The 103,230-nt window shown below is 69.0% G+C and carries 92 protein-coding genes, 3 tRNA genes, 1 pseudogene and 1 riboswitch; of the genes and pseudogenes, 54 read left to right on the top strand and 42 right to left on the bottom strand.

All coding sequences use genetic code 11. The annotated features are described in order from the left end of the window. On the bottom strand, window positions 1-1,474 hold a 1,474-nt coding region (locus ACFHYQ_RS23990), incomplete at its 3' end, for a M28 family peptidase (protein ID WP_394303384.1). A 585-nt stretch (window positions 1,475-2,059) separates the two neighbouring features. On the opposite strand from ACFHYQ_RS23990, the gene ACFHYQ_RS23985 reads away from it, so the two are divergent. The 5 genes from ACFHYQ_RS23985 to ACFHYQ_RS23965 all read left to right on the top strand — a co-directional run bounded on the left by ACFHYQ_RS23985 (window position 2,060) and on the right by ACFHYQ_RS23965 (window position 7,429). Then, window positions 2,060-3,151, top strand: a complete 1,092-nt coding sequence (locus ACFHYQ_RS23985) for a HesA/MoeB/ThiF family protein (RefSeq protein WP_394303383.1) — start codon at window positions 2,060-2,062, stop codon at window positions 3,149-3,151. A 98-nt stretch (window positions 3,152-3,249) separates the two neighbouring features. Next, complete coding sequence (locus tag ACFHYQ_RS23980; RefSeq protein ID WP_394303382.1) at window positions 3,250-3,375, top strand: hypothetical protein; 126 nt, start codon at window positions 3,250-3,252, stop codon at window positions 3,373-3,375. Between the two features lie 205 nt (window positions 3,376-3,580). Further along, window positions 3,581-4,252: a DUF6879 family protein gene (locus tag ACFHYQ_RS23975; RefSeq protein WP_394303381.1), complete on the top strand. Its 672-nt coding sequence runs from the start codon at window positions 3,581-3,583 to the stop codon at window positions 4,250-4,252. Window positions 4,253-4,360: 108 nt separating this feature from the next. After that, entirely contained in the window at window positions 4,361-5,587 is a 1,227-nt protein-coding gene (locus ACFHYQ_RS23970; protein WP_394303380.1) for a hypothetical protein, read from the top strand. Window positions 5,588-5,692: 105 nt separating this feature from the next. Beyond that, complete coding sequence (locus ACFHYQ_RS23965) at window positions 5,693-7,429, top strand: amidohydrolase (RefSeq protein WP_394303379.1); 1,737 nt, start codon at window positions 5,693-5,695, stop codon at window positions 7,427-7,429. Window positions 7,430-7,439: 10 nt separating this feature from the next. Here the strand turns inward: ACFHYQ_RS23965 and ACFHYQ_RS23960 are convergent, their stop codons facing one another. Together ACFHYQ_RS23960 and ACFHYQ_RS23955 are read right to left on the bottom strand one after the other, a co-directional pair. Then, complete coding sequence (locus ACFHYQ_RS23960) at window positions 7,440-8,555, bottom strand: hypothetical protein (RefSeq protein ID WP_394303378.1); 1,116 nt, start codon at window positions 8,553-8,555, stop codon at window positions 7,440-7,442. A gap of 109 nt (window positions 8,556-8,664) precedes the next feature. Beyond that, window positions 8,665-9,783, bottom strand: a complete 1,119-nt coding sequence (locus ACFHYQ_RS23955; RefSeq protein WP_394303377.1) for an SPFH domain-containing protein — start codon at window positions 9,781-9,783, stop codon at window positions 8,665-8,667. Window positions 9,784-10,096: 313 nt separating this feature from the next. Here ACFHYQ_RS23955 and ACFHYQ_RS23950 point away from each other — a divergent pair, with 313 nt between their 5' ends. Further along, window positions 10,097-10,225, top strand: coding sequence for a hypothetical protein (locus tag ACFHYQ_RS23950; RefSeq protein WP_394303376.1), 129 nt, complete (start codon window positions 10,097-10,099; stop codon window positions 10,223-10,225). 78 nt (window positions 10,226-10,303) lie between these two features. On the opposite strand, the gene ACFHYQ_RS23945 is transcribed toward ACFHYQ_RS23950, so the two are convergent. The 5 genes from ACFHYQ_RS23945 to ACFHYQ_RS23925 form a co-directional block, all read right to left on the bottom strand. Continuing rightward, the gene (locus ACFHYQ_RS23945) at window positions 10,304-10,510 is read right to left on the bottom strand and encodes a hypothetical protein (protein ID WP_394303375.1); all 207 of its coding nucleotides are present in this window, start codon (window positions 10,508-10,510) and stop codon (window positions 10,304-10,306) included. Between the two features lie 280 nt (window positions 10,511-10,790). After that, the gene (locus ACFHYQ_RS23940) at window positions 10,791-11,225 is read right to left on the bottom strand and encodes a GNAT family N-acetyltransferase (RefSeq protein WP_394303374.1); all 435 of its coding nucleotides are present in this window, start codon (window positions 11,223-11,225) and stop codon (window positions 10,791-10,793) included. 69 nt (window positions 11,226-11,294) lie between these two features. Beyond that, the gene (locus ACFHYQ_RS23935) at window positions 11,295-11,585 is read right to left on the bottom strand and encodes a hypothetical protein (protein ID WP_394303373.1); all 291 of its coding nucleotides are present in this window, start codon (window positions 11,583-11,585) and stop codon (window positions 11,295-11,297) included. A gap of 24 nt (window positions 11,586-11,609) precedes the next feature. Then, a complete protein-coding gene (locus tag ACFHYQ_RS23930) occupies window positions 11,610-13,067 on the bottom strand; it encodes a serine/threonine-protein kinase (protein WP_394303372.1) in 1,458 nt (485 codons plus the stop codon). 86 nt (window positions 13,068-13,153) lie between these two features. Continuing rightward, window positions 13,154-13,663: an NUDIX hydrolase gene (locus tag ACFHYQ_RS23925; RefSeq protein WP_394303371.1), complete on the bottom strand. Its 510-nt coding sequence runs from the start codon at window positions 13,661-13,663 to the stop codon at window positions 13,154-13,156. Between the two features lie 43 nt (window positions 13,664-13,706). On the opposite strand from ACFHYQ_RS23925, the gene ACFHYQ_RS23920 reads away from it, so the two are divergent. Continuing rightward, window positions 13,707-14,396 (top strand): poly-gamma-glutamate hydrolase family protein, encoded by a 690-nt coding sequence (locus tag ACFHYQ_RS23920; protein ID WP_394303370.1) that lies wholly within the window; start codon window positions 13,707-13,709, stop codon window positions 14,394-14,396. 76 nt (window positions 14,397-14,472) lie between these two features. Here the strand turns inward: ACFHYQ_RS23920 and tuf are convergent, their stop codons facing one another. Next, entirely contained in the window at window positions 14,473-15,639 is a 1,167-nt protein-coding gene (gene tuf / locus ACFHYQ_RS23915) for an elongation factor Tu (RefSeq protein WP_394303369.1), read from the bottom strand. Window positions 15,640-16,082: 443 nt separating this feature from the next. Here tuf and ACFHYQ_RS23910 point away from each other — a divergent pair, with 443 nt between their 5' ends. The 7 genes from ACFHYQ_RS23910 (at window position 16,083) to ACFHYQ_RS23880 (ending at window position 21,307) form a co-directional block, all read left to right on the top strand. Next, window positions 16,083-16,682, top strand: coding sequence for a dihydrofolate reductase family protein (locus tag ACFHYQ_RS23910; RefSeq protein WP_394303368.1), 600 nt, complete (start codon window positions 16,083-16,085; stop codon window positions 16,680-16,682). Between the two features lie 280 nt (window positions 16,683-16,962). Further along, on the top strand, window positions 16,963-17,262 hold the full coding sequence (locus ACFHYQ_RS23905) for a DUF6247 family protein (protein WP_204018669.1): 300 nt from the start codon (window positions 16,963-16,965) through the stop codon (window positions 17,260-17,262). Beyond that, on the top strand, window positions 17,259-17,510 hold the full coding sequence (locus ACFHYQ_RS23900; RefSeq protein ID WP_394303367.1) for a hypothetical protein: 252 nt from the start codon (window positions 17,259-17,261) through the stop codon (window positions 17,508-17,510). Before ACFHYQ_RS23905 ends, ACFHYQ_RS23900 begins: the two co-directional genes overlap by 4 nt. Window positions 17,511-17,737: 227 nt before the next feature. Then, complete coding sequence (locus ACFHYQ_RS23895) at window positions 17,738-18,664, top strand: MBL fold metallo-hydrolase (RefSeq protein WP_394303366.1); 927 nt, start codon at window positions 17,738-17,740, stop codon at window positions 18,662-18,664. Window positions 18,665-18,852: 188 nt separating this feature from the next. Then, window positions 18,853-19,659, top strand: a complete 807-nt coding sequence (locus tag ACFHYQ_RS23890) for a hypothetical protein (protein WP_394303365.1) — start codon at window positions 18,853-18,855, stop codon at window positions 19,657-19,659. Between the two features lie 696 nt (window positions 19,660-20,355). Then, window positions 20,356-20,622, top strand: a complete 267-nt coding sequence (locus ACFHYQ_RS23885) for a hypothetical protein (RefSeq protein WP_394303364.1) — start codon at window positions 20,356-20,358, stop codon at window positions 20,620-20,622. A gap of 316 nt (window positions 20,623-20,938) precedes the next feature. After that, on the top strand, window positions 20,939-21,307 hold the full coding sequence (locus ACFHYQ_RS23880) for a hypothetical protein (protein WP_394303363.1): 369 nt from the start codon (window positions 20,939-20,941) through the stop codon (window positions 21,305-21,307). A 9-nt stretch (window positions 21,308-21,316) separates the two neighbouring features. Here the strand turns inward: ACFHYQ_RS23880 and ACFHYQ_RS23875 are convergent. Then, window positions 21,317-21,390 (bottom strand) — tRNA-Arg (locus tag ACFHYQ_RS23875). Window positions 21,391-21,866: 476 nt separating this feature from the next. Here ACFHYQ_RS23875 and ACFHYQ_RS23870 point away from each other — a divergent pair. The 4 genes from ACFHYQ_RS23870 (at window position 21,867) to ACFHYQ_RS23855 (ending at window position 25,683) form a co-directional block, all read left to right on the top strand. Then, window positions 21,867-23,285: an ATP-binding protein gene (locus ACFHYQ_RS23870; protein ID WP_394303362.1), complete on the top strand. Its 1,419-nt coding sequence runs from the start codon at window positions 21,867-21,869 to the stop codon at window positions 23,283-23,285. Window positions 23,286-23,450: 165 nt separating this feature from the next. Further along, window positions 23,451-24,260, top strand: a complete 810-nt coding sequence (locus tag ACFHYQ_RS23865) for a phosphotransferase (RefSeq protein ID WP_394303361.1) — start codon at window positions 23,451-23,453, stop codon at window positions 24,258-24,260. Between the two features lie 102 nt (window positions 24,261-24,362). Next, window positions 24,363-25,274 (top strand): cobalamin biosynthesis protein, encoded by a 912-nt coding sequence (locus ACFHYQ_RS23860; protein ID WP_394303387.1) that lies wholly within the window; start codon window positions 24,363-24,365, stop codon window positions 25,272-25,274. 34 nt (window positions 25,275-25,308) lie between these two features. Beyond that, the gene (locus tag ACFHYQ_RS23855) at window positions 25,309-25,683 is read left to right on the top strand and encodes a DCC1-like thiol-disulfide oxidoreductase family protein (RefSeq protein WP_394303360.1); all 375 of its coding nucleotides are present in this window, start codon (window positions 25,309-25,311) and stop codon (window positions 25,681-25,683) included. 17 nt (window positions 25,684-25,700) lie between these two features. On the opposite strand, the gene ACFHYQ_RS23850 is transcribed toward ACFHYQ_RS23855, so the two are convergent. Both ACFHYQ_RS23850 and ACFHYQ_RS23845 read right to left on the bottom strand, forming a co-directional pair. Then, a complete protein-coding gene (locus ACFHYQ_RS23850; RefSeq protein WP_394303359.1) occupies window positions 25,701-26,660 on the bottom strand; it encodes a quinone oxidoreductase family protein in 960 nt (319 codons plus the stop codon). 74 nt (window positions 26,661-26,734) lie between these two features. Continuing rightward, the gene (locus tag ACFHYQ_RS23845) at window positions 26,735-28,297 is read right to left on the bottom strand and encodes a flavin-containing monooxygenase (protein ID WP_394303358.1); all 1,563 of its coding nucleotides are present in this window, start codon (window positions 28,295-28,297) and stop codon (window positions 26,735-26,737) included. Window positions 28,298-28,526: 229 nt separating this feature from the next. Between ACFHYQ_RS23845 and ACFHYQ_RS23840 the strand changes: the two genes are divergently transcribed. Beyond that, the gene (locus ACFHYQ_RS23840) at window positions 28,527-28,994 is read left to right on the top strand and encodes a hypothetical protein (RefSeq protein WP_394303357.1); all 468 of its coding nucleotides are present in this window, start codon (window positions 28,527-28,529) and stop codon (window positions 28,992-28,994) included. A 27-nt stretch (window positions 28,995-29,021) separates the two neighbouring features. Here the strand turns inward: ACFHYQ_RS23840 and ACFHYQ_RS23835 are convergent, their stop codons facing one another. The 4 genes from ACFHYQ_RS23835 to ACFHYQ_RS23820 all read right to left on the bottom strand — a co-directional run bounded on the left by ACFHYQ_RS23835 (window position 29,022) and on the right by ACFHYQ_RS23820 (window position 32,404). Further along, entirely contained in the window at window positions 29,022-29,999 is a 978-nt protein-coding gene (locus ACFHYQ_RS23835; RefSeq protein ID WP_394303356.1) for an AraC family transcriptional regulator, read from the bottom strand. A gap of 304 nt (window positions 30,000-30,303) precedes the next feature. Then, a complete protein-coding gene (locus tag ACFHYQ_RS23830) occupies window positions 30,304-31,284 on the bottom strand; it encodes an AraC family transcriptional regulator (RefSeq protein WP_394303355.1) in 981 nt (326 codons plus the stop codon). Between the two features lie 157 nt (window positions 31,285-31,441). After that, entirely contained in the window at window positions 31,442-31,849 is a 408-nt protein-coding gene (locus tag ACFHYQ_RS23825; RefSeq protein WP_394303354.1) for a putative zinc-binding protein, read from the bottom strand. A gap of 144 nt (window positions 31,850-31,993) precedes the next feature. Then, window positions 31,994-32,404 carry a DUF1707 SHOCT-like domain-containing protein gene (locus ACFHYQ_RS23820; protein ID WP_394303353.1) on the bottom strand — a complete coding sequence of 137 codons (411 nt, stop codon included), beginning with the start codon at window positions 32,402-32,404 and terminating at the stop codon, window positions 31,994-31,996. A 374-nt stretch (window positions 32,405-32,778) separates the two neighbouring features. Here ACFHYQ_RS23820 and ACFHYQ_RS23815 point away from each other — a divergent pair, with 374 nt between their 5' ends. The 3 genes from ACFHYQ_RS23815 to ACFHYQ_RS23805 all read left to right on the top strand — a co-directional run bounded on the left by ACFHYQ_RS23815 (window position 32,779) and on the right by ACFHYQ_RS23805 (window position 38,234). Beyond that, window positions 32,779-34,122, top strand: a complete 1,344-nt coding sequence (locus ACFHYQ_RS23815; protein WP_394303352.1) for a KamA family radical SAM protein — start codon at window positions 32,779-32,781, stop codon at window positions 34,120-34,122. A 238-nt stretch (window positions 34,123-34,360) separates the two neighbouring features. Then, on the top strand, window positions 34,361-34,627 hold the full coding sequence (locus tag ACFHYQ_RS23810; RefSeq protein WP_394303351.1) for a DUF6504 family protein: 267 nt from the start codon (window positions 34,361-34,363) through the stop codon (window positions 34,625-34,627). A 40-nt stretch (window positions 34,628-34,667) separates the two neighbouring features. Next, on the top strand, window positions 34,668-38,234 hold the full coding sequence (locus ACFHYQ_RS23805; protein ID WP_394303350.1) for a DNA polymerase III subunit alpha: 3,567 nt from the start codon (window positions 34,668-34,670) through the stop codon (window positions 38,232-38,234). A gap of 230 nt (window positions 38,235-38,464) precedes the next feature. On the opposite strand, the pseudogene ACFHYQ_RS23800 reads toward ACFHYQ_RS23805, so the two are convergent. Then, window positions 38,465-39,049 (bottom strand): annotated as a pseudogene (locus ACFHYQ_RS23800) (DUF4328 domain-containing protein); the annotation flags it as partial. 161 nt (window positions 39,050-39,210) lie between these two features. Between ACFHYQ_RS23800 and ACFHYQ_RS23795 the strand changes: the two are divergent. Continuing rightward, complete coding sequence (locus tag ACFHYQ_RS23795) at window positions 39,211-40,203, top strand: DMT family transporter (RefSeq protein WP_394303349.1); 993 nt, start codon at window positions 39,211-39,213, stop codon at window positions 40,201-40,203. A 162-nt stretch (window positions 40,204-40,365) separates the two neighbouring features. Here ACFHYQ_RS23795 and ACFHYQ_RS23790 read toward each other — a convergent pair whose 3' ends face one another. After that, window positions 40,366-41,436, bottom strand: coding sequence for a baeRF2 domain-containing protein (locus ACFHYQ_RS23790; RefSeq protein WP_394303348.1), 1,071 nt, complete (start codon window positions 41,434-41,436; stop codon window positions 40,366-40,368). A gap of 11 nt (window positions 41,437-41,447) precedes the next feature. Further along, the gene (locus ACFHYQ_RS23785; protein WP_204017451.1) at window positions 41,448-41,867 is read right to left on the bottom strand and encodes a DUF2795 domain-containing protein; all 420 of its coding nucleotides are present in this window, start codon (window positions 41,865-41,867) and stop codon (window positions 41,448-41,450) included. A 134-nt stretch (window positions 41,868-42,001) separates the two neighbouring features. On the opposite strand from ACFHYQ_RS23785, the gene ACFHYQ_RS23780 reads away from it, so the two are divergent. The 10 genes from ACFHYQ_RS23780 to ACFHYQ_RS23735 all read left to right on the top strand — a co-directional run bounded on the left by ACFHYQ_RS23780 (window position 42,002) and on the right by ACFHYQ_RS23735 (window position 55,217). After that, window positions 42,002-43,087: a GNAT family N-acetyltransferase gene (locus tag ACFHYQ_RS23780; RefSeq protein ID WP_394303347.1), complete on the top strand. Its 1,086-nt coding sequence runs from the start codon at window positions 42,002-42,004 to the stop codon at window positions 43,085-43,087. A gap of 130 nt (window positions 43,088-43,217) precedes the next feature. Beyond that, a complete protein-coding gene (locus ACFHYQ_RS23775) occupies window positions 43,218-44,195 on the top strand; it encodes a sirohydrochlorin chelatase (RefSeq protein ID WP_394303346.1) in 978 nt (325 codons plus the stop codon). A gap of 62 nt (window positions 44,196-44,257) precedes the next feature. Then, the gene (cobT, locus tag ACFHYQ_RS23770) at window positions 44,258-45,343 is read left to right on the top strand and encodes a nicotinate-nucleotide--dimethylbenzimidazole phosphoribosyltransferase (protein ID WP_394303345.1); all 1,086 of its coding nucleotides are present in this window, start codon (window positions 44,258-44,260) and stop codon (window positions 45,341-45,343) included. 173 nt (window positions 45,344-45,516) lie between these two features. Continuing rightward, a complete protein-coding gene (cobA, locus tag ACFHYQ_RS23765) occupies window positions 45,517-46,749 on the top strand; it encodes a uroporphyrinogen-III C-methyltransferase (protein WP_394303344.1) in 1,233 nt (410 codons plus the stop codon). Continuing rightward, complete coding sequence (locus tag ACFHYQ_RS23760) at window positions 46,746-48,884, top strand: dynamin family protein (RefSeq protein ID WP_394303343.1); 2,139 nt, start codon at window positions 46,746-46,748, stop codon at window positions 48,882-48,884. Before cobA ends, ACFHYQ_RS23760 begins: the two co-directional genes overlap by 4 nt. A gap of 36 nt (window positions 48,885-48,920) precedes the next feature. Then, window positions 48,921-50,552: a GTPase gene (locus tag ACFHYQ_RS23755; RefSeq protein ID WP_394303342.1), complete on the top strand. Its 1,632-nt coding sequence runs from the start codon at window positions 48,921-48,923 to the stop codon at window positions 50,550-50,552. A 172-nt stretch (window positions 50,553-50,724) separates the two neighbouring features. Continuing rightward, entirely contained in the window at window positions 50,725-51,390 is a 666-nt protein-coding gene (locus ACFHYQ_RS23750) for a single-stranded DNA-binding protein (RefSeq protein WP_394303341.1), read from the top strand. 141 nt (window positions 51,391-51,531) lie between these two features. Next, window positions 51,532-52,920 (top strand): GGDEF domain-containing protein, encoded by a 1,389-nt coding sequence (locus ACFHYQ_RS23745; RefSeq protein ID WP_394303340.1) that lies wholly within the window; start codon window positions 51,532-51,534, stop codon window positions 52,918-52,920. 74 nt (window positions 52,921-52,994) lie between these two features. Beyond that, the gene (ettA, locus tag ACFHYQ_RS23740) at window positions 52,995-54,659 is read left to right on the top strand and encodes an energy-dependent translational throttle protein EttA (RefSeq protein WP_394303339.1); all 1,665 of its coding nucleotides are present in this window, start codon (window positions 52,995-52,997) and stop codon (window positions 54,657-54,659) included. A gap of 81 nt (window positions 54,660-54,740) precedes the next feature. Then, on the top strand, window positions 54,741-55,217 hold the full coding sequence (locus tag ACFHYQ_RS23735) for an acyl-CoA thioesterase (RefSeq protein ID WP_394303338.1): 477 nt from the start codon (window positions 54,741-54,743) through the stop codon (window positions 55,215-55,217). A 3-nt stretch (window positions 55,218-55,220) separates the two neighbouring features. On the opposite strand, the gene ACFHYQ_RS23730 is transcribed toward ACFHYQ_RS23735, so the two are convergent. The 4 genes from ACFHYQ_RS23730 to ACFHYQ_RS23715 all read right to left on the bottom strand — a co-directional run bounded on the left by ACFHYQ_RS23730 (window position 55,221) and on the right by ACFHYQ_RS23715 (window position 58,965). Continuing rightward, on the bottom strand, window positions 55,221-56,738 hold the full coding sequence (locus tag ACFHYQ_RS23730) for a glycoside hydrolase family 13 protein (RefSeq protein ID WP_394303337.1): 1,518 nt from the start codon (window positions 56,736-56,738) through the stop codon (window positions 55,221-55,223). A gap of 30 nt (window positions 56,739-56,768) precedes the next feature. Beyond that, a complete protein-coding gene (locus tag ACFHYQ_RS23725; RefSeq protein ID WP_394303336.1) occupies window positions 56,769-57,152 on the bottom strand; it encodes a globin in 384 nt (127 codons plus the stop codon). A 45-nt stretch (window positions 57,153-57,197) separates the two neighbouring features. Continuing rightward, entirely contained in the window at window positions 57,198-58,226 is a 1,029-nt protein-coding gene (locus ACFHYQ_RS23720) for a mechanosensitive ion channel family protein (protein WP_394303335.1), read from the bottom strand. A gap of 478 nt (window positions 58,227-58,704) precedes the next feature. After that, entirely contained in the window at window positions 58,705-58,965 is a 261-nt protein-coding gene (locus tag ACFHYQ_RS23715; protein WP_204017440.1) for a hypothetical protein, read from the bottom strand. A 329-nt stretch (window positions 58,966-59,294) separates the two neighbouring features. Here ACFHYQ_RS23715 and ACFHYQ_RS23710 point away from each other — a divergent pair, with 329 nt between their 5' ends. From ACFHYQ_RS23710 to purU, 4 genes are all read left to right on the top strand, one after another. After that, complete coding sequence (locus ACFHYQ_RS23710; RefSeq protein WP_394303334.1) at window positions 59,295-60,917, top strand: NsdA family TPR-like regulatory protein; 1,623 nt, start codon at window positions 59,295-59,297, stop codon at window positions 60,915-60,917. Continuing rightward, a complete protein-coding gene (locus tag ACFHYQ_RS23705) occupies window positions 60,914-61,420 on the top strand; it encodes a GNAT family N-acetyltransferase (RefSeq protein WP_394303333.1) in 507 nt (168 codons plus the stop codon). Before ACFHYQ_RS23710 ends, ACFHYQ_RS23705 begins: the two co-directional genes overlap by 4 nt. Before the next feature lie 202 nt (window positions 61,421-61,622). Next, window positions 61,623-63,674, top strand: coding sequence for a tetratricopeptide repeat protein (locus ACFHYQ_RS23700; RefSeq protein ID WP_394303332.1), 2,052 nt, complete (start codon window positions 61,623-61,625; stop codon window positions 63,672-63,674). Between the two features lie 94 nt (window positions 63,675-63,768). Continuing rightward, window positions 63,769-64,632, top strand: coding sequence for a formyltetrahydrofolate deformylase (gene purU, locus ACFHYQ_RS23695; protein ID WP_394303331.1), 864 nt, complete (start codon window positions 63,769-63,771; stop codon window positions 64,630-64,632). Window positions 64,633-64,671: 39 nt separating this feature from the next. Here purU and ACFHYQ_RS23690 read toward each other — a convergent pair whose 3' ends face one another. Next, entirely contained in the window at window positions 64,672-66,750 is a 2,079-nt protein-coding gene (locus ACFHYQ_RS23690; RefSeq protein WP_394303330.1) for a prolyl oligopeptidase family serine peptidase, read from the bottom strand. 316 nt (window positions 66,751-67,066) lie between these two features. On the opposite strand from ACFHYQ_RS23690, the gene ACFHYQ_RS23685 reads away from it, so the two are divergent. The 3 genes from ACFHYQ_RS23685 to ACFHYQ_RS23675 are packed head-to-tail and all read left to right on the top strand — an operon-like array spanning window position 67,067 to window position 68,653. Next, window positions 67,067-67,576, top strand: coding sequence for an HNH endonuclease (locus tag ACFHYQ_RS23685; protein ID WP_204017435.1), 510 nt, complete (start codon window positions 67,067-67,069; stop codon window positions 67,574-67,576). Window positions 67,577-67,589: 13 nt separating this feature from the next. Continuing rightward, window positions 67,590-68,408: a GNAT family N-acetyltransferase gene (locus ACFHYQ_RS23680; protein ID WP_394303329.1), complete on the top strand. Its 819-nt coding sequence runs from the start codon at window positions 67,590-67,592 to the stop codon at window positions 68,406-68,408. A gap of 29 nt (window positions 68,409-68,437) precedes the next feature. Further along, entirely contained in the window at window positions 68,438-68,653 is a 216-nt protein-coding gene (locus ACFHYQ_RS23675; protein WP_394303328.1) for an FmdB family zinc ribbon protein, read from the top strand. Between the two features lie 15 nt (window positions 68,654-68,668). Here the strand turns inward: ACFHYQ_RS23675 and ACFHYQ_RS23670 are convergent, their stop codons facing one another. The 5 genes from ACFHYQ_RS23670 to pepN form a co-directional block, all read right to left on the bottom strand. After that, the gene (locus tag ACFHYQ_RS23670; RefSeq protein ID WP_394303327.1) at window positions 68,669-69,160 is read right to left on the bottom strand and encodes a helix-turn-helix transcriptional regulator; all 492 of its coding nucleotides are present in this window, start codon (window positions 69,158-69,160) and stop codon (window positions 68,669-68,671) included. A 314-nt stretch (window positions 69,161-69,474) separates the two neighbouring features. Continuing rightward, window positions 69,475-71,313, bottom strand: coding sequence for a dihydroxy-acid dehydratase (gene ilvD / locus ACFHYQ_RS23665; protein WP_394303326.1), 1,839 nt, complete (start codon window positions 71,311-71,313; stop codon window positions 69,475-69,477). 137 nt (window positions 71,314-71,450) lie between these two features. Next, window positions 71,451-72,122, bottom strand: coding sequence for a nuclease-related domain-containing protein (locus tag ACFHYQ_RS23660; RefSeq protein WP_394303325.1), 672 nt, complete (start codon window positions 72,120-72,122; stop codon window positions 71,451-71,453). Between the two features lie 538 nt (window positions 72,123-72,660). Then, a complete protein-coding gene (locus ACFHYQ_RS23655; protein WP_394303324.1) occupies window positions 72,661-73,215 on the bottom strand; it encodes a hypothetical protein in 555 nt (184 codons plus the stop codon). A 179-nt stretch (window positions 73,216-73,394) separates the two neighbouring features. Continuing rightward, entirely contained in the window at window positions 73,395-75,959 is a 2,565-nt protein-coding gene (pepN, locus tag ACFHYQ_RS23650; RefSeq protein WP_394303323.1) for an aminopeptidase N, read from the bottom strand. Between the two features lie 316 nt (window positions 75,960-76,275). On the opposite strand from pepN, the gene ACFHYQ_RS23645 reads away from it, so the two are divergent. After that, a complete protein-coding gene (locus tag ACFHYQ_RS23645; protein ID WP_394303386.1) occupies window positions 76,276-77,682 on the top strand; it encodes an aldehyde dehydrogenase family protein in 1,407 nt (468 codons plus the stop codon). Window positions 77,683-77,688: 6 nt separating this feature from the next. Here the strand turns inward: ACFHYQ_RS23645 and def are convergent, their stop codons facing one another. Continuing rightward, entirely contained in the window at window positions 77,689-78,177 is a 489-nt protein-coding gene (def, locus tag ACFHYQ_RS23640) for a peptide deformylase (RefSeq protein WP_394303322.1), read from the bottom strand. Between the two features lie 184 nt (window positions 78,178-78,361). On the opposite strand from def, the gene ACFHYQ_RS23635 reads away from it, so the two are divergent. After that, entirely contained in the window at window positions 78,362-78,829 is a 468-nt protein-coding gene (locus ACFHYQ_RS23635) for a ribose-5-phosphate isomerase (protein WP_394303321.1), read from the top strand. Here the strand turns inward: ACFHYQ_RS23635 and ACFHYQ_RS23630 are convergent. Both ACFHYQ_RS23630 and ACFHYQ_RS23625 read right to left on the bottom strand, forming a co-directional pair. Further along, window positions 78,793-78,984, bottom strand: a complete 192-nt coding sequence (locus ACFHYQ_RS23630) for a hypothetical protein (RefSeq protein ID WP_394303320.1) — start codon at window positions 78,982-78,984, stop codon at window positions 78,793-78,795. The two genes, ACFHYQ_RS23635 and ACFHYQ_RS23630, sit on opposite strands and share 37 nt — an antisense overlap. Window positions 78,985-79,014: 30 nt before the next feature. After that, complete coding sequence (locus ACFHYQ_RS23625) at window positions 79,015-80,244, bottom strand: GNAT family N-acetyltransferase (protein WP_394303319.1); 1,230 nt, start codon at window positions 80,242-80,244, stop codon at window positions 79,015-79,017. 130 nt (window positions 80,245-80,374) lie between these two features. Here ACFHYQ_RS23625 and ACFHYQ_RS23620 point away from each other — a divergent pair, with 130 nt between their 5' ends. Beyond that, window positions 80,375-81,487, top strand: a complete 1,113-nt coding sequence (locus ACFHYQ_RS23620; RefSeq protein ID WP_394303318.1) for a PP2C family protein-serine/threonine phosphatase — start codon at window positions 80,375-80,377, stop codon at window positions 81,485-81,487. Window positions 81,488-81,672: 185 nt separating this feature from the next. Further along, complete coding sequence (locus ACFHYQ_RS23615) at window positions 81,673-83,688, top strand: class III lanthionine synthetase LanKC kinase domain-containing protein (RefSeq protein ID WP_394303317.1); 2,016 nt, start codon at window positions 81,673-81,675, stop codon at window positions 83,686-83,688. Window positions 83,689-83,697: 9 nt separating this feature from the next. Here ACFHYQ_RS23615 and ACFHYQ_RS23610 read toward each other — a convergent pair whose 3' ends face one another. Beyond that, window positions 83,698-84,303, bottom strand: a complete 606-nt coding sequence (locus tag ACFHYQ_RS23610; RefSeq protein ID WP_394303316.1) for a LuxR C-terminal-related transcriptional regulator — start codon at window positions 84,301-84,303, stop codon at window positions 83,698-83,700. 201 nt (window positions 84,304-84,504) lie between these two features. Here ACFHYQ_RS23610 and ACFHYQ_RS23605 point away from each other — a divergent pair, with 201 nt between their 5' ends. Next, entirely contained in the window at window positions 84,505-85,809 is a 1,305-nt protein-coding gene (locus ACFHYQ_RS23605; protein WP_394303315.1) for a M50 family metallopeptidase, read from the top strand. 125 nt (window positions 85,810-85,934) lie between these two features. Here ACFHYQ_RS23605 and ACFHYQ_RS23600 read toward each other — a convergent pair whose 3' ends face one another. The 5 genes from ACFHYQ_RS23600 to ACFHYQ_RS23580 all read right to left on the bottom strand — a co-directional run bounded on the left by ACFHYQ_RS23600 (window position 85,935) and on the right by ACFHYQ_RS23580 (window position 88,925). After that, window positions 85,935-86,327 carry a hypothetical protein gene (locus tag ACFHYQ_RS23600; RefSeq protein WP_394303314.1) on the bottom strand — a complete coding sequence of 131 codons (393 nt, stop codon included), beginning with the start codon at window positions 86,325-86,327 and terminating at the stop codon, window positions 85,935-85,937. A 41-nt stretch (window positions 86,328-86,368) separates the two neighbouring features. After that, on the bottom strand, window positions 86,369-87,301 hold the full coding sequence (locus tag ACFHYQ_RS23595) for a coiled-coil domain-containing protein (protein ID WP_394303313.1): 933 nt from the start codon (window positions 87,299-87,301) through the stop codon (window positions 86,369-86,371). A 13-nt stretch (window positions 87,302-87,314) separates the two neighbouring features. Then, window positions 87,315-87,465: riboswitch (cyclic di-AMP (ydaO/yuaA leader) on the bottom strand. 71 nt (window positions 87,466-87,536) lie between these two features. Further along, a complete protein-coding gene (locus ACFHYQ_RS23590) occupies window positions 87,537-87,683 on the bottom strand; it encodes a hypothetical protein (RefSeq protein ID WP_394303312.1) in 147 nt (48 codons plus the stop codon). Between the two features lie 122 nt (window positions 87,684-87,805). Beyond that, window positions 87,806-87,997 carry a hypothetical protein gene (locus ACFHYQ_RS23585; RefSeq protein WP_394303311.1) on the bottom strand — a complete coding sequence of 64 codons (192 nt, stop codon included), beginning with the start codon at window positions 87,995-87,997 and terminating at the stop codon, window positions 87,806-87,808. A 115-nt stretch (window positions 87,998-88,112) separates the two neighbouring features. Next, window positions 88,113-88,925, bottom strand: coding sequence for a DeoR/GlpR family DNA-binding transcription regulator (locus ACFHYQ_RS23580; RefSeq protein WP_394303310.1), 813 nt, complete (start codon window positions 88,923-88,925; stop codon window positions 88,113-88,115). Window positions 88,926-89,085: 160 nt separating this feature from the next. Between ACFHYQ_RS23580 and ACFHYQ_RS23575 the strand changes: the two genes are divergently transcribed. Continuing rightward, window positions 89,086-89,163 (top strand): 50S ribosomal protein bL37, encoded by a 78-nt coding sequence (locus ACFHYQ_RS23575; RefSeq protein ID WP_394303385.1) that lies wholly within the window; start codon window positions 89,086-89,088, stop codon window positions 89,161-89,163. A gap of 20 nt (window positions 89,164-89,183) precedes the next feature. Here the strand turns inward: ACFHYQ_RS23575 and ACFHYQ_RS23570 are convergent, their stop codons facing one another. Together ACFHYQ_RS23570 and ACFHYQ_RS23565 are read right to left on the bottom strand one after the other, a co-directional pair. Next, the gene (locus tag ACFHYQ_RS23570) at window positions 89,184-90,917 is read right to left on the bottom strand and encodes an ATP-binding SpoIIE family protein phosphatase (RefSeq protein ID WP_394303309.1); all 1,734 of its coding nucleotides are present in this window, start codon (window positions 90,915-90,917) and stop codon (window positions 89,184-89,186) included. 109 nt (window positions 90,918-91,026) lie between these two features. Further along, window positions 91,027-92,388: a TrpB-like pyridoxal phosphate-dependent enzyme gene (locus ACFHYQ_RS23565; protein ID WP_394303308.1), complete on the bottom strand. Its 1,362-nt coding sequence runs from the start codon at window positions 92,386-92,388 to the stop codon at window positions 91,027-91,029. Window positions 92,389-92,585: 197 nt separating this feature from the next. Here ACFHYQ_RS23565 and ACFHYQ_RS23560 point away from each other — a divergent pair, with 197 nt between their 5' ends. Further along, window positions 92,586-92,978, top strand: coding sequence for a VOC family protein (locus ACFHYQ_RS23560; RefSeq protein WP_394303307.1), 393 nt, complete (start codon window positions 92,586-92,588; stop codon window positions 92,976-92,978). 100 nt (window positions 92,979-93,078) lie between these two features. Here ACFHYQ_RS23560 and ACFHYQ_RS23555 read toward each other — a convergent pair. Continuing rightward, a tRNA-Pro gene (locus tag ACFHYQ_RS23555) sits at window positions 93,079-93,152 on the bottom strand. Between the two features lie 91 nt (window positions 93,153-93,243). On the opposite strand from ACFHYQ_RS23555, the gene ACFHYQ_RS23550 reads away from it, so the two are divergent. After that, a tRNA-Gly gene (locus ACFHYQ_RS23550) sits at window positions 93,244-93,314 on the top strand. A 184-nt stretch (window positions 93,315-93,498) separates the two neighbouring features. Here ACFHYQ_RS23550 and ACFHYQ_RS23545 read toward each other — a convergent pair. Beyond that, window positions 93,499-93,978: an ATP-binding protein gene (locus ACFHYQ_RS23545; RefSeq protein WP_204017415.1), complete on the bottom strand. Its 480-nt coding sequence runs from the start codon at window positions 93,976-93,978 to the stop codon at window positions 93,499-93,501. A gap of 308 nt (window positions 93,979-94,286) precedes the next feature. On the opposite strand from ACFHYQ_RS23545, the gene ACFHYQ_RS23540 reads away from it, so the two are divergent. From ACFHYQ_RS23540 to ACFHYQ_RS23515, 6 genes are all read left to right on the top strand, one after another. After that, window positions 94,287-95,153 (top strand): Sco1979 family transcriptional regulator, encoded by an 867-nt coding sequence (locus tag ACFHYQ_RS23540; RefSeq protein WP_394303306.1) that lies wholly within the window; start codon window positions 94,287-94,289, stop codon window positions 95,151-95,153. Window positions 95,154-95,363: 210 nt separating this feature from the next. After that, window positions 95,364-96,752, top strand: coding sequence for a trigger factor (tig, locus tag ACFHYQ_RS23535; RefSeq protein WP_394303305.1), 1,389 nt, complete (start codon window positions 95,364-95,366; stop codon window positions 96,750-96,752). A 362-nt stretch (window positions 96,753-97,114) separates the two neighbouring features. Beyond that, entirely contained in the window at window positions 97,115-97,759 is a 645-nt protein-coding gene (locus tag ACFHYQ_RS23530) for a ClpP family protease (RefSeq protein ID WP_394303304.1), read from the top strand. A 14-nt stretch (window positions 97,760-97,773) separates the two neighbouring features. Beyond that, complete coding sequence (locus tag ACFHYQ_RS23525; protein WP_394303303.1) at window positions 97,774-98,421, top strand: ATP-dependent Clp protease proteolytic subunit; 648 nt, start codon at window positions 97,774-97,776, stop codon at window positions 98,419-98,421. Window positions 98,422-98,612: 191 nt separating this feature from the next. Continuing rightward, window positions 98,613-99,896, top strand: coding sequence for an ATP-dependent Clp protease ATP-binding subunit ClpX (gene clpX / locus ACFHYQ_RS23520; RefSeq protein WP_394303302.1), 1,284 nt, complete (start codon window positions 98,613-98,615; stop codon window positions 99,894-99,896). A 42-nt stretch (window positions 99,897-99,938) separates the two neighbouring features. Beyond that, window positions 99,939-102,524 carry a valine--tRNA ligase gene (locus tag ACFHYQ_RS23515; RefSeq protein WP_394303301.1) on the top strand — a complete coding sequence of 862 codons (2,586 nt, stop codon included), beginning with the start codon at window positions 99,939-99,941 and terminating at the stop codon, window positions 102,522-102,524. Window positions 102,525-103,230: the final 706 nt, after the last annotated feature.

The following is a 103,230-nucleotide window of genomic DNA, read 5'->3' as shown; positions in this document are numbered from 1 at the left end:
AGTAGCTGCCGTCGGGCTGGTAGGCGCTCGACCCCGACGTCAGCGAGCCGGTCTTGGTGGTCGTATATCCCTGGCAGGTGCCGCCGCCGGTGCCGGTGACTGTCAGGGCGAAGGTCGTCGTCCGGGTGGCGTCGGTGCCCCTGCCGGTGATGGTGACCTGGTAGGCGCCGGCGGGGGTGGCGGCTGTGGTGCCGATGGACATGGTGGCGGAACCGCCGGCGGTGACCGAGGCGGGGGCGAACGTGGCGGTGGCTCCGCCGGGCAGGCCGCTGGCCGACAGCGCGACCGTCTGGGCGCCGCCCCTGGTCACCGTGGTCGACACGGTCGTGGTCAGCGAGTTGCCGGGGTTGGTCGAGCCCGTGGCGGGCGACACCGCCATCGAGAAGTCGTTGGTCTGCCGGCCGGAGCCGGCCACCGTCCACACCGCGTAGGCGATGGCGTCGGCGTTGCGGTTCAGCGCGGTGTCGTTGATGTTCGACATCGTGTCGCAGGAGCTGTGATAGCACCGGTCGTACGCCTGACCGGCCGTGCCGCCCCACAGCTGCGCCTCGGCGCTGGTCTTGCGGCCCTCGGCGCCGGTGAAGGTGCCGCCGGCGGCGATGCCGTACCGGATGAACGGCCCGTAGTCGCTGCGGCCGTCGAAGTCCGTGCCGCGGGTGGGTACGTTGATCGAGGCGAAGTAGTCCTGGAGCACCCGCTCCAGGTAGTCGGAGCCCGCCGGGCCGGGGCCGGAACCGGTGCGGTCGGAGTCGTCGCCGTCGTATATGAAGTAGCCCGGGTTGGGCGAGCCGATCATGTCGAAGTTGTAGTACGCCTTGATCTTCGACCGTTCGGTGCTGGGCAGGTTGGTCACGTAGTAGTTCGACCCGCGCAGGCCGAGCTCCTCGGCGCCCCACCAGCCGAACCGCAGATGCTTGCCCGGAGTGAAGCCGCTGCGGGCCACCTCCAGCGCCACCTCGAGGATGCCGGCCGATCCGGAGCCGTTGTCGTTGATGCCGGGGCCGGCCGTCACGCTGTCCAGGTGCGCGCCGATCATGAGCACGTCGTTGGGGTCGCCGCCGGGCCAGTCGGCGATCACGTTGTATCCGGTGGCGCCGTTGTAGCTGAACGACTGCACCGTGGTGGTGAAGCCGGCCGCGTCGAGTTTCGCCTTGACGTAGTCGACCGAGGCCCTGAATCCGGAGCGGCCGTGAGCGCGGTTGCCGCCGTTGGCGTTCGCGATCGACTGGAGTTGCTGCAGATGCCCCTTGACGTTGTTGAGTGAAATGTCCGGTACGACACTCGCCGCGACCGCCTGTGACGTGGCGGGCAGCGATGTCACAGGCAGTGACGTGGCAGGCAGTGCGCTCGCCGAGGCGGGAAGCCCGACCGTCATCGAGGTGGCCAGGGGCAGGGCCAGCGCCGCGGCGACGCCGACCGGAGCGAGCCTGCCGAACCTGCCGAGTTTTCCGAGTCTTCGGGGGGAACCTCTCATGTTCATCCTCGCTTGTTCGGACGATGTGGGGGGACCGCCGTGACCGCTGGGGGCGGCGGGACATCGAGCGAGACCTGCGCGAGTGCGGCCGGGTGCGGTCGGCGCGCCGGCGGTGCGGTCGGCAGGAAGCGCATGGGTGGTACGGGTGGACGTTCGCAATCCGGACCCGTGCCGGTCAATGACTTCGGCGGACGTTCAAACTCTGTCGAATCCGGACAGCTCGGGATCGTCGTAGCGCGTCGATATAACTACAAAGGGTGATATTCGGGTCGTCCGTGCCCGGCCCTTGGCAAGGAAATCGACAAGACCCGGCCCTGGTGAGCTCCTCACGCAGGTCCACACCCCATCCCGGCTCGGCCGGACGCGGCGACCGGTTCTCCCAGGTCCGCGTGGGTCGGCTGAAGCAGTTCGCCGACCGGGGCGCGCAGCAGGCAACATGAACCTGGCCGTCTCCGTGCCGGGACAGTGCTGGGACTCGGCACCGTCATCGCGACGGCACGCGACGAGTCCCTGACGCGTCCGAGGGCCGCCCGTCCTTTCAACTCGGTCTTGACTTGTTCAGTCATGACAAATCATGATCAACTGGTGCGTCTTCCCCGCGTGAAGCTTGAGCACCGGCCCCACCGATACGACGACGGGACCATCCGCATCGGAGGCGAGGTCTACGGGATCGCGGCCGAGATCGAGGATCCGTACGGCTGGGTGTGGACGGCCCTGTCACTGATGGACGGCACCCGATCTGCCGGGCAGATCGCCGAGAGGCTGAGCGACGCCCACCCGAAGGTGCCCGACGCCGCGTCGATCGTCGAGCAACTGGTCGCGTCGGGGTACGTGGAGGACGCGGCCGCGACGCCGCCGGGCGAGCTGGAGGAGCGGGAGCTCGACCGCTACAGCAGGAACCACGCGTTCTTCCGCGCCGTCGACCTCGCGCCCCGGGGCCACGGCTGGGAGGCGCAGCTCCGGCTGAAAACGGCGCGGGTCGTGGTGCTGGGGCTGGGCGGCACGGGCAGCCACGCGGCGTGGGCGTTGGCGGCCGCCGGCGTCGGCGCCATCCACTGCGTGGACCCCGATCTGGTCGAGCTCTCCAACCTCAACCGTCAGATCCTCTACTGCGAGGACGACGTGGGACGCCCCAAGGCGGACGTGGCCGTCGCCCGGCTCCGGACCGTCAACTCCGATATCACCGTCACCGGTGAGCGGCTTCGGATCTCCAGCCGCGACGACCTCGGCGACCTGATCGCGGGCTGTGACGCGCTCGCGCTGTGCGCCGACCGGCCGGATGGGCACCGCATCAGGGTCTGGGCGAACCGGGCATGCGCCGCGGCCGGCATTCCATGGGCGGGCGGAGGGTACAACGGTCCTCTGGTCACGGTGGGGATGTTCGCCCCGGGCGCGGGCACGTGCTACGAGTGCCTGAGCGCGGGGGAGGAGGCCAGACGCCGTCCCAAGACCCCGGTGGACCTCGGCGGGCCGGGGGCGATCGCGACGTCGGCCGGTCTTTCCGGCCAGCTCGTCGCGCACGCGGTGCTCGGATTGCTCACCGGGGTTCCCATGCCGCCGGTCGGCACCATCCAGGGAGTCAACCTGGTCGCCCCCGACCATCACGTGTGGGTCCGGCACCCGCCCCGCCCCGACTGCCCGATCTGCGGGAGCCGCACCGAACTCGATCTCCCATGACTATTCGCCATAGATCTTGACTGGCGCGGTAAACCAGCCAAGCATGGAGGCGTTCTCGCGAGAACCTCCTTGTCCCTCCCCTGCAAGGAAGGAACCGGATGAGTCAGCACGAGTGCAAGGGCGAGCGGGTGGAAACGGCGACCCCGCCGGCGAAGATGAAGATCATAATTCGTCGACTCGACAAGATCGAGACGACGACGGACAGCAACAGCACCGGCAACTGACTCGACTGCGAGGAGCGGCGGCGTGCGGGCGCGACGCGCTCGGCAGGCCCGCACGCCGCAGGTGAGGGGCGGTACGTGCAGGCGGAACACCGTTTCCATGCCTCGCTCTCCGGTGTCCTGCTCTCCGGCGTCCTCTCCGACGCACCGCGAGCCGAAGCCGGGACCCGCGCCTCGGAACCAGAGGAACTAATGCGTGGAGGGAGCAATGGAGTTTTCTCTGAACGTCTTCGAAAGGGTGCGGGACGCCGAGGGGCGGATTCTGCCGGTCGACGCCTATCAGGCCGAGTTCGCCGACGACTTGGAGCGCGCCACCGCCACGGTGTGGAAACTCGAGCGGGCCCAGGATTTCTACGAGCCGGATGTGGCGAGCTGGCGCGCGATGATGGCCGGGGAATGGGAGGACTCGCTCTCCCTGCTCCAGGAGATGGGGCCGACTCTGACCGAGTTCTACCGTATCCGGCCTGATTTCTGTCGAGTCCGGATCGTGGAGCGGCCGCTCACGCCGTACCTGCAGTGGGAGATGCACGCCCTGGCGGTCCGCGCGGCCGCGGGCGAACGTCCCCGGGTGCTCGCCGCGGAGGCCGTACGGGAGTTCGAGCACATCGCGGCGCTGCCGGAACTCGTCGTGTTCGGCCCGTCGCTCCTGTATGAGGTGCTCTACGACGACGGCGGCGGCCACATCGGAGGCCGGCGGGTCACCGATCCCGACGTGATCGTTCCCTGCCTCGACGCGGTGCGGGAACTGTACGACCGGGGAGAGGACCTGCTGCCCTACTTCGACCGGGAGGTCGTCCCGCTGCCGCCGCCGTCGGTCTCCCTTCGAATGCGAGAGCCTCTGCCCGACTACTCCCAACACACCGGGACCTTCCGCCCCTGAGCACAGGGGGGACAGTGGGCACATCTGGAGGCCGATGTGAGCCATGACCCCGGGCGGGCGCCGGCCGGGTCCCCGGTGTCCGTTGGAACGACCGTGCGTGGAACGACCGTGCGTGGAACGACCGTGCGCCTGCGCGAACTGGGCTTCCGGCAGGACGGGCAGGAGTGGATCGTCGGCCGGGTGGACGGAGACGAGTTCGTCGCCGTGCCGTACGAGGGCATGCGGGCCATCCGGCTGCTCCTGGAGGGGGCCACGGTCGAGGAGGCCGAACGGCGACTGCACGCCGAGACCGGCGCCGAGTTCGACATCCACGACTTCGTGCGGACACTCGGCGAACTCGGCATGGTGGACACCGCCGGAGGGCGACCCGTGCCCGGCGGTCCGGCGCGGGCCCCGTCCTTCTCCCGGCTGCACGCCCGGCATGTGCGGTGGACGCTGAATCCGCTGCTCCACATGGCCGTCGGCCTCGTGATCGCGGCCGGGATCGTGGCCGGGATCGCGGTGGCCGCGCTGCGGCCGGAGAACGTGCCGGGCTGGCGCGATCTGCTGTGGAGCGAGCGCGGCACGCTCGTCCTCGTCTCGCAGGCCGCCGTCGGCTGGACGCTGATCTTCCTACACGAGTTGGCCCACCTGACGACCGCCAGAGCCGTCGGCGTGCCGGGCAGGATCCGGCTCGGCACCCGGCTGCAGTTTCTGGCCGTCCAGACCGAGGTGTCCGGCGTGTGGCTGGCGGAGCGGCGGATCCGCCTGACGGTCTACCTCGCCGGCATGGCGACGGACGCGGCGGCCTGCTCTGCGGCGCTCATCCTGACCGCCGTCGTGGGGCCTCACCCGGCGCTGTCGCTCATCGTGCTGACCTCGCTCACCATGCTCGCCACCCAGTTCCTGGTGTTCATGCGGACCGATGTCTACTTCCTGCTCCAGGACCTGATGGGTTGCCGCAACATGTACGGCGACGCCTCCGCGTACTTCCGGCACCTGGCGCTGCGGATGCTCGGCCGTCCCTCCCGCGACCCGCTCGCCGGGCTGCCGAGCCGGGAGCGCCGCAATCTTCGGGTCTACACCGTGCTGCTGGTGGTGGGTACGGCGATCTGCCTGGGGGTGGCCCTCACGGTGACGTTGCCGGTGACGCTGGCCCTGCTCTCCCGTGCGGTGGCCGGGCTTCTCTCCCCCCCGGACCCGCTCGCCGTGCTGGACGCCGTCGCCGTGGTCCTGGCCGTCGTCGTGGTCCAGGTGCTCTGGGCGCGGGCATGGTGGCGCAGACATGGTCCCCGCGTACGGCGCGCGTTGAGCCGCCGACCGATGCCCGCGACCGATGCCGCCGAATCACGGTGAGTCGTAGGCTGAGGGCGATCGTCGGCGTTGACCGGAGTCGTTTGGGCCCATACAGTCGTCTCCGGACCAGCACCTTTCCCGCCGAACACCTGGAGACTCACGGCGATGACCGACCCCGCGGATCTGCTTTTCGTCAACGGCGACGTCCTGACCGTCGACGCGGAATTCTCCGTCGCGCAGGCGGTGGCCGTACGCGAGGGGCGCATCCTCGCGGTCGGGGAGACCGCCGAGATCGAGGCGCTGGCCGGGCCGCACACGCGGGTCATCGATCTCGCGGGCCGCACCCTCCTGCCCGGCATCAACGACTCGCACCTGCACGCGGCCGCGTGGGGCCTGACCCGGCCGCCGTTCGCCCTCGCCGTGGGCCACCCCGTGGTGCGCTCGATCGCGGACATCGCCGAGTCGGTACGGCAGGCCGCCGCGACCACCCCCGCCGGTGAATGGATCACCGGCCTCGGCTGGGACCTCGGCTACCTGGCCGAATGCCTCGCCGACCCGGGCCGCCGCCCGCACCGCCGGGACCTGGACGCCGTCTCACCAGATCACCCGGTCGGTCTGACCGACTTCTCCGGACACATGCTCTGGGTCAACTCCAAGGCGCTGGAGATCGCCGGCATCACCCGCGACACCTCACCTCCTCCCGGCGGCGTCATCGACGTCGACGCGGCCGGAGAGCCCACCGGCCTGCTCCGGGAGGGTGCGATGTCCCTGGTTCAGCGGCACCTCCCGCCCGCGACCGTGGAACTGCGCAAGCAGGCCATCCGGTCGGCGGTGGCGGCGCTGCACGCCGAGGGCATCACCAGCTACACCGAGCCGGGCCTCGGCCCCGGCGGCGTCGAGATTCTCGGCGGCGGGCTCAGCACCGAGTCGCTGGAGGCGTACGTCGAGCTGGCCCGGGCCGGAGAGCTGGACGCCCGGGTCCGCGTGCTGCTGCTGCCCGCCCCCATGGGAGGCTCGGCGGCCGACGTGACCGCCGGACTGCGCGACCTCGCCGCCATCCCGTCCGACGTCGACCCGGAACTGCTCGCGGTGATCGGCGTCAAAATCTTCGCGGACGGTGTGCCGCCCAACGAGACCGCCTGGATGCACGAGGCGTACGGCGCGGCCGGCGGCCACGGTTCCCTGTGCGTGCACGGCGCCGACGCCGCGCTGCAGCAGGCCGAACTGACCGAGATGGTCCGCATCGCGCACGCCGCCGGCTACCAGGTCGGCGTGCACGCCACCGGAGACCGGACGATCGACGCGGTCACCGACGCCTTCATCGCCGCGAGCAGGGCGCACCCCCGGCAGGACGCCCGGCACTACCTGATCCACGCGGACTTCACCGCCGAGGAGACCCTCGCCAAGCTGGCCGAGCACGGGTATTCGGTGAACATGCAACCGGCCATCAAGTGGACCATCGCCGACCTGATGGACGAGGTCGTCGGCAAGGAACGCTCGGACTACCAGTGGCCGGTCCGCTCCGCCGCCGAGGCCGGGCTCGCGGTCTGCGCCAGCTCCGACGCCCCCATCACCGAGCCCAACTGGCGGCAGGGCGTCGCCGCGATGCTGCTGCGCGAGTCACGGGCCACCGGCCGGCCCAGCGGCCCCGAGCAGTGCGTCGACCTGGCCACCGCCATCCGCGCCTACACGATCAACGCCGCCCGCCAGGACTTCGCGGAGACCTGGAAGGGCAGCATCGAGGTGGGGAAGGTCGCCGACCTGTGTGTCCTCGGTGGTGATCTGCGCGCGATCGACCCCCATGACATCCCCACCCTGCCGATCGACCTCACCGTGCTCGGCGGCGAGATCGTCTTCGACCGTCAGACCGCGGTCCGGAACGTCGCAGGTGGCGGGGCCTGAAACGTGGCGGTCACCCGCCGGCCTGGGCCTTGAAGATGATGACGGCGATGACCGCGATGACGGTCAGGGCCGCGAGCACGGCAGCGGTGATCTTCGCGGCGCTGTACGGCCGCTGCCCGATCACCTCGCCGGTGTGCGCGTTCACCATCACCTGCAACGTCTTGCCGCCGTGCAGGTAGGTGAGGAACCACACCGGGAGCAGCACCAGCTTGAAGGTGAGATCGAAATACCGGGTGTCGACCCAGCTGACCCGCTGCTCGTCCCCGCCGATGTCATGGCGGCAGTCGTCCTCGATGACCTCGGCCATCTTCTGCTTGGCCAGCTCGAGACCGCTCTCCGGCTCGATGTCGTAACGCACGGTCTGGAAACCAGCCAGATACTCCTCCTGGTACGGGATCACCCGTTCCAGCGGCCATGGGGTGAGTTTGTCCAGCTGCCTGGCGGCCACTCGGCTGGTCCCGGTGACGAGCACGTCGTCGAAGAATCGCGAGACCGTTCCGGAGGCGTGCCGCCAGCGGGTCTTGCGCACCTGGCGGGTCTCGGTCCGGGTCTGGCCGTTCTCGGTGACCGTGTAGGTCTCGGTCTCCCAGTAGTAGTCGCCCCGCTGGCCCGTGTAGTCGGAGACCGTGTCGGCGTCGTAGGTCCAGTACGGCAGGTAGCTCCCTTTGAAGGTCTCCGCCTCGGTCACCTTCTTCAGGCTTGAGGGGGCGAACCAGCGGGAGGACGTCCACCTGCGCAGCGCGTCACGGGCGCCGTTCCGGTCGATGCCGAACGGCACCATCGCCTCGGGCACGATTCGCTCGGTGGCGCCCGCCTCGGCGACCAGCGGCGTGCCACAGAACTGGCACTTCTCGGACAGTGTGTCGCTCTCGGTGCGTGCGTGGCAGCCCGGGCAGACGAACACATGCAGCGTGCCGGCCATCTGGCGCGGCTTGATCGGCAACTGGGCCAGCTCGGCGTAGTCGTGCTCCCGCACCTCCCGCCCGGCGTGGGCGATCGGCTGCTCGTGCTGACAGTACGGGCAGCGCATCACCCGCGTGCCGGGGGCGTACTCGAGGGTGGCGCCGCACGCCTGGCAGGGATAGGAGCGGGCGGGCGCCGCGCCGGCGATGTTCGGATCGGACACGGTCGATACTCCGGAGGTGCACAGCGGGAATTGGGGGAAATCGCGGGGGAACCCGGGGAACTGCCGGGGGAAGCGATGCGCGGCGCTCGTCCCGCCCGGGTGGCGTCTCCTACGCCTGCGGGGGCAGCGGCGGCGGGACGCTGGCCAGCGCCTGGGTCAGTTCGGGGACCTGGCCGGCCGGGAGCCAGGCGGACATGCCCGCCCGCCAGACCAGGCTCGCGCGGGTCAGCACGCCCGTGCCCACGAGACCCGGCAGCGCCGAGGGTTCGTACGGCCCATGCTGTGTGTCGTTGACGGCGACGTACCACTGCGTCTGCTGCTGCGCCGGGAGCGGCGGCGGCCCGCCGGCCGGGGCGGCCGGGGCGGCATGCGCCGGTCGGGGCTGCGGGGCGAGACCGTCAGCCAACTGCCGGCCGATGGCCATCCCCATGCCCAGGCCGATTCCCTCGCCCGCGCCGCCGGAGTTGCGGGCGGCGTCGCCGATCGCGTTCGCGGTCTGGAACCGGGTGTACTGGTCGAGATCGCCGGCGATCGCCATCCGGGTACGCGTGTCGATCGCCGCCTCGACCTCCGGCGGCAGGGAGATGTTCTCGATGATGAACGTGGGCACCGAGACGCCGACCGGGGTCAGTTCGTGGGTGAGGACGCCCGCCAACCGGGTGCCCAGCGCGTCCTGATGGGTCGCCAGGTCGAGCACGGGGATGTTCGCCGTGGCCAGCGCGTTCGCCAGCCGGCCCACGATCATCTGCCGCAGGTACTCCCGCACCTCCTCGGTCCGGAACCGCGGGTCGGTCCCCGCCAGCTCGCGCAGCAGCCCGGCGGGATCGACGATCTGCACGGCGAACCCGCCGAACGCCCGAAGCCGCACCATGCCGAACTCCGGGTCCCGGAGGGTGATCGGGTGCTGGGTGCCCCATTTCAGGTCGGTGAACTGGCGGGTGTTGACGAAATAGACCTCGGCCTTGAACGGCGAGTGGAAGCCGTACTTCCAGCCCTTCAACGTCGACAGGATCGGCAGATTCTGCGTCTCGAGGACGTACGTCCCCGGGACGAAGACATCGGCTATGCGGCCCTCGTTGACGAAGACGGCCGTCTGAGATTCCCGGACCACCAGCCGGGCGCCCATCTTGATTTCGTTCTCATATCGCGGGAAGCGCCAGACGATGGTGTCCCTGCTGTCGTCCGTCCACTCGACGATGTCGATGAACTCACCGCGGATGCGGTCCATCAAGCCCACGTTTTCCTGCCGTCCTGCCGTCGCCGGGCGTCCCGCCCCGAGTTTCACGCCGAGCGTTCCCGCAACCCGGCATGGCCGACGATAACAAGCCCGGCAAACCGCCACCAGCCCTGCCCGTGGGCATGGGCGCGGGTCGGTGGCTTGTAAGTGTGCTGCAACCGGGGCGGCTTATCTTCACCGCGCACACCCTCTGCTTCATCGAAGGAGCTCCCATGCGGTCCCGAGTCAAGTCGGTGAGGGCTCCTCAGGCTCGGCGTGGCTGCTCAACTACAAGAGCGCCCGCCGGCTCGGCTACCTCAACGGTGTGACCAGCGGCGTCTCCGACACCGACGGCAACGACCGGATCGACACCAGCGTCTCGCCGTACTTCGACGGCGAGACCTACGATGTCTACAAGTCGGCGGCGAACCACTGGTCCGGCAGCATCGCCTGACCCGGCGGCTGCTCGCCGTGCTCCGTCCGGAACCTCACCCGCGGCCTGAGCCTGCCGGCCCGGCCGCGGGTCTTCGGCCTACCGGGCCAGCCCATGTTCCAGGCTGGACTGAGACAGTCCGAACCGTACCCGGAAGGGAACGTCTGCCCTGATCGCGAGGACGACCACCGCGAAGATCAGCGGAATCAGGAACCAACGGATCGTTGTCGGCACCGGGCGACTCGCCCATGATGCGACGATCAGACGGATGATCCAGATCACGCCGAGGAGACCCCAGGCGAACAACTACCGACGTTCTCCGGCGTCGGCGGCTCGCTGTACGCCTCGCTCAGTCGGCGGTACGACGGGGTGGACGCGGCATTCGACCGGGCGGGCGTCGCTCGTGACGAGGTGGTGGCGTTCGTCCATCCCGATCAATGGGTGACGCTCTTCGCCTCCCTGCGTCGCTGAGACGGCCGGCGACGCGCTCACCGGCTGACCGCTGCCCAAGGCGGTGGTCGGCCGGTGAACGTCGGACCGTCGCTGATGGGCGCCATCCCGAAGTCGGAACGCCCCGCCGGAGGCTTCAAACGGCCAGTCGTTTGAACAGGTGCACGTCTTCGTGGCCGCCGGGAATGCCGAGCATCCGGCCGGTTTCAACGTAACCGTGCCGCTGGTAGAAGCCGGGAGCCTGAAAGGTGAAGGACGAGACGGCGATTCGGTCACAACCTCGCCGTACGGCTTCCGCCTCGGCGGCGTGGAGGATTTTGCTGCCCCATCCGTGCCCGCGGCCGTCCTCGCGGATCCAGAGCAGCGAAATGCCGCAGAGCCCGCCCCAGGTCCAGGCGGTCAATCCGCCGACCAGCTCACCGTCATCGTCGGTGACCTTGACGGAGAAGGAGTCGCCATGGGCCGTGCCGGTGGCGGCCTCGTTGAACGCGGTCAGCGCCTCGTCGAGTTTCTCGCTCAACTCGGGGTCGCGGTCACCGACGGTCAGGATCGCGGCGGAGTCTGCTGTCACGCTGGTGGAGTATTTCACCGGCGTCGCGTTCAGGCGAACGGATTTCGCGTGGCCTCAGCTGCCGCGGCTTCACCTGCCGTTCTGAGGGGTAGCGCTTCGAAGCTTCTCGACCAGTGGCCACGCCGGACTGTCCGTCTGATCGAAGGTCTCGGCATAGATGACCTGATCTTTATCGATGACGGTCATGCTCGACGCCTCGCCACCACCGGTCGGCGCGATGACTGATCTGTTTTTCTCCAGGTCGTCGCGGTCAACCAGATGGGCTCCGGCTGCGAGAACCAAAGCAATGCCAGAAACGGCCACCGGCCAGTAGCGCCAGGCCCGTCCGGTCCTGAACCGCGGCGGGTTTCCCTTGATCACTCGTCTCCTCCGGTACGTAGCGCGTCAGGCCGCCTCGGTGGGCTTGAGCGTGAAGGCATGGATGCCCTGGTTGGTCCCGACCATCGACACCTCGAAATTCCCCTGGACCCGATAGAACCCGTTGGTATGCAGCAGGCCCACCGGCGCCGGCTGCTCTCCCAGGATGGTGACCTGCACGCCCACGCATTTCGCGGAGGTCGGCTGCTCACCCGGGTTCAGCTTTTCGCGGCACCGCGGCCAGAAGGTGAACAGCGCCTTGTCGTTCTCGCCGAATGAGTCGAAGTCCTCGCCGTCGCCGGCGTAAGGGGTGATCTCCGCATCGAGCGGGGCGAAGACGAGGACCTTCTTGCCCACGTTGGCCGCCAGGAAATCCATCAGCCGCTCTCCCGCCTGCCCATTGTCGATGGTCTCCTGATAGGACGGCCGGGACGGAGCGGCCACGGGCGAAGGCGAGGACCGCGGTGGTTCGCTCTTCTCGCCGAGTTGCCGGACGAGCAGTGCTCCGGTGACGAGTACGGCCGCGGCGGTCACGCTCGCACCCATGGCCAGCGCCCGTCTCCTCCCGGGGCGTACCGGCTCGGTGTCGGGTCCGGCGATGCCGGGTCCGGCGATGTCGGGTCCGGCGGCGGTGCCGTACCCGGGTGCCGGGACGGGCCGGACGGCGGCCGGGTCCATCGCGAAGTCGGCGGGCCGGCCCGCCAGGGCACGCATGAGGGTGCGGGCGCCGGGGCGGACCTCCGCCCGTGGTGCGAGCGCCGCGGTCAGGAGCGGGCGGAACTCACCGGGGACGCCGTCCAGATCCGCCGCGCCCCGGTAGGCGCGGAGCGCGACCGCCTGCATGCCACCGGTGCCGAAGGCCGGCCTTCCGGTCGCCGCGTACGCGACCGTCGCCCCCCAGGCGAAGACGTCGGCGGGCGGGCCGGCCACCGCCCCCTCCAGCACCTCGGGTGGGACGTAGCCGACCGTGCCGATCGCTCCGCCGTCATGGGTGAGCCGGGTCGCGTCCTGTTCCTGGGCGATCCCGAAGTCGATGACCACCGGTTCACCGCCGACCACCATGACGTTGGACGGCTTGAGGTCGCGATGGACGTGACCGGCGTCGTGGATCGCCACCAGGGCCTCGGCGACGCCGTACGCCATCCGCAGCAGGGCGTCCCCGCCGAGCGGGCCCTCCGCCTCGACGTGGTCGCGGAGCGTACGGCCCTGTACGTAGCGGGTGACGATGTACGGCGGGTCGGCCTCCAGATCGGCGTCGACCAGTTCGGCGACCCGGGCACTGCGGATCTTCCGCATCACCTCGACCTCGCGCCTGAGCCGTTCCCGCATGTCGCTCTCATGGGCGATGCCGGGATGGAGCTGCTTGACCGCGACGGTCCGCCCCTCGGGATCGAGGGCGAGGAAGACCCGGCCCATGCCGCCGGTCGCGAGATGCGACTGGGGACGGTACTCGCCGATGTTCTCCGGCAGTTCCTCACGACGCACTTTCCGCGCTCCCGTCCCGCGTTCCCGGCCTGGTCATAGTGGCCTGAAGATCAGAACCCGCGCAATTCCACAGGGTCCCCAAGGGCTTAATGGGAGGAGGCCGGGCGCCAGGGCAGGATCACCGGTTCGGCGGGGAGGTCTCCGGCGAGCAGCCGGGGCAGAAGCGCGCCGATGCCGACGGGGAAGACGAGGTCGGAGGTGGTCTGAAGCTCGTGGACGGTCCACCAGCGGTGTGCGGCGATCGCCTCGCGTTCGTGGGCCTCCTGGGTGGAAGGGGCCAAGGGCAGACGGTCGACACGGGTGAAGAAGAACGAATCGGCGGCGTCCAGGGTGAGCTCGCCGAATCGGGCAGGACCGGAGGAGACGGCCACCACCGGACCCAGCCGCTGCGGAGCCAGGATGTGACCGGTCTCCTCGAACAGCTCGCGTACCGCGGCCTGGGAGAGGGTCTCTCCGTCGTCGACACCGCCGCCGGGCGTGACCCAGAAGTGGGAGGCGGACAGATCGTCGGAGGCGCGGAAACGGAACAGCAGAAGCCGGTCGTCGCGGTCGACCAGCAGAACGCGGGCGCTGGCCCGTACGGCGGGGACGGTCATTCCGCCGATCATAGGCGGCGGCGAAAGGGAGGGAGCCTGCCTCATGAAGAAAGCACTGCTCGTCGTCGCGGCGAACGTACTCGTTTTCACGTCCTGCGACAGCGCCCAAGCCACCCCGGCCGATACATATCCCGACTTCGGGGAGCTCGCGGCCCACCAGGACGAAGGGAAGGACTACCGTCGCGTACAGCGATTTCCACGTGGGGCGCGAGTGGCGCACATCGCCATCCACGGCGGAGCGATCGAGCCGCCCACCACACAGTTGGCCGACGCGGCCGCGGCGAGCAGGTACGCCTTCTACTCCTTCGAGGGACTCAAGCCGTCCGGCAACAAGGAGCTCCACATCACCGCCACCCACTTCGACGAGCCCAGGGCCGTCAAGCTGGTAGGAACGGTCGACTACACCGTCTCCTGGCACGCCACCACAGGCGCCGAGGTGACGACGTACGTCGGCGGACGCGACAGGAGACTTGTCCGTACGGTCAGTGCCGAACTGCGTGCGGCGGGGTTCACCGTCGCGACCTCGGTGCCCGCCGAGGTCGCAGGGGTGAGCCCGCGCAACATCGTGAACAAGAACCGCAGAGGCATGGGAGTCCAACTGGAGATCAGCCGCGGACAGCGAGAGCGGTTCTTCGCCGGGGGGAAGCTGGGCCGCGCCTGGATCGAGAACCCGGCCAAACGCACCGAGGCCTTCCACCGCTACGTCGCCGCCGTCAACCGCGCGCTGCCCTGATCCGAGGCCGGGACCCTCGGTGGCGGTAACCGCAGCACGGGTAACCGCGACACCGAGAACCCCGCCTACGCCGGCGCTAGCCGAGGACGGTCAGCACCGTCCCCGCGCCGACCGTCAGTCCGCCTTCGCGGATGGCGAAGCCCAGGCCGGGCTCGAGAGCCACCGCCTTGCCCAGCTCCACGACCGCCTCAACGGTGTCTCCCGGCTCGGCGGGCTCATCCATGACGATCTGGCCGGGTACGTCGGTGGTGCGGAAGTAGAACTGTGGCCGGTAGCCGCCGGCGATGGGCCTGCGCCGCCCTCCCTCGGCCTCTGTGAGGAGATAGATCCTGGCGGTGAGGCGCCGATGGGCGCTCTGCGAGCCGGGCGCGGCCAGCACCTGGCCCCGACGTACCTGCTCGCGCCGTACGCCGCGCAACAGCACCGCGGCATTGTCGCCGGCCTCGCCCCGGTCCATGGTCCTGCCGAAGGTTTCGACCCCGGTTGCCACCGCGGTGAAGCCTTCGCCGAGACCGACGACCTCAACCGTGTCGCCGATCTTGACCGTACCGCGCTCGATCGCGCCGGTGACGACGGTGCCGCGCCCGGTGACGGTGAGCACGTTCTCGACCGGCATGAGGAACGGCGCGTCGACGTAACGGACCGGGATCGGGATGTGCTCGTCCACCGCCTGGAGCAGCGCCTCGATGGACGCCGTCCATTCGGGGTCGCCCGCCAGCGCCCGCAGCCCGGAGACCCTGACCATGGGCATGTCGTGGTAGCCGTGCTCGGCGAGCAGCTCCGCGAGCTCCAGTTCAACCAGGTCGGCCAGCTCGGGGTCGGCGCCGTCCGCCTTGTTCAGTGCGACGACCAGGTGCTCGACCCCGACCCGCTTGGCGAGCAGCACATGCTCGCGGGTCTGCGGCATGATGCCGTCCTGCGCGGAGACCACCAGAATGGCCCCGTCGAGTTGCGCCGCACCTGTGATCATGTTCTTTACGTAGTCGGCGTGGCCGGGCATGTCCACGTGCGCGTAGTGGCGGGTGGCCGTCTCGTACTCGACGTGCGAGATGTTGATCGTGATGCCCCGCTGCGCCTCCTCGGGCGTACGGTCGATCCTCTCGAACGGTGTGTACGTCGCGCCGCCCCGCTCGGCGAGCACCTTGGTGATCGCGGCGGTCAGCGTGGTCTTGCCATGGTCGACGTGACCCATCGTGCCGATGTTGAGATGTGGCTTGTTCCGTACATAGGCCTGCTTGGCCATGATTCCTTCTCCGAAAGCCTGAGGTCTTGTGACCCGTCGCCGGGGCGGTCAACCTCTCCCCGCCGGGTCACATCAGGACGTACGGGAAGAGGTCAGCGCTCCAGGCCGTCGAAGGCACGCTCGAACGCGCCCGCGGTGGCGGGCGTCGTCAGGAGAGCGTGGCGGAACATGAACGGGATGCTAACCCAGCAGGGCGATGAGCCGCACCAGGTTATTCCGTTGCCCGGGGGTGTGGATGTTCACAGGGTCTTTCGTCTCCTCGGCATCTGCCGCGCCGGTTTGTCGGCGGGGCGATCTATTGTCCCGGCCATGACTTCAGCGACGCAGACGTACACGTACGCCGCGCCCGCACCGAGCAGGACTGAGGGGATTCCGCGAGCCGTGATGAGTCCCGCGGAATCCGGCGGTCGTACTGTCGAACCAGTTACCGAGGAGGACTTCTGATGCGCAGCGTGACCTACTCGATGGCCGTGTCACTGGACGGCTACGTCATCGGGCCGGACGGTTCCTTCGACTGGACGGCACCCGACGAGGAGGTCTTCAACCTCGCCACCGACGAGGTACGCAGGGTCGGCGTCCATCTGCTGGGACGACGGCTGTACGAGACCATGCTGTACTGGGAGACCACCGACCAGAACCCGTCGCTCGACTACTCAACACTCGAATTCGCCGCGATCTGGAAGGCGCTCCCGAAGGTGGTGTTCTCCACCACGCTGTCGGCGGTGCAGGGCAATGCCCGTCTGGCGTCCGGCGGCCTGGCGGAGGAGGTCGAGCGGTTGCGAGCCGAGCCGGGGGAGGGCGACATCGCGATTGGCGGCGCGACTCTCGCCGCCGAGGCCGCCGCGTTGGGTCTGATCGACGAGTACCGGGCCAGGGTCTACCCGGTGCTGCTTGGCGGTGGCATTCCATTCTTTCCCCAGCGCGAGCGCCGGGTGGATCTCGAACTCGTAGAGACCCGCACCTTCAGCTCAAGAGTCATCTACCTCCGCTACCGGGTGGCGCGCCAGGCCGTGTCTCCCACCGTCGAGAATTTCGGACCGTGAGGTGCTCAGGTGGCGTGACGTTTCGGTGCTCGTCGGGAGTGACGCAACATCCCCGTTGGCACCAAGCCGCACGGGCTGTCCGTGTATCCGCAGCCGGGCCGCTACTCCCTCGGCCACACGAGCATCTTCCGGCGACCGGACGTTCCAGCGTGCCAGGTGATGGGAGGAGCCAGCCCGTCGTACCGACAGGGCGCGCACCAGAGACAACGGCGAGGGAGATCTCGATGCCAATCACGGTGGATGGGCGGGAGGCTCTGAGCGCCCTGCATACAATGCCCTCATGAGCGCCCAACCCGTTCACATGGAAGAGCCCGAGGATCCCAAGGCGATCCTGCGGGGACTACCGGAACGGGAGCGTGGCGAGTTCCTCCGCCAGTACCAGGCCGCGGTTGAGGCCGCCCGCGATGACGTCGCCCAGTACCCGGCGCTGCGGCTGCTGCTACGCCGCTGGCACCTTGTGGTCGTGGCCGCGAACCAGCCCGGCTACTACGAGGCGATCAGGGCCGCCAAAGCCGGCGTGGGACGGTACACACAGCTTGAGGATGCCCTGGCCGACGAGCGTGCTCGTCGCGCATCGTGACGTGGAGACCTGACCTGTCCGAGCGAGCGCTGTCCCAGCTCGGCGGGTTCCCCGAGGAAGCCTTGGACGCCCTGGCCAAGGGCATGGCCGTGGTGTGTGACGATCCGTACGATCCGCTGACCACCATGAGCACCGACGACCCGATGGTTCGGCGGGCGGACTTCGGGCAGGGGCGGGGCTTTGTCACCTATGTGCCGGTTGGCTCGGCCTACGTGGTGCGTGTGGTGGACATCATCTGGGTCGGTTGACCTCGCAGGTCCTGGAGGATCGATGACAGAGCAATCCAATGCCGATGACGCGCACTCTGTCAGCGGGCGGCGCTGCCGCATGGAGAACGAATCGGTCTCGTGAGATCTTCGACGTCATCCCGGACGGCGCATACATATCCCTCGGCACAGGCGTTGGAGCCGGTCTTCGTATGAGAAGGGAGATCATCTACTGGGGCCCGGACTGTGCGAATGGAGTTGTGGTTGTGGTGAAGCAAGCCGATGCGGCGAGACTGCACGAGGTAGGCCAAGGGATCTTCGCCTGGGTACAGCAGGACGGCACCTGGTGGCTGAACAACGCCGGAGCCGTGGTGGGCGATGACGGCGTCCTGATCGTCGACACGTGCGCGACCAAGCAGCGTACCCGCCGCTTCCTCGAAGCGGTCGCCGAGGTGACCGGCGGAGCTCCCGTGCGGACGGCGGTGAACACCCACCAGCATGGGGATCACTCCTACGGCAACTGTCTGCTGCCGGACCAGACAATGATTTTCGGACACGAGGCGATGCGGAACGCGCTGCTGGCCGATGACGTCATCGACGGATGTCCGCCGTTCTGGACGCCAGTACCCAACTGGGGAAACGTGACGCGCCGTCCCCCGTCCGCGGTGTTCCGATCCGAGCTGACGCTCTATCTGGGCAGGCGCCGGGTCGAGCTTCGGCACCCCGGCCATGCTGCGCACACCGCCGGGGACGTCGTGGCGTGGCTTCCCGACGAGCGCGTGCTGTTCGCCGGCGATCTGCTTTTCAATGGGCTCACGCCGATGGTGCTGATGGGGTCGCTGGAAGGGGCGTTGCGTTCGCTGGACTGGCTGGCGGGCTTCGAACCCGAGTACATCGTGCCGGGACACGGGCCGCTCGCGGGCGCGAGCGAGCTGCCGGAGATCCTCGCCGCCCACGAGCGTTACTACCGCTTCGTGCTCGAAACCGCTCGAAAGGGGCGTGAGAACGGGCTCACGCCGCTGGCCGTCGCGCGGGACACCGACCTGGGGGAGTTCGCTGACTGGGTGGATGCCGAGCGCCTGGTGCTCAACATCCACCGTGCCTACGCCGACGCGTCAGGCGGCGAGGCGGACCTTATCACTGCCTTCAGCGACGCCATGACCTGGAACGGCGGCCCGCTGCCGACATCGGTATGAGCGCGCCCTGCAGGATTCGAACCCCCGACCGTCGGGATTAGAAGTGGATCGCCTTTTCTTTGCCCGATAATGCGCGGACCTGCAGGTGATCTCCCGGATGCCCTCGACCAGAGCAAAGTCATTCCGAGGATGTTCCGGATCACACAGACTGTTGCTTCCGTCCTCGCCATCTCGGGCTGCTGATCGCCATGCCGATCGCGATGGCTGACACTTCTCTTGTGGACTACAAGGCGAAAGAGGAAGCACGGCGTTGGCTGGCAGAACAAGGCGTCGCCCAAGTCAGCGACGGCGTATGGACGAGCGATGAAGGCTCGGGGGACGAACTGCTCACCGCCAACGATGTGGCGCACGCGTGGACGAGAGCGCTGCTAGAGGATCCCGATCTCGATTCGGAGGCTCGGCTGCGGCTTGCACTTGGCCTCTTGGACCTCCTTGACGACTACTGGGTGACCTGTGAAATCCGCTTCACCATGGCAGATGCGTACGACCCAAACGCTGGCCTGCTATGGGATGCCTACCGGCGGCGCCTGGAGGCACCGGAACCTGCGGACCCGATCACATATTCACTATGGGTCGACTGGTTCGAAGAAGGCACCACAGTGGAGATCGCCTTCGCCGAAGTGCTGGGCAACGACGTTGCAAGGCTGCTCATCCAAGGTCGCTTTCAGGATACGGCGGACAATCCGCTGCTTCGCCGAGCTCAGCGAGTTCTGGAGGTGTCCGGTCCCGTACCATGGCCGATCAAGCATCCGGTCTATCAGGCGTGCGTGGCACTACCGGCTCTTCATCTCGCATTGTTCCGAGGCCTGCTCGGCAGCTACCACGACGTCTACGGCCGTCTTGAGCCCCATGCCGCTTACGCCCTCTTGCAGCAACTGGACCTCTCGTTCGACACCAAATTTCTCGCCCAACTACGCACGGTCCTCAAGGCAGGCCACACCAACCACCGCCGCTCCCCAGATGCCTGGCCGGCAACCGACCAGCAGACCTTCTGACATTGAGGTGCCCAAACGATCTTCAGGGTCGTTCAGATCCGTTCATTGCGCTGGGCGCGGGTCAGCGTGCGGTTCCGCATAATGCGTCGTGATTCACGCGCATGCATCGATAGTGACGCAATGTGCTTATGTGGTGGCGAGGAGTGAATGAAGGTGCTGGGATATGGCCCGACCGCCCCCGAACGGAAAGCACCTCGAATGCCTCGACGCACTGCCCTGGTAACGCTGCTCGCCGCAGTACTCCTGACTGGCTGCAGCACCGCAGGGACTGCCCAGACAGCTCCGCTATCCACCCATTCGCCCCAGGTGGGGTCTCCGCTCGCCACGCCGAGCCAATGGGCTACACCAACACCAACGCCCACTCCATTCAGCCCGTCCGCCACGCCGACGCCAACACCGGCGTCGCACAAGAAGAGGAAGGCGCGGGTGAAGGTGTCGCCCAAGCCCGTGCACAGGACTGCGCGCCCATCCCGGCCGTCTGTGCGGTCCGGTGTCCGCCCTGGCGCGTTCTGCTCACCGCAGGGGGCGCTCGGCCGCACCAGCGCGGGCACATTGATGCGCTGCACCTCAAGCGGTGGGGATCGCGCACGCTGGCGCAGCGCCTGAACCGAAGGGTTGGCTTGGGGTGGCAGGTGACCATACCCCGATGGGATGACCTCCCGGTCGACGTGCACACGGCGGTCCACGCCGGGTTCGGTGAGATCGCCGCTGGCGGGCCGGCCGTACGACCTGCGGCACGCGGCCGTGTCCCTGTGGCTCAACGCGGGCGTCCACGCACCGGAAGCCACCGCCGAACGGGCCGGACATGGCGTGGATGTCATGCTCCGGGTCTACGCGAAGTGCATCGACGGTCAACGCGAGGTCGCCAACCAGCGGACCATGGAAGTCCTCGCCGATGAGGCGACGCGAACACGAGGGAACGAAGGGTCTCGGTCGACGCCGAGGCCCTTCGGCCTGTCGTGAACTGATCAATAGCCGACAATGCGCCGGTGCCACCATCGGTCGAGCTGCCACGGAAGTAGCTGAGGATGAGGCTCGGGGAGAGTGCGTCTGCGGAATTCCTCGTCGAGGCGGCATACCAGCCGTCCGAGATCTGCGCGGGCTGCCGGCGGTAGTCGACGTAGCGCGAGTTCCAGGGTGTCGCGTGCCTCGGTGGGGTCACAGCAGGGACATGAATGTGGCGGGACGTACAGAATCCGGCCGGGGCGTCGGAGGAAGCCTCTGTACTGATCAAAGGCTTGAGCGACGGTGTCTGCCCCCAGCCCCTGGGCCTCCAGGCGTGCGATCGCAGCACGGGTCCGGCCTGATAGGCCAGGAATTTGACGAGCTGGTCGGCCCTGTTCTCGGGCTGCTGCTTGATGAGCGCGGATGGCGCTCGGCGGCCTACGCGGCATCGCCCTTTCTGATCGTCATGAGTCGCATCGTGCCACACCTCGGCTCCGCGAACCACCCTGCCGCGTGCTCGGGGAGGCTCGGAATCGCTCCGGGGAGCGGCGAAATCCTAGAGCTGACCTGCGGAAACGTCGCCGAGATCATTCCGGATAGGTTCCGGGAGTGCCCGCTCAGTGCCGAGTCTGATGGCGTACGGCTGCGCGGGCGGCCATGGCGCGATCAAGAGAATGCCCAGGTCAGCCGGGGTTCGGGCTGATGAGAGGAGCGCGCCCTGCAGGATTCGAACCTGCGACCGTCGGATTAGAAGTCCGATGCTCTATCCAGCTGAGCTAAGGGCGCTCGTGCCTAATTCTGCATGATCCGGGGAGTAGGTACACACCCCCTCTCCCGGATATGTGTCGGCCGACCCCGGTCCGTACGGCTGACCAGGGCATCCGCAGCAGCAAGCGTACGTGGTCTCACCGCAGGAACCGCAGTCGATGCCCGGCCGGTGACTGAGCTCGACAGCCGGCGGGCGTTGTCGTCGGTGGCCGGCGGACGGACGTCAACGGGGAACCGGCTCGCCGGTGGCACCACCGACTTCGGCCGCCGCCCGTACGGACGTCCCTGAAGTCCGCAGCGGGAGCCGATGGGCGGCACCCGAGGAGTGTGGAACTGCGTCGGAGAGGCGCTGGCCGAGTACCCCACCGCCACCGGCCGGGACTTCAGCTACGCCACCCGGGTCCGCGATCGGGCCTCCTGTGTGTACGATGTTGCTAACATTCTTGTTAGTGACATTCTTGTTAGTAACATGCAGGGTACGGAGGTCGGTCAGCATGGTGGATTTCGTCGGCCGCCGACAAGAGCTGGCGACGCTGGAGCGCGAGCTGCAGAAGGTCGCGGCGGGGGTCGGAGGAGAACGGCCGGGCCGGTGCGTGATGCTGCGCGGGCGGCGCCGGGTGGGCAAGTCGCGGCTGGTCGAGCGGTTCGTGGAGCGCGCCACGACGCCGTACCTGTTTTACGCGGCCACCGGCGCGTCGCCTCAGGACGATCTGGCACGGCTGGCCCGGGACGCCCAGGCATCGACGCTGCCGCTGGCGCACCTGGTCGCCGCCGCGCGGCCGGAGAGCTGGGATGCCGCGTTCGATGTGCTGGCCGCGGCGCTGCCCGCCGACCGGCCGAGCGTCCTGGTGATAGACGAGGTGCCGTACCTGATGGACGCCGAAGGCGCCTTCGAGGGGATGCTGCAGCGGGCCTGGGACAGAGCCCTGAAGACGAAGCCGGTGCTGCTGGTCCTCATCGGCTCGGATCTGTCGATGATGGAGGCACTGAACAGCTACGGACGACCTTTCCACCAGCGCGGCCGGGAGATGGTGCTCGGGCCGCTGAACCCCGCGGAGGTGGGGCGGATGCTGGGGCTGGATCCGGAGGAAGCCTTCGACGCCGCCCTGGTCACCGGCGGGCTGCCGCTGATCTGCGCGGAATGGCCGCGGGGCGCGGGGCTGTGGGACTTCCTCGGCGAGGCGCTGAATGATCCGGTCTCGGCCCTGCTGGTGTCGGCCGAGCGCTCGCTGGCCGCGGAGTTCCCGCCGCAGGCTCAGGCCCGTGCGGTGCTGGCGGCGATCGGCAGTGGCGAGCGGACCTTCACCAACATCGCCCGCTCGGCCGGCGGGATCGGGGCCACGCCACTGCAGCGAGCGCTGGAGCTGCTCACGGACAAGCGGATCGTCGCTGCGGAACTGCCCGTTTCCCTGCGCCCGTCGAAGGACCGCCGTTACCGGGTGACGGATCCCTACCTGCGGTTTTGGCTGCACCTTCTCGGTCCGTTCATGGGGGAGATCGAGCGGGGGCGGGGCGACCTGACCTTGGAACGCATCCGGGAGAGCTGGACCAGCTGGCGCGGCCGGGCCGTCGAGCCGCTCATCCGGGACGCGCTCGCCCGGATACTGCCCGACGACCGGCTGCCCGCAGCCCCCGCGGTGGGTGGCTACTGGACCCGCACCGACGACATCGAGATCGACATCGTCGGGGCAGACCGCGCCCCCATCGCCAAGGAGTTGCTTTTCGTCGGTTCCATCAAGTGGCTGGAGCAATCACCGTTCGACCGACACGACCTGGCAGCCCTCCACCGTCACCGCGCCGCGCTCACAGCCGAACCTGTCCCGGTCGTGGCGGTCTCACGCAGTGGACTCGACTGCCCGGGACTCGATGCCGCCTACGGCCCCGGAGAGTTGCTGGCCGCGTGGCCGCTGTGAGCAGCGAACCGTACGGTGATGGTCAGGCCGCCTTACGTCTGAACGCGCAACCGGGCATCGGTACGGCCGAACGGCACGAAGTGCGCGCAAAAGTGGCGTTGGGAACTGCCAAAACCGGCGGGAGTCGCCTCCGGAACGCTCTTCTGCTCAGTAGGCTGCCTGGACATGTCCACGCGTACGGATCCTCAGGAGATCCCGCTCCACGGGGGCGACGTCACCGAGGGAGTCGTACGGGTGGGGGACACGGTCCGGCGTCCGATGCGGGCGTCGTCGCCGTCGGTGCACGCGCTGCTGAGGCACCTGGAGGCGGCCGGGTTCGACGGTGCCCCCCGCGTGCTGGGCACCGATGAGCTCGGCAGGGAGATCCTCACGTTCGTCGAAGGCCGGGTGCCGACGCGTCCGCTGCCCGGTTACGCCGCCGCCGACGAGACCCTCGCCGAACTCGCCCGCCTGCTGCGGCGGCTCCACGATGCGGCGGCGTCGTTCGTCCCGCCGGCCGGCGCCGTCTGGGAGATCGGCTCGGCCCCGGACGACGCGCCCGAGCTGATCGGCCACTGTGATGTCACCCCGCAGAACGTCGTGTTCCGCGAGGCGGCCGAGCCCGTGCCGTACGCGCTGATCGACTTCGACCTGGCCCGGCCGACGACGCGGCTGTTCGACGTGCTCATCACGATGCGGCACTGGGCGCCCATCGACGACCCGATCGACCGCGATCCGCTGCTGCGCACGGCGGACGTCGGGCCGCGGCTGCGGCTGTTCTGCGACGCGTACGGCCTGGCCCGGCGCGACCGGCTCCGGCTGCCGGGTCTGGCTCGCGTCCGGTTCGACCGGTCGTACGGCCTCATGCGGAAGAAGGCGCAGACGCTGGGCGGCGGCTGGGCCCGGATGTGGTCGAACGGTGCGGGCGAGCGGATCAGAAGGGCCGCCGACTGGCTCGACGCCAACGAGGACGCGCTGCGCGCCCACCTCGCCTGAAGCTCCCGCCTGACAGGGCGTCGGCCGGGGTGGGGAAGAATGGCCGCCGTGATCAGAAGCAGGGCGACGGCGGCGGGCATCCTGCTGGGCGCCGCGATCGACATGGTGGTGGGCGATCCCAGGAGAGGCCATCCCGTTGCCGTGTTCGGCAACCGCGCCGCCGCCCTGGAAAAGCGGATATATCGCGATTCTCGAGCCTCCGGGGTCGCCTTCACCGCCGCCTGCGTGGGTGCCGCGACAGGCATTGGGCTGGCGGCCGACCGGCTGACCCGGTCGTGCCCGGTCGCCCGTACGGCCGTGACGGCCGCCGCGACCTGGGCCGTGCTCGGCGGCACGACCCTCGCCAGAGAGGGCGCACACCTGTCCGCCGCCCTTGAGTCAGGAGATCTGCCGGCCGCCCGCGAGCGGCTGCCGCACCTGTGCGGCCGCGACCCGTCGAGGCTGGACGCCGGGGAGATCGCCCGCGCGACGGTCGAGTCGATCGCGGAGAACAGCTCCGACGCCGTCGTCGCCCCGCTGGTGTGGGGCGCGGTCTTCGGCGTGCCGGGCCTGCTGGCCTATCGGGCGATCAACACGCTCGACGCGATGGTCGGTCACCGGTCGCCGCGCTACGAGAGGTTCGGGTGGGCGTCGGCCCGGCTCGACGACGCGGCCAACTTCCTGCCGGCCCGGCTGACCGGCCTGCTCACCGCGGCGCTGGCCGGCACAGCGGGCGGCTCTCCGGGCCGGGCCGCCGCCGTGCTCCGCCGCGACGGCCGCCGCCATCCCAGCCCCAACTCCGGCCGGTGCGAGGCCGCCTTCGCCGGCGCTCTCGGCGTACGGCTCGGCGGCGCGAACGACTACGGCGGCCGGGTGGAGCACCGCCCCGAGCTCGGTGACGGCCCGCGTCCGGGCGTCGCGGACATCCGGCGCTCCGTACGGCTCGCCCGCGCGGTGTCGCTCACCGCCGTCGCCCTGGCGGCGGGCGCCCTGGGGATCGCGAGCCTCTTCGGACATCGCCCCGGTGACCGATGAGGACGAGCCGGGGCGCATTGGTAGATTCGACATCGTGGGCAGTACCAACCGGGTCCTGCTGCTGTTCGATGGGGAATGCGGCTTCTGCCAGCTGTGCGTGAACACCGGGCGGAGGCTGCTGCCGTACATGCCCGCCGTGCGCGCCTGGCAGTTCGTCGATCTCGCGGGTTTCGGGCTCACTCGTGAGCAGGCCGCCGCGTCCGTACAGCTCATCGGCCCGGACGGGCTGCGCGCCCAGGGTGCGCGGGCGGTCGCGCTGGTCCTGGCCCTGCAGCCGGTGGCGCGGTGGCGCGCGACCGGCAGGCTCATGCTCGCCCCGCCGCTGAGCTGGCTGGCCGAGGCGGGCTACCGGGTCGTGTCCCGCTACCGCCGGCGTCTTCCCGGGCGCCACACCCTGTCGCCGCACTGAGATCCGCGGCCCGCGGATCAGGGGATGAGCAGCAGTTTGCCGGTGGTGCGCCTGGCCTCCAGGTCGTCGTGCGCGCGGCGCGCCTCGGCCAGCGGGTAGCGCTGTGAGACATGCACCTTGAGCGCCCCCGAGGCCACCCAGCCCAGCACGTCGCCCGCCCGCCACAGCAGTTCCTCGCGGTCGGCGACGTAGTGGGTGAGCGAGGGCCGGGTCAGGAAGACCGAGCCGGCGGCGTTCAGCCGCTGCGGGTCGAACGGCGGCACCGCCCCGCTGGCCGCGCCGTACAACGCGAGCATCCCGCGTGGGCGCAGCGACGTGAGCGAGCCGTCGAAGGTGGCGGCGCCGACCCCGTCGTAGACCACGTGGGCGCCCCCGCCGGTGATCTTCTTCACCTCGTCGGCGAAGTCCTCATAGCCGATCACCTCGTCGGCGCCGGCCTGCCTGGCGAGCTTCTCCTTCTCGGGGGTGGAAACCGTACCGATCACTCGGGCGCCCCGCAGCTTGGCGATCTGCGTGAGCAGCAGCCCCATGCCGCCGGCGGCGGCGTGGACGAGCACGTCGTCGCCCTGCCGTACGGCGTAGGTCGAATGGGTGAGGTAGTGCGCGGTGAGGCCCTGGAGCAGGACGGCGGCCGCGAGGTCCGGCGACACCCCGGAGGGCAGCACGATCGTCTGCTCGGCCGGGATCACGGCCTTGGCGGCGTACGAGCCGAGCACCTGTGCCCAGCCGACGCGGTCGCCGACGACGACGTCGCTCACCCCTTCACCCACGGCCGTGACCGTACCGGCGCCCTCGGAGCCGGGGACGAACGGCACCGGCAGCGGATAGCGGCCCTCCCGGTGGTAGACGTCGATGAAGTTCACCCCGCTCGCCGCCACGTCCACCAGCACCTCACCCGGGCCGGGCACGGGGTCGGGGATCTCGGCGGGCTCCAGCGCGGCGGACCCGCCGGGGGTGTTGACGACGATGGCGCGCATGGTGGGCTCCTGTCTGTCTGCGGAATCTACGGCGTCCGCGGGTTCTCTCCCTGCCGTCCCCAAACCCACCGCCCTCACGCGTTGTTCCCCACCTCCCCGGAGAACATCCCGGCAGGGGGACACAGGGCGCGGCGGGGAGTGGGGCGGAGGCCGCGGCGCAGGTTGGCACGCATCGTGGTCGCGGCGTCGAGCGCATAGTTCTGCCGCATTCTCCAGGGCGCCCGGGGACCCTGCCGGGGGAAGTCGTCGATGGAACGCCGAACGTAACCGGAGGCCAGATCCAGCAGCGGGTGCTCCTCGAGTTCGCGGTCGGGGTACGGCACGACCGCGGCGTAGTCATGCCGGTCCATCCACTTGAGCACCTTGCAGACCAGGCGCGAGGTCAGGTCGGCGCGCAGCGTCCAGGACGCGTTGGTGTATCCGATGCAGATCGCGAAGTTCGGAATGCCGGTGAGCATCGCGCCACGCCACACGAACTGCTCGGGCAACGCCACCTCGACCCCGTCCACGGCCGGCGCCACGCCGCCGAAGGCCCGCAACCGCAGTCCGGTGGCGGTCACGATGATGTCGGCCTCGAGCACGCGGCCGGATCTCAGGCGGATCCCCCCGGCGACGAACCGGTCGATGTGGTCGGTGACCACGTCGGCGCGGCCGGCCTTGACCGCCCGGAACAGATCGCCGTCGGGGATGGCGCACACCCGCTGGTCCCAGACGTCGTACGGGGGCGTGAAGTGTTCGGCCACCAACCGCCGGTCGCCGAGGACCTTCGCGGCCAGACCGGTGAGGAGCCGCCGCGCCGCCCCGGGGAATCGGCGGCACCACTGGTAGGAAACGGTGCCGAAGGCGATGTTCTTCGTACGGACCAGCCGGTGAGCGACCTTCGAAGGCAGCCTTCGCCGGCACCAGTCGGCGAACTTGTCCCGCCCGGAGAGCGACGCGATCCAGGTGGGGGTGCGCTGCAGCATGGTGACGTGCCCGGCCTGTTCGGCCATGGCCGGGACGATGGTCACGGCGGTGGCGCCGGAGCCGATGACGACCACCCGTTCGCCGGCGTAGTCGAGGTCGCCCGGCCAGAACTGGGGATGCACGACGGTCCCGGCGAAGTCCTCGACGCCGGGAAACGCGGGCTCGTGCCCCCGGTCGTAGTCGTAGTAGCCGGCGCACGAGTACAGGAAGCCGCAGGTGACGGTGTGCTGGGAGATCCCCGCAGCGCCGCGCCGCTCAACGGTCAGGGTCCAGGTGGCGGTGGCGGTGTCGAAGTCGGCCCCGACGACCCTGCTCGCGAACCGGATCCGCCGTTCGATGTCGAACTCGGCCGCCGTCTGGCGGACATAGGACAGGATCGTCTCACCGTCGGCCAGCGCCTTCGTCCCGTGCCACGGCTTGAACTGATATCCGAGGGTGAACATGTCGGAGTCGGAGCGGACGCCCGGATAGCGGAACAGGTCCCAGGTGCCGCCGATCGAATCGCGGGCCTCGAGGATCGCATACGTCTTCCCCGGGCACTCGGTCTGCAGCCGGTACGCGGCACCGATCCCGGAAAGGCCCGCGCCCATGATGACCACGTCATAGTGCGGTGGGTCGTCTCGCCGCGAGGAGCCGTGCCCTGCCGCGGTCTCGTGATCCATGTCGTTCATGCCGTGGCGTTTCCGTTCTGAGGCCGGCTGTCCTTCGCCATGTGAGCGTCTCACGGCCGGAGCGGGGCGGAGAGCCGGGCTGTCGTTCGCTATCCGGATAGCGGCCCTCGTACGGCGGATAGCCGGTCATGGCACCCCTGCCTACTCTTCAATGCAGAACAGTCTTTCCGTCCATGTGGACCCTGTATCGGGGGGCGTGGCAGGGCGGAGGGGGGAGGGCGTCTCGCCGGTGACCGAGGAGCACAGCATGATGAACTGCCCGACCATCGACGGCTCGGCCGCCGTCGTCACGGCGCCGCCGTTCAAGAACATGTACACATGTGAATTGCCGCACCTCCCCGAGGGAGTCGGCATGGTGCGCCGCTGTGCGCAGGGCGTGCTGGCAGCCTGGGGGATCCCCGCCGCCGCCGCGCAGGAGGCCCTGCTGGCGATCTCCGACCTTGTCACCGACTCCGTCATGCACGGCCTGCCGCCGGCCGAGTTGCGGCTCTCCCTGCGCCGCGACGGCGTGCGTACGGTGGTCCGCGTCGAGATCGTCGAGACCGAGACGGCGCTGGCGCCGGTGTGGCCGGGCGTCGCGCCCCGGCGTGACGTACTCGGCTGCGGCAGCGCCCTGGTCAAGGCCCTGGCCGTTCGGTATGGCACCGACAGCCGTTCCGGCGTCATCACCCGCTGGGCCGACCTGCCGGCGTTCTGACCGTTCCCGGGTCAGCGGCTTCGGGGGTCAGTGGCGCAGTGTGTCGGAGGGGGTCTGGCCGAAGCGCTGCCGGTAGGCGGTGGAGAAGCGGCCGAGGTGGACGAAGCCCCAGCGGAAGGCGATGTCGGTGACGGTGGTGGTGCCGGGGGCGCCGACGGTCAGTTCGGCGTGGACGCGGTCGAGGCGTACGTCTCGCAGGTAGGCCATGGGTGTGGTGTCCAGGTGGCGGCGGAATCCGTCCTGGAGTGCCCGGGTGCCGACGCCGACGGCCTCGGCGATGTCCTCCACCGTGAGGGGTTCGGGGGCGTGCGCCTCGATGAGTTCCATGGCCCGCTTCACGACGGGCGGTGCGACCCGTGGTTGCTCTCCGAGCAGCGCGGGGGTGTAGGTGTTGGGCTGCGCCAGCAGGAGTTGCGTCATCAGCAGCCCCTCCATCTGCTTGACGGCCAGCGGCTGGCTCAGCATGCCGCCCGGGTTTTCTGCCTCTACCTTGAGCAACTCGATGAGCGACAGCCACGAGCGGCAGGCGGGCTGGGTGAAATCCATGCCCAGGGAGAAGACGAGCGGCCTGCGCAGTCGCCGGCCGAGCATCTGGCTGAGGCGGGTTTCCAGCGCGGGGCGGTCGAATCGCGCGATGAGCTGCGAGTTCTCGGCCGCCCAGTGCATCGTCATGCGCTCTGTCGGTGACAGCACAGAGGCGAGCCCAGTGGTGGACACGATCTGTTCTTGGCCGTGTGACACCTCGGCGACACCGGTCAGCGGGATCTCGACGAAGAAGGCACTCTCCATCGCGTCCAACGAGATCGACACCTCCGCGCCATAGCCGAGGGAGAACAGGCCGGTCTGCTCGAACATCATCCCGTTCAGGCGGGCGTCGAGCCGAGCCCCTTTCGCGAGGCGCAGCCTGTGGGGAGCAAGAGCCTTCCCGACCTCTGCGCTGGCCTCGTCGGCGTCATGCGTGTGCAGTCGCTCATGCTCGGTGAGCGGGAGCGTCTGAGCGGTCAAGTCCACCTCCTCCCGGGATCGACGGTCCGGACGGCACTACGCCCCAAGGGCCGGCGGTCGTTTATTCACAGCCGACGTGGTTTCAATTCGCATGATACGAGTCGACGGCAAGTTGAAGTTGACCGGTAATGCACGCCCTTGTTACCTGTGATGCAACGGGTGTGCGATATTCATCATTTCTCTCCCGGTGCCGAGCCGTGATAACTCTAATTCTTGTTAAAGAACGATCGCCCTTTGGCTTCGTACGGCAGGCGTCGCCGGCTCCGTCGGGAGGCCCTTGCACGGACCCTCGGGCGGGACGGGGTCAGTGGCGCAGTGTGTCGGAGGGGGTCTGGCCGAAGCGCTGCCGGTAGGCGGTGGAGAAGCGGCCGAGGTGGACGAAGCCCCAGCGGAAGGCGATGTCGGTGACGGTGGTGGTGCCGGGGGCGCCGACGGTCAGTTCGGCGTGGACGCGGTCGAGGCGTACGTTCCGCAGGTAGGCCATGGGTGTGGTGTCCAGGTGGCGGCGGAATCCGTCCTGGAGTGCCCGGGTGCCGACGCCGACGGCCTCGGCGATGTCCTCCACCGTGAGGGGTTCGGGGGCGTGCGCCTCGATGAGTTCCATGGCCCGCTTCACGGTGGGCGGTGCGACGCGGGGCTGTTCCCCGAGCAGCGCGGGCGTGTAATTGTTGGGCTGGGCCAGCAGGAGTTGCGTCATGAGCAGGTCCTCCATCTGCCTGAGAGCCAGCGGCTGGGCCAGCATGGTGCCGTCGGCCTCGGCCTCCCGGCGAAGCAGGTCGACGATCGACAGCCAGGACCGGGACGAGGACTGGGTCAGGTCCATGCCCAGGGAGAAGGAGATCGGCCCGCGAAGTCGCCGTCCCAGCATGTTGCCGAGGTGGGATTCGAGTGCGGAGCGGTCGAAGCGCACCATGAGCTGCGGGTTCCCGGCCGACCATCGCAAGGTCAGCCGATCCGTCGGTGACAGTACGGAGGCGAGCTTCGTCGTGGACACGAGCCGGTCCCGGCCTTGGACCACCTCGGCGACACCGGCCAGCGGGATCGCGACGAGAAAACTGCTCTCCCACGGGCGCGGCGTGATCAGCACCTCCGCTCCATAGTCGAGGGCGCACAGCCCGGTCCGGTCGAAGTTCACCGCATTCATACGGGCGTCGAGCCGAGTCTCGCGCTGCGCCAGGCGCAGTCCGAAGTCAGGGAGGGTGCCCGTGACCTGTGCACGGGCCTCATCGAGGTCATGCGTGTGAAACCGCTCATGCGCGGCGAGCGGTAGCGACTGAGCGGTCATGTCCACCCCCTCGCGATCACGAGACCCGGACAGGTATGGAGAGAGACAGCGGTCACGCGATTTCCGCGAACCCAGATTCAACCCGAACTAGGTTTCAACCCACACACTTCGCCACCAATTCCCCCGCCGTCCGCCAAGCGGCATCCAACCCGCGTGATCAGGCAGTCATCGCCTTGCCGGCAGGGTCGGGCGAGGCCAGTCGGTGAGCGGCCTCGACGACCGGTGCGAGCACGGTCTCGGCCTGCTCGGAGTCGTAGTCGATGTGCTTGCGCTTGGGCACGCCGTACGTGCCCAGCATGACGTGCTCGTCGGGGACCACGTCATGGCGCTTCAAAGTGGCGAGCACGCACATCAGGGGACAGCCGTCGAGAGCGAGGATCGGCCGTCCGGAGGTGGCCACCCGCACGAGGGACGGCACGTCCCCGCCGACGCCGGCGATGCACGACATCTCCGCCAGCCCCATGCGGTCGAGGCGCAGGGCCAGATCGTTGGCCATCTGCGCGGCGCTGGAACAGCCCGAGCATGAGTAGACGAGGGGAAGACGGGCTCGTCTCGACCGCACCATGATCCGTCCCTTCCTTGGGCGACACACGTCGTATCGATGCTGGCGCTCCGCTGCCTCTCCGGGGACCGGACCTTCGTCATCGATGAGGAGGACGTACGACCTCTGCGGGCTGCCCTCGTCCGCTCGTCCGCAGCCCTGAGGCGATCAGCACCTGCGGCCGCGATGGCCTCGCCACAGGTGGCGGTTGGCGAGCAGCACCGCCACGATGATGGGAGGCAAGAGGGGGAAGTGGCCCGTCGTCAGCAGAAGCGCCAGTCCCAGGGCGGTGGCGATTCCCGCGACCGCGAGGGCGTGCGGCAGGCCGGCCGGGTGCGGCCGGGACGCGGGCCGCCGCTGGGGAACCGACTGTGCCTGCGGCAGGTCGAAGATGAGGACGTCGAGATCGCGTCGGGTGCGGGCGTTGAGCGCCGCGTCCAGGCGTTGGTCCAGTTCGTGAGAGTTGAGCCGGCCTTCGCTGAACGCCTCGTGGAGCATCGTCGTCACCGCGTCCCGTTCGGCGTCGCCCACCCGGATGAGATCGTTGTGAGGATTCGTCCGGGGGCCGTAGGGGGTCATCGTTTCTCCTAACCGGTGATTCTTCGCTGACCCTGCGATTTCATTCTGAACGATCGGCGAGCAATTGGCGAAGAACCGGACAAATTGATCGGCCCGACGTCAAGCGCTCGTGGCGGAGCCGGCCGCCGGGCCGAGCCGTACGGATGAAAGTTTCACGGTCCATTGACGGGTGGCCCTGCGTCGTTCTTGGTCGCGCCGAGATCCGGCCTGTCTCCGGCGTCACTCACGCCTCACTGATATCGGTGGAACGGTGCAAAAAACGACAAACATGACAAAAGGCGTGACATCTGTTCAAATGGGAAGGGATTGCGAGCGCCTCGCCGGTGCCGTGATCGTGTAGGTTCCCCGCTTCCGATCCCAAGGAACGCCCCACGGTGACCTTGATTTACGATGCCGCACCCTCGGCTGCACCGACCCTGTCCCCCAAATTCCGCGTATTCACCTCGAGACATCTGGACGAGCTCCTGGCACGGGCCGGGCTGACCCCCGATCAGCGGGTCGCCGCCCGGGCCGTGGCCACAGTGCTGCCCTTCCGCACGAACAACTACGTCGTCGACGAGCTGATCGACTGGCATGCCGCGCCGGACGATCCGATCTACCGGCTGATCTTCCCGCAGGAGGACATGCTTCCTCCGGAGGATGTGGCCCACCTCGCGGACCTGCTGCGCCGGCAGGCGCCCACGGGTGAGGTCGCCGCCGCGGCGACGGCGGTGCGCAGGAAGCTCAATCCGCATCCGGCCGGGCAACTGCAGCTCAACGTCCCCACCTTCGCCGGAGACGAACTGCCCGGCGTCCAGCACAAGTACGACGAGACGGCGCTGTTCTTCCCCAGGCAGGGGCAGACCTGCCACGCGTACTGCACCTACTGCTTCCGCTGGGCGCAGTTCGTCGGCGAGCCCGATCTGAAGATGGCCGCCGAGGATGTCGGCAGGTTGAAGGAGTACCTGCTGGCGCACCCGGGGATCACCGGTGTCCTGTTCACCGGCGGCGACCCGATGATCATGAGGGCGTCCGTGCTGAGCAGGCACATCGAGCCGCTGCTGGATCTGGAGCAGCTGGAGTCCATCCGGATCGGCACCAAGTCCCTGGCCTACTGGCCGTACAAGTTCCTCACCGACCCGGATGCCGACGACATGCTGCGCCTGTTCGAGAAGGTGGTGCGGTCGGGCCGGAACCTCGCCTTCATGGCGCACTTCACCCACCCACGGGAGTTGGCGTCCCCAGCGGTGGGGGAGGCGGTGCGCCGGATCCGCGACACCGGTGCGATCATCCGTACCCAGGCCCCGCTGATCCGCTCGATCAACGACGATGCGGTGCTCTGGGAGAGCATGTGGCGGCAGCAGACCCGCATGGGGATGATCCCCTACTACATGTTCGTCGAGCGCGACACCGGCCCGCAGGACTACTTCGCGGTGCCGCTCGCCCGGGCCCAACAGATCTTCCGGGACGCCTACCGGAACGTTTCCGGCCTGGCTCGCACGGTGCGCGGCCCCTCGATGTCGGCGACTCCGGGCAAGGTCTGCGTCGACGGTGTCGTGGAGCTGTCCGGCGAGAAGGTCTTCGCGCTGCACCTCATCCAGTGCCGGGACTCCAGCCTGGTCAACCAGCCCTTCTTCGCCAAATATGATCCCGAAGCGATCTGGCTCGACGACCTCGAGCCCGCCTTCGCCGACCGGTTCCCCTTCGAGGATCTGAAGTCGGCGAACGGTTCGCCCTGACGGGTGGTCAGCCCGATCCCGCGACGGACAACAGGGCCCGGCCGGCGAAACGACCGGCCGGGCCCATCGGCGTCTGACTCAGCCACCCCGGCCCCGCCGGTGTGGGCCTGCCCTTGAGGTGTGGCGACTTGCGTTCGGGCTGCTGGGGAACGTATGTTCGAAGTAGCGGCGAGTGACTTCGCCGGTCGATCCGCCCGTCTTCCCCCGGGTGGCAGGGAGAGCCACAGGGAGAAGTGCCTTGAGCAAGCTTTACGGCGATCCGATCGAGGTATGGACCAGGGGCGGGCAGCCGGTCCAGTTCGTCTGGCGTGATCGGCTCTACACCATCCGTGAGGTGCAGGACCACTGGGTGGTCGCCCGCGAGTGGTGGAAGACCTCCGACAACGACCCCGGCGAGCGGCGTTTCTGGCGGGTGGCGGCCGCGGACGGCCGGGAGATCGGAACTTATGAGCTGCGTTTTGACTCCGCCGGCGGTGTCTGGCTCCTGCTGAGGGCATGGGACTGATGGAAAAGTTCCGGACGCGAGACGCGGTGGGAGGGCCCTGATGGCCCCCTTCATCCACCTTCATACGGCTTCTGCCTACTCCCTCAGGTACGGCACGGCCTTCCCGGACTCGCTCGCGCGGCGGGCGGCCGAGCATGGCATGGACATGCTCGCGCTGACCGACCGCGACGGCCTCTACGGCGCGATCAAGCACGTCCAGGCGTGTCACGGCAGGGGCATCACGCCGATCGTCGGCGTCGACCTCGTCCTCCGCGACGGCCATGCCGTGTCGGTCCCGGGCGGTGGGAAACGCGGCGGGAACGGCGAGCCGCGGCGGATCGTCGTGCTGGCCCGGTCCGACGGCTGGGCGACGCTGTGCCGGCTGGTCACGGCCGCCCATCGACTCGGAGAGCGCGGCGAGCCGTATGTCACGCCGGAGACGGTGGCCGAACACGCCGTCGGCACGGTCGGCGTCGGGGCCGGCGTCGGGGCCGGCGTCGGGGGCTGCGGGCCGCGGCTGACGGTGCTGCTCGGTCCCCGCTCGGACGTCGGCCGCGCGGTGGCGGAACGCCGCGACGACCGGGCCCGCGCGCTGCTGGACGCGTGGCGCTCCGCGGTGCCCGATGTCGCGGTCGAGGTGACCGACCTGTACGGCTACCGCGACGCGAACACGGCCACCCGCATGCTGGGCCTCGCCTACTCGATGGGCGTACCCGCCGTGCTGACCAACGATGTCCGCTATCTGGACGCCGCCGACCACCAGGTCGGCAACGTGCTCGACGCGGCGCGCCGGCTCGTGCCGCTCCACCCGAGGCACGTCGATCATCCCACCGCGCACGCCTACCTCAAGGACGGCCGCGAGATGGCACGGGTGGCCCTCCGGATCTGCGGAGGCGACCTGGACCTGGCCGAACGGCTGCTGGGGGAGACGCGACGGGTCGCCGAGCGGTGCGCGCTCGACCCCGTCGAGATCGTTCCCCTGCTCGATGGCGAGAATCCCCGGCTCCACCTGCCGGAGATCGGCGAGGACCCGGTGCCGCTGCTGCGCCGCCGCTGCGAGGACGGGCTGCGCCGCCGAGGGCTGAGTCGTCCGGGTTCGGCCCGTACGGCAGACGCACGCGGACGGCTGGCCGCGGAGCTGGCGATCATCGAGAAGAAGCGGCTGTCCGGATATTTCATCACCGTCGCCGATATCACGGATCTGATCCGCTCGATGGGCGTCCGCTGCGCCATCCGCGGCTCCGGCGCGGGCAGCCTGGTCAACTACCTCATCGGCATCGGCGACGTGGACCCGCTCGAACACGGCCTGCTGATGGAGCGCTTCCTGTCCGAGGGACGCCGCGGCCTGCCCGACATCGACGTCGACGTGGAGTCGGCGCGCCGCCTCGACTGCTACCGGGCGATCCTCGGCCGGTACGGCGAGACCGGCGTGGCCTGCGTCTCGATGATGGAGACCTACCGCGCCCGCAGCGCGATCCGGGACGTCGGGGCCGCCATGGGCCTGCCCCCGCATGAGATCGACGTCATCGCCAAGGCGTTCCCGCACGTCCGGGCCGGGCAGATCCGCGCCGCGCTGTCCGATCTGCCGGAACTACGCGACAGCGGGCTGAACGACCGGTCGCTGGAGACCGTGTTCCGGCTGGCCGAACGGCTCGACGGGCTGCCCAGGCACATCGCGCTGCATCCGTGCGGTGTACTGATCGGCAACTCCACGCTCCGCGACCGCACTCCGGTGGAGCGCAGCATGCTGGACTTCCCGATGTCGCAGTTCGACAAGGACGACGTCGAGGCGGCCGGCCTGCTCAAGCTCGACGTGCTCGGCGTGCGCATGCAGTCGGCGATGGCCTACTCCCTCCGGGAGATCGAACGGGTCGACGGCCGGAAGATCGACCTGGACTCCGTCCCCCGCGATGACCGGGACGCCTACGACCTGATCCGCACCGGCCGCACGCTCGGCTGCTTCCAGATCGAGTCGCCGGGCCAGCGGGAGTTGGTCGCCAAGCTGGAACCCCGTACGATGCACGACCTGATCGTGGACATCTCCCTCTTCCGGCCGGGACCGGTCAACTCCGACATGGTCACGCCGTACCTGGAGGCCAGACACGGATTTCGCGAACCGGACTATCCGCACGAGAAGCTGCGAGAGCCGCTCAGGGAGACCCACGGCGTGGTCGTCTTCCACGAGCAGGTGCTGAGGGTCATCGACGTGATGACCGGATGCGGCCTTTCGGAGGCCGAGAAGGCACGCCGCGCCCTGGGTACGCCGGACGGCCGGGAGGCCGTGCGGGCCTGGTTCGTCCCGCTCGCCCGGGGCAGCGGCTTCGCCCCCGACGTGGTCGAGCGGGCGTGGCGGGTGCTCGACGCGTTCGGCGGGTTCGGGTTCTGCAAGGCGCACGCGGCGGCGTTCGCGCTGCCCACCTACCAGTCGGCGTGGCTGAAGCGGCATCACGCCGCCGCGTTCTTCGCCGGCGTGCTCACCCACGAGCCGGGCATGTATCCCGGCCGGGTGATCCTCGACGAGGCCCGCCAGTGCGGCGTCGACATCCTTCCGCTGGACGTCAACCACTCCGGCGGGACCTGGCTGGTCGAGCGGACCCCCGCCACCGGACACTCTGAGACCGGGCACGCCGGGATCGGCCGGGGGTACGGCCTGCGCGTGCCGTTCTCGGCCGTGAAGGGAGTGAGCGAGGCCGAGGTCGAGCGGATGGCCGCCGGGCAGCCGTACACCTCGCTGGCCGACTTCTGGGAGCGGGCCCGCCCGTCGAGGCCGGTCACCGAGCGGATCGTGGAGGTCGGCGGTCTCGACGCGCTGCACGGCCTCCGCCCGGGCGAGCCCAGGTGGCGTCCGGGCGAGCTGACGAGGCGGGACCTGATCGCCCAGGTGGGCGCCCTCGATCGGGCCTCAGGCCCGGGAACCGCCGGGCAGCTGCCCATGGGGTTCGCCGAGCGGGTCGTGCCGGGGGAGCTGCCGGAGATGAGCGAGGCCGAGGCCGTCGAGGCGGAGCTCGCGACCCTCGGCATGGACGTCAGCCGCCACGTGATCGGCTTCCACGACGAACTGCTCGACGCGATCGGCGTGACCAGGTCCAGGTATCTGCTCCGGCGGCGCAACGGCGCCGAGATCCTGGTGGCGGGGGCGAAGGTCGCCACCCAGACCCCCGCCATACGGTCGGGCCAGCGGGTGATCTTCACCACGCTGGACGACTCCACCGGCCTGATCGACCTGACGTTCTTCGAGTCCGTGCAGGCGCACACCGCCGCGACCGTGTTCGGATCGTGGTTGCTGGTCGCGAAGGGCGTGGTCAGGCGCACCGGGGCCAGGGCCGTCTCGCTGCGCGCCCTGAACTGCTGGAACCTGCTCGACCTCGACCGGCTCTGGCGTGATCACGGCATCGACGCCGTGCGAGCCGTGCTGAGCGAGGCGCCCGCGCCGCCCAGTGCGGCGGGCGCGGGCGTCGGCGGGCGACCCATCGAGTACGCCAACGGCTACCGGCTGTCGCCCTACTCCGACATCGGGCCCGCCCCGGGCGTCCGGGAGGGGCGGTTCCTGCGCCATCCGGAGGAGCCCCAGCGCCGGCTCTGGCATGCCAGCTCGGGCAGTTCGGGACCGACCCCCTCCGCCCGGTGACTGTTCCGTACGGCGCGGCGGTAGCTGGAACGATGCGCCGGCGGGCGGATCAGGCCCGGCCGTTCGGGATCGTCCCCGCCCTGCTGGATCGGATATGCCTGGCGGTCCTCAGGGCTCCTCCCGGTTCCGCCGCTCCGGTCGTCACCACCGTCATCGCAGTCATGATCCCGGCTGTCATCCCGGCCGTCATCACGGCACTCGTGGTCCTCGTGAAGGGAGGTGATCTCGCGGACCGTGGCCGCGCACAGGATCGCCGCGACCACGACGGCGGCCAACGCGGGCAGGCCGACTCCCGTCAGGTCCCGCCCCGGCTGCGTCGGACGGGCGAACACCAAGCCGAGCGCCCCCAGCCAGCTCAGCCACCAGCAGCCGACCAGCAGCAGCCATCGTGGCCGCTGCGCGCCATGCCCCGGAGTGAGCCGGGGGCGGTTGTTCCGTACGGCTTCGCGCCAGGCCAGGTCGGCGAGGATCGGGGGCATCACCAGGTTGACGCCGGGTAGCAGCCACGCGGCGGCCAGTGCCAGCGCGGGCGTGCCGGGCCGTACCCGCCGCAACCAGGCCAAATAGGCGGATCCGGCAAGTGCTGTCGCCGCCGATACAGTGATTATCAAGATCGCGAAGGCGCTCACCGCCCCGACCACCTGGCCGGCCCCCGGCGCATCCGGATCACCGCCGAACGCCGCGAGCTGTCCGGCCAATCTCCGCCCTCTCGTCTCCTCGAACACGGCAAGTGCCCCTATGGCTACGGCTTGGGCCGCCAGGCCCGCGTACACGCCGGCCGCCGACCGGCTCACCCCTGACGAAGCGGACCGCATTGCATCTCCCCCCGGCATGCGCGTCACCTGCCTCACTCCTATCCCTCCGGCGTTGTCCCTAATCGGCACGGATCGCAGGCCGCCTGATCGAAAAAGTGTTCCCCACGAGTCGGGTCGTTCCGTACTGTTGTCCCGCTGTCAGATGAGCGAGGAGGACACGCATGAGTCGCCGGGGCTGGCTGCTGTTCCTGATCATGTGCTTCATCTGGGGCATTCCGTATCTGATGATCAAGGTGGCGGTCGAGAGCGTCTCGGTGCCCGTACTGATCTTCGTCCGCACCGCCGTCGGCGCCGCCGTCCTGCTCCCGTTGGCGCTGCGCGGCGGGCAGTTGGCCGGACTCGTCCGTTACTGGCGGCCACTGCTCGCCTTCGCCACCATCGAGATCATCCTCCCGTGGTGGCTGCTGTCCGACGCGGAACGGCGGGTCTCCAGTTCGATGGCGGCCCTGGTCATCGCGGCGGCGCCGATCATCGCGGTGGTGGCCGCCAGGATCATCGGCGACGGCGACGGCGACCGGCTCACCGCCGCCCGATGGGCGGGCCTGGTACTGGGCTTCGCCGGGGTCGTCGTGCTGGTCGGGCCCGACCTGCGGGGCGGCGACCCCTGGGCGATCGTCGAACTGCTGCTGACGGCGTGTGGGTACGCCACGGCCCCGCTGCTGGCGGCCCGCCGGCTCAAGGACGTTCCGTCGCTGCCGATGACCGCCGTCTGCCTCACCATCGCCGCGCTCGTCTACACGCCGGCGGCGGCGTTGAACTGGCCGCAGGTCATGCCCCCGGGACGGGTCCTGGCCGCATTGGCCGGTCTCGCCCTGATCTGCACCGCTCTGGCATTCGTTGTGTTCTTCGCGCTCATCCGAGAGGTCGGGCCCACCCGTTCGGTGATCTTCACCTACATCAACCCGGTCGTCGCGGTCCTGGCCGGAGTCGTCGTGCTCAGCGAGTCCGTCACGCCCGGCATGCTCATCGCCTCCGCCCTCATCCTCGGCGGCTCGGTGACGGCGGCGGGCCGGCGCCGGTCACCCGAGGACGAGGTCACGGACGACCTTCAGCGTGGGCTCGTCCCGGGGGTCCATGACCAGGAGGTCGGCGACCGGACTCGCCCGCCAGGCCGCCAGGCGGTCGCGGATGCGCCCGGGCAGGCCGACGAGTGAGATCCGCGCCACGCTGCAAGCTGGCCGTGATCTTGCGATTTCTCGCAACCATGCCCGCTGATCTGCTCAGTTCCCGTAAGGTATCGCCGCAAGTCAGTCGCGATCGCTGCGAGTATTCGCAAGATCACGGCTGGGGGTGGTGGCTTCGGGTCGGGACGTTTGTCAGAAACGCAGCACGGCGCCCACTCCGTCGGGTGACGGGAGGTGGTCGACGAACCAGAGATCGGCGTCCGTGCCGGCGACCGCCCGTGCCAGCGCGGAGTCGGCCCGCTCCTCGAACGGCTCGGCGACGCCCCAATCCAGCAGGTCGGCCCGGTCGGTGGACAGATGGGTCGGCTCCGGGCCCACCCACACCGTGGCCGTCGACGATGGGTCGTCGTGCAGCAGCAGCGTCCGTACGCGTGCGTCGCGCAGCGCCCGGGCCGTTTCCTGCAGTCCGGTCGCGTACGGCCCGGTTGCGTAGGCGTCGAGCAGTTCGGCACGGCATCGCTCGGCCCAGGCCTCGCATGCCCGGTCCACGTCGGCCTCGAAATTCCGTCGGTCCGCTCCGGCGGCCCGGCTGCCGTGTTCGGCCACGGTGACCTTCCTGGCAGTGTCCTTGCTGAGTCGCTCCATCACGAGGCCGCGCGACTTCGGGTCGCCGGCCAACACCACGATCTCGGCGCCGCTGTCGTGCACCTCCCTGTCCACGACCTCGGCGACGGCGACGGCGTTGCGGCGCCAGGTCTCCTCGGCGTCGCGGTCGTATCGCGTCTGCGACCAGCCGCCCTTTCCGGTCTTCTGCATCGGATAGTCCGTTGTGGACTCCACTGTCAGCTCCCGTCGTGCGCCGTTCCGGGCGATGACCAGATCGGCTCCCGCGTGGTCCGCGAGCACCTCGAGATGCGGCACCGGCTCCCCGCGCTGGGCCAGCAGAGGGACCACGTGGGGGAGCGGCGACCACCGCGCGGTCTGCCTGCGCGGCTGCACATGGAGAGGATGGGCGAACACGACCTCTCCGCCGGCCGCGAACACGGCCCGGCCGGGCGCGACCACGCGGGGATCCAGTACCAGTCCCCCGATGGGATCGAGGACGTCGGTCGGCGCGCCCGCCTCGGTCAGCCGCTCCCTGAGCATGGCCCAGCGCCGTTGGACCACGTCGGCCTGTCCCTGTTCGGACCGCTCGGTGTCGAGGTAGACCGAGGCGTACGGCCCCGGCCGGTCGTACAGCGGCCGGATGAAGTCGAGTCTCAACGCCCCTCCCGTCACCAGCGCCGGCGTTCGATCCCGAGCCCGAGAGCCTCGGCGACCTCGCCCACGTTGTGGAACCTGAAATGCTCGGGAAGCCGGCTCACCGCCTCTATCACGGCGTCCGGAGCATGCCTGCCCTCGGCGTGTGCCAGGAGTTTTCCCTGATCCGCGGGGTAGCCGGCGTCGCTCAGCCATTTGGCGAGGTTGCTCCGGCGCTCCACATCGGCGGGGGTGATGCCGCCGGGCGTCCCGGGCTCGTGGTGCGGAGAGTAGCTCCGGGGGGTCAGGTCCTCCTCAGGCAGATGTGAAGGTTCGGGTTCCTTCCATTCCTGCGCGTGGCTCGAGCCGGTTCCGCGTACGAGGCCCTGCGTCTCGTGCTTCTGCTCGTCGTCGAGGCGTGGGCCGTGCTTGTCGCTGCCGCGTTGGATACTCATGACCTCACCTCCCGATTAGGGTCACTGACGTGCCTCGTACCCGTAGCGACCGCGCCAAACATGGAGCGCGCCTGGGTCGATGCCGCATTTAACCCCTTTCGGGTGAAAAGTCCGGGTAGCTAGTGGAGTTGCGGGTGTTCGACGAGCGGCTGACGATCATCACTGAGCGGTTGGTGCTGCGACCGTTCCACCTGGACGACACGGCCCAGGTGAAGGTGGCCATCAAGGCGGGCGCGCACCCCACGACCCTGCCGCCGGGCGCTCCGGGGCACCCCTCGGGCATCGGACGGTGGCTGGCTCACGGGGTCCACGAGCTGTGGCGCTCCGGCCAGGGCATCCATCTCGCGATGCAGGCCCATGACGGCATCGTCGGCTCGATCAGCTTGTTCCGCGCGCAGTGGGCGGCTGGGATCGCCGAGGTGGGCTACGGCGTGCATCCGGCGCACCGGCGGCGCGGCTACGCGACCGAGGCGGTGCGCGGGCTCTGCGACCGGCTACTCGGTGAGAGCGTGCTGCGGAGGATCGAGCTGCGCGCCAACTCGGACAACACCGCGTCCTTACGGGTCGCCGAGAAGGGAGGCTTCGTCCGGGAGGGGCTGCTGCGCGGCGGCGGGTTCGAGGACGACGGGCCGCACGACCTCGTGGTCTTCGGCCGGCTGCGGGGCGACGACCGTACGGCGGCCGAGGGGCGCCGGCTGGAGGGCGAGCGCCTGGTGCTGCGGCCGTTCGTCCGGCGGGACGCCTTCGACGTCGTGGAGGCGGTCAGGGACGACCCGGAGATGCGCCGCTGGCTGACCTGGACCGCCGGCTACACCTTGGAGCAGGCGATCGAGTGGTGTACCCGGCTCTCCCATCCGGCGGGTCCCGGCGACGGCGGCAGCTTCGCCATCGAGCCGCGGGGGGGCGGCAGGCTGGCCGGAGCGATCGGCGTGCAGCGCGAGGATCATGAGCGCGGCGATGCCGAGGTGGGATACTGGATCGCGCCCTGGGCACGGCGGCGGGGATACGCCGCGGAGGCCGTGCGCATGCTCACCGCCCACCTCTTGCGGTCGGGCTTCCAGCGTGTCCACCTGCTGGTCGCGACGGGCAACCACGCCAGCCGGGCGGTCGCGAGGCGGGCGGGGTTCGTCGAGGAGGGCATCCTGCGGCAGGCTCTTCCGGTGCCGGATGGTCGGGCCGATGCCGTACTGTTCGGGGTGCTAAAGGGGGAGATTTCATGACATTTGGTAAAGAATTCCTGCATGGTCTGGGCCGTACGGTCAAGCGGAGCCCATGATTGGGCACGGAAGGCTATCCTCGCGAGCCGGGACGACGGCTGTTCGCAGGCCCAAGGCATGGGAGATCAGGTAGATGAAACCGCCGCTGCTGCTCATCGGCCATGGCACTCACGATGAGACCGGCGTGGCCGAGTTCGGCCGATTCGTTCACCGACTCCGCTGCCGCCTCGACGGGCTTCCCGCCGAGGTGAGCGGTGGTTTCATCACGAAGGCCCGCCCACCGCTCAGCGACTCCATCACCTCCCTCGTCACCCGGGGGCACCATCACGTGATCGCGGTGCCGCTCAGCCTGACCGGCGACCGGCGCGCCCTCGGCGACATCCCGGGCACGCTCGCGCTGGAGCAGGAGCGGCACCCGACCCTCGAATACGACCTGGGCCGTCCTCTCGGGCCCGATCCCCGGGTGCTCGAACTGCTCGCGGAACGGCTCGCCGACGCTCGCGCCGAGATGCCGAGGTTCGTGACCGAGGAGGCCCCGGAGGAGATCGCGCCGGGCGAGACCGCCGTCGTGCTCGTCGGCTACGGCTCGACCGAGCCTGCCGTCAACGCCGAGGTCCACCGGGTCTCCCGGCTGTTCTGGGAGACCCACGCCGCCGACCTGCTCACCGTCGAGACGGCCTATGTGTCGCACAGCCGCCCCGGCGTGCCCGGCGGGATCGAGCGGTGCCGCAGGCTCGGTGCCAAGCGGGTGATCGTCCTGCCCTATGTCCTGTTCGCCGGCGCCATTCTCGAGCGGATCTGGGCGCAGGCGCTGGCCTACGGCGCCAACCACGAGGGCCTCGACATCCGGTGTGCCGAGGTGATCGGCGACTGCGAGGGACTGGCGGATGTCGTCATCGACCGGTACGAGGAGGCGCTCGCCGGGGTCGGCCTGCCGCCCGGGCGGAGCCGGAACGCGTTCGACAAGATCGATGCGGTGGCTGACACTGAGATCGACGCCAAGCTCGACACAGAGAACGGCGCCGGGATCGGCTCCAAGATCGACCGTACGATCGAGACGGAGATCGGATCGGAGTCGCTGTCTCGGCCCGGCATCGCCAGCGCCGTCTGAGGAGCCCCAGCCAGGCGGTCGCCTCGAGGCCGTTTCCGGGGGCATACCGAGGAGGGTGAGCGGTGACGCCGATCGATGAGACGATAGCGGCCATTCGGCCGATCGACGCGAAGGCGATGGCGGAGGCGCGGGCGCATCAGGACCGGCTCACCAAACCGCGCGGCTCTCTCGGAGTGTTGGAGGACGTCGCGGTACGGCTGGCCGGGATCGCGGCGGTGTGCCCGCCCCCGCTCCCGACCCCGGCCGCGCTCGCGATCTTCGCCGCCGATCACGGTGTGCACGCCCGGGGAGTCTCACCCTGGCCCCAGGAGGTCACCGCACAGATGGTGGCCAACTTCACGGCCGGCGGAGCGGTGGCCAACGCGTTCGCCGCACAGGTGGGCGCCACGGTCACCGTCGTGGACGTGGGCGTGGCGGTCGACCTGCCGCCCGCGCCCGGACTGATCTCCTACAAGGTCGCGTACGGCACGGCCGACCTCTCCCAGGGGCCGGCGATGACGGCCGAGCAGACCCGGCAGGCCCTCGCGGCCGGGGCCGGAGTGGCTCGGGACCTGGTGGCGGCCGGTCACCGCTGCCTGATCACCGGTGACATGGGGATCGCGAACACCACCGCGTCCGCCGCCTTGATCTGCGCGTTCACCGGTCGGGATGCCGAGTCCGTGACCGGGCGGGGGACCGGCATCGACGACGCCATGCACCGGCACAAGATCGAGGTGGTACGGCAGGCCCTGCCGGCCAACGGCATCTCCCCGGCCGGAGCCGTACCAACCGGACCTGAGGAGGCGCTGCGGGTGCTCGCCGCGGTCGGCGGCCTGGAGCACGCGGCGATAGCCGGGTTCGTCCTCGGCGCGGCGGCCGAGCGGGTGCCGGTCATCCTCGACGGGGTGATCGCGGGGTCGGCCGCGCTGGCGGCCGCCGCGCTGGCGCCGGACGTGACCGGCTACTGCGTCGCGGGGCACCGATCGGCCGAGCCCGGCCACGCCGCCGCGCTGGCGCACCTCGGCCTGCGCCCCCTCGTGGACCTGGAGCTGCGTCTCGGCGAGGGCACCGGCGGTCTGCTCGCCCAGCCGCTGGTCGCCGCCGCGGCCCGGGTCATGCGCGAGGTCGCCACCTTCGACGCCGCCGGGGTGGCGGAGAAGAAACCATGAGGCACCATTGGAGCGGGCCCGTGGGACAGGGCCGCGGGAATGACCGCCGACAGGGGCACGTCGCTCGCGGCTCCGACACGCCTCACGGCCCCAACCGGTGGATTGCCGTCGCAACCCGACGGTAGGTTTGCTTCCTAACAAGACATGCTTGACGGATTGAGGAGACAGGCGTCATGGCGCCCTACCTGCTCGGCCTGCGCCTCGACGGGCGGAGGGTGCTCGTCGTCGGCGGTGGACGCGTCGCCCAGCGGCGGATCCCCGCCATGCTCGCCGCCGGAGCCTCGGTGACCCTTGTCTCGCCCGGCGTCACCCCGGCCCTCGACGACCTCATCGCGGCCGGCCGGGTGACCTGGGAGCGCCGGTCGTATCAGGTCGGTGACTGCGATGGCGCCTGGCTGGTGCAGGCCTGCACCGACCAGCGAGACGTGAACACGGCGGTCGCCGCCGAGGCCGACGCCAAGCGGATCTGGTGCGTGCGGGCCGACGACAAGGACGCCTCGGCCGCCTGGACGCCGGCCAGCGGGCGCGTCGATGAGGTAAGCGTGGCCGTGACCGCCGGAGGCGACCCCCGGCGTGCCGCCGGGATCCGCGACGCCGTGGTCGGCGCGCTGCGCGACGGCACCGTGGACGCCCGCCGCCACCGCAGCAAGCCCGTCGGCGTCGCGCTGGTCGGCGGAGGGCCGGGAGATCCAGGGCTGATCACCGTCCGGGGGCGCCAGCTCCTGGCGCAGGCCGACGTGGTCGTCGCCGACCGTCTCGCGCCCCGGGCCCTGCTCGACGAGCTGCCGCCCGATGTCGAGCTCGTCGACGCGGCGAAGGTCCCGTACGGCCGCTCGCTCTCCCAGGAAAAGATCAACGAGCTGCTCGTCGAACGCGCCCGCGAGGGCAAGTTCGTGGTCAGGCTGAAGGGGGGCGACCCGTTCGTCTTCGGCCGCGGCGGTGAGGAGGCCATCGCCTGCGCGCGTGCGGGCATACCGGTGATCGTCGTGCCCGGTGTCAGCAGCGCGGTCGCGGTCCCGGCCTCGGCCGGCGTCCCCGTCACCCACCGCGGCGTCAGCCAGGAGTTCCACGTGGTCTCGGTGCACGTCCCGCCGGGTGACCCCCGATCCACGGTCGACTGGCCGGCGCTGGCGCGATCGCGAGGGACGCTGGTCCTCCTGATGGCCGTCGAGCGGATCACCGAGATATCCGAAACCCTGCTCAGAGAGGGACGTTCACCGGAAACTCCCGCAATGGTGGTACAGGACGGTACGCTTCCGACGCAGCGAGCCGTCTCCGCCACATTGTCGACTGTGGCGGAACGGGTGGCCGCGGTCGGGGTACGGCCACCGGCGATCGCGATCATCGGCGAGGTCGTCAGAGTCGGCCAGGAGATCGAAATGGTGCGAGCGGAGCGGATCCCGTGAAATCCGCAGCCAGGCAGACGCCCGACAGTTCCGCGAACGGGGACGGTGATGCCGTGCCCGAGGAGTCGGCCATTGACGAGCACTCCGGGACGCCGGAGTCGGCGGAGACTCCGGCCGAGCAGACGATCGCGTTCCGTGCCGTCCAAGGCGATGATCCCGGCCTTCATCCCTCGGACGCCGGAGAGCCGGAGGCCGAGGCCGTACCGGACGGGGTCGACACCGAGACGGACGAGCCTGCGGCGGCACCCGAAGCGGCCCCCTCTGCAGCGGACGAGCCCGAGACCGACGCATCCGAGACCGACGCATCTGAGACCGATGAGCCCGGGGACGGCGACCCTGAGGGAGACGGGACCCGGGAGGACTGGCCGCAGGAGACCCCGTCCGGTCGGCGTCGCCGGGAGCTGCCGCTGCCGGAGCCGGTGTCAGCGGCGCTGACCGAGGCGCTCAACCAGCTGCGCGTGGCGGTCAAGGGGCTGCACTTCGGGCTCGACGTGCCGGGATCGGACGAGGCACGCAGGGCGCAGGCCGCCGTCTTGGCCCAGCTCGACGACTACGTCATCCCGCGCGTGCACATGAGCACGGCGCCCGCCCTGATCGTCGTGGCGGGCTCGACCGGCGCGGGCAAGTCGACCCTGGTCAACACGCTCGCCGCGCAGAAGGTCACGGCCACCGGAGTGCGCCGTCCCACCACCGCGACGCCCGTCCTCGCCTGCCACCCCGATGACTACGAGTGGTACGCCACGGGCGACCTGCTGGGCGGCCTGGCCAGGCTTGACCGCCCGGACGGCGACGGGGGAACGGACGGCGACAGGGGAACGGACGGCGACGAGGCGACGGGCGGCGCCCCCGGTCCGGACGGCTTCCTGCTGGTCCCGACTCCGCGGCTGCCCCAGGATGTGGCACTCCTGGACACTCCCGACATCGACTCGGTGGTGGAGGAGCACCACGAGAGCGCCCATCGGATGCTCGACGTGGCGGACCTGTGGATGTTCGTGACCACCGCGGCCCGGTACGCCGACGCCCCCTCCTGGGGTCTGCTGCGCCGGGCGAAGGAACGTGGCGCGCGACTGGTCATCGTGCTCTCCCGGGTGCCGGCGAAGTCCCGTGACGTCATCGTCAAGCACTTCGGCCGGATGCTCGACGAGTACGGCCTGGGCGAGGTCGAGCGCTTTGTGATCAATGAGACGGCGGTCCGGGACGGGCGGCTGCCGGAGGCGGAGATCGCCGAGCTGCGCATGTGGCTGGCCGAGCTGTCCGTCGACGACCAGCGGCGCGCGGCCGCCGTACGGGCGACGTTGAACGGTGTGCTGAACAGCTTCCGGATCCGGCTCCCCGCCCTCGCCCGTCACCTGGAAACCCAGGTGGCACTCCGGGCCGACCTGCGCTCGGACGTCGACGCCGCCTACGCGGGCGTGCTCACCGAGATCGACGAGACCACCCGCAACGGCTCGCTGCTGCGCGGCGAGGTGCTGGCCCGCTGGCAGGACTTCGCCGGCTCCGGTGACCTCATGCGCACGCTCCAGTTGCGCCGCGGCGGCAAGAGCCGGCAGCAGGACCCTGAGCGGGTGCCGCCACTCAGATCGGCTCTGCGCACCGCACTCGAATCCATGATTACCTCGGCTGCCCAGCGGGCGGCCGAAGACGTCGTCGCCCGCTGGCGGCACCGCGCCGGGGCGGGTGATCGTCTGGCCGCCACTCCCGGGCTCGGCCGTCACTCCGAGGAACTGGTACGAAGGACGGCCGGCGCGATCAGTGCCTGGCAGGACCACGTGACCGAGCTGATCCGGACCGAGGGCGTGACCAAGCGATCGGTCGCGAAGATCATCTCGTTCGATGTGGAGTCACTCTCGCTGATCTTCACGGTCGGTCTGCTGGGGTACGGCGCCACCGACATGACGGCGGCCGGCGCGGGCACCAGTTCGCTGCCGCAGCGGCTGCTGCGTGGGCTGCTCGGCGCGGAGTCCTTGCGCAGCATCGGTGCGAAGGCTCGCAGCGATCTACGTGCGCGGATCGGCCTGCTCTTCGATGAGGAGATGCTCCGCTACGTGGACGTTCTGGACAACGCCGGAATTCCCGACGAGGCCGCCGCCACCCGGCTGTACCAGGCGACCTACAACCTCGAGGTGGCGCGATGACGAGCGCCGCGCCTCCGGTACGACGGTGAGGAGCCGATGAGCGCTGTCAGCACGGCGGAGAGGCACTACGGGCTTGGAACCCGGCTCGCTGCCCTCTCCCGGATCGTCGAACTCGGTCAGGCGAGGGTCGAGCCGGCCCTGCTGACCGAGGCCGCGCAACTGCTGTTGCGAGCCGGTGACCGGATGAAGCTGTCACCGGATCACACCGTGGTGGCCCTCGCCGGTGGCACCGGCAGCGGCAAGTCGTCCCTGTTCAATGCCGTCTCCGGACTGGAGCTCTCACCCATCGGGGTGAGGCGGCCGACCACTGCGCGTACCCATGCCTGCGTGTGGGGACTCGACGGCGCCGGCCCGCTGCTCGACTGGCTGCAGATCCAGTGGCGGCACCGTTTCGCCCGGGCCAGTGCCCTCGACAAGGGCGAAAGCCGTCTCCACGGGCTCATCCTGCTCGACCTGCCCGACCACGACTCGATCCGGGCGCTCACCGACCCCGAGGCCCACCGGCTGATTCAAGCCGCCGATCTGATCGTCTGGGTGCTCGACCCGCAGAAGTACGCGGACGCGTCCGTTCACCGGCGCTACGTCACCGACCTGGCCGGGCACGACGCGGTGACCGTCTTCGTGCTGAACCAGTGCGACCGCCTGGCGCCGGAGGAGGAGGCGGAGTGCGTCGCCGACCTGGAGGACCTGCTCAGGCGTGAGGGCGTCGCCGATCCCCAGGTGGTCGCGACTTCGGCCACCACCGGCAAGGGGATCGACGATCTCAAGGCCGTCCTGGCCGAGGCCGTCGCGGCCCGCGGGGCCGCACACCAGCGGCTGGAAGCCGACCTCGACCGGCTGATGCTGCGGATCGCCGCGGACCTGCCGGAGATCCGGCACGTCGAGCCGACCGTCGACGGCGTCCGCAGGGCGGGACTGACCAACGCGCTGTGCGACGCCGTGGGCGTCTCCGCGATCGGCGAGGCGCTGGAGAACGTGTACGGCGTGCGCTCGATCGACTGGGTCGGCTGGCCGTACGCCCGTTGGGCCGCGAAGCTGCGTCCCGATCCTGCCAGCAGCCTGCGGCTCGGCGGGGTGAAGGAGGAAATCCGCGGCCTCGTCGGCAGCACCGTCAGTGCCCAGCCCGCCGAGGTGGACAACGCCGTGCTGTCGCTGGCGAACGGGCTGTCCGCGGGCATGCCCGAGGTATGGCAGCGTGGCGTGCGCGAGGCTGCCCGGTCACGGCCGGGGCGGCTTACCGAGGCGCTGTCGGGTGAGCTGGCTCAGGTCGCGCCGCCGCTCGACCGGGTGCCCGCCTGGTGGTGGCTGCTGAAGATCTGGCAGTACCTGCTGGTGGCGATGTCCGTGGCAGGCCTGGCCTGGGGCGGCTCGATCCTCGCGTTCGGAGTCTTCAAGCTCGGCGGGCCGCCCGCCCAGTTGCTCGGCGACGTCGCGGCCCTGCCCTGGCTGGGGCTGATGGTGATCAGTGTGCTGGGGCTCGGTCTCCTGTCCGGGGTGGCCGGCAGGAATTCCGTACTGCTCGGCGCGGGCAGGGAACGCGACCGCCTCGAGCGCGACATGCGGCGCCGAGTCGGCGCGATCACAAATGACATGGTCATCGAACCCGTGGAGCGGGAGATGCGCCGCTACAACGAGTTCTTCGACGCGATGGCCACCGCCAACCGCTGATCCCCGTGTGACTGATCCCCGTGTGACTGAACCCGTGTGACTGAACCCGCGTGACGGCGGGAGGGTCGCGGCGGTTCTCCACAGAACGCCGTTCGGTGACGCGGAGCCCGGACGGCGAGCGCCAAGGTGGGCTGCGGGCCTGGCGAGCGTCCGGGCCCGTGGGAGGCATTTCATGAGCGACATCTACGTCACGCTGAGCGGGAACGTCACCAAAGACCCCGAACAGTTCCAGTTGCCGGACGGCTCACGCGTCACGACCATGCGGATGGCCGTCAATCGGCGTTTCCTCGACCCGCAGACCAGCACCTGGCAGAACCGGGACACCACCTTCTACACGGTCCGCTGCTTTCGCAGGCTCGGCGACAACGTCCAGCAGTCTGTCCGGAGAGGCCAGCCGGTCGTCGTGTACGGCAGGCTGCGGGTCCGGCAGTACGAGCGCAACGGCGAGCAGCGGTACTGGGTCGAGATAGAGGCCATCTCGGTGGGCCACGACCTGAAGTACGGTATCGCTGCGTTCGAAAGGCCTGGCTACGCCGGCGGTGCGCCGAGGGAAGCGGAGCGGCGGGCGTTGGAGGAGGCCACCCGGGCTACTGAGACCACCCGGGCCCCGGCGGTGGCCCTGTCGGAATCCCTGTCGGAATCCCTGTCGGAGCCCCCGTCGGAGGCGCGGGGGAGCGGCATGCCGCACCACCCGGCCGACGCCGACGCCGACAGCGTGCCGGGTGGCAGGGCGGGCGACGGGGTGCCGGCCGAGATCGAGGTCGTCGGTGACGCCGAGGGCGAGGGCGAGGGCGAGGGCGAGGAGCCCGGCTGGCCGGAACAGCGACTGGCCGCCTGATCACGACCGGGCGCCTCAAATCGGACCCCTGGCAACAGATCGTGACGTGCCAAGGTAGTGGTTCCCATCGCGTTCCGCACCCTCCGCAACTATTGTGTTACACATCGTGAGATGCTGTTTTGGGGTGCGTTGGGGGGTGGCATGACGGCAACGGGTCGGGCATCCGCGAAACCGCGAGACGCCGTCTGCTCGCCGGGCCGGTGGCCCCTGCTGGCCCAGTCGCGTGCGCTCGTGGCCTACCTGTGCGCGATCGTCACGCTCGATCTGGTCTTGATCGGGGTCCTGGCGAGATCGACGGAATTCCGGCTCGCCGACCTCGCGACGTTCGCCGCGCTCACCGCCTGCGGAGCCGTGTGCATCGAGGCGACCCGTCGTCTCGGCATGCCGGCCGGAGTGTCGCGTGACCTGCTGTCGGCATGGTGGCTGCCAGTGGCGTTCCTGCTGCCGCCGGTTTACGCGCTGCTGGCGCCCGTTCCGCTGCAGATCCTGCTCCAACTCAGGGTGCGTGCGACGGTTCTCCACCGGAGGGTCTTCACCTCGGCCGCCATCGGGCTGGCCGCGGGTGCCGCGTCGGTGCTGTTCCATTCGTGGATCGGCGAAGGCGTGGGGCTGTTCAGGTCAGTGGGGCCGCCCGGCGGCGCGGCGTCATCCGGGCGGGTCGGAGCGGCGGGGGATGCCGGGCCGGTGGCGGCCGGCCTGTCCATGGGCGGCGGACAGGCCATCGGCGTCGCGGTGGTGTGCGCCGTCGTCTTCACGGTTCTCAACATCGCGCTCATCGCCGTCGCAGCCCACGCGGCCGATCCGGAAGGTCGATGGGGAGAGGTCCTATGGGATCGCGAGCGGTTCCTGCTCGACGCGGTGGAGCTGTGCCTCGGCGTGATCGTGGCTGTGCTCTGCGGGCTCAACACCGCACTGCTGCTGCTCCTGTTGCCGCCTGTCGTGTTGCTCCAGCGCAGCCTGCTGCACGCCCAGCTCCAGGCCGCGGCCCGCACCGATCCCAAAACGGGGCTGCTCAACGCGGCGGCCTGGCAGCGCGAAGCCGACACGGAGATCGGCCGGGCGCAGCGGCTGGGCAGCCCGCTCGCACTGATCCTGGTGGACATCGATCACTTCAAGAAGGTCAACGACACCTACGGTCACCTCGTGGGCGATCAGGTGCTGATCCAGGTGGCCGCCACCCTGCGCAGTCAGCTCCGCGAATACGACGTGGTGGGCCGGTTCGGCGGTGAGGAGTTCGTCGTGCTGCTGCCCGGCGCGGACGTGAGCGAGGCGCGGCGGGTGGCCGAGCGGCTGCGTACCCGGGTGGGCCGGATGGCGGTGGCCGCCGAGCAGGCGATGGTCACGGTGACGGTATCGGCCGGCGTAGCCATCATGAACCTGCACGGCGCCGACCTGATCGAGTTGCTCGCCGCGGCGGATCTCGCGCTGTACCGGGCCAAGGAACTGGGCAGGGACCGCATCTGCCTTCCGGCCACCCCGATCGCTCCGCCCCCGCGCAGACCGGACAGCACCACCGGTGGCATCCCCTAGTGCCGCGACCGACAAGATCTGCCCGGGCGACGCGACGGGGCGAAGCTTGGAGGGAGGGGCACTAGGCTGGTGGCATGCCGGAGTACATCTACACGTTGCAGCGCGTGCGTAAGGCGCACGGCGACAAGGTGGTCCTCGACGACGTCACGCTGTCGTTCCTCCCGGGGGCCAAGATCGGAGTCCTGGGCCCGAACGGCACGGGCAAGTCGACGCTGCTCAAGATGATGGCCGGGCTGGAGCAGCCGTCCAATGGCGAGGCCCGTCTGATGCCCGGTTTCACGGTCGGCATCCTCCTGCAGGAGCCGGCGCTGAACGAGTCCAAGACCGTCCTCGGCAACGTCGAGGAGGGCGTCGCCGAGACCAAGGCCATGCTCGACCGCTTCAACGAGATCGCCGAGCAGATGGCCACCGACTACAGCGACGAGCTCCTGGAGGAGATGGGCAAGCTCCAGGACGCCCTCGACCACCGCAACGCCTGGGACCTGGACAGCCAGCTCGAGCAGGCGATGGACGCGCTGCGCTGCCCGCCGCCCGACGCGGACGTCACCAAGCTCTCCGGCGGTGAGCGCCGCCGGGTGGCCCTGTGCAAGCTGTTGCTGGAGCAGCCGGACCTGCTGCTGCTCGACGAGCCCACCAACCACCTCGACGCCGAAAGCGTCCTGTGGCTCGAGCAGCACCTGGAGAAATATCCGGGCACCGTCCTGGCCGTCACCCACGACCGCTACTTCCTCGACAACGTCGCGGGCTGGATCCTGGAGCTCGACCGGGGCCGCTGCTTTCCCTACGAGGGCAACTACTCCACCTATCTCGAGGCCAAGGCCGCCCGCCTCAAGATCGAGGGCCAGAAGGACGCCAAGCGCAAGAAGCGCCTAGAGGAGGAGTTGGAGTGGGTGCGCTCCAACGCCCGCGCCCGTCAGACCAAGAGCCGGGCCCGCCTCGAGCGCTATGAGGAGATGGCGGCCGAGGCCGACAAGTATCGCAAGCTCGACTTCGAGGAGATCCAGATCCCGCCGGGCCCGCGTCTGGGCACCACGGTCATCCGGGCCGAGAACCTCACGAAGGGCTTCGGCGACCGCCTGCTGATGGACGGGCTCTCCTTCGACCTTCCCCGCAACGGCATCGTGGGCATCATCGGCCCCAACGGCGTGGGCAAGACCACGCTGTTCCGTATGGTCATCGGCGATGAGGCCCCGGGCGAGGGCTCGATCAAGATCGGCGATACCGTCAAGATCTCGTACGTGGACCAGAGCCGCGGCGGGATCGACCCGAAGAAGAACGTCTGGGAGGTCGTCTCCGACGGGCTCGACCACATCAAGGTCGGCCACGTGGAGATGCCTTCGCGTGCGTACGTCGCGGCGTTCGGCTTCAAGGGACCGGACCAGCAGAAGCCCGCCGGCGTCCTGTCCGGTGGCGAGCGCAACCGGCTCAACCTGGCGCTGACCCTCAAGCAGGGCGGCAACGTGCTGCTGCTCGACGAGCCCACCAACGACCTCGACACCGAGACGCTGTCCAGCCTGGAGAACGCACTGCTCGACTTCCCGGGCTGCGCGGTGATCACCTCGCACGACAGGTGGTTCCTCGACCGCATCGCCACGCACATCCTGGCCTGGGAAGAGGGCTCGAACTGGTTCTGGTTCGAGGGCAACTTCGCCGACTACGAGAAGAACAAGGTCGCGCGGCTGGGAGCCGAGGCGGCCCGCCCGCATCGGGTCACCTACCGCAAGCTCACCCGCGACTGACGCGAGGTCATCCGCGCCTGACCGTGGCCCACCCGCACCCCCGGCGACCGGCCGGGGGTGCGGGTGGTCTACGTTTCTGCCGTGACCGACTCGCACCACCCCACGATGGTCCACGACCCCACGACGCCCCAACCGCCCGGCGCCGCCGAGAGCACAAGCCGATTCGTCTTCGAGCGCTCGGTGCGCTTCGGCGACATCGACAGCCTGGGTCATGTCAACAACGTCCGCTTCTTCGACTACCTCGAGGACGCACGGGTCGCCATGCTCCACCCATCGCGGCGGGAGAACGGCGGCGCGCGACTGGGCCTCGTGGTCGCCCGGCACGAGATCGACTACCGGCGGGCCCTCGACTTCAGGATCGAGCCGGTCCGGGTGGAGGTCTGGGTAACCGAGATCACCCCGGTACGGTTCAACCTGGCCTACGAGATCCGAGACGACGACGCACTCTACGTCGAAGCGCGCAGCGTGATGGTCGCCTTCGACGTGGCGGAGGCCCGCCCTCGCAGACTCGACGAGGACGAGCTCGTCCACCTGAAGCGGTTCCTCACCGCGCCCTGAGGGTCAGCGGCCGGTCGACCAGGCCGCGGTGTCCGCCGGCAGGTCCATTCCGTCGAGGGGACCGCTGGAGATCAGCACGTGCTCGTGCGGCGGGAGCCGTACCGGATCCTCCCCGCAGTTGATGGCGCAGGTCAGCCGGCCGCGCCGGAAGAACAACGCGTCGCCGGGAGCGGGGATCCACTCGATCGCGTCCGGCAGCGTGCCTCTCAGGTCCCGGCGGACCGCCAGGGCCCGCCGGTAGAACGACAGCGTCGACGAGGCATCGGCGATCTGCCGTTCCACCGTCGACTCGGCCCAGTCGTCCGGCTGTGGCAGCCAGGATCCGCCGTCGCCGAAGCCGTACGGCGGGGCCGTTCCGGACCACGGGAGCGGCACCCGGCAGCCGTCCCGGCCCGGCAGTTCGCCCTTCGAGCGCTTGAAGATCGGATCCTGGCGGGCCTGCGGCGGCAGGTCGGTCACCTCGGGCAGACCGAGTTCCTCCCCCTGGTAGAGGTAGGCGGACCCGGGGAGGGCGAGCATGCTCAGCAGTGCGGCCCTGGCCCGGTCGAGCCCCGCCGACGGGTCGAGTGACCCCTCGCCGTAGCGGGTGCGGTGCCGTACGACATCGTGGTTGGACAGCACCCAGGTCGGCGCCGCCATCGCACGCAGAGTGTCGTCGATGACCTTCCGGAACGCCGTGGCCGACCACGGGGCCTCCAACCAGGCGAAGTTGAAGCTCTGGTGCAGCTCGTCGGGGCGGACGTAGAGCGCGAGGTCGTCGGCGGAGTCGGTCCAGACCTCGCCGACGGCGACCCGCGTGCCCGGGTAGGAGTCGAGGACGCGGCGCCACTCCCGATAGATGTCGTGTACCCCGGGCCTGCTCCACATCGGCGATCCGGAGCGGAAGCCGGGACCGGTGTCCGGCAGCCCCTCCGCCTTGATCAACCCCATCGCGACATCGATGCGGAAACCGTCCACCCCGCGGTCGAGCCAGAAGCGCAGGATGTCGAGGAACTCCGCGCGCACCTCCGGATTGCGCCAGTTGAAGTCGGGCTGCTCGGGAGCGAACAGGTGCAGGTACCACTGCCCGTCCGGCACCCGGGTCCACGCCGGTCCGCCGAACGTGGACAGCCAGTTGTTCGGCTCGTCCCGGAACATGTACCGGTCGCGCTCCTGGGAGCCCCTGGGGGCCGCCAGAGCCTTCTGGAACCATGGGTGGGCCGAGGAGCTGTGGTTGGGCACGACGTCCACCATCAGCCGCAGGCCGTGCGCGTGGACGTCGGCGACGAGGCCGTCGAAGTCGGCGAGCGACCCGAACAGCGGATCCACGTCGCGATAATCGGCCACGTCGTACCCGCCGTCGGCCATGGGGGAAGGATAGAAGGGGGTCAGCCAGATCGCGTCGACGCCGAGGTCCGCGAGGTACGGCAGGCGAGCCCGGATGCCGGCCAGGTCGCCCACACCGTCACCCGAGGCGTCGGCGAAGCTGCGTACGTAGATCTCATAGACGACGGCGTCGCGCCACCAGGGGGTCTCTTCCATGTCTGAGTGGCTGCCCGGCACTCAAGTGGATTATGCGTTCACCAGACTGTAGGCGGCGTAGACCAGGTACTTCCAGAGCTGCTCCGCCCGCTCCGGCGGCAGCTCCAGCGAATGAATCGCGTCCTGCATGTGCCCCAGCCAGGCGTCGCGCTCACGCTCCCCGATGACGAACGGGACGTGCCGCATGCGCAGTCGCGGATGGCCACGTCGCTCGCTGTAGGTGTTCGGGCCGCCCCAGTACTGGATCAAGAACAGGCGCAGCCGCTCCTCGGCCCCGTCGAGGTCATCCTCGGGGTACATCGGGCGCAGCAGCGGATCGGTCGCGACACCCTCATAGAACCGGTGGACAAGCCGTCGGAAGGTCTCCTCGCCTCCGACGGCGTCATAGAAGGACTCGGTCTGCTCGCTCGTCACGGTCTCAGCCTAGGTCAGCTACCGACTGGTAGGTTAAACGCGGCGTCAGCCGGCGAAGGCCAGGGCCCTCTCGTCGAAGGCCCGCTTGACGCGCAGGCGCAGCTCGCGGGTGACCTCCTCGTGCCGTACCGGGGCGGTCTTGGCGGTGACCCGGAAGATCACGGTCGAGGCGGAGATCTGCTCCAGCCCGAAGACCTCCGGCTCCTCGATGATCAGCTTCTGGTGGAAGTCGGGGTCCTCCCACAGCCCGGTCGCGATGCCCTTCAGCAGGTCGCGCACCGCGCCCAGATCCGAGTCGTACGGCACGGGCACGTCGACCAGCGCCCTCGACCAGCCCTGGGACTCGTTGCCGACCCGGCTGATCGTGCCGTTGCGCACGTACCAGACCTTTCCGTCGGCGTCGCGGAGGCGGGTGATCCGCAGGGTGACGGCCTCGACTGTGCCGATGGCCGAGCCGGTGTCGATCACGTCGCCCACGCCGTACTGGTCCTCCAGCAGCATGAACATGCCCGCGATGAAGTCCTTGACCAGCTCCTGCGCGCCGAAGCCGACGGCGACGCCGAGGATGCCGACGCTGGTCAGCAGCGGGGCGAGCGCCACGTTCAGTTTGCCGAGCATCATGAGCGCGGCCGTGCCGAGGACCAGCACCGACGACACGCTGCGCAGCACGGAACCCATCGCCTCGGCCCGCGCCCTGCGGCGCTCACTCAGGATGGCCGCGCTCGCGTCCGAGACCAGCAGAGCGCGGTTGCGCAGCCGCTCGGGCAGCACGCCGGCGCTCGCCCGGAGGGTCACCCGAGTGATCAACCGGTGGACGATGTTCCGTACGATCAGCGCCCCGATCAGGATCAGGGTCAGGGCGATCAGAGTGTCGGTGAAGCCGGCCACCAGCTGCACCCAGGCCGGGAAGCGCTGGCCGGGGAACGTGGTCTTGAGGATGGCGCAGAAGATCCCCTGGCCCTTCTCACAGGCCGCCGTCACGGTCTTCATCGTCTCGCTGGCAGTGCCGATGTCGGTCGGGTCGGGGCTGGGCGTCAGAGACGTCAGCGGGAACGACGTCAGCGGGAAGAGCACGGAGCGGATCCCCCTCGGATCGGTACGGACAGGCAACAGGAAGGTAAGCCTTCCCCATAGTGCCGACCGGACCGGCCCCCGTCACATCGCCGGGGAGACGGAAGCGCGCTCGCCGCCCGGGACGACCGGAAAGCGGGCGTGCTTCGGTGACGGATGGCAGAGCTGGGACGCGCACCCGGAAGCGCGTCCGTCGCCGTTCTCCGAGAGGGGGATCCCCCCGATGGCCGTCCGCCCCGCGTCCCGGTGACTACCGGGGCCGGCTCGGACGGCCGTCCGGTACGGCAGGCCGTACCGGTGGTTCATGGGTGTACGGGGCCGGCGTGACGCCGCAACGTTCCCCGCCAGGACGTGGTGGAACGGCCTGGGAACGCTCCGCACCGGGCGTCTCGCCGGCCCCGGGAGCCGCGGTGGTGGCGGCGTGCCCGTGTGGCTGCGCGGACGCATCCCCGCATGCGCGGGGAGCATCCTTGGACACTCCTTACTCGCCCACCGCGGCCAGCACTCGGGCGACCTTCGTGGCCGCTCCGGCGGGGTCGTCCGCCCGGTGCATCCGCTCGCCCCACGACCACCAGTAGTCGGTCGCCTGGCAGACGACGTTCTCGGTGAGGCTGGTCGCTTCCGGATTGATGACTCGGACGTAGGCGCGACCCGCCGGGGTGCGCACGACGCGGGCGATCAGGCCTCGGGCGTCCAGTTCGGAGACCAGATGTTCCAATCGCCGGAAATCATCCTCTCCCACCTGAAGTCCTCCTTCATTTCGGCTGACGACCGGTTTGTGATCGCCGCTCTGCATCTTCGGCCTGCCCAAGATGACTCACCAAACGGAACGGGTCAACGGGCCCCAGAGCCGCTGAGGTGAAGGGAATCCCCAACTCGGTTGAAAGAACCCCCCAGTGGGGAGACGATCCTTAGTCAGCTCGTCCAAAGTCGAGACTTGGCCGCGCCAAGTTTGGTCCATCATTATTGTGTGGGCAGAGTGCGACGGAGTCGCTACTCAGCGTCACGAGCAGAGACCGGTCGGGAAACGTTGGGCTGCGAACGCGGCCCGGCCGTGAGAGAGGGGCCGGAATGTCCGGCAGGCAACACAAGGAGACGGAGATCGCGCGTCGGATCCGGGCGCGCGGCCTCGCCGCGGGCCGTGTTCCGGCCGCGATCTCCCAGGAGATCTACGAGGTGTGCGAGCCGCAGTTCGGGACGACGAGGATCAAAGCTCATCGCCTCTCGAACGGCATCGCCCTGGCGGACGTCATCGAGCAGGTGCGCGCCCTCTTCGAAAGAGACCGAAAACCCGTCCCCGGGATCGGCGAGACGCTACTGTCCGCATACGAGTCGGGCATGAAGCGCCCTGGCCCGGAATATCTCCACTACCTGTGCTTGGTCTACCGGGTCGAACCGCTCGCCCTCGGGTTCGAGGGCCCATGCATATGCGGTCACGGCCACATGATCACGGAGACCGTGGGTAGCGGGGGCTCACAAGATGAACGACTTGACCATTCCCCCGGTGCGCGTGAGGCGCGGGTTCCGTCAGACGGCGGTGACTCCTCCGCGAACGGGGGTGAGGAGGACGAGAACGTGCTACGGAGGACGCTGCTGCAGCTCCTCGTCGGCGGCGTCGGCGCCGTCGGCGCAGGTGGGGCTGTCGGGGGCGGTGGGGGCGTCGACCCCGCGCCCGCGCCCGACAGCGAGGTGCTCGGTGCGGTGGAGAGCCTTCGGCGGCGGATGGACCAGACGATTGTGAGTTCCACCGTCTCGCCGGCGATGCTCGATCACTGGGAGCAGACCACGAACGGCTTCGGTCGGCAGTACATGAACACCCAGCCGCTGCGGCTGCTCTGCGACGTGCTGCTGGAGTTCTCGGCAGTGCGCAGGGTGCTGGAGAGTCGTCAGCCCATCGAGATGCAGGAGCGGTTGTGCAAGATGGCCGCCCAGCTCGCCGGACTGGCCGGGATGATCATGATCGATCTGGGCGATCATCGCCAGGCCCGGTCGTTCTTCCGTACCGGCCGGATCGCCGCCGACGAGACCGGTGACCGTGCGCTGCGTGCGTGGGTCACCGCTCGGGAGGCTCTGGTCCCGCTCTACTACGGAGATCCGCGCGAGGCATTGAGCCTGGCCAGGAAGAGCCGTGATCTGGCCGGACAGACGCCCTGTGCCGCCAGGACGATGGCGCCGGTCGTCGAGGCCAGGGCCCTGGCCAAGATGACGAGCGCCTCCGGCCCCCGACATGAGGTGGTGGAGCAGGCCAAGCGGGCGCTGCACCGGGCCCGGGCCGCGTTCTCCCAGATGAACGCGAGTGATCAGGAGGACCCGGCCTTCGGTTACACCGAGCGGCAGCTCTACTTCTATCAGGGGGACGTCCTGGTGCAGTTGGGCCAGACACTGGAAGCAGACGTCATGCTGGAGCAGGCGCTCGGCAAATACACCGGAGAAGACCTGCTCGACCAGACCCTCATCCGCTTCGACCGCGCCCTGTGCCGGCACCTGGAGGGTGACATGGAGGCGGCACTGAAGATGGGGCGGGAGGCGATCGAGGCGATCGAACTCGACTACTGCACCGACCTGATGCTCCGCCCGGCACACGACCTCATCAAGGCCGTCCATTCCAAGTACGGCGACAGCCCCCTGCTCAATGACTTCCGCGACCTGGTCAACACCCGCAAGGTCGTCAGGCGTACCGCGAGCGGGGCATGACGCCCCGGCTCAGGATCCGCCGGTACCGGTGGTCGGACCTCGACGCGGTCTGGGCCCTGCACCAGATCGGCCTCGCGCAGGTCGGTCTCATGCCCGGTGACGGCGTCTATTACGACGACGACTTTCCGCGGATCACCGAGATCTACCTGGCCGATCGGGGCGAGTTCCTGGTCGGAGAGGTGATCGGTTCGGGGATCATCGCCATGGGCGGGCTACGCCGCATCGATGACGAGACCGCTGAAATGTGTCGCCTCCGGGTTCACCCCGATCATCAGCGGCGCGGCTACGGCTCGCAGATGGCCGAGGCGCTCGAGAACCGCGCCCGCCGACTGGGCTACTCGGTGCTGCGTGGCGATACCACGCTGCGCCAGGTGGCGGCGGTTGAGCTGTACCGGAAATCGGGATGGCGCGAGTTGCACCGTGAGATCCGCGGAGACACGGTCGTGGTATACGGCGAAAAACAGTTGAATGTCGTGGTTGCACCGATTTTTATAGATAGATGATGCTTCCCCTTCTTGGCGAATTGCGGATGGTTATCGATACTTGTGCCTTGGTTCCGATCCTGTAGGAGAGAGGCACGATGAAGAAGATCATCATCCGCAAGCCCGGAACGGTGAAGCTCACCGGCACGTCGAGCGTCATCCACAAGGGGTGAAGGGCCGCCGCCACCACGTCTGGGTCAGGGGAGTCCTTTCCCGTGACCGTGTGGAGGCACTCCGATCCCTGGAGCTGCCGCCCCTTGTGATGTCCGTCGTCAACGGGCACCGTCGGCTGTGTGGTCCGTACACGATCGGCGGTGCCGTCCTTCGCGCGCTGGTGCCGATCGCCTTGGCGCGTTCCCCCGGACTCGTCGCCGCGCATGACATCGAGATCCGCGCGGCCGCTCCGGATCTGCGCCCGCTGGTGCCCGCTCGAAGGGAGACCATCGAGGCACGTGTTCCGGAAGCCGAGCGGATCCTGGTCCCCGCACCACGGCGGACGCTGCGCATCGCCAACGGGATCGCGGAGTTCGTCGCGGGATGCCTGCGCGAATGTCTTCCGGGCACCTGGACGCTGGCAGCCGACAACGTGCACCAGGCCGACCCGACCGACCTCGAGCTGCTGCGGGTGCTGGCCCGGCGGGTGGACGATCTAACCCTGGTACTGGGGTCTCCGGCATTGGGGTCTCCATCATGGGGATCTTCGGCAGTTGGATCGACACCGGAGCTGGTCGAGGTGGATGTCGCCAGCAGGGAGCCCGACGGCCACACCGGAGATCACAGCGGGGACCACACCGGTGATCGCGCCGCCGAGTACATCGAGTCCGACGGCACCTGCGACGATCCAGCGGCGTACGAGGCGTATCTCGCGCTGCCCGCGGATGAACGGGCACGCGGGCACGACCGGCGCGCCGCCGAGCTGGGGGCCGATCCCGAGCAGGTGCCGGTGTTCGCGCTGGGCGCCCTGCCGTACCATCTCGAACGCGGTGGCGACCGGGACGCGGCGCTCGGCGTGCTGTGGGCGGCGGTGGACCACTGCGTCAGGGAGGGTTTCCTCGACGCCGTGGCCGAGTTGGGTGAGCGCGGCCTGGTGCTCGCCACACCCGGCTCCGATCTGTGGTGGCGCTTCACGCAGCGAACCGCCACCGCACTCGCCGGGCTGGGTCGGCGGGACCGCGCGCTGGAGCTGTGGGACCAGGCCAGGAGGGGGAGCGAGGAACCCGCCGTGCATGCCGCCGCCGCGTACGGCACGGCCATGCTGGACGCCCGCCACCCCGACCCGCGACAGCGGGATCTGGGCCGGGCCACCGGCTGGATCAACGAGGCCATCGCGATCTCCACGCTGCTGCCCGACCCCCGGGAACGGGCCTTCAAGCTCGGGTTCGACCGGAACGGCCGGGCACTGATCGAGCTGCGGCAGGGGAGAATCGAGGCCGCTCTCAGCCTGGTGGAGTCGGCACTCGACCTCGCGCGGCGGGAGCTTCCCCCAGGCGCCCATCCCGTGCACCGGATGGTGCTGTACGCCAACCGGGCCCAACTCCTCGCGCGGATGGGGCGGCCCACCGAGGCTCTGGACGACTTCGACCGGGCCGTCGCCATCGATCCCGCCTTCCCCGATCACTATCTGGACCGGGGGAACCTGCTGTTCGAGCTGGGCCGGGTGGATGACGCCGTGGCCGACTACGAGACGGCGATGCGGATGAGCCCGCCGCTGCCGGAGGCGTACTACAACCGCGCCGAGGTCCGCTTGGCCGAGGGAGAGCTGGAACGGGCCAGGGCCGACCTCGACCACGTGCTGGAGCTGGATCCCGGATATCTCGACGCGTACGTCAACCGGGCCGGGCTGTTGGAGATGCTCGGCGAGCACGAGGCGGCCAGGCGCGATGTGGCCGCGGGGCTGGCTCTCGATCCCGGCAATGCCCACCTGCACGGCGTGCTCGGTCAACTGGAGGCCGTGACGGGACGGTTCACCGAGGCGCGGGCCGCCTACGACGCCGCCCTGAGGGCGGATCCACGGCTCGCCTCGGTCTGGGCGAACCGGGCGATCCTGCGCTACGAGACCGGCGACGCGGCGGGCGCGGTGGAGGATCTGACCCGGGCCGTCACGCTCGGGCGGTCTGAAGAGGACGGCGCGGCGCTCTACTTCAATCGGGGCACGGCGCTGATGGACCTGGGGCGGGTGGACGAGGCCGGGCGGGACTTCCGCCGGGCGCACGCCCTCGCGCCGGACGACCCGGACATTCGGCTCGCGCTGGAACGCCACGAAAAGGCGGGGTGAACGCGGGGGCGGGAAGCACCACCGGGCGGGCGAGACGGCTGATGGCTCTACCCTTGGACGGACAGAAGCCGCACCCGTCGCCGAGGATCGAAGCATGAGCGCTGAATACGTGCTAACCCTGTCCTGCCCGGACCGCCCCGGAGTGGTCGCGGCGGTCTCGGGACTGCTGGCCCGCCACGACTGCAACATCATCGAGAGCCAGCAGTTCGGTGACCCGGTGGCACAACGCTTCTTCATGCGGATCCAGTTCGCGGGCCGACCGGGCATCATCGACGAGCTCCGTACGGCTTTCGCCGCGCTCGGCCCGGAGCTGGGCACCGAATTCGGCATGGAGTTCGAGATCTTCGACCTCGCTGTCAAACCCAGGGCGCTCGTGCTCGTGAGCAAGCTCGGCCACTGCCTCAACGACATGCTCTACCGGGTGCGCTCGGGCCTGCTGCCCATCGAGATCGTGGCCGTCGCCTCCAACCATCCCGACCTGCGGCCGCTCACCCAGTCGTACGGGATCGACTACCACCACCTGCCGGTCACGGCGGAGACCAAGCCCCGGCAGGAGGCCGAGTTGCTGACGCTGGTCGGCCACTACCGGGCCGACATGGTGGTGCTCGCCCGGTATATGCAGGTGCTGTCGGAGGACATGTGCGCCAAGCTGGCCGGTCGTATGATCAATATCCATCACTCGTTCCTGCCGTCGTTCAAGGGCGCCAAGCCGTACCACCAGGCGTACTCGCGGGGTGTCAAGCTGATCGGGGCCACCGCCCACTACGTCACCCCGGATCTCGACGAGGGGCCGATCATCGAGCAGGAGGTGGCTCGGGTGAACCACACCCACTCACCGGAGGATCTCGCCGCGATCGGCCGAGATCTCGAGTGTCAGGCGCTGGCCCGGGCCGTCCGCTGGCACGCGGAGCATCGCGTGCTGCTGGACGGCCACAAGACCATCACCTTCCCCCGCTGACCGATCCCTTGCCGGACGGGTCCTTGCCGGCCGGGCCGGCTACACGTCGAGGCCCGTGTGGCCCGCGATGAACGCGAGCTGGTCGGCCATGAGGTCGACGGACCTGCTCACCGCCCGTGCGCCGTGGCCGACCGCGGCCTCGTTGCGCAGCAGGATCGGGCGGTCGCCGGACTGCGCGTGCTGGAGCGCCGCCGCCATCTTCCAGGCATGCAGCGGATGCACCCGCGTGTCGGAGGCGAAGACCGTGAACATCGTGGCGGGATAGGTCACCCCCTCACGGACGTGGTGGTAGGGCGAGTAGCCCCACAGCCAGCCGAACTCCTCCGCGATCTCGGCAGAGCCGTACTCGACGTTCCAGGTCGCCCCGAGACCGAAGCGCTCATATCGGATCATGTCGAGCAGGGGTGCCGAGCAGACCACGGCCGCGTACAGATCGGGTCGCTGGGTGAGCGCCGCCCCGACCAGGAGACCGCCGTTCGAGCCGCCGGAGACGGCGAGACGATCCGGAGTCGTCACGCCGGTGGTGATCAGATGCTCGGCCGCGGCGTGGAAATCATCGAAAACGTTCTGCTTGTGGGCGAGCATCCCGTCACGGTGCCATTGCTCGCCCTCCTCGCCGCCGCCGCGCAGTTGGGCGACCGCGTAGACGCCGCCGGCCTCGACCCAGGCCAGCGCGGAGGCCGAGAAGCCGGGGTTCATCGAGATGCCGAAGCCGCCGTAGCCGTACAGGATCGTGGGCCTGGGGCCGGAGTCCCCCTGGCGGGAGACGACGAGCATCCGGACCTCGGTGCCGTCCTTGGACCGGTAGACGACCTGCTCGGTGTGGGCCTCGGGCACCTCGACCGCGCCCGGCGGGGCCTCCCACAGCGTGGTCTCGCCGGTCGTCGAGTCGAAACGGTGGACGGTCGTCGGCGTGATGTTGTCGGTGTAGCTGAACCAGACCTCATGGCCGCCCTCCGGGCGCTCGATCAGCGCGCCGACCGAGCCGAGTCCGGGCAGCGGGACCTCGCCGATCCGCTCGCCGTCCTCCATGGTGTGGATCGTGACCTCGGAGATCGCGTGCCGGGTCCACCCGACGAGCAGGACATGGTCCGCGGCATCGACCTCGGCGCTGTCATCCAGGATCGCGAAACTGGTGAGCACGGCCTCCGCGTCCTCGGGGATCAGGTCACGCCAGTGCTCCCGGGTCGGCGTCTCCGGCGAGGTCACGCAGACCCGCCCGCGCGGGGCGTCCAGGTCGGTGAAGACGTAGAGCCGCCCGTCGCGGCCGAAGTGCAGCCCGGTCTGGGCGTCCACGTCCTGCTGCACGGTGACCAACTCCGGCGCGTCGACCGGTGAGGCCGACAGGTCGGCCACCCACAGGTCGTTGCGGGGGGCAGTACCGCGCGAGGCGGAGATCGACAGCCAGCGGCCGTCGCGGGAGACCGAGACGCCGTAGTAGTTGGTCTTCTCCAGACCCTGCCCGAAGATCATCACGTCGTCGTCCGTGGAGGTCCCGACGCGATGCAGGTAGACGCGGCGGTGGAACTGCTCCTCGCCGGCCGGGACCTCGGTGGGCGCCAGCCTGCGTACGTAGTAGAAAGCCTCGCCGCCGGGCAGCCACGCGACGGGGGAGTAGCGGCACCGGTCGATCGGCCCTTCGACGACCTCGCCGGTCGCCACATCGATCACGAACAGGCGCGACTCCTCGTCGCCGCCCACCGAGATCTGGTACGCCAGCCGGTTGCCCTCCTTGTCGGGCTGATAGGAGTCGAGTGTGGTCAGCCCGGAGGAATCGAGGGCCGTCGGGTCGAGCAGCACCCGCTCGGCGTCCCCTTCGCCCACGTAGAGGACGGGGTGCTCCTGGTCAGGCGTGCGGCGGGTGAAGAAACGGCGCTCGCCACGCCACGCGGGCGTGCCGACCGATCCCGAGCGCAGCAGCTCGGCGACGCGGTCGCGGAAGCGCTCGCGGCCCGGCAGGTCCGCCGCGCGCATCAGCACGTCCTGTGCGTCCAGCCACTCCTTGGTCGCCGGATCGTCCGGGTCCTCCAGCCAGCGGTACGGGTCGGGCACCGGTGTCCCGTGCAGGTCGTCGACGATGTCGTCGCGGCGCGCGGGCGGGTACGGCAGTCGCGTCATGCTGGCACTTTAGAACAGTTGCGGCGCCCGGGTCGTGGTTGGTGCGCCCGCCGTCCGAACCCGGCCAAGCCGGGCGTAAATGGATGATCGGCTGGGAATAAGAAGCAGCAGGCGTCCCAGTCGTCGATCCCGTGGTGCGTTTATGGGGTGGCGGAGCGGTCGCCGTGCAGGCCACACTCTTGGGGAAAGGGCGGTGCCGTGGTGACGATCCGCTGGGCCGTCCGGCGGAGGTCCCTGTGACGGAAGCATCCGGGTCCCAAAAGGCGGGGCCCCAACAACCAAGGCGCACAGCCGGAATTGTCGGGGAGGCCGGCTGATGCGCCAAGTTCTGCTGCTCAATGCGACCTACGAACCGCTGACCACGCTCTCCCTGCACCGTGCGGTCGTCCTGCTGCTGAGGGAGAAGGCGGACGTCGTGCACCACGACGGGCACGGCGCGGTGTTGCGCTCGGCCACCTGCACGTTCGACGTCCCCTCGGTGATCCGGCTGCGTCGCTACGTGCGCATCCCCTATCGCACGCGCATCCCGCTCACACGGGCCGCGCTGATGCGCCGGGACAACTTCCGCTGCGCCTACTGCGGGCAGCGGGCCGAGACGATCGACCATGTGATACCGAGGTCCAAGGGCGGCCCCCACACGTGGGAGAACTGCGTCGCCTCGTGCATGCCGTGTAACCACCACAAGGCGGACAAGCTGCTGGAAGAGCTGGGATGGACCCTGCACGTGACGCCCGCGGCGCCACGCGGGGTGCACTGGCGGCTCATCGGCGCGCAGTTCGATGGCGACCCCCAGTGGGCGCCCTACCTCGCCCGGCCGGCGGCGTGATAGGCGGGTCGTCATGAGGTGGACGTTCACCAGGGATGTCGAGGAGTTCGCGGCGGTGGTCGAGCCGTGGCTGCTGCGCGACCCGGTCCGTAACACGGTCTCGCTGACCGTGTTACGCGGTTTGCATGCGGGCCAGTACGCGGAGGACCCACTGATGGGCTGGTTCGAAGATGACGACGGGTCGGTGGCCGGTGTGGTCGTCCACACGCCGCCCTACCCGTTGCGGATCGGTGACGTGCCCTCGCCCGCGCTGTCTCTGCTGGTCCGGGAACTGATCGAGATGGAACGGGTGGTCGGCGCGGTCGGCGGCCCGCTGAACGCGGCGGAGGCGTTCGCGCGGGACTGGTGGCGGCCCGAACGGCACCGCAGTGTCGAACGCCTCTACCGGCTCGGCGCGCTCGCGCCGTGCGCCGTCCCCGGCAAGGCACGTACGGCCACCATCGGCGAACTGGACAAGGCCGCCCAGTGGTTCCGTGAGTTCCAGGCGGAGGCCGATGTGGACGTCGGCGCCGATCCCACACCGGTCGCCTCGGCGAAGATCAATCGTGCGGAGCTGCTCTGGTGGGAGGACGGCGGCCGGTGCGTGGCGCTGGCCGCCGCCTCCACCCCCATCGCGGGCATGTCGAGGATCGGGCCCGTCTACACGCCTCCCGAGTTCCGCCGCCACGGGTACGGCAGTGCCGTGACCCACGCGGCCAGCCGGAAGGTGATGGACGAGGGGGCCGCCGAGGTGCTGCTGTTCGCCGATCTCGCCAACCCTTCGTCGAACTCCGTCTACTGGAAGCTGGGCTTCCTCCCGGTCGCCGACCACGCCACGATCCACTTCGCTTAGAGACCCGGCGAACGCCGTACCCTATGGGCATGCCTCGCTATGACTACCGTTGCCGTGCGTGCGGATCCACCTTCGAACTCAACCGGCCGATGGCCGAGGCGAACGCCCCGGCCGCATGCCCGGCAGGCCACGACGACACCGTGAAGTTGCTGTCCATGGTCGCGATGACCGGGCGGGCCGCCGCAGCCCCCGCTCCGCGCCCCTCCGGCGGCGGTGGCTGCTGCGGCGGTGGCTGCTGCGGGTGATCTCCGGATGACCGGTCAAGCCGCCTTGCGGCGCTTGGCCGTACGGCGCTGGAAGGGGAGATAGCGCTCGGGCAGGTGAGGCCGGGCCGGGAGATCGGTGGGCTCGACCGCTACTATCCGGTCGAATCGAAACGCCCTGATCCCGCGGCGGAGCCGACACCAGCCGACCAGGTACCAGAATTCGCCGTGCACCAGGCAGGTCACCGGCTCGACGTCGCGGATCGTGAGCCGGCCAGCGGCGTCGAGATACTGGAGTCGGATCACCAGCCGGGCGGTGATGGCGTTCGCCATCAGCCTCGCCCGCCTGGCGACGTCGGGCGGAAGCGGTGTGGTCAGCGTGGCCAGGGTGGTGGCGATGACGTCGTCGTCGAGATCGAGGTGGTCGAATGCGTGACGCAGCCCGCGGCGGGCGGTGACGGACTGCGGGCCGGCCCCGAGATGGGCGAGTGACAGGGCGAGTGCGGCGATCTCCGCCGCTGTCAGCGAATGCCTTGTGACGTTGGCCATACCTTGACGATAACGGCGAGCACTGACATTTCTCCGAACACGCTATCGGGCTTTCCGAACAAGTCATCGGCTTCTAACCCCACGGCCACACCCCCACCCCACCCCCTCATCGCCGTGATCTTGCGAAACCTTGCATGACAGGCCCGCCACCTGCGTCTTCACTTGTCGTGATCTTGCAGAAACTCGCAAAGACCCTGCCCGACCTGGGGTTTCGCCATTCATGATCTTGCAGTGCCCACTGCAAGATCATGAATGAGCTTTGCCCATGTCGGCGGGTATGTCTGCGAGCAACTGCAAGATCACGGGTTGGGTGGTCAACGGGAGAGCTGGGACAGATCGCGGGAGGCTCCCGTGGAGGCCGAGGTGGTCAGCGCCGCGTACGCCTGCAGCGCGGCGGAGACCGGCCTGTGCCGGTCACGGGTGCGGTAGCCGCCGAGGTCCGCGAGCAGCCGCTCCCGTCGGGCGGCCAGTTCCTCCTCCGGCACCCTGAGTTCGATCGATCGGCCCGGGATGTCGATCTCGATGATGTCGCCGTCGGCCACCAGGGCCATGATGCCGCCCTCGGCCGCTTCAGGCGACGCGTGCCCGATGGACAGGCCCGACGTTCCGCCGGAGAACCGGCCGTCGGTGACGAGCGCACATGCCTTGCCGAGGCCCTTGCCCTTGAGGAAGCTTGTCGGGTAGAGCATCTCCTGCATGCCGGGGCCGCCCTTGGGGCCCTCGTAGCGGATGACGACCACGTCGCCGGGCTTGACCCTGTTCCCCAGGATGCCCTCGACCGCCTCCTCCTGGGACTCGAACACCACGGCCGGACCGGAGAACCGCCAGATCGACTCGTCGACACCGGCCGTCTTCACCACGCAGCCGTCCTGGGCCAGGTTGCCGTACAGCACGGCGAGGCCGCCATCCTGGGTGTAGGCGTGTTCCCTGTCACGGATGCAGCCCTCGGCCCGGTCGAGGTCGAGCGTCTCCCATCGGGCCTCCTGAGAGAAGGGCCGGACCGTGCGCACGTTGCCGGGCGCGGCGTGCCACAACTCGATCGCCTCGTCGGTGGCCTCGGGCGACTTCGGGTCCCACTCGGCCAGACAGTCAGCCAGGGACGCCGAGTGGATGGTGGGCACGTCGCGGTGGAGCAGGCCGGCCCGGTCGAGCTCCCCGAGGATGCCGGGGATGCCGCCGGCGCGGTGGACGTCCTCGACGTGGTACTTGGAAGTCGCCGGGGCGACCTTGCACAGGCACGGCACCCGCAGCGACACCTCGTTGATCTCCTTGAGCCCGAAGTCGACTCCGGCCTCCCGTGCCGCGGCGAGCAGGTGCAGGATCGTGTTGGTCGAACCGCCCATGGCCACATCGAGTGCCATCGCGTTCTCGAACGCGTCACGGCCGGCGATGCTCCGCGGCAGGACCGTCTCGTCGTCCTGCTCGTAGTAGCGCCGGGCGATCTCCACCACGGTGTGGCCGGCCTTCTCGAACAGCGTCTTGCGCGCCGCGTGAGTGGCGAGCGTCGTGCCGTTGCCGGGCAGCGCCAGGCCGATCGCCTCGGCCAGGCAGTTCATCGAGTTGGCGGTGAACATGCCGCTGCAGGAGCCGCAGGTCGGGCAGGCGCTCTCCTCCATCGCGAGCAGTTCGTCGTCGGAGACGCTGTCGTCGGCGGCGGCGATCATCGGGTCGATCAGGTCGAGCTTGCGGCCGGGGGTCTTCCCCGCCTCCATCGGGCCGCCGGACACGAAGACCGTCGGGATGTTGAGCCGGAAGGCCGCGAGCAGCATCCCCGGCGTGATCTTGTCGCAGTTGGAGACGCAGACCAGCGCGTCGGCGCAGTGGGCGTTCACCATGTACTCGACCGCGTCGGCGATGAGCTCCCGGGACGGCAGCGAGTAGAGCATGCCGCCATGACCCATCGCGATGCCGTCGTCGACCGCGATCGTGTTGAATTCGCGGGGGATGGCGCCGGCCTCCCGGACCGCTGCGGCGACCACGTCGCCGACCTCGCGCAGATGCACGTGGCCGGGGACGAACTGGGTGAAGCTGTTGGCAACCGCGACGATCGGCTTGCCGAAGTCGCTGCCCGCCACTCCCGTGGCCCTGAGCAGCGCCCGGGCACCGACCATGTTCCTGCCGTGCGTGACCGTACGTGATCTGAGCGCGGGCATGGGCGGACTCCCATCCGAAGACTACGGGTCCTCAAATGGTACGGCTACCGCCCGGCTGTCGAGACCGCGTGTCCACGGCTCGGACGCCGTGTCGCGCCTGGCGACAGAGCCGTCCGGCTGCTCGGCGGCGGGCCGCGCTACTCGTAGCGAGGCGGCAGGACCCGCCCGGCAGCACGGTAGATGGTGTCGATCTCCTCAGAGGTGAGCGATCTCTCCCGCTTGGTGATCCATTTGCGGACGAGACCGCCGGAGAACACGTCCACCTCGCGGATGTTGAGGATCCGCCACGGAATCGCCGGGCCGTAGATCGCCAGGGACGGCACGACGGTGATCTCGTGGCCCAGCGCCTCACTGATCAGCTCGCTGGCCTGGGCGGCCTCCCAGCGGGCCTCGTCGAGCCTCGGCTTCCGGTTGAACGGTCCGTGGAACAGCTTGCGGTGCGACTGCACCCGCACGGGAAGGCGCCGGTCCCACTTCTCCGAGTCCACCGCGTAGACCCCGGTGGGGCCGACCACCAGGTGATCGATCTGCGCCTCGCTGCCGGGGATGGCCCGGGCGTGCAGCGTCCGGTACCCGCTGCGCTCAAGTTTCTTGAGTTGGCCTTCCGTACGGCGTTCCGCGGCCGAGGCGCGCCGCCACGCCGGGATCGACGAGACGGTCCGCGCCCGATACACGGTGTCGACTATGACCGCGAGGATCGCGGCGGTGAGGCCGATTCGCCAGTTCGCGAAGAGGATTCCGGCCACGATGCCGGCCGCGAACCCGATCAGCGCGCGCAGACGCAGGTGACGGTATCTCGGGTCACGCATCAGGAAACCGATCGACGCCCGCTCGATCGGCGACTTCCGCAGGGCCGGTGTAGGAGCATGGATGTGTGCTTTCGGGGGAGCGTCGGGCGGCGGCTGCGGTGGCGGTGCGGCCGTCCGAGCCGTCGTCTGCGCGGCGGGTGGTGCTGCTGGGGTCCCCGATGCGGTCGGCGATGCCTGGGACGGCTCCGACGGGGGGTCGCTCACCCAAATGGGTGACGCATCGTGACCGTTTTCGGGCACTGGACCGGTATCCACATCACTCACGGTAGTCGAATCGTCAACGGGCTGCCTAGTGTTGGTTGGTTCATACTTTTGTGGCCTGCTTGAACCGGTTCACGGCGCACTCCTGTGGGTATCTTCTCTAGATATCTCCGTACGAGAGGCCTACCGTTCGGTACGTGGCAGCCATTCATGATCTTACCGGTCTTGAGCAGGCGGCCGCCGTACGTTCCCGGGAACTGTCCCCGTCGAGATCAAGGACCTGAACCTCGTGAAGGACGTGCCGATCTACTTCGGCCCGCCCGTACGCCCTGGGTCCTCACACGGTCCGCGGGCGGGTCGAGCGGGTCTCGGCGAGCCGTGCGGCCGCCGTACGGGCGAGGTCGATCAGCGGATCGGACGGCGGCGGCCCGGTGAGAGCGGAGACGCTGATCACGAACGTGCCCCGGCCCGTCCGGGCGGCCACCAGCCCCGGATAGAGCATCGCGCCGCGGCCGATCCCCTGGATCGGCCGCCCCTGGACCCGGGTCACGATGTGGCCGAGCACCATCAGATAGCGGGAGTGCATGCCCTCGGCGGTGTGTATGTCGACACGCACGCCGTCGCCGGACCGGTAGCTGCAGGAGCGCACGCTCAGCCAGGAGGGAGCCGGAAGGTCGGCGTCGAAGGCCGCCGGGGGCCCCACGTCTATGCCGAGAACGCGCTTGAGATCCTCCGGAGTGATCAGATCGGCGGGTCGCGGCCCGCCCTCGATCAGCCGGAAAGGCGAGGTTCCGGAGGATGAGCTTCGCGGGGGTGCGGGGAAGACCTTGACGTCGCCCCGGCGTGGCGGCACGTCGGTCAGATGCTGGGCGCTGTCGTCTGCGGGGATCATCGGAGGGTGCCTCCTGGATGGGACGGTAGACCCGGGTGTACGGCGTGGGGCCCGGTCCCCTCCATCCCATCGTCGGTCGCTTGCATCCCCCTTGCGCCCCGCTTTCGCCCGCCGAATGGGCCCCGGCAGGGGTGCCGGGGCCCGTCTGTGCCTGTGCGGGACTCTGCGCCGGGTGCGGGTCAGGCCGAGGCGTCCCTCGCCTGGGCCCGCAGGGCCCGGCTGACGCCGTCGGCGCCCTCCAGCAGCAGCCGGCGCAGCGCGTGCGGCGGCTGCGCCGCGCTGATGTGGTCCTCCGTCACCGCCACGGTCTCGGGCCGGATCAGCAGGGCCGGGTAGCAGCCGATCGCGAAGTTCTGCGCCATGTCGGACGTCCACTTGCCCCAGATGCGTCCGACCTCGTCGAAGTACCTCTCTCCGTACGGCTCCAGCAGGTCGACGTGGTGCGGGTCCATGAAGCCGAGGATCGTGGAGCGCAGCAGCGCCCCGCTCAGCGTGCCGGCGGTGATCGACGCCCAGGCCTGCTCCTTGGCCTCGGGCGTGGGGATCGCGGCCCGGCACATCGCGGCCGAGCGCTCGCCCGTCGCGGTGGCGTCGCGCACCAACTCCGCGTCGATGCCCTCGGCGTCGAGCACGCCGCCGACGACCAGCGAGTGCGTGAGCGTCCAGCGGAGGTCGGCGTCGACGGTCAGCCCGTCAGGTACGGCGGTGCCCTCGAGGATGCCCTTGACGAGCGCCAGGTCCTCGGCGGAGGTGGCGACCGCGGTGAACGCGTTGACGTACGCGAGCTGGTGGTCGGAGCCGGGCTCGGCCGCCGCGATCAGGCGGCGCAGCGCCACGGCCGCCTCGGCGAGGCCGGTCGACCGCCACGCCGGGTCGGCGTACTGCTGCACGGCCTGACGGGCCTGCCGCAGCACAGCCTGGACCACCGTGATGTCGAGCACCGAGTCGACCCCCGAGGTCACCAGCTTCACGTAGTCACGGGCGGCCATCTCCGAGTCGCGCGTCATGTCCCACGCGGCCGACCAGCACAGGGCGCGGGGCAGGGAGTCCCGGAACGCGGTGATGGCGCCGCCCACCAGGGTCTCCAACGACCGCTCGTCGAGCCGGATCTTGGCGTAGGTGAGGTCGTCGTCGTTGACGAGCACCAGGTCGGGCCGGAGCTCGCCGACCAGTTCGGGGACGGCCGTACGGGCGCCGACGACGTCGAGCTCCACCCGCTTGGTCCTGGTCAGGACGCCGCCGTCCATCGAGTACAGGCCGATCGCGATCCGGTGGGAACGCAGGGTGGGGTGCTCGGAGGTCGCCTCCTGCAGCACGTCGAAGGAGGCGAGCCTGCCCTCGTCGTCGAGGGTGAACGACGGGCGCAGCGTGTTGACCCCAGAGGTCTCCAGCCACTCCTTCGACCACGCCGACAGGTCGCGGCCCGAGGTGCGCTCGAGTGCGGAGAGCAGGTCCTCCAGGCTCGTGTTGCCCCAGGCGTGCTCACCGAAGTAGTCGCGGACCCCGGCGAGGAAGTTGTCGAGGCCGACGTAGGCGACGAGCTGCTTGAGCACCGAGGCGCCCTTGGCGTACGTGATCCCGTCGAAGTTGACCTCCACGGCCTGCATGTCCGGGATGTCGGCGGCGATCGGGTGAGTCGAAGGGAGCTGGTCCTGCCGATAGGCCCAGGCCTTCTCGACGTTGGCGAACGTGGTCCACGCGCCCTGGCCCCAGCGAGTGGCCTCGGCCTGGCACAGGACGGACATGAACGTGGCGAACGACTCGTTCAGCCACAGGTCGTCCCACCACCGCATGGTGACCAGGTCGCCGAACCACATGTGCGCCATCTCGTGCAGGATGGTCTCGGCGCGGCGCTCCACCATCGCGTCGGTGACGCGCGACCGGAAGACGTAGTCCTCGAGGAACGTCACCGCGCCCGCGTTCTCCATCGCGCCGGCGTTGAACTCCGGCACGAAGAGCTGGTCGTACTTCCCGAAGGGGTAGCGCACGCCGAAGACGCGGTGGAAGAAGTCGAAGCCCTGCTTGGTGACCTCGAAGATGTTCTCCGGGTCCAGGTGTTCGGCCAGCGACCGCCGCACGTAGATGCCCAGTGGGATCCCGTCGTGTTCGTCCCGCACGACGGCGTACGCCCCGGCGACCAGCGCCGTGATGTACGTCGAGATGCGGGGTGTGGGCGGGAAGTGCCAGCGCTTGGACGCCTGGAGCGTGCCGTGCTTGCCCCGGTGCTCCTCCAGCTCCTCGACGGAGTCGGGGGCGGCGTTGGAGACCACCTCCCAGTGGGCGGGCGCGAGCACGGTCAGCTCGAAGGTCGCCTTGAGGTCGGGCTGGTCGAAGCAGGCGTACATCCGGTGGGCGTCCGCCGTCTCGAACTGGCTGTGCAGGTAGATCTGCTGGTCGACCGGGTCGACGAACCGGTGTAGGCCCTCCCCGGTGCGCATGTAGGAGGCGTCGGCGTCGATGCGCAGCTCGTTCTCCTCTGCCAGGTCCGGCAGAGGGAAGCGGCCCTTCTCGGCGTCGTAGGCGCGGATGTCGAGCTCTTTTCCGTTGAGCACGACCTTGCGCACGTGAGCCCCGTGCAGATCGATGAAAGTTTCCGCCCCCGAACGGCTGGAGGTGAAGTTGACCGTCGTGATGCTCTCGAACCGCTCCTCGCCCTCGGTCAGGTCGAGCTCGACCTGATAGGACCGGACGTCCAACAGCCGGGCCCGCTCCCGCGCCTCGTCACGAGTCAGATTGCCTGCCACACCTGCTCCTCATCGCATATCAACGCCCCCGACCCAGCCGCACATCGCGAAAGGGATGGCCAGAATCCTGCCACGCCGCACTGACAAGGCAGCATTCACGACCTCTCCTACCGGGTAATGGAGAAACCGGCCGGGCTGACAGCGGGGCTGACAACCCGAGTGGTGATCGATGCAACCACATTCCGGCCAGCGCAGGGAATGGTCTCGAAATCGACCGTGTCCAAATTGATGGTGTTCGTTCGGTGATATGAGATCGAAACCGCCGGAGAGCGGCGTCGTGCTCGCGTTCCGGCGGCAGCCACGCAAGGATGAGATCGTGCGCCACCTTTACGTGAACGGAGCCTGGGTGCCGTCCGCCTCCGGTGAGAGCGTCGACGTCGTGAATCCCACCACCGAGGAGGTCGTCGACCGGGTTCCGGCGGGCTCGCCCGGCGACGTCGAGGCCGCGGTCTCCGCCGCCCGTGCGGCCTTCCCGTCGTGGTCGTCGACAGCTCCGGCCGAGCGGGCCCGGTTCCTGTCCGCGGCGGCGGGCCTGCTGCGTGAGCGAGCCGACGACATCGCCGCGACGATCGCCACCGACATGGGCGCGCCGCTCGCGCTCGCGCTGAAGGCGCAGACCCTGATGCCGGTCGGCGTCCTGGAGTCGTACGCGGAGCTCGCCGGGCGGTACGCCTTCGACGCGGGCCGGGTGGGCAATTCGCTGATCGTCCGTGAGCCGGTGGGCGTGGTGGGCGCGATCACGCCGTGGAACTACCCACTCCACCAGATCATCTGTAAGGTCGCCCCGGCGATCGCCGCGGGCTGCACCGTCGTGCTCAAGCCGAGCGAGGTGGCGCCGCTGGCGGCGTACGCCCTCGCGGACATCCTGCACGAGGTGGGTCTGCCGCCCGGCGTGTTCAACATGGTCAGCGGGCGCGGGCCGGTCGTCGGCGAGGCGATCGCCGGCCACCCCGGCGTGGACATGGTGTCGTTCACCGGCTCGACCCGGGCGGGCCGCCGCGTCGCCGCCCTGGCCGCCGACACGGTCAAGCGGGTCGCCCTGGAACTCGGCGGCAAGTCGGCCAATGTGATCCTGCCCGGCGCCGATCTGGAGACCGCCGTGAAGGCGGGCGTCGCGGGCGCCTATGTCAACTCCGGCCAGACCTGTTCGGCCCTGAGCCGCATGCTCGTGCACTGGGACTTCTATGACGAGGCGGTGCGGCTGGCCGTGGGCTTCGCCGGGAAGTACACCCCGGGTGATCCCTTCGCCGAGGGCACCCGTCTGGGACCGCTGGTCTCCGCCGCGCAGCGCGATCGGGTGATCCGCTATCTCAATCTCGGCCAGGAGGAGGGTGCCCGGCTGGTGCTGGGTGGTACGGACAGTCCGACGGAGCGGGGCTTCTACGTCGAGCCCGCCGTGTTCGCCGGCGTCTCCCCGGGCATGTCGATCGAGCAGGAGGAGATCTTCGGCCCGGTCCTGTCGATCATCCCGTTCGGCACCGAGGACGAGGCCGTCGAGATCGCCAACGGCACGCCGTACGGACTGTCCGGCGCGGTGTGGGCGGAAACCGGGGAGAAGGCGCTCGCTGTGGCGCGTAGGTTGCGCACCGGTCAGGTCGCGATCAACGGCGGCAGGTTCAACCCGCTCGCGCCGTTCGGGGGCTACAAGCACTCCGGGGTCGGCCGCGAACTGGGCGAGCTCGGACTGGAGGAGTATCTGGAGGCGAAGGCCATCCAGATGTGAGAGGAGTCAGGGCGCCTGGAGGAGGATCTTCCTGCGCTCCTCCTTGGTGAGCCTGTCGACGTACAGGGTCCCCTCGAGATGGTCGTACTCGTGCTGGAAGCACCGGGCGAGCATGCCCCTGGCCCTGACTGTGACGGGACGGCCGAGCCTGTCGAGGCCGCGGACCGTGACTCCGGCAGCGCGGGCCGTCGGCGCGTACAGCGGCTTGCCCGTCTGTCTGCTCGGCACCGACAGACAGCCCTCCTCCTCGACGATCTGCTCCGGATCGTCGATCGTGAGCTCGGGATTGATCAGGTGGCCCTTGCGATTCGTGATGTCGTAGACGAACAGTCGCTTGCCCACGCCGATCTGCGGACCGGCCAAGCCCACCCCCTCGGCCGCGTACATCACCGAGAACATCTCGTCGATGAGGCGCCGAAGCTCCCGGTCGAAGTCCGTAACCGGCTCGGCCGGGGTGCGCAGGACCGGATCACCGACGCTGCGGATCTCGCGCATGATGCTCCTGTTCGGCTGAGACCGTTCACCGGACGTTGGCCGGTTCCGTGGGCTGGGCTCGTTGGCTGGGCTCGTTGGCTGGGGCGGTGCGCCGTCGGTCGTAAGGACCGGATGCCGTTCTCGCCACTTACTCTAGTCTGGGCCCGGCGTCCCGCGCGCACGCGGAGACTGCGAAACTTGGGCTGTGCGTGTCTATATCGGTGCCGACCATGCCGGCTACGAACTGAAGAACCACCTGGCCGACTGGCTGACGCAGCAGGGCCACGAGGTGGAGGACTGCGGTCCGTGGGTCTACGACGCGGAGGACGACTACCCGCCGTTCGTGCTGCGCGCCGCCCGCGGTGTCGCCGACGATCCGGGCAGCCTCGGCGTCGTGATCGGCGGCTCGGGGAACGGTGAGCAGATCGCCGCGAACAAGATGCGCGGCATCCGGGCGGCCCTCGCCTGGAACGAGGACACCGCGAAGCTCGCCAGGGAGCACAACGACGCCAACGTCATCAGTCTCGGCGCGCGTATGCACACCCCGGAAGAGGCGGTCCGCTTCGTGGAGATCTTTCTGACGACGCCGTTCTCGGGCGCGCAGCGGCATGCGCGCAGGATCGGCCAGCTCTCCGACTACGAGACGACGGGCGAACTTCCGCCCCTTCCATAGGCCGTGCTCCTGGCGTCCCGGCGGAAGTCCCGCCGGGACGTCTCGTCCCGCAGGGGGCGGTCGTCGGCCGCCTTCTGCTCCTCCGGTTTCGGTCGGGACACGTCCCGGGCCCGCATCGCGGTGATCGCCGTGATCTGCAAGCTCTGCAGTGCCATGTCCCGAACCCTACCCGGAAGATTCCGCCGTCAGAAGACCAGACCACCCCAGGGTTCAGGCTCCCACGACATCGCCGTGGACAGCTCACGCAGCGCGCCCTCGCGGTGTTCCCGTACCAGCCCGGCGGCGGCGAGCGGGGTGAGTGGCCGGCCGCCCAGGTAGGCGGCGCTCAGCGCGGAGACCGGCAGTGTGAGGTCGGCGGGATCGCCGGTCCGCTCGCACGAGCTCTTCGCGGTGATCAGCCGCCGGCGACCCGCGTTCCACGGGCACAGCTCGTCGGCGACCTCGATCACGAGGTCGGCGGGGGCGGCGTAGGCGCGGGACGAGAGCGCCCGGTCCACGTCGACGAGGCGGATCCACAGATCGTCCAGCCATCCCGCGTTGAGGTGCCGAGGCTCGGCCAGGAGGTGAACGATCGGGTCGTCCGCCGGCCGGCTCCACGCGTGGACCCGGGAGCACAGGTCCCGGTCGAGCACGCTCCGCCAGATGAGCGCGTAGGCGGCCGGGTCGGTGGCGAACAGCTCGGCGAGCCGTACCTCGCCGTCCGGCACGTCATGGTCGGTGAACTTTCCCGCGACGCGGAAGAGGGCGTAGGCGCGCGGCCCTGCCGCGTCTTCCGCGATCATGCAACGCAGCGGGCCTGCCCCGCCGCGGTCGTACTCCTCGTCGGCGATGACGTCGTACCGCCATCGGGCTTCCGATCGCTCGTACAGCCCGGGCCGCTCCGGCCGTACGGTCTCGAAGACCCGCCGCAGGTCGTCGAGGGCGTCGGCGGGCCGGGCCACGCGCAGTCGCAGCGCGGGGTCGACCGGAGCATCCGGGACGAACGCCGAGCGGTGCGTGGGGATCCGGAAGAAGAGGCTGTCGGCGGCCCTGCCGTACCCGAAGCGGCCGTAGATGGCGGCCTCGCTCGCGTACAGCGCCGCCACGGCCTCGCGTCCCTGCTCGTGGATGTCGTGGAGCTGCCGGGCCATCAGGGCCGACAGCACGCCGCGGCGGCGGTGTGAGGGGAGCACTTCGACGGCGGTGACTCCCGCGACCGGGACCGGCCCGCCGGGCACGGTCATCGTGAACGACAGCGCGGCGGCGCCGCCGACCATCAGGTCGCCGTCGAAGGCCGCCAGGGACCGGTCGAGCTCGAAGAGCTCCCGCCAGCGCTCAACGGCCTCGGGAGGGGAGGAGGCGTTGAAAGCCTCGAGGTGCAGGGCCGTGAAATCGGGCCATTCGGCTTCGCCGATGGGACGAACGGTGACAGTCACCAGATCACAGTAGGAGCGGCCGGCGGCGGAGTGCCACACAATATCCATCCCGACATCCCATACTCAACGATCAAGCTGTTGGTCAAAGGGGTGCCCTCACCTGGGCCGGGGGGATACAGTCGAGGCCATCATGAGTTCCCGACCGGCGCCGCTGATCCCTCCGCGGCTTCGCGCGCTTCTCGTACGAGTGCCGCTTCTGGTGCCGTTGGTCCGTTTTGTCAGGAAGAGTTCGTCCAAAGACCGGAACCTACTCATCGCCCTGAGCGCGATCACCCTGGTCATCGGCGTGCTCGACGCCGAGGTCTCCTCCTACTGGTTCTCCCCGTCGCTGCTCATCCTGATCACGCTCATCGGCGGCCTCCAACTGCGGCTGCGCAGCCTGGCCATCCTGCTGTGCTCCGTCGTCGTCTCCCTGGCCTACGTGTGGTCGGTCCGGGGACCGGGGAACGTGGGCGCGGGCCTGCTGATCACGATGGGTTTCACGGCCGTGCTGGCCTGGCTGATGTCCCGCACCCGCGGCAAGCTCGGCGTGCAGGGGCTGCGTGGCGACGCCATGCTGCTGGAACTGCGCGACCGGCTCAAGCGGCAGAGCGACCTGCCGTCGCTGCCCAAGGACTGGGACGGCAAGGTGGTGCTCAAGCAGGCCGGTGGGTCGTCCTTCGGCGGGGACTTCATCGTCTCCACCCGTGACGGCGATCGCGTCGAGATGGCGCTCGTCGACGTCTCCGGCAAGGGCGTGGACGCGGGAACGCGCGCGCTCATGCTCTCCGGCGCCTTCGGCGGCCTGCTCGGCTCGGTCGACGACTTCCTGGGCGCCTGCAACACCTACCTGCACCGCCAGCTCGGGGATGAGGGATTCGTCACCGCCGTCCACCTCACCCTGGACCTGTCCACCGGCGGATACACGATCACCTCGGCGGGCCATCCGCCTGTCGTGAAGTTCGACTCGGGATCGGGCACCTGGCGGGTGTCGACGGCCAAGGGAGTCGTGCTCGGCGTCGTCCCCGACCTGCACTGCGAGCCCGACAGCGGGGTGCTGCGCAAGGGGGACGCCCTCATGCTGTTCACCGACGGGCTCATCGAGCAGCCGGGCCGGGACATCGACTCCGGGCTGGACCGGCTGCTGGGCGAGGCCGAGCGGCTGCTGCCCTCGGGATTCCGCGACCGCGCGCGGCATCTGGTGCAGTCGATGACCTCCGGCCACAACGACGACTGCGCTCTCGTGCTGATCTGGCGCCCGTAATTCTTCCGGTAGTTCTCCCCGGTTGCCGGAGTCCCTACCGGTCCGGAGGAGACCCATGACGAGTTCAATGGACACTCACCGTAACGAGTCATGTTCTTTCTGTGTCCAATGGTCACTGGCCCCGGGCGCGCCTGCTTGACATCCTCGCGGAGTACGGCTTTCGCAGGCGTCCGGGAGGCGAGAACGTGGAGAACCGATACGAGCTCTACTGCCGCACAGATCCCGTCTTCTACGACTCTCCTACGCAATGTCCTCCCCACCTGACCTCCTATCCGCCGTCAGGGAGCAGGCCGCCGGAAGGCCTGCCGTACCGAATTGACGCGGTGCTGCGCGAGAGCGACGGCGGAGGCGTCTACCTGGCCGTCCACCCGGACACGGGGGAGCGGATGGTGCTGAAGGAGATCGGGCGGGAGCGCGAGGGCGAGGCGCTCGCACGGCTCGCCGGGCTGGGCGTGGCCCCAGAGCTGAAGGGGCGCCTGTCCGCCGGCGGACGCCGGTTCCTCGTGCTGGAACACGTCCCAGGTGAGTCGCTGGGCGCGGCTCTCGCCGCGCGCCATCCGCTGACCGCCGCGGGGACGAGCGCCCCTGAGAGCGACGGGGAGGGCCGTCTGGCGGAGTACGTGGAGTGGGCGACGGATGTTTGCACGAAGGTCGAGGACGCCGTCGGGAAGGTTCATGCGCACGGGTTGGTGCACGGCGGGCTGAGCCCGGCGGACGTCATCGTCCGGCCGGACGGTGGTGTCACGCTGGTCGGCTTCGGGGCGGCCCGGCCCATCACGGAGTCGGCCGGGAGCGGACATGACGACCCCGCGTTCGCGTCCCCGCAGGGGACCGTGGCGCCGGGAGCAGGAGGCCTCGACGCCGACCGGTACGCGCTTGCCTGCCTGCGGCTCGCACTCTTCCTTCCGCTCACCGAACTGTTCGCTTTGGACCGGGAGAAGCCCGCGGAGCTGGCCGAAGTGATCGGCGAGCTGCTCCCCATCCGGGAGAGCTTCCTGCGCCCTGCGGTGAGGACCGCCGGATGCGGCGCGAGCTTTGCGACGAAGCCGCCCACAGCGGGCTGGCGGCGGATGCGTGACTCGATGAGGCGGGCCATCCTGGCGTCGGCCACGCCCGGCCGCGATGACCGGCTGTTCCCCGGTGACGTCGCACAGTTCGACGGTGACGGCGGCGGCCTCGGCCTGGCACATGGCGCGGCCGGGGTGCTCTACGCCCTGCACGCCACCGGAGCCGGCCGGTTTCCCGAGCACGAGCAGTGGCTGATCGACCGGGTCCGTGGGCGCGGACCGCGGCTCGGGCCGGGGTTCTACGACGGGCTGCACGGTGTCGCCCACGCGCTGGCCCACCTGGGCCGGCACGAGGAGGCACAGGAGGTGCTCGACATGGCCGGGACAGGGTTCCGACGGCCGCTCGGCGTCGATCTGTACGGAGGACTGTCCGGCATCGCGCTCAGCCAGGCGTATCTCGGCGATCTCGACGAGGCGCTACGCACCGCCGCCATCGTGGCCGACCGGTTGAGCGATGAGGCGACCGACGGCTGCCCGGGACTGATGTACGGAACAACCGGCCCCGCCCTGCTGTTCGTCCGGATGTTCGAGCGGACGGGAGACGTCCAGTGGCTCACTCAGGCGGAGCTGGCGCTTCGCCGGGATCTGCGCCGTTGCGTGGCTCAGGCCGACGGGTCGTTGCGGGTCGATGCGGGAGGTCGGGAGGGGGACCGGAGGGCCACGCCGCATCTCGACCGGGGCAGCGTGGGCGTGGCCTGGGTGCTGGGGGAGTTTCTGCACTACCGGCCGGATCCGGAGCTCGCGGCGGTGTGGGCGCGCCTCGACCGGGCCGCCAGGGCGCACCTGTACTTCCAGCCCGGGCTGTTCGGCGGCCGGGCCGGGATCATCGCGTACCTGTGCCGCGACCGCGCGGGCGGCTGGGGCCGTGAGGATGAGGAGACCGGTCGCCAGCTCGCCGCCCTTTCCTGGCACGCGGTCGGTTTCCGAGGGCACCTCGCGTTCCCCGGCGAGCGGCTGCTGCGGCTCTCGATGGACCTCGCCACCGGTACGGCGGGCGTTCTGCTGTCGGTCGGTGCGGCGCTGCACGACGAGCCGGTGGGGTTGCCGTTCCTGGGGGGCGCCCCGCCCGCCCGGCGGGAGAGGCGTCGGCCGTCCGGCCTGCGGGCCGTGGCCGCGTCCGAGAGGTCCTGGTAGGGCGACGAATCAGAGCCAGCCGGCGTCGCCGGCTATGCGTACGGCGTCCACCCGGTTACGTGCGCCCGTCTTGTAGAGGATGCGGGAGAGGTGATTGCGTACCGTGCCGACCGACAGACACAGCTGCTCGGCGATCTCCTTGGACCGAGCGCCTCCGGCGGCGATCCGGAGCACGTCGAGCTCGCGAGGGGTCAGCGGATTCTCCGCCGCCTCGAGCGCGGCGACGGCGAGATCGGTGTCGAGCACCCGGCGCCCGGAGACCATCTGGCGGATGCCGTCGGCGAGTTGGTCCGGCCCGATCTCGATGCTCATGTAGCCGAGGACTCCGGCGGCGAACGCCCGCTTCACGTGGCCGGGGTTGGGCTGGGCCGACAGGATCAGCACCCGGCAGTCGGGAACCTTCTCGCCGAGCCGGGCGGCGATGTCGAGCCCGCCCACGCCGGGCAGGTCGACGTCGATGACCGCGGCGTCGGGTCGGACGTCGAGGGCGGCGGGGACGATGTCCTCCGCCGAACCGACGTCGGCGACTACGGCGAGGTCGCTCTCGCCGTCGAGCGAGGCCACAAGGCCGCGCCGTACCAACGGAAGGTGCTCGGCAACCAGGATCCGGATCAAGACACTCCCCTCTGGGTGGTTTATCAAAGGGTGATCGAACGGCTCCGCAGTGTCAACGAAGTGTCTCCATTTGGTCAAGCGGAGGTCGAGGAACGGGTACCCGAAACACGTCGGCACACGCTCCCCTTACGCCGCCGTCGGCTACCCTCGAAGAGTGCGACGTATGGCAAGGCGGCTTCTCCGACGCGGGGGTACACGCTGATGTACTGGCTCTCCGTAGCCGGATTCGTGGTCATCTTCGTCGGGTTGCTGCTCTCCATCGGGCTGCACGAGATCGGCCATCTCGTCCCGGCCAAGCTGTTCAACGTCCGGGTCACCCAGTACATGGTCGGTTTCGGGCCCACGATGTGGTCCCGAAGGCGAGGTGAGACCGAGTACGGGATCAAGTGGATTCCGCTCGGGGGCTACATCCGCATGGTCGGCATGCTGCCGCCCCGGCCGTCGGACGATCCCAACAGACTACGGAGCGTATCGACCGGCCCATGGCAAGGCCTGATCGAGAACGCCCGAGCCGTCGCCTCCGAGGAGATCGTTCCGGGCGACGAGAACCGTGTCTTCTACCGCAAGCCCTGGTGGCAGAAGGTCATCGTCATGTTCGGCGGCCCGGCGATGAACTTCGTGCTCGCCTTCGTGCTGTTCGCCATCGTGATGATGGGGTTCGGCGTGACGGTGACCAAGCCGACCGTGTCCTCGGTGTCCAAGTGCGTGATTCCCGCAGTGGAGGCAGCCAAGCGGGACTGCCGGGACTCCGACCCGGCGACGCCCGCGGCCAAGGCGGGACTGTTGCCCGGCGACCGGATCACCTCGGTGGCGGGAAAGCCGGTCGCGTCGTGGGAGGACGCCACCCGCTTCATCCGGGCGCACGGCGCCGGCGCCGCGACCATCGGCATCGACCGGGCGGGCAGGGGCATGACCCTCACAGTCGACCTGATCTCCCAAGACATGCCGTTGCTCGACGATCCCGGCAAGGTGGAGAAGAACGTGGGCTTCCTCGGCGTGTCGCCCACGCTGGTGGTCGAGCGGCAGGGGCCCGGATACGTGCTCGGTCAGATGTGGGACATGACCGAACGCACCGCGGTCGCGATGCTCAACATTCCGAAGAAAATGGTCGGCGTCTGGCAGGCGGCGTTCTCCGGTGAGAAGCGCGATCCCAACGGACCGATCGGCATCGTCGGCGCGGGCCGCATCGGCGGCGAGATCGCCGCTTCGGACATCCCCGTCGAGAGTAAGATCAATATCTTCATCACCCTGCTCGGCGGGCTCAACCTCGCGGTCGGCATGTTCAACCTGATCCCGCTGCTTCCGCTGGACGGCGGCCACATCGCGGGCGGTCTGTGGGAGGGTCTCAAGCGCGGCATCGCGCGGATCCGGCGACGGCCGATGCCCGCGTACGTGGACGTCGCCAAGGCGCTGCCGCTGACGTACGTGATGGCCGTGCTGCTCGTCGTCATGGGCGGCCTGCTGATCTACGCCGATCTGGTCAACCCCGTCCGCATCTCCGGCTGACCGCCGATGGACGTCCCGGTGGACTGGGACGAGATCGGGCAGATCGTCACCGAAGCCTTCCGCCACGTGGCGCCGAAGAGTCTCGCCACGCGGGTACCGGCCCCTGAGGAGCGATCAGTGCCCTGTCAGGGTGCCTGCCCTTCCGGGCCGGCGCCGGGTCGGCGCAGCCACCGCAGAGCTGCGTCGGCGCAGTCCTCGGGGCTGCTGTTGAAGGCGATGGCTGCGTCGGGCGCGTGCTGCCGGACCAGGTTGACCACCTTCTCGAAGAATTCGAGCAACGGCTCGTGCTTGCGGATGCCGCCCCCGATCACCACGCAGACGTAGTCTCCGTGGGTCAGCGCCTCCACGATCATCCCTTCGGGGCTCTCGTCGAGTGCCACCAGACACCAGTCGGCCTCGATACCATGATCGTCGAACCGCGCCTGACCGCGTGCCATCGCCGCCTGGATCGGCTCCGGGTCCCAGCCCTGGATCTTGGCGGGATCGAGACCGATCACCAGTACTCGTGCCACTGCCACACGTCATCCTTCGCGCAGAACGTTTCCACAGTTCGTGGTCCTTAGTACATCGATATGTGCACGTGGTCGTAGTGGTTCGCGGTGATCCCGCCGCGGTCGGCCATCGTGCGCCAGCCCGGCCAGCCGAGATTGTAGATCTGCTGCCGCCAGATCACATATTTCACCCCCAGTTTCGCGCCGTTCTTGATCGCCCAGGCGGCGACGGTGTCGCCGAGAGCCTTCATCTCCGGCGTCGGCATCGAGCCGCCCGAGCTCATCATGAAGTCGCAGGCGCGGCCGAGGGGATGCTCACCGCTCGACTCCGAGCGGTAGCAGCCGACCGGGAAACGCAGGTCAAAGCTCTCGACCACCTCCGTGCGCATCAGCAGGGTGCGAGGAGTGATGTTGTCGGCGCCGGTGGGCAGCTCCGGAGCCCAGGATCCACCCGGCCGTCTGCCGGGGGCGACCGGGACCAACTTGTCGAGCTTGTCCTTGATCTCGTCAATCAGCTTCTCGGCCTGCTCGCGCTGATCGGCCACGGCGGAGGCCTGCGACTTGAGCCGGTCGGTCAGATCCTTCGCCGCCTCCGCGGCACGCTGACGTTCCGTGCGCGCCTCGTCGAAGCGGCTCAGCCTGAGTGACTGCTCCTGCTGCATCTGGTAAACGAGCGCCGAGGTCGTCAGGTCGGGGACCGGCATCGGGCCGCTCATCTGGTACTGCCGTGAGGCGAAGTCTTCGACAGATCGCTTCATGGCGTCGTAGTCCGCTTCGGCCCGGGTGAGCCGGTCGCGCGCGGCCTGCTCCGCCGTACGTGCCTTCGCGAGCTCGACCCGTTTGGCGTTGTAGTCGGCGATCAGCCGGTCGACCTTCTTCTCCAGGCCGGCGAGCTGCTTCTTGAGGCCGCTCCTGCTGGGTTTTGGATCGGCCTGGCCCGCCGTGGCCGTACCGAACACGAGCGCGGTGGCCGCGAGCACACCGGCTGCCAGAGGTAACACGCGGGGCAGTGCCCACTCCTCTCCATATGCCTGCCGAGTTAGCTGACGGGTTCGGGCTGGAGACGCCCGGGCACTGCGTTGAACACGAACGTCGTGCCTTCACCCCACGTTCCATGGGTCCTCGGCTCCCGAGTGAGGCACTCAGGATTAGGCGCATCGGCTGAGTCAGACGATGCGATGGATAATAGTGGTACGGAAACGCCGGATGCCACCCCGAGTCGCAATCATTCAGAGATCAGACCGTGATCTCGGCTTGGCGCAGCATCTGGGCCGCCACCTCGTAGGGGGAGGGGATCTCCGATCCAGGGTGGGCGGGGCACAGGGGACACTCTTCTGCGGAGGGGAGATGGGTGCGGGTCTGGCGGTGTCCGTCGACCGCCACCCACTCGTCCAGCAGCGGGTCTTGACGCGCTCTCCGGCATGAATGCCGAAGATTCAGCCTGTGCCGCACATGCGACACTTCTGCGGCTTCCTGCTTCATCGACCTGTGCCACCAAGGTGGTCTTACCGGGTCTCCACAGGCTTTCGAACCTTGCGGCTCCGTTCTCGCCCGTCCGGCGGTACCTGACGCGATGACGCTACCAGACGCCGATCCGCCTCGGCGGCGCTGTGGTCCACGTCGTCCCGCCGATCGTAGTAGATGAGCTCACGGCCGTCGGCGAGATGGGTGATCGTGCGCTTCACGTTGTCGTTCACACATGCCGTTCATGTCGTCGGTCACGTCGTCGCCCGTGCTGTCACCTGCCGGGTCACGAGCGACGTCGGGTATCGCCTGTGCCGTCTGTGCCGCCTGTGTCGCCTGTGTCGCCGTTCACTGCGCCGGTTTCCGGTGCCCGAGCTCGCCGTCCCCGGCCGGATCGGCGAGGATCAACTTGCCGATGTGCTCGGACAGCTCGGCCCGCGCTTCATCGGGCAGTCCCGTGTCGCTGACGACGACATGAGCCTGATCGAGGCGGGCGATGGTGCTGATGCCGACAGTGCCCCACTTGGTGTGATCGGCCAGCACGACGAGCTGCCGCGCGGCGGCGACCAACTCCCGGTCTGTCTCGGCTTCGAGGAGGTTCGGGGTCGTGAAGCCGGCCCGGGGGTTCATTCCGTGGATGCCCAGCATGAGCGTGTCGACGTTCAGGGACCGGATGGCCGTGATCGCCACGGGCCCGACGAGCGCGTCCGACGGCGTGCGCACCCCGCCGACCAGCACCACGGTCTGATCGCTCCGTCCCGACCGGTGGAAAACGTCAGCGACCTGCACGGAGTTCGTGATGACGGTCAGCTCGGGCACCTCGACCAGATGGTGGGCGAGGGCCCATGTCGTGGTGCCGGCCGACAGCGCCACGGCGCCGCCGGGCTGGACGAGCCGGGCCGCGCGCCGGGCGATGGCCTCCTTCTCCGTCTGCTGGCGCATCGATTTGGCGGCGAAACCGGGCTCCTCGGTGGATCCGGCTCCGGCGGCGGTGGCCCCGCCGTGAACCTTCTCGATCAGTCCGCGGTTCGCCAGGACCTCCAGGTCGCGTCGGATGGTCATGTCCGAGACCCCGAGGTCGCGTACGAGTTCCGCGACGCGCGCACCGCCCGTCCTCCGGACTCGCTCCAGGATCGCCTGCCGCCGTTGCTGGGCCAGCATCCATCGCTCCTATCAACGGGTTCCAACAAATTATGCCAGATAGCAGCAGCAGGAATGTTGATTCATGGTGACGAGGATGCATGGATCGGCTCTTCCCCCTTGTACGGCATCGCCGGGCGGGGGACAGTGAGGAAAAGCCGGACGAGAAAGGCGGGCCCTCATGGCGAAGCGCGCACGCAGGTCCAAGGCACGCAAGAAGAAGAAGGCCAACCACGGTAAGCGCCCGACCGGCCGCTAGAGCACGGGGACTCAGGGTCGTCAGGGGAGGTTCTGCTCCACCCAGACGATTTTTCCGTACGGCGTCGGCCGGGTGCCCCAGCGGTAGGCGAACCGCTTGATGAGCTGGAGGCCCCGGCCGGTGTCCTCATCGGGCGCGGGCATACGCGGGGCAGGGGTGGTCGCCGAGCCGTCGACGACCTCGCATACCAGCGTCCGGCCGCGGAGCAGCCGTAGCTCGATCGGCGGCCAGCCGTGCTTGAGCGCGTTGGTGACCAACTCGCTCACTATCAACTGAGTGCTGTCCGCCATCCCGCCGAGCCCCCAGGCGGCCAGGGTGTCGCGGACGAAACGGCGGGCGTGCGCCACGAACCTCGGGTCGGCGGGCAGCGGGCAGGAGGCGATCTCGTCCGGGTCGAGGTCTCGCACCCGGGCCACCAGCAGCGCGATGTCGTCGCGCTCGTGGCTGGACCGCTGGCCGCTGATCGTCACGTCGCACATGTCCTCTAGATCGTCGACGGCGCCGGCGAGTAGACGGCGCAGCGTCATGATGCCCGCGTCGAGGTCCCGTTCACGGCTCTCCACCAGGCCGTCGGTGTAGAGGGCCAGCACACTGCCAGCCGGAAGGGTCAGCTCCCGCGTCTCGAGCGGGTCGGTGCCGATGCCGAGCGGGAGCCCCGAGGGCAGATCGATGATCTCGGTCGAGCGATCCGGGTGCAGCAGCACGGGCGGCACATGACCCGCTCTGGACAGCGCGCACCCGCGGGTCACCGGGTCGTAGACGGCGTAGATGCACGTGGCGATCTGTGTGGGATCGAGGTCCTGGCTCATCAGGTTGAGTCGGAAGAGCACCTCGTCAGGCGGCAGGTCCAGGCTCGCCAGCGTGCGCGCGGCCGTACGGAGCTGCCCCATGGTGGCGGCGGCCCGGGTGCCGTGGCCCATCACATCGCCCACAACCAGCGCGGACCGGCATCCCGGCAGGGGGATCACGTCGTACCAGTCGCCGCCGACGCCCATGAGGTCACTGGCCGGCAGATAGCGCGAGGCGATGTCCATGCCCAGCGGTTGCGGCAGCTCGGCGGGAAGCAGGCTGCTCTGCAGGGTCAGGGCGGTCCGGTGCTCGCGGGAATAGAGCCGGGCATTGTCGATGCACACGGCGGTCCGCGCCGCGAGCTCCTCGGCTACAGCGACATCCGTCTCCTCGAACGGCCGGCCGCCCGGCCGTCTACTGAAGACCGCGCAGCCGAGAACCCGCCCTCGCGCGCGCAGGGGCACGGTGAGGAAGGAGGAGTCGGTGAGGAGCTCCACGATCGCGTCCTCACGGTCTACGCCGGCGCCGATCACCCGGGCGCTCTCCTTGTCGAGGACGGGGTACATCAGCGGCTTACCGCTGACCATGCTCTGCGTGTGCGGCAGCATCGCGGAGAAGACCGTCACCTCGCCGACGGGGAAGGCGTTGAGCCACGGCTGCGGGTCCTCCATCGCCACGGCCACCGCGACCCGGCGGACGAGTGAGCTGCCGTCGATCTGGCGGGAGGGAAGCTCCCCGTCGATCAACAACCGATCCTGGACCAGGACGGCCGCCGTGTCGGCGAAGCGCGGGACCGCCACGTCGGCGAGTTCCCTGCTCGTCTCCGCCAGGTCCAGGGTGGTGCCGATCCGATGGCTCGCCTCGTTGAGAAAGGCCAGCCGCTCGTGCGCTGCCGCGGCGCTGCCGCGGCGCCACTCCGCCCGGTCTCGGGGGGCGGGGTCCTTGATGACGCAGTTCCGGTCCAAATCGGCTACTCCGGAGAGGGACGGTGGGATGCCTGAGAATCGTATGAATCACTACCGTGCATTTCAGCTACTTGCGATGAATGATCCATATCGGTTCATCTCGGTATGGTCACACCGCGGGTAGCTGAGCGAGCGCCGTGTCGATCCGTTCCTGGGGGAGCGGCACGTCCTCCAGATGGCCGGCCAGGTGGCCCTCGTAGGCGGGCAGGTCGAAATGGCCGTGTCCGCACACCGCGGTCACGATCACCTTCGGCTCGCCCGTCTCGGCACAGCGCAGCGCCTCCGCGATCGTCTCGGCGAGAGCGTGCGTGGGCTCGGGGGCGGGCACGATGCCCTCGGTCCGGGCGAACCGCAGGCCGGCCTTGAAGCACTCGGACTGGTTCTTGGCCACCGCCTCCACCATGCCGAGTTCGTAGATGTGCGACAGCAGTGGGGCCATGCCGTGATAGCGCAGGCCGCCCGCGTGGATCGGGTCCGGCACGAACGTGTGCCCGAGCGTGTGCATCTTCAGCAGCGGCGTGAACCCCGCGCTGTCTCCGTAGTCGTACGCGTAGACGCCCCTCGTCAGTGAGGGGCAGGCGGCCGGTTCGACCGCGCGCAGCACGGGGCCCATCCGCCCGGCCAGCTTCTCTCGCAGGAACGGGAAGACCAGGCCGGCGAAGTTGGAGCCGCCACCGGCGCAGCCGATGATCAGGTCGGGTGTCTCACCCAGCATGGCGAGCTGCTCCAGTGCCTCCTCCCCGATGACGGTCTGATGCATGAGCACGTGGTTGAGCACGGAGCCGAGTGCGTACCGGGTGTCGTCGTGGCCGCCGGCGACCTCCACGGCCTCGCTGATCGCGATGCCGAGAGAGCCGGGACAGCCGGGGTCTTCGGCGAGGATCCTGCTGCCCGTCGTCGTCACCGCGGAGGGGCTCGGATGAACGGTGCCGCCATATGTCCGCATCAGCGTCCTGCGGTAGGGCTTCTGGTCGTAGGAGGCCCGTACCATCCAGATCTCACAGGCCAGGCCGTATTGGGCGCAGGCGAACGCGAGCGCCGAGCCCCACTGGCCGGCGCCGGTCTCCGTGGTCAGCCTGCGCACGCCCTGTCGGGCGTTGTAGTAGGCCTGCGGGACCGCGGTGTTGGGCTTGTGAGATCCCGAGGGGCTGCCGCCCTCGTACTTGTAGTAGATCCTGGCCGGGGTGCTCAGGCTCTTTTCGAGTCGGCGGGCGCGGATCAGAGGGGTGGGGCGCCAGAGGCGGTAGACGTCGAGGACGTCCTCCGGGATGGGGACGTGACGGTCCCGGGTCACCTCCTGCGCGATCAGGTCCGCGGGGAACAACGGCAGCAGATCGTCCGGGCCGATGGGTTGCAGGGTCGCCGGGTGGAGCGGCGGTGGGGGAGGCTTCGGAAGATCAGGAAGAATGTTGTACCAGTTTCGTGGGATTTGTGACTCGTCGAGTAGCACCCTTGTCGGCTCGTTCGCCACGTCATCCACTCCTCTCCCGTATGACTCCCGGCGCTGCCGGACGACCGATCCGGCGTGAACACCAGTCTGCGAGTACGCGCGGCTCCGCGGAAGGACGCGGGCCAGATCGGTGCGAACCCGTGCCTGGCAGGGCCGGAAACACGGTTTGTAGCCTCGGAAGGGAAGGGTCACACCGGATCCGACCGCCTGGAGGTCCCGTGCCCGCACAACTGGATCACACGATCATGCACAGCACCGACCGGTTCGCCTCGGCCCGGTTCCTCACCGCCCTGCTGGGAGCGCCCGAGCCTGAGGAGTTCGGACCGTTCGCGACCGTCCCGCTCGCCAACGGCGTGACCGTCGACTACGCGGACTCCATCGTCGATTCCGACCACATCATCATGCAGCACCTGGCGTTCCTGGTCTCGGAGGAGGAGTTCGACCAGATCCACGGGCGGATCGTCGAGCGCGACCTGCCGTACTGGGGCGGCCCGCACCACCAGGAGCCGCAGGAGATCAACCATCGGCATCATGGACGCGGGGTCTACGTGGACGATCCCGACGGTCACGCCCTCGAGTTCCTCACGCACCCGTACGTCGTGGACGAGTGAGGCCCGTCACCTGAGGCCAGCGGAGATGCCGGCCACCCGATCAGTCATGCGGAAGGCCGCTCCCGATCTCCGGCAGCGGCCTTCTGACTGGTCAGAGCAGTCGGGGCGACAGGATTTGAACCTGCGACTTCTTGCTCCCAAAGCAAGCGCGCTACCAAGCTGCGCCACGCCCCGTCTCGCCGGGTACGCGAACGCTCCGGGACTCCGGTACGCTTACGCCCTGACGACCGGATGAAGTCTAAACCAGATGGACAGCCGGCCGCGCGCGGACGTAGCTCAATGGTAGAGCCCCAGTCTTCCAAACTGGCTACGCGGGTTCGATTCCCGTCGTCCGCTCCGAACGCAAAAGGCCAGGTCATCCCGTACGGGAGGCCTGGCCTTCGTGATCGCCCGAAAACCGCCGCAATCGGTGCCGATTGTTTACCTGGACCAGGCTTATGTGGGCTGCGGAGATGTCCCGCCCCTGTGCTCGAACGTCATGAAGCCGGCGATCGGCGAAGGGCCCGAGGCCGAAGTGGTGTCAGGCGGAGCTGCGCAGAAGGGCCCACACGGCCTTGCCGCCGTGGTCGAGGGGATCCCATCCCCAGGCCTGGCTGTAGGTCTCTACGATGTAGAGACCGCGGCCGTGTTCGGAGATGAAGTCGGGTTCCTTCGGCGCGGGGATGCGGTCGCTGGGGTCGGAGACCGCCAGCAGGACATGTGGCGCGATGCGGAGCAGTACCAGTGTGATCGGGTGATCGCTCCATTCGCCGACCGGATACCGAGCGTAACGGACGGCGTTCGTCACCAGTTCGGAGACGACCAGAGACGCGTCCTCGCTCAGTTCGGGAAGGCCCCATTGTCGCAGGGTGGTGCGGGTGACCTCACGTGCCCGGCCGACGGAGTCGGCCTGGGGTCGCAGAGGACACGTGCGGGTATCGGACTCGCTGGCGGTACGGAGGAACCAACCGAATCCCGCGTCACGGGTCAACGAACCGGCGGACCCGGGCTTCTCCGACATGCTGCCCGTACCTCCCGCTGGCCCGTTCTCCATGTCTTGGTGCATATGTAACCCAATATGCACCAAGACATAATGGAACAGTCAGCACCCCCCATGCAAGCCCCAAATGCACGTGCACTCGGCGTGTGCAAATGCACAGAGTCGGCTTTCGGGGTGCGGCAGGGGTTACGTGGACGAGACCTTGTCAACCGGGCCGGAACTGGTGACACTGTGTGGGCTGGGATAGGTGCCATTGGAGCGGCTGGGATCGTGCGAGACCCCTTGCGGCACGGGTGGCATGAAGAGGGCGGAGCCGAGAGGGAGGAGTCGTGATGCAGATCCAACCTGGATCGGGCCCGACGGCTCTCCGCATTCTCCTGGGAGCCCAGCTCCGCAGGCTCAGAGAAGACAAGGGCGTCAGCCGCGACGAGGCCGGGCGGTTCATCCGCGGATCCGAATCCAAGATCAGCCGGATGGAGTTGGGCCGGGTCAGCTTCAAGGAACGTGACGTCGCCGACCTTCTCACCCTTTACGGCGTGGAGGACGAGAAGACCCGGGCCGTGGTGATGGGGCTGGTCGAGCGGGCCAACGAACCCGGCTGGTGGCACCGGTTCAGTGACGTACTCCCGGCTTGGTTCCAGACATACGTCGGGTTGGAGGAGGCGGCCACCCGCATCCGCACCTACGAGGTGCAATTCGTCCCGGGCCTGTTGCAGACCAAGGAGTACGCCCGCGCCGTCATCACGGCGGGTGCGGTCGGTGCGGTGCCCGAGGAGATCGCCAGGCGGGTCGACCTGCGCCTCGAACGGCAGCGCATTCTTGACGGCGAGGACAGCCCGTTGTTCTGGGCGGTGATCGACGAGGCGGCGCTGCGGCGGCCGATCGGTGGCGTGGACGTGATGCGCGGCCAGATCCAGCACCTGATCGATCTGATGAACCAGCCCAACGTCACGATCCAGGTCATTCCGTTCAGTTACGGGGGGCACGCCGCGGAGGGTGGGGCCTTCAGCATCCTGCGGTTCGCCGACCCGGAGCTTCCCGACATCGTTTACGTGGAGCAGCTCGCGAGCGCCCTCTACTTGGACAAACGCGAAGAACTCGATCGCTACATCGAGGTCATGGAGCGTTTGTGCGCTGTGAGCACAACCCCGGCGGAGACCGTGGACCTGCTCCAGCGAATCATCGCCGACCTGTAACAGGCCGTGGCTGTCGCTGCGAGCCGTCGGTCTGTTCTAGACTGCCCTTGGCGCTGGACACCCGCCACAGTCGAGCATGCCTAAGCGGTTGCGCCCAGGCGGCGGTGGTCTCTGTGCCTCTCACGTGGGCGCGGCGCGCGTTTACTGTGCCGCGGTTGTCGTGCACTACGCGCCTGCAATCACCAGATGCTGGATCAAGGAGACCACCCCGTGAAGACCGCTGTCGAGGAGCTCAGCCCTACCCGGGTCAAGCTCACCGTCGAGGTGCCATTCAAGGAGCTCGAGCCGAGCCTGCAGGCCGCGTACAAGAAGGTCGCGCAGCAGGTGCGCGTACCCGGGTTCCGCCCCGGCAAGGTGCCGGCCCGGATCATCGAGCAGCGCTTCGGCCGCGCGGTGGTTCTTGAGGAGACCCTGAACGACGCTCTGCCCAAGCTCTACGGCCAGGCCGTCGACGAGACCGACGTCTTTCCGGTCAGCCAGCCGGAGATCGAGGTCACCAAGCTCGAGGATGGTGAGCAGGTCGAGTTCACCGCCGAGGTGGACGTCCGCCCGGCCTTCGACGTGCCCGACTACGCGGGTCTCGAGGTCGTCGTCGGCGCGTCCGAGGTGTCCGACGAGGACATCGACGCCCAGCTCAACGCGCTGCGCCAGCGCTTCGCCACGCTGACCGGCGTCGAGCGCCAGGCCCAGAACGGCGATTATGTCGTGATGGACCTGCGTGCCGAGATCGACGGCAGGAACCTCGACGAGCAGCAGGCGGCCGACGTCTCCTACGAGGTCGGCGCCGGCTCGGTGCTCCAGGGGCTGGATGACGCGCTCCAGGGCATGGCCGCAGGCGAAGAGAAGACTTTCCGCACCACGCTTGTCGGCGGCGAGAACGCCGGCGAGGAGGCCGACGTGATCATCAACGTCAAGTCGGTCAAGGAGAAGGTGCTGCCCGAACTGGATGACGAGTTCGCTCAGCTCGCCAGCGAGTTCGACACGCTTGACGAGCTCAAGGACGGCCTGCGCGGCCAGATTCGCCGCAACAAGCTGATCGAGCAGGTCATGGAGAGCCGCGAGAAGGCCCTGGACGCACTGCTCGAGAAGATCGACATTCCGCTCCCGGAGAGCGCGCTCACCGCCGAGATCGACGCGCGCAAGCACAATCTCGAGCACGAGATCGCGGAGAGCGGCCTCAGCCGCGAGGCGTACTTCCGTCTTCACCAGACGACCGAGGAGGATCGCTTCGCCGAGTACGAGCAGAACGCGGCCAAGGCGCTGAAGGTGGGCTTCGTCCTCGACAAGATTGTGAAGGCCGAGGAGATTGGGGTCAGCGAGCAGGAGCTCACCGACTTCGTGGTGCGCCGGGCCATGCAGGTCGGCGTCGCCCCGAACACGCTGGCCCAGCACCTCGCCGACAACAATCAACTCCCGCTCGCCATGGTGGAGATCGTCCGGGAGAAGGCCAAGACCATCGTGGGCGACGCCGCCAGCGTGAAGGACGAGGCGGGCAACGCCGTCGACCTCAAGGCCATCTACGCCGAGCTCAACCCCGAGCAGGAGCAGGTCGGGGCGGAGCAGGCCGAGGGCGAGCCGGAGCAGTCCGCGGAAAGCTGAATTTCCGGTTCTCGCCGGTTTTTCGATGGTCGTGGGCTCTGGAAAAGTCAATCGACCGTGTTGATCGGGAAAGCCCCCGCCGCACTTCGGTGCGCCGGGGGTTTCTCGGTTATCACCGGGTAAATCCCCGTAAATTTCTCGTCGCACGGCTCTTCGGCCGTACCGAGATGAGCTGGGGCTTCGTACGGCGTGTCGTGGCCGCGTGGCGACGGGAAAGGCAGCCGGGAGCACCGAGCCGTGCCGACGCGAGGGTGAACCTGCGCCGACAGCGAACAGCACGGTGAGGAGGCATGACCTGTCGGCGGCGCGCGTTAAGGTCACAAGCAAAGCCAACCGATTACGACGCATTGGAAGGTGACGCTGTGACCAGCCCGCCGACCTTCTTCCCGTCCGCAGGCTCGGGTTTCGAGGCCCGGGGCCGTGAGGAGGGCCCGACCCGCCTCGAAGACCAGCTCTACCAGCGGCTGCTGCGTGAGCGCATCGTGGTGCTCGGCACCCAGGTGGGCGACGAGGTGGCCAACCGGCTCTGTGCCGAACTCCTGCTCCTCGCCGCCGATGACCCGGATCGCGACATCTGGATGTACATCAACTCCCCTGGCGGCTCGGTGACGGCCGGCATGGCGATTTACGACATGATGGAGTACGTGCCGAACGACGTCTGCACGGTCGCGATGGGACTGGCCGCCTCGATGGGGCAGTTCCTGCTCTGCGCGGGCGCGCCCGGGAAGCGGTACGCGCTGCCGCACGCCCGCATCATGATGCACCAGCCGTCGGGCGGCATCGGCGGAACCGCGGCGGACGTCGCGATTCAGGCCGAGCAGATGCTGTACGTGAAGAAGACACTCGCTGAGCGCATCGCCTTCCACACGGGGCAGTCGCTCGACCAGATCGAGCGTGACTCCGACCGCGACCGCTGGTTCACGGCCGAGGAGGCCAGGGACTACGGCTTCATCGACCATGTCGTGCGCAGCGCGCGTCAGGTGCCCTCCGAGGGCGCCGTCTCATGACTGGAGCTTTCCAAGTGAGCGAGCTGATCCGGCCGGGAGATATCAACGGCCGCTATGTCCTTCCCTCCTTCGTCGAACGCACGTCGTACGGCGTGAAGGAGATGAACCCGTACAACAAGCTGTTCGAGGACCGCATCATCTTCCTCGGTGTCCAGATCGACGACGCCTCGGCGAACGACGTGATGGCGCAGCTTCTGACGCTGGAGTCGCTGGACCCGGACCGCGACATCAGCATGTACATCAACTCGCCTGGCGGGTCGTTCACGGCCATGACGGCGATCTACGACACCATGCAGTTCGTCCGCCCGGAGATCCAGACGGTCTGCCTGGGCCAGGCGGCCTCGGCGGCGGCCGTGCTGCTGGCCGGCGGCACGGCCGGCAAGCGCTTCGCGCTCCCGAACGCCCGCGTCCTGATCCACCAGCCCTATACCGAAGGCGGTGGCCAGGGAAGTGACATCGAGATCCAGGCTCGTGAGATCCTGCGTATGAGGTCGCTGCTCGAGGAGATCATCGCGCGGCACTCGGGCAAGGCGCCCGACGATGTCCGCAGGGACATCGAGCGCGACAAGATCCTCAGTGCCGAGGAGGCGAAGGCGTACGGGCTGGTTGACGACATCATCCCGTCGCGAAAGAAGCGCGCGGCGGCGATCGCTGCTTCCTGAGGAGTTGTCGCACCGGAGCGGGTCCCAATTGGGCACGTTCCGGTGCGACTCGCCGCCAGGGGGCTCACGGAGGGTCCAGAAGACGGTAACGTCGAAACCTGAGCGGGATGACGTTTTCGCACCGGAGCAGGCCGAGTGCGGACGGAAGTGACCGCGGCGGCAGGGCGGTCCCACGCAAAGGAGTATCTGGGGTGGCACGCATCGGCGACGGGGGAGACCTGCTCAAGTGCTCGTTCTGCGGGAAGAGCCAGAAGCAGGTCAAGAAGCTCATCGCCGGACCCGGCGTCTACATCTGCGATGAGTGCATCGATCTCTGTAACGAGATCATTGAGGAGGAGCTCTCCGAGTCCTCCGAACTCAAGTGGGACAACCTTCCCAAGCCGCGTGAGATCTACGAGTTCCTCGACGCGTACGTCATCGGCCAGGACAAGGCGAAGAAGGCGCTGTCGGTGGCCGTGTACAACCACTACAAGCGCGTCCAGTCCGGTGAGCGCGGCCGTGATGACGGCCTGGAGTTGGCGAAGTCCAACATCCTGCTGCTCGGCCCGACCGGCTCCGGCAAGACCCTGCTCGCGCAGACCCTCGCCAAGATGCTCAACGTGCCGTTCGCCATCGCGGACGCGACCGCGCTGACCGAGGCGGGGTACGTAGGCGAGGACGTGGAGAACATCCTCCTCAAGCTGATCCAGGCCGCCGACTACGACGTCAAGAAGGCCGAGACCGGCATCATCTACATCGACGAGGTCGACAAGATCGCCCGCAAGAGCGAGAACCCGTCGATCACCCGGGACGTGTCCGGCGAGGGCGTGCAACAGGCGCTGCTGAAGATCCTGGAGGGGACCACCGCAAGCGTGCCGCCGCAGGGTGGTCGCAAGCATCCGCACCAGGAGTTCATCCAGATCGACACCACGAACGTGCTGTTCATCTGCGGCGGAGCCTTCGCCGGCCTGGAAAAGATCATCGAGTCGCGGATTGGCAAGAAGGGCATCGGCTTCAACGCGATCATCCGGTCCAAGGAGGAACTCGACACCTCCGACGTCTTCTCGGAGGTCATGCCGGAAGACCTGCTGAAGTTCGGCATGATCCCGGAATTCGTCGGTCGGCTGCCCGTGATCACGTCGGTGCACAACCTGGACAGGGAAGCGCTGATCCTGATCCTCACCGAGCCGCGCAACGCGCTCGTGAAGCAGTACCGCCGCCTGTTCGAGCTGGACAACGTGGAGTTGGAGTTCACCGACGACGCCCTTGAGGCGATCGCGGACCAGGCCATCCTACGTGGCACCGGAGCCCGCGGACTGCGCGCCATCATGGAGGAGGTCCTCCTCTCGGTGATGTACGAGGTGCCGTCCCGGCAGGACGTGGCCCGCGTCGTCATCACCCGCGAAGCCGTGCTGGAGCACGTGAACCCGACCCTGGTGCCGCGTGATCAGCTCCAGGCCAAGCAACAGCGCACTCCAAGAGAGAAGTCCGCCTAGCCTGGCCCGGGTGGTGGCCTGACATCCCTAGAATTGGGCATCATGACAACGCCTGAGCTGCCTACCCAGTACGCGCCCGCCGATGTCGAGACCCGTAGCTACGAGCGCTGGGTATCCGAGGGGTATTTCACCGCTCACGCGGGCAGCGGGCGTGAGCCGTACAGCATCGTGCTTCCTCCGCCGAACGTGACCGGATCCCTGCACGTCGGGCACGCCCTCGACCACTCGATCCAGGACGCGCTGACCCGCCGGGCCCGGATGCGGGGTCTCGAGACCCTGTGGCTCCCCGGCATGGACCACGCCGGTATCGCGACGCAGAACGTCGTCGAGCGCGAGATCGCCAAGGACGGTTTGTCTCGCCATGACCTCGGTCGTGAGGCGTTCGTCGAGCGCGTCTGGCAGTGGAAGGAGGAGTCCGGCGGCCGGATCCTCGGCCAGATGAAGAAGCTCGGCGACGGCGTGGACTGGAATCGCGAGCGGTTCACCATGGACGAGGGACTGTCCCGGGCCGTTCAGACGATCTTCAAGCGGCTCTTCGACGACGGGCTGATCTACCGCGCTGAGCGGATCATCAACTGGTGTCCGCGCTGCCTCACCGCCCTGTCCGACATCGAGGTTGAGCACACCGAGGACGATGGGGAGCTCGTCTCGATCCGGTACGGCTCGGGCGACACGGAGATCGTGGTCGCCACGACACGTGCGGAGACCATGCTGGGTGACTCCGCCGTGGCCGTCCATCCGAACGACGAGCGGTACGCCCATCTGGTGGGCAAGCAGGTGGAGTTGCCGCTGACCGGTCGACTCATCCCTATCGTCGCCGATGAACATGTGGACCCGGCGTTCGGTACCGGCGCGGTGAAGGTGACCCCGGCCCACGACCCCAACGACTTCGAGATCGGGCGCCGTCACGCGCTGGAATCCATCCAGATCATGGATGAGCGGGGGGTCATCACGGCGCACGGGCCGTTCGAGGGGCTCGACCGGTTCGAGGCACGGCCCGCGGTGGTCGGCGCGCTGCGCGAGCAGGGCAGGATCGTCGCCGAGAAGCGGCCGTACGTCCATTCGGTCGGCCACTGCTCCCGCTGCAAGACAGTGGTGGAGCCGCGGCTGTCGCTGCAGTGGTTCGTCAACGTGTCGCCGTTGGCCAAGGCGGCGGGCGACGCCGTCCGGGACGGACGTACCAGCATCCACCCGCCGGAGATGGCAAAGCGCTACTTCGACTGGGTCGACGACATGCACGACTGGTGCATCTCGCGGCAGCTGTGGTGGGGACACCGCATTCCGGTGTGGTACGGCCCCAACGGCGAAATGGTGTGCGTGGGCCCGGACGAGGAGCCGCCGGCTGGGTACGAGCAGGACCAGGACGTGCTCGACACGTGGTTCTCCTCGGGTCTGTGGCCGTTCTCCACGCTCGGTTGGCCCGACGCCACTCCGGAACTGGCCCGCTTCTACCCGACCACGGTGCTGGTCACCGGATACGACATCCTGTTCTTCTGGGTCGCCCGGATGATGATGTTCGGGCTGTATGCGATGGACGGGCAGCCGCCGTTTCGCACCGTGGCGTTGCACGGGATGGTACGTGACCAGTTCGGCAAGAAGATGTCGAAGTCGTTCGGCAACGTCGTCGACCCGCTCGACTGGATCGCGCGCTACGGCGCCGACGCCACGCGCTTCACCCTGCTGCGCGGGGCCAACCCGGGATCGGACGTGGCGATCAGTGAAGACTGGGCGGCCGGATCGCGCAACTTCTGCAACAAGATCTGGAACGCGACGCGGTTCGCGTTGATGAACGGCGCCGTCTCGGACGGCATCCCCTCGCAGCAGCTCACCGCGGCCGACCGGTGGATCCTCTCCCGTCTGCAGGCTGTCATCACGTCGATCGACACGGCTTTCGAGGACTTCGAATTCGCCAAGATCTCTGACGTTCTCTATCACTTCGCCTGGGACGAGGTCTGCGACTGGTACGTCGAACTGGCGAAGGTCCAGATCTCCGCCGGAGGCGAGATCGCCGAGAACACCAAGCGCGTCCTGGGCCACGTTTTCGACGCCTTGCTGCGGCTTCTGCACCCCCTGATCCCGTTTGTGACTGAGGAACTGTGGCGGGCTCTGACCGGTGGCGAGTCGATCGTGGTCGCTCCCTGGCCGACCGCCGCTGCCGGGCTGGCCGGCGACGCGGCCGCCGAGCAGGAGATCGCGTCGGTCCAGGAACTGGTCACGGAGGTGCGCAGGTTCCGTTCCGACCAGGGGCTCAAGCCCGGGCAGCGTGTGGCCGCGCGGCTTTCCCTGTCCGGTACGGCGCTAGCCCCGCACGAGACGGCCATCCGCTCGCTACTGCGGCTGGAAACTCCCTCGGACGCCTTCACCGCGACGGCCCGGCTCACCGTCGGCGCGGTCCTGGTCGAGATCGACACCGCAGGTGCCATCGATGTTGCCGCCGAGCGGCGGAGACTGGAGAAAGATCTCGCTACGGCTCGCAAGGAGCATGCCCAGGTCACCGGCAAACTGGCCAACGAGCAGTTTATGGCCAAGGCGCCGGAGAACGTCGTCGCCAAGGTACGGCAACGTGCCGCTCAGGCGGAGGAGGACATCTCTCGCCTCGAGGCCCAGCTCGTCGCACTGCCCGCATAGCGGGAACGCCGGAGTTGGGAACATCGGAGCTGGCCGGAAGCACGGGTGACCTGAGCGACGGTGAACCTGTCGGACAGGGTGGTCGGTGTGGACGGCTGCGGTCGGGTGGGTATGGCCGGCGTGGGAACGGGCGGCTGCTCCGGCCGGCCGTGATCGTTGCGCTCTGGTGGATGAGGCCTTCGGCCTCTTCGGGCGCGGTGGTCTCGGGCACGGTTACTACGTCGGCCGGAGCAGCCGCCAGCCCCCGCACCTCACGACCGCGAGCGTTGATGGAGCCGGCTCGCCTCGTGCGGGTCGAGCAGGTTATCGACTCAGCGAGGTTTGGAGAGCCTCCCCACGGGGAAGAAGTGAAAACCGGCTACGGCATCCCCTAGGGGATGTTAGTCTTCTGGAGCGCGGTAGCCCGGTGCGCCACGGTCCTCTCAGGGGAAAACGGCTGCTAGGCTCTCCGCGTCTCCCTCTTTCTTAGCCGAATTTCGGCAGGTTCCGCCCAGTTCGACGGAACGGCGAAGTTCAGGTAAGTTGGAGGGGTTGCTCCGGAGACGGAGCGTCGAAATTCCGGCGAGTGATGGAATTGGTGGCAAATAGCCTCGAATGAGGAAATTTGACACGGAACTGGAAACTCGCCAGAATGGAGACATAACGAAGCTGATGTAAACGCCCCGGATTCCGGGTCCCGCGTGGTGCGGGTTTCGGGTGGTGGTGT

This window comes from Sphaerimonospora cavernae (assembly GCF_042435035.1).
In the GTDB taxonomy this organism is placed as follows: Bacteria; Actinomycetota; Actinomycetes; order Streptosporangiales; family Streptosporangiaceae; genus Sphaerimonospora; species Sphaerimonospora cavernae.
The sequence above is the reverse complement of the archived record's forward strand: the minus strand, read 5'-3'. Positions and strand labels throughout refer to the sequence as shown.

Excerpts from the sequence above, each read along its gene's own strand:
- ACFHYQ_RS23575 (WP_394303385.1), top strand. The coding sequence starts at position 89,086 with ATGGCGAAGCGCGCACGCAGGTCCAAGGCACGCAAGAAGAAGAAGGCC.
- ACFHYQ_RS23925 (WP_394303371.1), bottom strand. The coding sequence starts at position 13,663 with ATGACCGTCCCCGCCGTACGGGCCAGCGCCCGCGTTCTGCTGGTCGAC.
- ACFHYQ_RS23660 (WP_394303325.1), bottom strand. The coding sequence starts at position 72,122 with ATGCGTGACCCGAGATACCGTCACCTGCGTCTGCGCGCGCTGATCGGG.
- ACFHYQ_RS23630 (WP_394303320.1), bottom strand. The coding sequence starts at position 78,984 with ATGGCACTGCAGAGCTTGCAGATCACGGCGATCACCGCGATGCGGGCC.
- ACFHYQ_RS23845 (WP_394303358.1), bottom strand. The coding sequence starts at position 28,297 with ATGAACGACATGGATCACGAGACCGCGGCAGGGCACGGCTCCTCGCGG.
- ACFHYQ_RS23965 (WP_394303379.1), top strand. The coding sequence starts at position 5,693 with ATGACCGACCCCGCGGATCTGCTTTTCGTCAACGGCGACGTCCTGACC.
- ACFHYQ_RS23865 (WP_394303361.1), top strand. The coding sequence starts at position 23,451 with ATGTCCACGCGTACGGATCCTCAGGAGATCCCGCTCCACGGGGGCGAC.
- ACFHYQ_RS23905 (WP_204018669.1), top strand. The coding sequence starts at position 16,963 with ATGAGCGCCCAACCCGTTCACATGGAAGAGCCCGAGGATCCCAAGGCG.
- ilvD (WP_394303326.1), bottom strand. The coding sequence starts at position 71,313 with ATGCCCGCGCTCAGATCACGTACGGTCACGCACGGCAGGAACATGGTC.
- ACFHYQ_RS23860 (WP_394303387.1), top strand. The coding sequence starts at position 24,363 with ATGGTGGTGGGCGATCCCAGGAGAGGCCATCCCGTTGCCGTGTTCGGC.
- ACFHYQ_RS23825 (WP_394303354.1), bottom strand. The coding sequence starts at position 31,849 with ATGGTGCGGTCGAGACGAGCCCGTCTTCCCCTCGTCTACTCATGCTCG.
- ACFHYQ_RS23955 (WP_394303377.1), bottom strand. The coding sequence starts at position 9,783 with ATGGACCGCATCCGCGGTGAGTTCATCGACATCGTCGAGTGGACGGAC.
- ACFHYQ_RS23545 (WP_204017415.1), bottom strand. The coding sequence starts at position 93,978 with ATGTCGGAGAAGCCCGGGTCCGCCGGTTCGTTGACCCGTGACGCGGGA.
- ACFHYQ_RS23750 (WP_394303341.1), top strand. The coding sequence starts at position 50,725 with ATGAGCGACATCTACGTCACGCTGAGCGGGAACGTCACCAAAGACCCC.
- ACFHYQ_RS23710 (WP_394303334.1), top strand. The coding sequence starts at position 59,295 with ATGTCCGGCAGGCAACACAAGGAGACGGAGATCGCGCGTCGGATCCGG.
- def (WP_394303322.1), bottom strand. The coding sequence starts at position 78,177 with ATGCGCGAGATCCGCAGCGTCGGTGATCCGGTCCTGCGCACCCCGGCC.
- ACFHYQ_RS23605 (WP_394303315.1), top strand. The coding sequence starts at position 84,505 with ATGTACTGGCTCTCCGTAGCCGGATTCGTGGTCATCTTCGTCGGGTTG.
- ACFHYQ_RS23705 (WP_394303333.1), top strand. The coding sequence starts at position 60,914 with ATGACGCCCCGGCTCAGGATCCGCCGGTACCGGTGGTCGGACCTCGAC.
- ACFHYQ_RS23920 (WP_394303370.1), top strand. The coding sequence starts at position 13,707 with ATGAAGAAAGCACTGCTCGTCGTCGCGGCGAACGTACTCGTTTTCACG.
- ACFHYQ_RS23620 (WP_394303318.1), top strand. The coding sequence starts at position 80,375 with ATGAGTTCCCGACCGGCGCCGCTGATCCCTCCGCGGCTTCGCGCGCTT.
- ACFHYQ_RS23580 (WP_394303310.1), bottom strand. The coding sequence starts at position 88,925 with ATGCTGGCCCAGCAACGGCGGCAGGCGATCCTGGAGCGAGTCCGGAGG.
- ACFHYQ_RS23730 (WP_394303337.1), bottom strand. The coding sequence starts at position 56,738 with ATGGAAGAGACCCCCTGGTGGCGCGACGCCGTCGTCTATGAGATCTAC.
- ACFHYQ_RS23820 (WP_394303353.1), bottom strand. The coding sequence starts at position 32,404 with ATGACCCCCTACGGCCCCCGGACGAATCCTCACAACGATCTCATCCGG.
- ACFHYQ_RS23850 (WP_394303359.1), bottom strand. The coding sequence starts at position 26,660 with ATGCGCGCCATCGTCGTCAACACCCCCGGCGGGTCCGCCGCGCTGGAG.
- tuf (WP_394303369.1), bottom strand. The coding sequence starts at position 15,639 with ATGGCCAAGCAGGCCTATGTACGGAACAAGCCACATCTCAACATCGGC.
- ettA (WP_394303339.1), top strand. The coding sequence starts at position 52,995 with ATGCCGGAGTACATCTACACGTTGCAGCGCGTGCGTAAGGCGCACGGC.
- ACFHYQ_RS23980 (WP_394303382.1), top strand. The coding sequence starts at position 3,250 with ATGAGTCAGCACGAGTGCAAGGGCGAGCGGGTGGAAACGGCGACCCCG.
- ACFHYQ_RS23655 (WP_394303324.1), bottom strand. The coding sequence starts at position 73,215 with ATGATCCCCGCAGACGACAGCGCCCAGCATCTGACCGACGTGCCGCCA.
- ACFHYQ_RS23975 (WP_394303381.1), top strand. The coding sequence starts at position 3,581 with ATGGAGTTTTCTCTGAACGTCTTCGAAAGGGTGCGGGACGCCGAGGGG.
- ACFHYQ_RS23680 (WP_394303329.1), top strand. The coding sequence starts at position 67,590 with ATGAGGTGGACGTTCACCAGGGATGTCGAGGAGTTCGCGGCGGTGGTC.
- ACFHYQ_RS23805 (WP_394303350.1), top strand. The coding sequence starts at position 34,668 with ATGGCCCCCTTCATCCACCTTCATACGGCTTCTGCCTACTCCCTCAGG.
- ACFHYQ_RS23755 (WP_394303342.1), top strand. The coding sequence starts at position 48,921 with ATGAGCGCTGTCAGCACGGCGGAGAGGCACTACGGGCTTGGAACCCGG.
- ACFHYQ_RS23890 (WP_394303365.1), top strand. The coding sequence starts at position 18,853 with ATGCCGATCGCGATGGCTGACACTTCTCTTGTGGACTACAAGGCGAAA.
- ACFHYQ_RS23830 (WP_394303355.1), bottom strand. The coding sequence starts at position 31,284 with ATGACCGCTCAGTCGCTACCGCTCGCCGCGCATGAGCGGTTTCACACG.
- ACFHYQ_RS23785 (WP_204017451.1), bottom strand. The coding sequence starts at position 41,867 with ATGAGTATCCAACGCGGCAGCGACAAGCACGGCCCACGCCTCGACGAC.
- ACFHYQ_RS23870 (WP_394303362.1), top strand. The coding sequence starts at position 21,867 with ATGGTGGATTTCGTCGGCCGCCGACAAGAGCTGGCGACGCTGGAGCGC.
- ACFHYQ_RS23745 (WP_394303340.1), top strand. The coding sequence starts at position 51,532 with ATGACGGCAACGGGTCGGGCATCCGCGAAACCGCGAGACGCCGTCTGC.
- ACFHYQ_RS23910 (WP_394303368.1), top strand. The coding sequence starts at position 16,083 with ATGCGCAGCGTGACCTACTCGATGGCCGTGTCACTGGACGGCTACGTC.
- ACFHYQ_RS23670 (WP_394303327.1), bottom strand. The coding sequence starts at position 69,160 with ATGGCCAACGTCACAAGGCATTCGCTGACAGCGGCGGAGATCGCCGCA.
- cobA (WP_394303344.1), top strand. The coding sequence starts at position 45,517 with ATGGCGCCCTACCTGCTCGGCCTGCGCCTCGACGGGCGGAGGGTGCTC.
- purU (WP_394303331.1), top strand. The coding sequence starts at position 63,769 with ATGAGCGCTGAATACGTGCTAACCCTGTCCTGCCCGGACCGCCCCGGA.
- ACFHYQ_RS23515 (WP_394303301.1), top strand. The coding sequence starts at position 99,939 with ATGACAACGCCTGAGCTGCCTACCCAGTACGCGCCCGCCGATGTCGAG.
- ACFHYQ_RS23675 (WP_394303328.1), top strand. The coding sequence starts at position 68,438 with ATGCCTCGCTATGACTACCGTTGCCGTGCGTGCGGATCCACCTTCGAA.
- ACFHYQ_RS23685 (WP_204017435.1), top strand. The coding sequence starts at position 67,067 with ATGCGCCAAGTTCTGCTGCTCAATGCGACCTACGAACCGCTGACCACG.
- ACFHYQ_RS23795 (WP_394303349.1), top strand. The coding sequence starts at position 39,211 with ATGAGTCGCCGGGGCTGGCTGCTGTTCCTGATCATGTGCTTCATCTGG.
- ACFHYQ_RS23775 (WP_394303346.1), top strand. The coding sequence starts at position 43,218 with ATGAAACCGCCGCTGCTGCTCATCGGCCATGGCACTCACGATGAGACC.
- ACFHYQ_RS23690 (WP_394303330.1), bottom strand. The coding sequence starts at position 66,750 with ATGACGCGACTGCCGTACCCGCCCGCGCGCCGCGACGACATCGTCGAC.